The 113,566-nt window shown below is 65.3% G+C and carries 94 protein-coding genes, 1 tRNA gene and 1 riboswitch (2 of these 96 running past the window's edge); of the genes, 48 read left to right on the top strand and 47 right to left on the bottom strand.

The genetic code is table 11. From position 1 onward, the window contains the following. Positions 1-403, bottom strand: partial view of a serine--tRNA ligase gene (gene serS / locus CRO22_RS05755; protein ID WP_097069163.1) — the start only. Its footprint begins 887 nt before the window's first position; the window shows 403 of its 1,290 coding nt (coding positions 1-403); the start codon lies at positions 401-403; its stop codon lies beyond the left edge, outside the window. A 223-nt stretch (positions 404-626) separates the two neighbouring features. On the opposite strand from serS, the gene CRO22_RS05750 reads away from it, so the two are divergent. The 7 genes from CRO22_RS05750 to CRO22_RS18630 all read left to right on the top strand — a co-directional run bounded on the left by CRO22_RS05750 (position 627) and on the right by CRO22_RS18630 (position 10,063). Beyond that, on the top strand, positions 627-1,607 hold the full coding sequence (locus CRO22_RS05750; protein ID WP_097069162.1) for an efflux RND transporter periplasmic adaptor subunit: 981 nt from the start codon (positions 627-629) through the stop codon (positions 1,605-1,607). Continuing rightward, positions 1,597-4,842 (top strand): efflux RND transporter permease subunit, encoded by a 3,246-nt coding sequence (locus tag CRO22_RS05745; protein WP_097069161.1) that lies wholly within the window; start codon positions 1,597-1,599, stop codon positions 4,840-4,842. The genes CRO22_RS05750 and CRO22_RS05745 overlap by 11 nt, the downstream gene beginning before the upstream one ends. Positions 4,843-5,823: 981 nt before the next feature. Further along, complete coding sequence (locus CRO22_RS05740; protein ID WP_097069160.1) at positions 5,824-6,384, top strand: recombinase family protein; 561 nt, start codon at positions 5,824-5,826, stop codon at positions 6,382-6,384. Positions 6,385-6,590: 206 nt separating this feature from the next. After that, positions 6,591-7,736 carry a hypothetical protein gene (locus CRO22_RS18635; protein ID WP_141399415.1) on the top strand — a complete coding sequence of 382 codons (1,146 nt, stop codon included), beginning with the start codon at positions 6,591-6,593 and terminating at the stop codon, positions 7,734-7,736. A gap of 391 nt (positions 7,737-8,127) precedes the next feature. Further along, positions 8,128-8,643, top strand: a complete 516-nt coding sequence (locus tag CRO22_RS05735) for a BRO-N domain-containing protein (protein WP_097069159.1) — start codon at positions 8,128-8,130, stop codon at positions 8,641-8,643. Positions 8,644-8,724: 81 nt separating this feature from the next. After that, positions 8,725-9,084: a hypothetical protein gene (locus CRO22_RS05730; RefSeq protein ID WP_097069158.1), complete on the top strand. Its 360-nt coding sequence runs from the start codon at positions 8,725-8,727 to the stop codon at positions 9,082-9,084. A gap of 334 nt (positions 9,085-9,418) precedes the next feature. Then, a complete protein-coding gene (locus CRO22_RS18630) occupies positions 9,419-10,063 on the top strand; it encodes a hypothetical protein (protein ID WP_141399414.1) in 645 nt (214 codons plus the stop codon). A gap of 191 nt (positions 10,064-10,254) precedes the next feature. Here CRO22_RS18630 and CRO22_RS18625 read toward each other — a convergent pair whose 3' ends face one another. Together CRO22_RS18625 and CRO22_RS05715 are read right to left on the bottom strand one after the other, a co-directional pair. Further along, a complete protein-coding gene (locus tag CRO22_RS18625; protein WP_176518552.1) occupies positions 10,255-12,072 on the bottom strand; it encodes a helicase C-terminal domain-containing protein in 1,818 nt (605 codons plus the stop codon). Next, positions 12,017-12,805 (bottom strand): DEAD/DEAH box helicase family protein, encoded by a 789-nt coding sequence (locus CRO22_RS05715; protein WP_097069155.1) that lies wholly within the window; start codon positions 12,803-12,805, stop codon positions 12,017-12,019. Before CRO22_RS05715 ends, CRO22_RS18625 begins: the two co-directional genes overlap by 56 nt. 551 nt (positions 12,806-13,356) lie before the next feature. On the opposite strand from CRO22_RS05715, the gene CRO22_RS05710 reads away from it, so the two are divergent. Further along, positions 13,357-13,866 (top strand): BRO-N domain-containing protein, encoded by a 510-nt coding sequence (locus CRO22_RS05710; RefSeq protein WP_176518551.1) that lies wholly within the window; start codon positions 13,357-13,359, stop codon positions 13,864-13,866. Further along, positions 13,863-14,285: a BRO family protein gene (locus CRO22_RS19420; RefSeq protein ID WP_394341481.1), complete on the top strand. Its 423-nt coding sequence runs from the start codon at positions 13,863-13,865 to the stop codon at positions 14,283-14,285. The genes CRO22_RS05710 and CRO22_RS19420 overlap by 4 nt, the downstream gene beginning before the upstream one ends. Before the next feature lie 393 nt (positions 14,286-14,678). Here CRO22_RS19420 and CRO22_RS05700 read toward each other — a convergent pair whose 3' ends face one another. The 3 genes from CRO22_RS05700 to CRO22_RS05690 all read right to left on the bottom strand — a co-directional run bounded on the left by CRO22_RS05700 (position 14,679) and on the right by CRO22_RS05690 (position 17,828). Continuing rightward, on the bottom strand, positions 14,679-16,106 hold the full coding sequence (locus CRO22_RS05700; RefSeq protein WP_097069153.1) for a site-specific integrase: 1,428 nt from the start codon (positions 16,104-16,106) through the stop codon (positions 14,679-14,681). 86 nt (positions 16,107-16,192) lie between these two features. After that, positions 16,193-16,266 (bottom strand) — tRNA-Gly (locus CRO22_RS05695). Positions 16,267-16,328: 62 nt separating this feature from the next. Continuing rightward, positions 16,329-17,828 carry an FGGY family carbohydrate kinase gene (locus tag CRO22_RS05690; protein WP_097069152.1) on the bottom strand — a complete coding sequence of 500 codons (1,500 nt, stop codon included), beginning with the start codon at positions 17,826-17,828 and terminating at the stop codon, positions 16,329-16,331. A gap of 289 nt (positions 17,829-18,117) precedes the next feature. Between CRO22_RS05690 and CRO22_RS05685 the strand changes: the two genes are divergently transcribed. Together CRO22_RS05685 and CRO22_RS05680 are read left to right on the top strand one after the other, a co-directional pair. Next, positions 18,118-20,919 carry a [protein-PII] uridylyltransferase family protein gene (locus CRO22_RS05685; RefSeq protein ID WP_097069151.1) on the top strand — a complete coding sequence of 934 codons (2,802 nt, stop codon included), beginning with the start codon at positions 18,118-18,120 and terminating at the stop codon, positions 20,917-20,919. Beyond that, complete coding sequence (locus CRO22_RS05680; RefSeq protein WP_097069150.1) at positions 20,906-21,175, top strand: hypothetical protein; 270 nt, start codon at positions 20,906-20,908, stop codon at positions 21,173-21,175. Before CRO22_RS05685 ends, CRO22_RS05680 begins: the two co-directional genes overlap by 14 nt. A gap of 4 nt (positions 21,176-21,179) precedes the next feature. Here the strand turns inward: CRO22_RS05680 and eda are convergent, their stop codons facing one another. Continuing rightward, the gene (gene eda / locus CRO22_RS05675; RefSeq protein WP_097069149.1) at positions 21,180-21,830 is read right to left on the bottom strand and encodes a bifunctional 4-hydroxy-2-oxoglutarate aldolase/2-dehydro-3-deoxy-phosphogluconate aldolase; all 651 of its coding nucleotides are present in this window, start codon (positions 21,828-21,830) and stop codon (positions 21,180-21,182) included. Positions 21,831-21,970: 140 nt separating this feature from the next. Beyond that, on the bottom strand, positions 21,971-23,803 hold the full coding sequence (edd, locus tag CRO22_RS05670; RefSeq protein WP_097069148.1) for a phosphogluconate dehydratase: 1,833 nt from the start codon (positions 23,801-23,803) through the stop codon (positions 21,971-21,973). A gap of 314 nt (positions 23,804-24,117) precedes the next feature. Here edd and CRO22_RS05665 point away from each other — a divergent pair, with 314 nt between their 5' ends. The 6 genes from CRO22_RS05665 to CRO22_RS05640 all read left to right on the top strand — a co-directional run bounded on the left by CRO22_RS05665 (position 24,118) and on the right by CRO22_RS05640 (position 32,344). Then, positions 24,118-25,332: an RSP_2647 family RNA methyltransferase gene (locus CRO22_RS05665; protein WP_097069147.1), complete on the top strand. Its 1,215-nt coding sequence runs from the start codon at positions 24,118-24,120 to the stop codon at positions 25,330-25,332. Then, positions 25,332-25,892: an RSP_2648 family PIN domain-containing protein gene (locus CRO22_RS05660; protein ID WP_097069146.1), complete on the top strand. Its 561-nt coding sequence runs from the start codon at positions 25,332-25,334 to the stop codon at positions 25,890-25,892. Before CRO22_RS05665 ends, CRO22_RS05660 begins: the two co-directional genes overlap by 1 nt. Positions 25,893-26,057: 165 nt before the next feature. After that, on the top strand, positions 26,058-27,533 hold the full coding sequence (gene zwf / locus CRO22_RS05655; protein ID WP_097069145.1) for a glucose-6-phosphate dehydrogenase: 1,476 nt from the start codon (positions 26,058-26,060) through the stop codon (positions 27,531-27,533). Then, complete coding sequence (pgl, locus tag CRO22_RS05650; RefSeq protein ID WP_097069144.1) at positions 27,530-28,201, top strand: 6-phosphogluconolactonase; 672 nt, start codon at positions 27,530-27,532, stop codon at positions 28,199-28,201. Before zwf ends, pgl begins: the two co-directional genes overlap by 4 nt. Then, complete coding sequence (gene pgi, locus CRO22_RS05645) at positions 28,201-29,814, top strand: glucose-6-phosphate isomerase (RefSeq protein WP_097069223.1); 1,614 nt, start codon at positions 28,201-28,203, stop codon at positions 29,812-29,814. Before pgl ends, pgi begins: the two co-directional genes overlap by 1 nt. 115 nt (positions 29,815-29,929) lie before the next feature. Beyond that, positions 29,930-32,344: a plasma-membrane proton-efflux P-type ATPase gene (locus tag CRO22_RS05640; RefSeq protein ID WP_097069143.1), complete on the top strand. Its 2,415-nt coding sequence runs from the start codon at positions 29,930-29,932 to the stop codon at positions 32,342-32,344. On the opposite strand, the gene CRO22_RS05635 is transcribed toward CRO22_RS05640, so the two are convergent. Continuing rightward, positions 32,341-33,579: an MFS transporter gene (locus CRO22_RS05635; RefSeq protein WP_097069142.1), complete on the bottom strand. Its 1,239-nt coding sequence runs from the start codon at positions 33,577-33,579 to the stop codon at positions 32,341-32,343. The genes CRO22_RS05640 and CRO22_RS05635 overlap by 4 nt on opposite strands. Positions 33,580-33,643: 64 nt before the next feature. Here CRO22_RS05635 and CRO22_RS05630 point away from each other — a divergent pair, with 64 nt between their 5' ends. From CRO22_RS05630 to CRO22_RS05610, 5 genes are all read left to right on the top strand, one after another. Further along, complete coding sequence (locus CRO22_RS05630; RefSeq protein ID WP_097069141.1) at positions 33,644-34,276, top strand: DNA-3-methyladenine glycosylase family protein; 633 nt, start codon at positions 33,644-33,646, stop codon at positions 34,274-34,276. Then, a complete protein-coding gene (locus CRO22_RS05625; RefSeq protein ID WP_097069140.1) occupies positions 34,273-34,935 on the top strand; it encodes an alpha/beta hydrolase in 663 nt (220 codons plus the stop codon). Before CRO22_RS05630 ends, CRO22_RS05625 begins: the two co-directional genes overlap by 4 nt. Before the next feature lie 194 nt (positions 34,936-35,129). After that, positions 35,130-35,777: an HNH endonuclease gene (locus CRO22_RS05620; protein ID WP_097069139.1), complete on the top strand. Its 648-nt coding sequence runs from the start codon at positions 35,130-35,132 to the stop codon at positions 35,775-35,777. Positions 35,778-36,501: 724 nt separating this feature from the next. Beyond that, positions 36,502-43,719 carry an ExeM/NucH family extracellular endonuclease gene (locus CRO22_RS05615; protein ID WP_097069138.1) on the top strand — a complete coding sequence of 2,406 codons (7,218 nt, stop codon included), beginning with the start codon at positions 36,502-36,504 and terminating at the stop codon, positions 43,717-43,719. 30 nt (positions 43,720-43,749) lie between these two features. Beyond that, positions 43,750-44,319: a PEP-CTERM sorting domain-containing protein gene (locus CRO22_RS05610; RefSeq protein WP_097069137.1), complete on the top strand. Its 570-nt coding sequence runs from the start codon at positions 43,750-43,752 to the stop codon at positions 44,317-44,319. Between the two features lie 239 nt (positions 44,320-44,558). Here CRO22_RS05610 and CRO22_RS05605 read toward each other — a convergent pair whose 3' ends face one another. Beyond that, positions 44,559-45,884, bottom strand: a complete 1,326-nt coding sequence (locus CRO22_RS05605; RefSeq protein WP_097069136.1) for a 3-deoxy-D-manno-octulosonic acid transferase — start codon at positions 45,882-45,884, stop codon at positions 44,559-44,561. After that, the gene (locus tag CRO22_RS05600) at positions 45,881-47,146 is read right to left on the bottom strand and encodes a 3-deoxy-D-manno-octulosonic acid transferase (protein WP_176518550.1); all 1,266 of its coding nucleotides are present in this window, start codon (positions 47,144-47,146) and stop codon (positions 45,881-45,883) included. The genes CRO22_RS05605 and CRO22_RS05600 overlap by 4 nt, the downstream gene beginning before the upstream one ends. Positions 47,147-47,546: 400 nt before the next feature. Continuing rightward, positions 47,547-47,766: riboswitch (cobalamin riboswitch) on the top strand. Between the two features lie 128 nt (positions 47,767-47,894). On the opposite strand from CRO22_RS05600, the gene CRO22_RS05595 reads away from it, so the two are divergent. The 5 genes from CRO22_RS05595 to CRO22_RS05575 are packed head-to-tail and all read left to right on the top strand — an operon-like array spanning position 47,895 to position 51,365. Further along, positions 47,895-48,695, top strand: coding sequence for a DUF4198 domain-containing protein (locus CRO22_RS05595; RefSeq protein WP_097069134.1), 801 nt, complete (start codon positions 47,895-47,897; stop codon positions 48,693-48,695). 3 nt (positions 48,696-48,698) lie between these two features. Continuing rightward, positions 48,699-49,319 carry a cobalt transporter CbiM gene (cbiM, locus tag CRO22_RS05590; RefSeq protein WP_097069133.1) on the top strand — a complete coding sequence of 207 codons (621 nt, stop codon included), beginning with the start codon at positions 48,699-48,701 and terminating at the stop codon, positions 49,317-49,319. A gap of 11 nt (positions 49,320-49,330) precedes the next feature. After that, on the top strand, positions 49,331-49,939 hold the full coding sequence (locus tag CRO22_RS05585) for a cobalt ABC transporter permease (protein WP_097069222.1): 609 nt from the start codon (positions 49,331-49,333) through the stop codon (positions 49,937-49,939). 3 nt (positions 49,940-49,942) lie between these two features. Beyond that, positions 49,943-50,728, top strand: a complete 786-nt coding sequence (gene cbiQ / locus CRO22_RS05580; RefSeq protein ID WP_097069132.1) for a cobalt ECF transporter T component CbiQ — start codon at positions 49,943-49,945, stop codon at positions 50,726-50,728. Then, a complete protein-coding gene (locus tag CRO22_RS05575; RefSeq protein WP_097069131.1) occupies positions 50,712-51,365 on the top strand; it encodes an energy-coupling factor ABC transporter ATP-binding protein in 654 nt (217 codons plus the stop codon). The genes cbiQ and CRO22_RS05575 overlap by 17 nt, the downstream gene beginning before the upstream one ends. Before the next feature lie 33 nt (positions 51,366-51,398). Here the strand turns inward: CRO22_RS05575 and CRO22_RS05570 are convergent, their stop codons facing one another. Next, positions 51,399-51,836 (bottom strand): MerR family transcriptional regulator, encoded by a 438-nt coding sequence (locus tag CRO22_RS05570; RefSeq protein WP_097069130.1) that lies wholly within the window; start codon positions 51,834-51,836, stop codon positions 51,399-51,401. Positions 51,837-51,928: 92 nt separating this feature from the next. On the opposite strand from CRO22_RS05570, the gene CRO22_RS05565 reads away from it, so the two are divergent. Further along, a complete protein-coding gene (locus tag CRO22_RS05565) occupies positions 51,929-54,145 on the top strand; it encodes a heavy metal translocating P-type ATPase (protein ID WP_097069129.1) in 2,217 nt (738 codons plus the stop codon). 138 nt (positions 54,146-54,283) lie between these two features. On the opposite strand, the gene fghA is transcribed toward CRO22_RS05565, so the two are convergent. The 4 genes from fghA to CRO22_RS05545 all read right to left on the bottom strand — a co-directional run bounded on the left by fghA (position 54,284) and on the right by CRO22_RS05545 (position 58,569). Beyond that, positions 54,284-55,135, bottom strand: a complete 852-nt coding sequence (gene fghA, locus CRO22_RS05560; RefSeq protein WP_097069221.1) for an S-formylglutathione hydrolase — start codon at positions 55,133-55,135, stop codon at positions 54,284-54,286. Between the two features lie 7 nt (positions 55,136-55,142). Continuing rightward, positions 55,143-56,252, bottom strand: a complete 1,110-nt coding sequence (locus CRO22_RS05555) for an S-(hydroxymethyl)glutathione dehydrogenase/class III alcohol dehydrogenase (protein ID WP_097069128.1) — start codon at positions 56,250-56,252, stop codon at positions 55,143-55,145. Positions 56,253-56,281: 29 nt separating this feature from the next. Continuing rightward, a complete protein-coding gene (locus tag CRO22_RS05550) occupies positions 56,282-56,548 on the bottom strand; it encodes a metal/formaldehyde-sensitive transcriptional repressor (RefSeq protein WP_097069127.1) in 267 nt (88 codons plus the stop codon). 140 nt (positions 56,549-56,688) lie between these two features. Further along, positions 56,689-58,569 carry an elongation factor G gene (locus tag CRO22_RS05545; RefSeq protein ID WP_097069126.1) on the bottom strand — a complete coding sequence of 627 codons (1,881 nt, stop codon included), beginning with the start codon at positions 58,567-58,569 and terminating at the stop codon, positions 56,689-56,691. Positions 58,570-58,716: 147 nt separating this feature from the next. Between CRO22_RS05545 and CRO22_RS05540 the strand changes: the two genes are divergently transcribed. The 3 genes from CRO22_RS05540 to CRO22_RS05530 all read left to right on the top strand — a co-directional run bounded on the left by CRO22_RS05540 (position 58,717) and on the right by CRO22_RS05530 (position 63,540). Next, positions 58,717-59,892 carry an aminotransferase class I/II-fold pyridoxal phosphate-dependent enzyme gene (locus CRO22_RS05540; protein WP_097069125.1) on the top strand — a complete coding sequence of 392 codons (1,176 nt, stop codon included), beginning with the start codon at positions 58,717-58,719 and terminating at the stop codon, positions 59,890-59,892. Positions 59,893-59,997: 105 nt separating this feature from the next. After that, complete coding sequence (gene folE2 / locus CRO22_RS05535) at positions 59,998-61,089, top strand: GTP cyclohydrolase FolE2 (RefSeq protein ID WP_097069124.1); 1,092 nt, start codon at positions 59,998-60,000, stop codon at positions 61,087-61,089. Positions 61,090-61,185: 96 nt separating this feature from the next. Then, on the top strand, positions 61,186-63,540 hold the full coding sequence (locus CRO22_RS05530; protein ID WP_097069123.1) for an ATP-dependent helicase: 2,355 nt from the start codon (positions 61,186-61,188) through the stop codon (positions 63,538-63,540). 62 nt (positions 63,541-63,602) lie between these two features. Here CRO22_RS05530 and rlmJ read toward each other — a convergent pair whose 3' ends face one another. Further along, complete coding sequence (rlmJ, locus tag CRO22_RS05525; RefSeq protein WP_097069122.1) at positions 63,603-64,400, bottom strand: 23S rRNA (adenine(2030)-N(6))-methyltransferase RlmJ; 798 nt, start codon at positions 64,398-64,400, stop codon at positions 63,603-63,605. Between the two features lie 454 nt (positions 64,401-64,854). Continuing rightward, positions 64,855-65,058, bottom strand: coding sequence for a DUF1127 domain-containing protein (locus tag CRO22_RS05520; protein ID WP_176518562.1), 204 nt, complete (start codon positions 65,056-65,058; stop codon positions 64,855-64,857). A gap of 301 nt (positions 65,059-65,359) precedes the next feature. On the opposite strand from CRO22_RS05520, the gene CRO22_RS05515 reads away from it, so the two are divergent. From CRO22_RS05515 to CRO22_RS05495, 5 genes are all read left to right on the top strand, one after another. Continuing rightward, the gene (locus tag CRO22_RS05515; protein ID WP_097069121.1) at positions 65,360-66,412 is read left to right on the top strand and encodes an Mrp/NBP35 family ATP-binding protein; all 1,053 of its coding nucleotides are present in this window, start codon (positions 65,360-65,362) and stop codon (positions 66,410-66,412) included. 120 nt (positions 66,413-66,532) lie between these two features. Beyond that, positions 66,533-67,120 carry a L,D-transpeptidase gene (locus tag CRO22_RS05510; RefSeq protein WP_097069120.1) on the top strand — a complete coding sequence of 196 codons (588 nt, stop codon included), beginning with the start codon at positions 66,533-66,535 and terminating at the stop codon, positions 67,118-67,120. 466 nt (positions 67,121-67,586) lie between these two features. Continuing rightward, on the top strand, positions 67,587-68,075 hold the full coding sequence (locus CRO22_RS05505) for a DUF2852 domain-containing protein (RefSeq protein WP_097069119.1): 489 nt from the start codon (positions 67,587-67,589) through the stop codon (positions 68,073-68,075). A gap of 155 nt (positions 68,076-68,230) precedes the next feature. Next, positions 68,231-69,067: an arginyltransferase gene (locus CRO22_RS05500; protein WP_097069219.1), complete on the top strand. Its 837-nt coding sequence runs from the start codon at positions 68,231-68,233 to the stop codon at positions 69,065-69,067. 270 nt (positions 69,068-69,337) lie between these two features. Next, positions 69,338-70,435 carry a TRAP transporter substrate-binding protein gene (locus CRO22_RS05495; RefSeq protein WP_097069118.1) on the top strand — a complete coding sequence of 366 codons (1,098 nt, stop codon included), beginning with the start codon at positions 69,338-69,340 and terminating at the stop codon, positions 70,433-70,435. Positions 70,436-70,693: 258 nt separating this feature from the next. Here CRO22_RS05495 and infC read toward each other — a convergent pair whose 3' ends face one another. After that, entirely contained in the window at positions 70,694-71,182 is a 489-nt protein-coding gene (gene infC, locus CRO22_RS05490; protein WP_449314194.1) for a translation initiation factor IF-3, read from the bottom strand. Positions 71,183-71,453: 271 nt separating this feature from the next. On the opposite strand from infC, the gene CRO22_RS18810 reads away from it, so the two are divergent. Continuing rightward, positions 71,454-72,374: a hypothetical protein gene (locus tag CRO22_RS18810; protein WP_176518549.1), complete on the top strand. Its 921-nt coding sequence runs from the start codon at positions 71,454-71,456 to the stop codon at positions 72,372-72,374. 118 nt (positions 72,375-72,492) lie between these two features. Here the strand turns inward: CRO22_RS18810 and CRO22_RS05480 are convergent, their stop codons facing one another. The 6 genes from CRO22_RS05480 to cobA all read right to left on the bottom strand — a co-directional run bounded on the left by CRO22_RS05480 (position 72,493) and on the right by cobA (position 77,334). After that, positions 72,493-73,344 (bottom strand): ferredoxin--NADP reductase, encoded by an 852-nt coding sequence (locus tag CRO22_RS05480; RefSeq protein ID WP_377391188.1) that lies wholly within the window; start codon positions 73,342-73,344, stop codon positions 72,493-72,495. Between the two features lie 120 nt (positions 73,345-73,464). Then, positions 73,465-73,860, bottom strand: coding sequence for a DUF934 domain-containing protein (locus CRO22_RS05475; protein WP_097069116.1), 396 nt, complete (start codon positions 73,858-73,860; stop codon positions 73,465-73,467). Then, on the bottom strand, positions 73,857-74,618 hold the full coding sequence (locus CRO22_RS05470) for a phosphoadenylyl-sulfate reductase (protein WP_394341480.1): 762 nt from the start codon (positions 74,616-74,618) through the stop codon (positions 73,857-73,859). Before CRO22_RS05470 ends, CRO22_RS05475 begins: the two co-directional genes overlap by 4 nt. Beyond that, on the bottom strand, positions 74,593-76,263 hold the full coding sequence (locus CRO22_RS05465; protein WP_097069114.1) for a nitrite/sulfite reductase: 1,671 nt from the start codon (positions 76,261-76,263) through the stop codon (positions 74,593-74,595). Before CRO22_RS05465 ends, CRO22_RS05470 begins: the two co-directional genes overlap by 26 nt. Further along, on the bottom strand, positions 76,256-76,567 hold the full coding sequence (locus CRO22_RS05460; protein ID WP_097069113.1) for a DUF2849 domain-containing protein: 312 nt from the start codon (positions 76,565-76,567) through the stop codon (positions 76,256-76,258). Before CRO22_RS05460 ends, CRO22_RS05465 begins: the two co-directional genes overlap by 8 nt. Further along, complete coding sequence (cobA, locus tag CRO22_RS05455) at positions 76,564-77,334, bottom strand: uroporphyrinogen-III C-methyltransferase (RefSeq protein WP_097069112.1); 771 nt, start codon at positions 77,332-77,334, stop codon at positions 76,564-76,566. Before cobA ends, CRO22_RS05460 begins: the two co-directional genes overlap by 4 nt. A gap of 130 nt (positions 77,335-77,464) precedes the next feature. On the opposite strand from cobA, the gene CRO22_RS05450 reads away from it, so the two are divergent. Continuing rightward, positions 77,465-77,926, top strand: a complete 462-nt coding sequence (locus CRO22_RS05450) for an Lrp/AsnC family transcriptional regulator (protein WP_097069111.1) — start codon at positions 77,465-77,467, stop codon at positions 77,924-77,926. Between the two features lie 42 nt (positions 77,927-77,968). Here the strand turns inward: CRO22_RS05450 and tpiA are convergent, their stop codons facing one another. The 9 genes from tpiA to purB all read right to left on the bottom strand — a co-directional run bounded on the left by tpiA (position 77,969) and on the right by purB (position 85,812). Further along, on the bottom strand, positions 77,969-78,712 hold the full coding sequence (gene tpiA, locus CRO22_RS05445; protein WP_097069110.1) for a triose-phosphate isomerase: 744 nt from the start codon (positions 78,710-78,712) through the stop codon (positions 77,969-77,971). Between the two features lie 92 nt (positions 78,713-78,804). After that, positions 78,805-79,164 (bottom strand): HesB/IscA family protein, encoded by a 360-nt coding sequence (locus CRO22_RS05440; protein WP_097069109.1) that lies wholly within the window; start codon positions 79,162-79,164, stop codon positions 78,805-78,807. Positions 79,165-79,247: 83 nt separating this feature from the next. Continuing rightward, positions 79,248-80,321 (bottom strand): alkene reductase, encoded by a 1,074-nt coding sequence (locus CRO22_RS05435; protein WP_097069108.1) that lies wholly within the window; start codon positions 80,319-80,321, stop codon positions 79,248-79,250. 121 nt (positions 80,322-80,442) lie between these two features. Beyond that, on the bottom strand, positions 80,443-80,805 hold the full coding sequence (locus tag CRO22_RS05430) for an SUF system Fe-S cluster assembly protein (RefSeq protein ID WP_097069107.1): 363 nt from the start codon (positions 80,803-80,805) through the stop codon (positions 80,443-80,445). A 133-nt stretch (positions 80,806-80,938) separates the two neighbouring features. Next, the gene (locus CRO22_RS05425; RefSeq protein WP_097069106.1) at positions 80,939-81,565 is read right to left on the bottom strand and encodes a MarC family protein; all 627 of its coding nucleotides are present in this window, start codon (positions 81,563-81,565) and stop codon (positions 80,939-80,941) included. Positions 81,566-82,006: 441 nt separating this feature from the next. Further along, positions 82,007-83,008 carry a type I glyceraldehyde-3-phosphate dehydrogenase gene (gap, locus tag CRO22_RS05420; protein WP_097069105.1) on the bottom strand — a complete coding sequence of 334 codons (1,002 nt, stop codon included), beginning with the start codon at positions 83,006-83,008 and terminating at the stop codon, positions 82,007-82,009. A gap of 110 nt (positions 83,009-83,118) precedes the next feature. After that, the gene (locus CRO22_RS18805; protein WP_176518548.1) at positions 83,119-83,262 is read right to left on the bottom strand and encodes a hypothetical protein; all 144 of its coding nucleotides are present in this window, start codon (positions 83,260-83,262) and stop codon (positions 83,119-83,121) included. A gap of 88 nt (positions 83,263-83,350) precedes the next feature. Continuing rightward, on the bottom strand, positions 83,351-84,406 hold the full coding sequence (locus tag CRO22_RS05415) for a flagellar motor switch protein FliG (protein ID WP_097069104.1): 1,056 nt from the start codon (positions 84,404-84,406) through the stop codon (positions 83,351-83,353). Positions 84,407-84,507: 101 nt separating this feature from the next. After that, positions 84,508-85,812, bottom strand: coding sequence for an adenylosuccinate lyase (purB, locus tag CRO22_RS05410; protein WP_097069103.1), 1,305 nt, complete (start codon positions 85,810-85,812; stop codon positions 84,508-84,510). Between the two features lie 86 nt (positions 85,813-85,898). Here purB and CRO22_RS05405 point away from each other — a divergent pair, with 86 nt between their 5' ends. Both CRO22_RS05405 and mprF read left to right on the top strand, forming a co-directional pair. After that, complete coding sequence (locus CRO22_RS05405) at positions 85,899-86,327, top strand: DUF6314 family protein (RefSeq protein WP_097069102.1); 429 nt, start codon at positions 85,899-85,901, stop codon at positions 86,325-86,327. A gap of 242 nt (positions 86,328-86,569) precedes the next feature. After that, positions 86,570-89,176 (top strand): bifunctional lysylphosphatidylglycerol flippase/synthetase MprF, encoded by a 2,607-nt coding sequence (mprF, locus tag CRO22_RS05400; RefSeq protein WP_097069101.1) that lies wholly within the window; start codon positions 86,570-86,572, stop codon positions 89,174-89,176. Here mprF and CRO22_RS05395 read toward each other — a convergent pair. Both CRO22_RS05395 and acnA read right to left on the bottom strand, forming a co-directional pair. Then, positions 89,170-89,484 (bottom strand): TM2 domain-containing protein, encoded by a 315-nt coding sequence (locus tag CRO22_RS05395; RefSeq protein WP_097069100.1) that lies wholly within the window; start codon positions 89,482-89,484, stop codon positions 89,170-89,172. The two genes, mprF and CRO22_RS05395, sit on opposite strands and share 7 nt — an antisense overlap. Positions 89,485-89,685: 201 nt before the next feature. Further along, complete coding sequence (gene acnA / locus CRO22_RS05390) at positions 89,686-92,439, bottom strand: aconitate hydratase AcnA (RefSeq protein WP_097069099.1); 2,754 nt, start codon at positions 92,437-92,439, stop codon at positions 89,686-89,688. A gap of 242 nt (positions 92,440-92,681) precedes the next feature. Between acnA and CRO22_RS05385 the strand changes: the two genes are divergently transcribed. Next, entirely contained in the window at positions 92,682-93,596 is a 915-nt protein-coding gene (locus CRO22_RS05385; RefSeq protein WP_245860893.1) for a DUF1223 domain-containing protein, read from the top strand. Here CRO22_RS05385 and CRO22_RS05380 read toward each other — a convergent pair. Next, entirely contained in the window at positions 93,593-94,480 is an 888-nt protein-coding gene (locus CRO22_RS05380) for a DMT family transporter (RefSeq protein ID WP_245860892.1), read from the bottom strand. The genes CRO22_RS05385 and CRO22_RS05380 overlap by 4 nt on opposite strands. A gap of 92 nt (positions 94,481-94,572) precedes the next feature. Then, entirely contained in the window at positions 94,573-96,591 is a 2,019-nt protein-coding gene (tkt, locus tag CRO22_RS05375; RefSeq protein ID WP_097069097.1) for a transketolase, read from the bottom strand. Between the two features lie 296 nt (positions 96,592-96,887). On the opposite strand from tkt, the gene CRO22_RS05370 reads away from it, so the two are divergent. The 5 genes from CRO22_RS05370 (at position 96,888) to CRO22_RS05350 (ending at position 101,038) form a co-directional block, all read left to right on the top strand. After that, a complete protein-coding gene (locus tag CRO22_RS05370; protein ID WP_097069096.1) occupies positions 96,888-97,505 on the top strand; it encodes a hypothetical protein in 618 nt (205 codons plus the stop codon). Beyond that, positions 97,498-97,881: a cell division protein ZapA gene (locus tag CRO22_RS05365; protein ID WP_097069095.1), complete on the top strand. Its 384-nt coding sequence runs from the start codon at positions 97,498-97,500 to the stop codon at positions 97,879-97,881. Before CRO22_RS05370 ends, CRO22_RS05365 begins: the two co-directional genes overlap by 8 nt. 207 nt (positions 97,882-98,088) lie before the next feature. Then, positions 98,089-99,144, top strand: a complete 1,056-nt coding sequence (prfA, locus tag CRO22_RS05360) for a peptide chain release factor 1 (RefSeq protein WP_097069094.1) — start codon at positions 98,089-98,091, stop codon at positions 99,142-99,144. Next, a complete protein-coding gene (prmC, locus tag CRO22_RS05355) occupies positions 99,141-99,989 on the top strand; it encodes a peptide chain release factor N(5)-glutamine methyltransferase (protein ID WP_097069093.1) in 849 nt (282 codons plus the stop codon). Before prfA ends, prmC begins: the two co-directional genes overlap by 4 nt. A 272-nt stretch (positions 99,990-100,261) precedes the next feature. Beyond that, positions 100,262-101,038 carry a DUF4167 domain-containing protein gene (locus CRO22_RS05350; RefSeq protein WP_097069092.1) on the top strand — a complete coding sequence of 259 codons (777 nt, stop codon included), beginning with the start codon at positions 100,262-100,264 and terminating at the stop codon, positions 101,036-101,038. 70 nt (positions 101,039-101,108) lie between these two features. Here CRO22_RS05350 and rsmA read toward each other — a convergent pair whose 3' ends face one another. The 6 genes from rsmA to lptF form a co-directional block, all read right to left on the bottom strand. Continuing rightward, on the bottom strand, positions 101,109-101,951 hold the full coding sequence (gene rsmA, locus CRO22_RS05345; RefSeq protein ID WP_097069091.1) for a 16S rRNA (adenine(1518)-N(6)/adenine(1519)-N(6))-dimethyltransferase RsmA: 843 nt from the start codon (positions 101,949-101,951) through the stop codon (positions 101,109-101,111). A 68-nt stretch (positions 101,952-102,019) separates the two neighbouring features. Beyond that, complete coding sequence (gene pdxA, locus CRO22_RS05340; protein WP_097069090.1) at positions 102,020-103,063, bottom strand: 4-hydroxythreonine-4-phosphate dehydrogenase PdxA; 1,044 nt, start codon at positions 103,061-103,063, stop codon at positions 102,020-102,022. Next, positions 103,060-104,325 carry a peptidylprolyl isomerase gene (locus CRO22_RS05335; protein WP_097069089.1) on the bottom strand — a complete coding sequence of 422 codons (1,266 nt, stop codon included), beginning with the start codon at positions 104,323-104,325 and terminating at the stop codon, positions 103,060-103,062. The genes pdxA and CRO22_RS05335 overlap by 4 nt, the downstream gene beginning before the upstream one ends. Before the next feature lie 40 nt (positions 104,326-104,365). Continuing rightward, a complete protein-coding gene (locus CRO22_RS05330; RefSeq protein WP_245860891.1) occupies positions 104,366-106,600 on the bottom strand; it encodes an LPS-assembly protein LptD in 2,235 nt (744 codons plus the stop codon). Continuing rightward, positions 106,597-107,697, bottom strand: a complete 1,101-nt coding sequence (lptG, locus tag CRO22_RS05325) for an LPS export ABC transporter permease LptG (protein ID WP_097069088.1) — start codon at positions 107,695-107,697, stop codon at positions 106,597-106,599. The genes CRO22_RS05330 and lptG overlap by 4 nt, the downstream gene beginning before the upstream one ends. Continuing rightward, positions 107,694-108,833, bottom strand: coding sequence for an LPS export ABC transporter permease LptF (lptF, locus tag CRO22_RS05320; protein WP_097069087.1), 1,140 nt, complete (start codon positions 108,831-108,833; stop codon positions 107,694-107,696). The genes lptG and lptF overlap by 4 nt, the downstream gene beginning before the upstream one ends. Positions 108,834-108,998: 165 nt before the next feature. Between lptF and CRO22_RS05315 the strand changes: the two genes are divergently transcribed. After that, a complete protein-coding gene (locus CRO22_RS05315; RefSeq protein WP_097069086.1) occupies positions 108,999-110,465 on the top strand; it encodes a leucyl aminopeptidase in 1,467 nt (488 codons plus the stop codon). 5 nt (positions 110,466-110,470) lie between these two features. Next, the gene (locus CRO22_RS05310) at positions 110,471-110,923 is read left to right on the top strand and encodes a DNA polymerase III subunit chi (RefSeq protein WP_097069085.1); all 453 of its coding nucleotides are present in this window, start codon (positions 110,471-110,473) and stop codon (positions 110,921-110,923) included. Between the two features lie 325 nt (positions 110,924-111,248). Here CRO22_RS05310 and purF read toward each other — a convergent pair whose 3' ends face one another. The 3 genes from purF to radA all read right to left on the bottom strand — a co-directional run. Beyond that, positions 111,249-112,724, bottom strand: a complete 1,476-nt coding sequence (purF, locus tag CRO22_RS05305) for an amidophosphoribosyltransferase (RefSeq protein ID WP_097069084.1) — start codon at positions 112,722-112,724, stop codon at positions 111,249-111,251. Positions 112,725-112,836: 112 nt separating this feature from the next. After that, the gene (locus CRO22_RS05300; protein WP_097069083.1) at positions 112,837-113,439 is read right to left on the bottom strand and encodes a CvpA family protein; all 603 of its coding nucleotides are present in this window, start codon (positions 113,437-113,439) and stop codon (positions 112,837-112,839) included. Positions 113,440-113,467: 28 nt separating this feature from the next. After that, positions 113,468-113,566 carry the 3' portion of a DNA repair protein RadA gene (gene radA / locus CRO22_RS05295; protein ID WP_097069082.1) on the bottom strand. It continues 1,272 nt past the right edge of the window, so only the last 99 of its 1,371 coding nucleotides appear in the window; its start codon lies beyond the right edge, outside the window — the gene reads right to left on this strand; it ends in the stop codon at positions 113,468-113,470.

Below are 113,566 nucleotides of genomic sequence, written 5' to 3'. Positions count from 1 at the left end.
CAAACGCGCGCGGCGTGCCCCAGCGGCGGATTTCGACATTGCCTGCCTCGTCTGCGCCTTCGGGCACTTCCGCAAGCGGGCTGTTCGGGATCGTCAGCAGTTTGTCGCGCAGTTCGGCATCGAGCGTGGCGGCTTCGGCCTGAAGCGCTGCCACCTCGGATTTCTTTTCCGCCACGAGCGTGCGCAGCCGCTCGAATTCGGCCTCGTCACCCTTGGCCTTGGCGGCGCCCACCTCTTTTGCGGCAGCGTTTTGCGCGGCCTGCGCTGTCTCGGCGGCGAGAATCGCGCCGCGGCGGCGTTCGTCGAGTGCCAGCACCTCCGACGACAGCGGCGCGAGCCCCCGGCGCGCGAGATCGGCATCGAACTGGGCGGGATTTTCGCGAATGGCGCGGATGTCGTGCATGAAAGCCTCCGGAACTGCTGCGATGCGTTTAGCATAATTGCCGGGCCAGAAAAGCCCCGCGCTGGCCCGCCGGGCCACGACGCGCGCGAAACCGTGACCGAAGCGCTTGGGGGGCTTGCGGATGCGGCCTATAATGCGCTAAGAGCTCAAATATTCAAAAACCGGAATATCAAGCCTCCGATATAAAGCCTTGGGTGAGGCCGCACAGGGAAGGGATGACGCCATGAAACTCTTTGTCGTGACGTTGGTTGCGCTTGCGGGGCTTGTGCCGCAGCTCGCGCTGGCCGAAGCCGGCTATCGGGTGGTGCCGACGATGGTCACCGACTGGAAGACGGTCTACGGCCAGATCGAGGCGAAGGACCAGATCCCGGCGCGGGCACGGCTCGGGGGCACGCTCGTGGAATTGAGCGTTTCCGAGGGCGACATGGTGACGGCGGGGCAGGAACTTGGCCGCGTCGTCGATGCGAAGATCGCCTTTCAGCTCGATGCGCTCAATGCGCAGATTGCCGCGCTCGAGAGCCAGATGGCGAATGCCGAACGCGAGTTGACCCGGGGCGAGGAACTCAAGACCCGCGGCGTGATCACCTCGCAGGCGCTTGACAGCCTGCGCACCGAGGCCGAGGTGGTGGCGCGTCAGCTCGAGGCACAGAAGGCAAGCAAGCAGGTGACCGAGCAACAGGCGAGCGAGGGTGCGGTACTCGCGCCGATCGCCGGAAAGGTGCTTGATGTGCCGGTGACCAAAGGATCGGTGCTGCTTTCGGGCGAGACCGTGGCGACGGTGGGCGGCGGCGGCTTTTACCTCCGGCTCTCTGTCCCCGAACGCTTCGCCGATGCGCTGCAGGAAGGCGCGCGGATCTCCATCGATACGGCCGGGCAGTCGGCCGAGGGCACGCTTGCGAAGATCTATCCGCAGATCGAGAGCGGGCGCGTGGAAGCCGATGTCGAAGTCGCGGGTCTCAATTCCGAATTTGTCGGCGCCCGGGTCCTGGTGAAGCTGCCGCTCGCGATGCGCGAGGCGGTGCTGATCCCGGCTGCGATGGTGCGCACCCGCTCCGGGCTCGATTTCGTGACTGTCTCCGGGCCGGGCGGCACGGTGGAACGCGCCGTGGTTCCCGGGCCGGTCGAGGTGATCGAGGGCAAGCCGATGGTCGAGATCCTGTCCGGGTTGACCGGCGGCGAAGAGGTGGTGGCTTATGTCGACTGAACTTCCTCCCGAAGCGGCGGGCGCCGATCTGCCGCAAGCCAAGCTCGGCATCGCGGGGCGTCTGACCAAAAGCTTCATCGGCTCTGCGCTCACACCGCTGTTCATCCTTGCGGCGCTGGCCGTGGGGCTCGTGGCGCTCGTCAACCTCCCGCGCGAGGAAGAGCCGCAGATCTCGGTGCCGATGGTCGACATCCATATTCAGGCCCCCGGCCTGAAAGCCGAAGATGCGATGAAGCTCGTCACCGAGCCGATGGAAACCATCGTCACCTCGATCAACGAGGTGGAACACGTCTATTCCCGCACCATGGATGATTACGCGCTGGTGATGGCACGGTTCATTGTCGGCACCTCATCCGATGCGGCGATCCTGCGGGTGCATGAAAAGGTCAAGGCGAACCTCGACCGCATTCCCACCGGCATCGACGAGCCGATCATCGTCGGGCGCGGCATCGACGATGTGGCGATTGTCTCGCTCACGCTCTCGGGCAAGCCCGGCACCGAGATCGGCGCCAATGACCTGACCCGCATCACCCGCGAATTGCAGACCGAGGTGACGAAGATCGAGAACGTCGGGCTGACCTATATTGTCGGCGAGGCGACCGAGGCGATCCGGATCTCGCCCGACCCGGAGCGGCTCGCGCTTTATGGCGTCACCCTGCAACAGCTCTCGCAGAAGGTTGAGCAGGCGAACCGGAGCTTCAACACCGGGCGGCTGCGTGACGGCGGCGAGCAGATCGACCTTGTCGCGGGCAAGACGCTGGTGGCACCCGCCGAGATCGCCGGGCTTTTGCTCACCGCGCGCGACGGCCGCCCGGTCTATGTCGCTGACGTGGCCGATGTCGCCTATGTGGGCGACACCTCGGAGCATATCGTGGCCAATGTCACGCGGGAGGGGGAGGCCCTCCATCGCTCCCCCGCCGTGACGCTCGCGATTGCAAAGCGCGCGGGCGCCAATGCCGTGGTTGTGGGCGAGGCGATCCTTGAGCGGGTGCACGAACTTGAGGGCACGCTCATTCCGGGAAGTGTCGAAGTGCAGGTGACGCGCGATTATGGCGAGACGGCGAACGAGAAGGCGAACGAGCTCCTGTTCCATCTCGGACTCGCGACGATCTCGATCATCGCGCTTGTGTTCTTTGCCATCGGCTGGCGTGAAAGCATCGTCGTGGCCATCGTCATTCCGGTGACGATCCTGCTCACGCTCTTTGCCGCCAATGCGATGGGCTTCACGCTGAACCGGGTGAGCCTTTTTGCGCTCATTTTCTCGATCGGGATTCTGGTCGACGATGCGATCGTGGTGATCGAGAATATCGCGCGGCACTGGGCGATGAAAACGCCCGGAGACCGGGTGCAAAAGGCGATCGAGGCGGTGGCGGAGGTGGGCAACCCCACCATTGTTGCCACCCTCACCGTGGTCGCCGCGCTTTTGCCGATGCTCGCCGTCTCGGGTCTGATGGGCCCCTACATGTCGCCCATTCCTTCGGTGGCCTCCGCGGCGATGATCTTTTCCTTCTTCGTTGCGGTGATGATCACGCCATGGCTGATGGTGAAAATCGCCGGGCGGGCCGATATGTCGGCGCATGGTGCGGGCGATGGTCACGGGCATCATGCCCATGGCGGCAAGCTGGGTGCGCTTTACACCCGCGTGGCGCGGCCGATCCTTGCCAGCAAGGGGCGCTCGGGGCTCTTCCTGCTGGCCACGGTGGTGCTCTCCTTCGGCTCGCTTGGCCTCCTTTACACCAAGGACGTGACGGTCAAGCTCCTGCCGTTTGACAACAAATCCGAGCTCTCCGTGGTGATCGACCTGCCCGAGGGCTCTTCGGTCGAGGCAACGGATGCCGTCGCCCAGCAGATTGCCGCAGAGGTCACGCAGATGCCCGAGGTGATCTCGGTGCAGACCCATGCCGGCACCGCCGCGCCCTTCAACTTCAACGGGCTGGTGCGGCATTACTATCTGCGCGAATATCCGTGGCAGGGCGATGTGCAGATCAACCTCAAGGGCAAGGACGACCGCGACCGGACGAGCCATGCGATCGCGCTTGAGATCCGCAAGCGGGTGAATGCGCTTGCCCTCCCCGAGGGCACGCGGCTGATGACGGTGGAACCGCCGCCCGGGCCGCCGGTGATCTCGACGCTTCTGGCCGAGGTCTATGGCCCCGATGCCGAGACCCGGCGCGAGGCCGCGCGCAAGATCGAACAGGCGTTCCGTTCGGTGCCCTTCATTGTGGATGTCGACAATTCCTTCGGCGTTGAGGCGCGACGGCTGCGCGCCACGGTGAACCCCGACAACCTCGAATTCTATTCCGTCGAGGAAAGCGATGTGTTCGACACGCTCGCGCTTCTGAATGGCTCGACGACGGTTGGCTATTCGCATCGCGACAACGAACGCACGCCGCTGCCCATCGTGATGGAACGCGCCAAGGGCACGAAAGTGATGGACGAGGCGACGCTGGCAACGCCGATCCCGGCCAATGTGCTGCCCGGCGCGCGTGGGGTGGTGGAATTGGGCGACGTGGTCGCGGTGCGCGCGGAAAAAGCCTCCTTCCCGATCTTCCGCCACAACGGACGCGAGGCGGAGATGGTCACGGCCGAACTCGCCGGCAGCTTCGAGGCGCCGCTTTACGGTATGCTCGCGGTGGGCGACGCGCTGGATGCGATGGACTGGGCCGAGGGTACCAAGCCCGAGATCAGCCTGCACGGCCAGCCCGAGGACGAGAGCCATGTCACGCTTTTGTGGGATGGCGAATGGGAGGTGACCTGGGTCACTTTCCGCGACATGGGCGGGGCTTTCGGCATCGCGCTGGTCGGCATCTACATCCTTGTCGTGGCGCAATTCGGCTCGTTCCGGCTGCCGCTTGTCGTGCTGACCCCGGTGCCGCTCACCTTCCTCGGCATCATGCTGGGGCATATGATGTTCTCGGCACCGTTCTCCGCCACCTCGATGATCGGTTTCATCGCACTCGCGGGCATCATCGTGCGCAATTCGATCCTGCTCGTCGATTTCATCCGCCATGCCGACCGGGCGGGCAAATCCGAGATCGACATCCTGATCGAGGCGGGCGCGATCCGGTTCAAGCCGATCTTGCTCACGGCGATTGCGGCGATGATCGGCGCGGCGGTGATCCTTGCCGATCCGATCTTCCAGGGGCTGGCGATCTCGCTTCTCTTCGGGCTCCTGAGCTCCACGCTGCTCACAGTACTGGTGATCCCGGCGATCTACCGGATCTTCAAGACCTGACCGGGCTCGCGGTGAGGCCAAAACGCCCTTCGCTTGCGAAGGGCGTTTTGGTTTGTGATGGCTGATCTCGGGGGGCCTGCGATGCGTGCCGCACTTGCAAGCCACTCATTCACCATCACCGAGGAATTTGATGCCTGCGCGGTCCACCAACAGGTTGAGAAGGCGCTCCGCCGCGGTCTTCTTCGGGAAAGCGAAGCGGCCGGAGCTCTACAAATACCTTGAGTATTGCAGGTGAGTCACGAAGGGCAAAAACCGTCAGGCCACCGCAGCTGCCCTGCACCCCGGTTACATGGATATTGCCAGCTTCCCGACTTGGTTTGCCCGACGAGCTTCAAGGCAAGTCCCATGTGTGCCCCTGCGTGCCCGGATGTGCACCGGAAGGGACGCAAGTGCCAGAATATATTGAGGAAATTGACCACAAAGGGGGGCTGATGGAGCGGGTGACGGGAGCCGATTTGCAAAATGAAATCTCGTCAGAACCCGGCTTTTCTTTTTATTCTCAATGGCTTCCGGCTTTCGCGCCCTCCGGTCAGTGTTGCCGTGTGTGCTTGGCGTCGTTCGCTTGTGCACGGACGATAGGGCGCCTCCACCGCGAGCGCCAGCGCAAATGCTGCGCATGGCCTGATATTTTGTCGGAAAAATTCGAGCCTCCACCTCGACCGAAGGGACGGCGCGCGATCCCCCCCGGTGGCCTCCCGCTTCGGCCCGCCCGGCATCTACCGCTGCCCGCCTGACGTCCACATTCCCCGCCCGCCCCGACGCCGTCTCCCGCGGACTTGCCAGCGCCAACGAACCGAGGCGCAAGCCCCTGTCGGGCGCTTCTCCTGCATGAGCGATGACTCGCCCGGATCTCTCTGGAGCTTGCCCTTGAGAGACGTCTCACGGCACCCCGAAAGCCGTCCCGTAGACATACCTATTGCATTTCGAGACGGCCCACTGTATCACGTCTAAAACTTCATCGGGACAATCGGAGGCTAGACCATGATCGTCGGATATGCCCGCACATCGACCACGGAACAAAAGGCGGGGCTTGCGGCCCAACTTCGCGACCTTGCCGCCCACGGCTGCGATAAGGTGTTTCAGGAGGAGGTTTCCTCGGTGGACAAGGACAAGCGCTTGCAGCTTGAGGCCGCGCTCGACTTCCTCCGCGAAGGGGACGTGCTCGTTGTGACCAAACTGGACCGCCTCGCCCGCTCCGTGAAGCACCTCCTCGACATTACCGAGCGGCTCGCCGCCAAAGGAGCGGCCCTCCGCATCCTCGGAATGGGCATCGACACGGGCACCCCGAACGGGCGCCTTATGCTGACCTTGCTGGGCGGCATTGCGCAGTTCGAGCGGGAGATCATGCTTGAGCGGCAACGCGAGGGCATCGCCAAGGCCAAAGCCGAGGGCAAGTATCGGGGCCGCAAGCCCACGGATGCGGGCAAGGCGGAGGAGCTGCGGCGTCTGGTCAGCGACGACGGGCTGAGCCCGACCGAGGCGGCGAAGCGTGTCGGCATGGGCCGCGCCACGGCTTACAGGCTGATCAAGGAGGGGGCATGAGTGTGGCGGAAATGCAACTGCGCCTCTCGCTATCTGTTTTGTTTTCCCGGGCATAACTCTTGCGACGAAGCGTTTGCGCGGTGTTTGCATTAAGCGCTCCGCCCTCTGCATAGTCTATGGGGCGCACCGTAAGATTATCTCTTTATTTCGTGCGAGCTGCATTCTAACCTGCAGACAGTTGATTGCTTTTTGGAGGTAATTCGAACATGCGACGCCTGATGGTTGGGGTGGCGGCGTTGACCGTTGCCGCTGGTACTGTATTTGCGGATGACACATCAAGGATTGCACCGGATGAAGGCATTTGGTCCGCTGAGTATCGAGATGGGAGGAACGGATATCTGAATATCGATTTTATATCTGCTGATGGCGTTGGTGAACTGGATCTTTTTTCAAAAAACTGGCTGGAAGGCCGCGCGGAGGTTCTCTGCGATTATTTTTTTGAAATAGATGGCGGAACTATCGATCAGGCGTACATCCGCTCCGGACATAGTAACAACGTTTCGTTTTGTCCGACAGATATCTCTTTTGCAACCGCTCGTACCGGTGCAGATACATTGAAGCTCACACTGGATTCGGCAATGGCAACTCAGTTACGCCTCGAAGAAATTGATCTTCAAGCGGCTTATCGGCCATTGCGCGATGAGGAACGTCTTGTGCCCGTTGAAGGTCTAAATATTCTCGGATTGAGGACGGGGCAAAAACGGGCGGAGGCAGAAAAAATACTAAAAGGAGCTGGCTTCGCTCTTCAACCAAATCCTGCTATTAGGAGATATGATGGATTTGTTTACTCTTCGGAGCTTTGGGAGCGTAATGCAAATGACTCTGACGGGAGTAGTGATGATATCATAATTAGCTGGACGACAAAATTCGACCACATTGAGGATGAAGAAAGAATTCTTGCGCTTTCTCGGGATTGGAAAATTCCTCAAAGCTCTCGTATGGATCAGGCGACGTTGATCGGTGCGTTGAGCGAAAAGTACGATGTCGACTTGTCGACAAATAGCGTGTCGGTGACATATACTCGCTCAGGCGACGTTGCTGATCGAGGTTTTTGTGGCGAAGGAAGCCTTGAAACGCCGCTTTTTCCAAGTGCAAACGATTTACAGTCAAGGGCGCGTGGGAAAATTAGAGCCTTCTCTCCAAAGATTAGCCCCTATTGCGGTCAGTTTATTAGCATCAGCGCTCAGTCAGATGGATACAGTGGGATGGCTGATACTCTTCGGATTGACATTGCAGATTCAGATATGGTGTGGGAAAATTTCTGGATAGAAGCGGAGTATTTCCAAAAAAAGAGATGCTCTGAAATCCTAGACAAACTCCGGGGTGCGACGCGCGGCGCACCTGAACTCTGAACGCCATGGTTGTTTTTTTATTATAGGATCGATAGCGTGACACTTCTCAGGACACGGTAAACTGCGACCTGTCAACCATCTATGTTGTTGGCGATATTGAAAATGGGTCGCGGTGAACGCAACTTGGCAACGCTCGCCTTCTTGGGAAAAATGTCCGGCCGTTTCCTGCGCATTGCGTCTTTCCCCGCGCGGGCCCCGGATCGCTGCTTTCGACAACTGCCGTGGATGCATAGCAAAAACCTATCGGGCGGATCAGTCGGCGAACTTCACACAAACGGCGGGGTCTTAGAAGCCTAACCGTCCCTCCGGCATACGAAGTAAGAACACCCGAGGCTCCGCAAAACGCGGGGCCTTTTGCTTTCCTGAACGAGAACCTCAAGGAACCCCTACCATGAACGCCATCAACCCCATCGTGCTCCCCGGCAAGAGCTTCGACCTGAACACCTTCACCTTCAACGGGCACACGCTGCGCACGGTGACTTTCAACGGCATCCTCCGGTTCCCGTGCGTGGACGTCGCCCACCTTCTCGGGCTTAACCCGGACAGCTTCACGTCCAACATGCGCCGCATCACCAATCAGGGGCAGCTCCTTTGCGTCACGCGGGCGGAGGCGAAAGTAACCCCGCAACTTGAAGGGGTTCTCTTCCCCAGCTTCGGCGGACGCATCAACCTGATGGACGAACCTGCCCTGTATCTTGCCATCCTCCGCGCCCAGCGGTCCAACCCTGCGGCAAAGGACTTCCAAGACTGGGTGACGCAGGAAGTCATCCCGCGCATCCGCGGCGACGGCGCCTACATCATGGGCGAAGAGAAGATCGCCACTGGCGAGGTCAAGCTCGAAGACTTCTATGAGAGCATGGCCGAAGCGATCCGCGGGAAGGTCGCCGATCCGGGCGAGTGGGTTTGATTACCACGCACCATTGGACATCACAAAATCTGTCCATCCCATTCCGTCACCGTCAACACCCCCTCACGAGGAACTCCCCACATGCCGCAGAACACCATGACCGCCAGCCCCGAAGAAATCGCCGCCCACGAGGGCTCCGCCGCAAACGATCCCGACGCCGAGAGCCTGAGCAGCCTCCCGCCCTCCGTCACCCGTCTTCTGGACCTTGCCGCGGTCTTGGGCATCGACCCCGAGAGGCTCTTGGCGCAATTCGAGGCGCTCTGGGGCGACCCGGAAGCCGACGTTCTGGCCGAAGCCGCAGTCGTCGCCCGTGCCGTGCATGGACTCATTGGCGCCTGTGTCAGTGCAGATCGGATCGCCAAAGCCGCGGCGGTCGCCAAGGCCTTCGCAGATATGTGGGCCGAGGCTCAGGACCGAGCGCCCGGGTTCGTCCATGGTTGATTACAGCGACGTCAACGCCGCGCCGATCTGGGTCGCTGGCAAAGGTCTGGCCCATCCGCCCGGCTGGATCGGCCCCGAGACGCGGGCCTTGATGCGGAAGGCGCAGGAGGACTGCGACGCCTATGAGGCCAGCAAGCAGGGGCACAGCACAAGGAGCGGCCATCGCAGAGTTCCAATGCCGAGCGTGCGGATCCACGTGCCCGGCCCAAAACCGACATTCTGCTGCGACGCATACGCCTCGAGGGATCCCCCATAAGCGGACACTACGCACCATCTCGACAAGCGATTGTAATCGGAACAAAGTTCTCTGAAGTTCAACAATTTGGAGATCCCGATGCCCGAGCTTGGATTGTTTCAAAATATCTGGCAGAATTTAGCAATTGTAATCGCTATGTCCATCTTGATCGTCTGGGCAGGAAAATCGTTGGGCATCCTGAACTGGAAGCTATTGGATCTATGTGTCTTGGCCTTTGGCGCAGTGGGTTTTCTCACACCAGCTTTTGAAATTCAGAGAATGGGCTTCGAGATGGAGGCGAGCGCACAAAAAGGTTGGACAGTCGGTGAATTGTTGGGTTTGAAGATGGAGGCCGACGTACTGTTAATTAATTGCCAAGTATCGACTAGGTCAGAGTACTCCCCGCCAGACTTTGATCTCATAGTCGAAGAAAGAAACAAAGTTTGCAGATGGGCCAAGCAATTTAGTGATCTAGTAGGTGGCTTTGATCAGGATAACTACAAGGAGATTCCAAAAGAAATTTTCGCTTCATTACCGAGCATACGGGAGTTTTCTGGCGGATATCAAAAAGACCGCATTCTTGAGCGCTTGAGTGACTGGAATCAGCATGTACAAGATCGCCGCTCTGCTGAAGCTATGTCGCAAAGAATGTCGCCAATTGAACTCATCTTACTCTCGCCTTACCTTTTGGCTTTGGCTTTCGCTCTGGCAGTAGCAGCTGTTCTATGGAAGCCAAGACAATGACGGCCCAAAGCTGCCTCTCACGAGATGGCCCGTCGCTGCAGCGCGGCTCCAATGCGGCGGTAATCGATGGCATGATAAAGCAATATTTGACAGGTGCAGATCAGAAGCGCGGACCGAACTGCTGGGACCGAAGAATAAAGGACCTCTCGATTAAAGTCCTTCAAATTTTGTCAACTAAGTTAGCGAGATTTTCACATCAAAGACCTGAGCGGTCTTCGCGAGAAAGCAGTCGACAACCCGCCAATCTGATACTCTGGAAGCATGCCGAGTTCCTTCAGCATATGCCAACGCTCAAGCTGTGTCCTGCCAATCAGGTCGTCGATACGTGCAACAAAGCCGTTGCATACCTCGCAGAACTCATCTGGTGAGGTTAGAAACAGATGATCGCCCGGAGAAGCGCTGCTGCTTACGACACCCAGAGGGCCCAATACGATCACTCCACAGAAGCCGTATCCGTCATAATTCTCTTGCAACCATTCAATATGATTGAGCGATTGCCCGACCGCATCCTTCTTGTATGTCGTATCGCCTTCTTTTTTTTGGGTCTTCAGCTCGAACGCGATAAGCTCCCTTGTCTCCTCCGAGCTCCAGACGACGTCTGGCCCCTTCTTGAAAACATTGTCAGGTCTAGCCGTTTCAAAGCCGAGCAGTTCACCAATGACACGGCAAGCTTCTTCTCTTTCATTGGAAGACTTTGTTTTATTTCCAACGATTGCGATATTAAGCCTAAGCGAGGCCGCGAATTTCGAGAACGGGTTCCCGGCCTTCATATTCAAATCCGCCAACTTCCGTTGCACAGGGTTCTCGGTGTCTAGTTCTCCCTGCTCGGTATCGAACTTACTAATGAGAGGGACATTGAGCCTTGGCGTAAGCCTTGATCTGGCACGTGAGTAGTGCGTCGAGGCGGACCCTAAATCTCCATCCATTTCGTAGGTCATGCCTAGCCAGAGATCATACCAACCTGCGAGCTTAGAATCGACGGGTGCGATATTGTCGACAATTGACATGAGAGATTGTCGAGCCCTTTGACTATCCCCATGCCAAAGGTAGCTCATGAACTCACTTTCCGCCAACGCGCCAGTTGCCAGTTTGTCCTCTCGCTCTCGTACCAAGTTGATCGAGTCTTCACTTACCTCCAAGCCATCGATGGTTTCGCCATAAAAATCCAGCCAAGCTTTGTCACGAATCTTACTTTCACCCTTTCCAAGGATGTCATTCAACAGATTAACCAGTTGCTCGTTGCTTTTCTCACCTATCTGGTCTTGCAAACTTGCCCCCAAAAGGAATTGCTTGCGAATCAATGCTGGGAGCAGAGCGATATTTCTATCATTCTTGCACCAAGTATTCAGGTCGTGTCCGTATATAATGAACGCACCGTAGTCACTTCGGCCTCGGTTAATTCTACCCAGAAGTTGCGTCAGGCGAGTTGACGTTTTTGTAGCGTTTTGGCTCAACATTTGTAGAGCTTCGACTTGATAGCGTTCTTGGGAGTTGGAGCCACTTGGGCTCCCATCGATGATCATAATTCTACAAGTATTTTGTGGAAGGTCTATTCCGTCGACTCTAGACACCAAGCAGAATGCCCCTGAATCACTGTTGCGGAAATCATTCAGAGCTTCTGTGAAGTTGTCCACCAAAGGCGGCTTGCACACTTCCTTCCATACCCCCGCTTTTTTATAGCTGGGCACTGAAATGAGGACCTTCGACTCCACCTTCAGGCGCTTGGCCAAATCTATTTTTCCATCGGGGTCCTCCAGTAGAGAGCCAAGTATGATAACCCGCTCCCCGTTGCCAGCATCATTGTTGGGTTCAATTCTGTTAACTTTGGAGGTTCCAAATGCTCTTATGAAGTCCGTTGGATAGTCCAGCGTTGCAGACAGATAAATTCTCCTTGGGCAGTTCACGACATGCTCAAAATGAGCATTCGGAATGAATGGTGGGCAAATTTCAACTTCACGGGAGGACACATAGACTGCGCAACAGGCAATGTGCTCGAAAAGTTGAATCATGGGGAATAGAAGATCTTTGTACTTCCGATAATCGTAGGCTTTGAAGGATTCGATGATTGCAGCGGAATTTCTCGCTGCTGTCATAGGGGGGGCACAGCGTAGTCCCGCCGGATGCCTCGTCGACAACAAACTTTAGATGCTCCCCCTTCTTAATATTCTCGAACTCTGGTCGGACGATTTCGACTAGTCTTTTGTATAGGTCTTCATGATCGGCGGCCGAAACGGACACAGTGAGGCTATCTCGGATCAGTCTTTCCGATACGTGAGCATCGTCAAAAATTATCCCACCAAGCTTAAATTTCTTAAAGGGGGAGGTCGACACAAAGAGCGCTTGGTAGGTCGTTATGCAGAATGACTTGCCTGTTTCGAAACCGTCGTTGGAGAAATTTCCACCAGTCCGTGTAGTATAACTTAGGCCAAGTTTCTCGGCTTCGCGCGCGGTCTGTTCGACAAGGTCAATCGTACTGCAAACAAAGAGAACATTCTCTACGCCTTCGTTGACCAGACTCTGGGCTGCCATCAACCCGACAATGGATTTACCGGCGCCCGTGTTGAGGATTATCAGATTGTCATTTTTCGTTCGCGCCCCGTTCCACGCCGCGAGAGCGTCTGCCTGCCCCTTCCAAAGATCGTTGGGAGCGCCACCCGTATTTGGTGTCTTTTTGAAGATTTCAATTGGATCGGTTGGCGCTGACCTCGATTTAGGCCGAGACAGTTTTGAAAAGTCTACCATGGCTTGAATTTTCTTTCGGCTGAGTTGTCACACACTCGCACTACACTCCAAGGCTGGATCGAATTCAATGTTTTCCCGGTCTTCGCTGCTGGCCGTCCGCTGAAAGGATCGCCCCTTGGTCTGGCGTGAGTAAATCTCGTCAATCAGTGCAAACGACCATCAGTAGCAAGGCACGCCACCTGATCATAGCCGTCGTTAGCACAAAGCGCGGCAAATGTCCGCAATCCCCGCGCTCCGTGACGGCGCCATGATTCTCGCTGCGCCCTGCACGAGGGGCCGGAATGGGCTGCTCGGCTGCATCGCTGCGCCTTGCCTGAGCGACCGCCTTGAGAAGAGGCGCGTCAATGTGCTGCCCACGGCAATGGGCTGAGCGCGCGCCCCCGAGCGGTGGCAGCACCCTTCTCCCATCCTTTCCATTCTTTCGCATGGCGTCCCTGCGCGACCCGTTCGGCTGATCCTTTCCGGCCCCTCGGGGGCTCGTGGTGGGGCTGCCGGGGGCGTCATGCCGGGGAATGGACCCCGACAACCACCATCCCGAAAGGAAAAAACCTATGGAAAATCTCCCCGCCGTTGCCGTCGCCAATACCCGGTTCGGCAAGCTGCGCAGCGTCACGATTGACGGACAAGTCTGGTTCGTCGCGGCTGACGTGTGCAAGGCCCTCGGCCTGACCAACACCGGCAAGGCACTCTCCAACATATCCGCTAGTTATGTTGGGGAAATCCGCCTTTCAAACAGGGGCGGGCGTCCGCACAAGCTGGTCAATGAGTTCGGCCTGAACGATCTGGTCCTTGACTCCCGGAAGCCGACGGCCCGGGCCTTCCGCCGCCTCCTGACCTCCGAAGTCATCCCGTCGATCATGAAGCACGGGGTCTATGTCGTGGGGCAGGGCACCATGACCGACGATCAGCTCCGCGCCGCCGTGGGCGAACGCTCCGAGCGCTTGATCGAAGGCACCCGCGCCGAACGTCGCGCCCGCATCGCCGCCGACGTCGAGCGCTTCAAGCAACTGAACGGGCGCTATCCGAACGCCAAGGAACGGTTCTTCGTTGAGAAGCCGTGAGGGCTCGCGGGGGCGACGTTTCTGCGCGTCACCCCATCCGCCCCGTGCGCACCGTGACAATCGACGGCGAACCGTGGTTCGTTGCCCGTGACGTGTGCGACGTGCTGGGCTATGCCGACGCCGCCGATGCCATCGCCCGTCACTGCAAGGGGGGTCGCGAAACGCGATACCCTTACCGAGGGCGGCCCTCAGGAGATGTCTCGCCCGGATCAAGGCTCAGATGCGCGCCTAGGGGGCTCCTGATCACGGGGAAGGGGAGGAGGCGTGCGACGTGCTTGGCTCTGCCAGCACCGGCAAGGCGCTCGCCAACATATCCGCCAGTTATGTTGGGGGAATCCGCCCTTCAAGCAGGGGCGACCTTTCTGCGCGTCACCCATCCGCCCCAGAGAGCCCCCTGCCGCGCCCCTCTTCGTTCGTGAGCCCCACCCACACGGACCCCAAGAGGGCGCCCCAGCGGGCCTCCTGCGGCCTCCTAGAGGTGCTCCCACAGGAGCTCCTGATCGGGGACAGGGGGAGGAGGGACGGAGGAGATGTGCACCTTCTGACTATCTGATCGGGATAGAAGATTAGGGGTTGACAGAGAGGATATGCGCCCTCCGTGACCCCAACGAATCAATTACCACACAGCATAGGAGGGAGCCCCCCTTTACATGTTATATAAGATGTTAGGGGATGCCCAAAGTGAGTGGCTAGGCTGGGGCATGTCCAGCGTCCCGTGAGCGCCTCCCACTCCTCCCTCCTCTCCCCCAGATACCCAACGAGGCTCCTTCCGGGGCCTCTATTTTTTTACCCGTGCTGACCGTCCCAACACCTCACGACTGGGCCTCCGCGTCCACAGCGGGCAAGCCCAACGCCTTGCGCATCGCCTTTGTGGTCTGGCGCAGTTTCGCGACGTCGCCGCCATAGACCCGATCCCCCACGCCCCCGAGGGCATGACCGAGGATCAGGTTTTGGTCCAGCGACGACACTTCGGCCAGAATGAGGCGGTCCTTCATGTTGTGGCGAAGCGAATGGATCACATGCTTTTCGTCTGCCGATACCTGCCGCAAATGCTTCATCAGCGCCGCGGAGGCCGCGTCAGAGCCCCGCTTGCGGCCATAGGTGGGGAACAGCATGACGCCTTCCCGGGCCAGCCGCTGGGCCTCGATGGCCGCTTCCAGAGCGTCTCCCACAAGGGGAACCCGGCGGCGAGAGGAGGTGGTCTTGAGCGTTCGCAGGGCGTTCGGTTCAATGCGGAGATGCGGAAACTCCCCTTCCGTCGCCACATCCTCGACCAAGAGGCCTGTGACCTCGGCCAGACGGCACCCGGTCCCCTCGACCATGCGCCAGATCAGGGCCAATTCAGGGGCCGCATTGGCAAGCACACGCGCGCGGGTCTTTGTCAGCACGGCGGAGGGCAACGGGTCGCGCTTCTCCGAGGCCTTCTGCCCCTGTCCCTTCGCCACCCGCGCCACGGGCAAGCGGCTGAACGGGTTCGGCATCGTGTCGGGCATCCCGAACTCGACCTTGGCAAAGTTGACCACGGCGGAGAGGATCGCCAGTTCCCGCGACACGGTTGCCGCGCTCACCTTCTCACCGGTCCCGCGCCCCGTGGCCTTCACCCGGTCCAGCATGTGATCGCGGACGGCGCGGGCGTCTTCGCGGGTGATCGAGGTCAACAGAGGATCGCGCCCGATGGCGGCGATTGCGGCCTCCACGACGCGGCGCGCAAGCCCGACAACGCGGCTGTCCGTCTCCGGGCTGTCCGCTTTCAGATGCTCTTTCAGGTAGAGCCGCAGCGCATCCCCCAAGGTGGGCTCCGGGGGCCTGTAGCGTTCCGGCCCGAGGCGCAGAAGGTTGACCGTGTGGCGCGCAACCGGGGGCGCTCCGAGGGGCTCATAGCCGTCTTGCGGGAAGCTGTCCGCCAGCGCATCGGCGGTCAGCTCAAGGGCCTCTTCCGTCGCCCCCTTGGTGATCAGATCGGCCCGACGCCGCAGCGCCTCGGCATAGGCTTCGCGCTCCGATGCTCCCGGCCCCGATGCCGCCGCGGCCCCGGCAAGCCGCCGCTTCGCCGCCTCGATCTCGCGCTCCACTTGGGCGTGAACCTGCGGATAGGCGGCAAGGGCCTCCTTTCGGGAATCGCCCAGTTTGCGTTTGAACTCGCGCTTGGTGATGACCTCGGAAACGTCCTTGGGAACGCGGCGGCGGTATTGCCAGCTTCCCGATTTGGATTGCTCAACGTGCTTCAAGACAAGTCCCATGTGTGCCCCGTGTGTGCCCGAATGTGCACCGGAAGGAACGCAAGTGCCAGAAGATATTGAGAAAAATGACCACAAAGGGGGTCTGATGGAGCGGGTGACGGGAATCGAACCCGTATCTCTAGCTTGGAAGGCTAGGGTCTTACCATTACACAACACCCGCGCTGGAAGCCCTGATACATGGAGCGCGGGCTCCATGCAAGGGGCGGGCGGGCGTTCCCGGGCTCAGGCGAGGGATTGGGCCGGCAGGAGCGTGCGGGCGAGGGCATCCTTCCAGTCCGCGCGCAGGGCCGCGCGCGCGGTGTCCGGCAATGCGGGAACCAGCGGCGGGTCATGCGGCTCAAGCCCTGCGACTGTCTCGGCATCGCTCCAGAAACCGACCGCAAGCCCCGCCAGATAGGCGGCGCCGCGGGCCGAGGCATCGACGCTTTCCGAGGTGATCACCGGCTGGTCGAGGATATCGGCCACGCGCTGCATCAGGCGGCGGTTCCGGCTCGGCCCGCCATCGACGAAAAGTCGCCCGATCGGATGGCCGGAGCCTGCGCGGACGATCTCGACCACATCGGCGACCTGCAAGGCAAGGCTGTCGAGCGCGGCACGGGCGAGATGGGCGCGCCCCGAGCCGAAGCTGAGACCGGAAATCACCCCCCGGGCGGTCGCGTTCCAATGCGGGGCGCCGAGGCCCACATGGGCGGGCACGAGCGCCACGCCGAGCGATGTCTCGACGGTCTCGGCGAGGGCCACGAGGTCATCGACCGAGCCGAGCCCCAGCAGATCCGCGGTCCAGGGGAGGATCGAGGCGGAGACGAGGATATTGCCCTCGAACGCATAGGTGATCTGCCCGCCGATCTTCCAGGCGATGGTGGTGGTCAGCCCCTTCGGTGGCGCGCTGAACGCGGGAACCGTGGTCATGATCGACGAGCCGGTGCCGAAAGTCACCTTGCCGTCGCCCGGCCGCGTGGCGCCATGACCGAAAAGCGCGGCATGGCTGTCGCCGATTGCCGCGGCGACGGGAATGCCGTCCGGAAGCCCGGCCACGCCCGCGGTGCTGCCGAAGACATGAGCGCTTTCCGCCACGTCGGGCAGCACCTCGGGCGGGATGCCGAACAGCGCGCAGAGCGTTTCGTCCCAGCGCCCCTCGGCGAGGTTGAAAAGCTGCGTGCGCGCGGCGTTCGAGGCGTCGGTGGCATGGACGGCGCCGCCGGTGAGCTTCCAGATCAGCCAGGCATCGACCGTGCCCGCGCAGATCGTATCCGCGGCGCGGCCGCTCGCGTGGAACTCCAGAAGCCAGGCGAGCTTGGTCGCGGGGAACATCGGATCGAGCGGCAATCCGGTGCGGGCGATCACCTCGGGCTCATGGCCCGCGTCGCGCAGCGCCGCGCAGGCGGCAGCCGAGCGGCGGCATTGCCAGGTGACGACGGGGCCAAGCGGGGCGCCGGTGACGCGGTCCCAGATCAGGATCGATTCGCGCTGGTTCGAGAGCCCGATCGCGACGATCTCTGCCTGCGGTGCCGCGGCGACACAGGCAGAGATCGCCTGCTCGGTCGCGGACCAGATCGCCTCGGCGTCCTGCTCCACCCAGCCCGGCTCGGGGTGGCGGATCGGCACCGGGGCCGCGCCGCTCGCCCGCACCCGGCCCGTTGCGTCGAAGAGCACGGCTTTCGAATTCGTCGTGCCCTCGTCGATGGCAAGGATCATGCGCTCGGGATCTTTGGGCTCTGTCATGGGGGTCTTCCGCAGGGAGGGGGACCGGATCGGGCCGCATCGGTCCGGCCGGGCTTCCGGGCCGGAAGGCTCCGGTCGGGGAAGGCGGGCGGGCCGACACGGGGCCGGGCCGGGATCCACCGGGTGAATATCCAGTCGGCGCCACCTGAGCATTCGCGGGCGGCGCCGTCAAGCCGCAAGCCCCCGGGTTCGGGTGGGTTTCCGCTCTGCCGCGGGGGGCGCGACGGGCGGCTCGCCGCGCGGATCAACCGATGATTGACGCAAGACATTGGCCCGCTAATCTGGCGCCATGAGCTTTGCAACCGGCCTGACCCGGCAGCCCCTTGCCTTTGATCCTGCGCGTGGCACCGATGTCGCCGCGCGCTATGGTGATTTTTCAACCGAGATCCGCGCCCTGATCGCCGGGACGGCGGGGTCTTCGCCCTATCTCGCGGGACTTCTTGAGCGTGAGGCGGACTGGTTGCATACGGCGCTGGGGGAAGAGCCGCTGCTGCCTCTGGGGGCCGAGATCGCCCGGCTTGACGGCGTCGCGCTCGATCAGCTCGGGGCCGAACTGCGCCGCGCCAAACGCCGGGTCGCGCTGCTGGCGGCGCTGTGCGATCTGGGCGGGATCTGGGCGCTCGAACGGGTGACCTGGGCGCTCACTATGCTGGCCGATACCGCCGTGACGCTGGCGCTGCGTGGGCTCGTGGGCGAGGAGATCCGCCGCGGCAAGCTCCCCGGCAAAGGCCCCGAAGAGGCCGCGCGGGCGGGCGGCATGGTGGCGCTCGCGATGGGCAAGATGGGGGCGGGCGAGCTCAACTATTCTTCCGACATCGACCTGATCTGCCTTTTCGACGAGACCCAGTTCGCGCCCGAGGATCGGGCCGAGGCGCGCGCCGCCTTTATCCGCGTGACCCGCAAGATGGCGGCGCTGATCTCCGACAATACCGCCGAGGGCTATGTGTTCCGCACCGATCTGCGGCTGCGCCCCGATGCTTCGGTGACGCCGGTCTGCATCTCGATGGGGGCGGCGGAGCAGTATTATGAGGCCGAGGGTCGCACCTGGGAGCGTGCCGCCTATATCAAGGCGCGTCCCTGTGGGGGCGATCTGGCGGCCGGGGAGCGGTTTCTGACCGCGCTGACCCCCTTCGTCTGGCGCCGTCATCTCGATTTCGCCGCGATCGAGGACGCGCATGACATGCGTCTGCGGATCCGCGCCCACAAGGGGCTCGGCGGGCGCATCGACGTGCCCGGCCACAACCTCAAGCTCGGTGCCGGCGGCATCCGCGAGATCGAATTCTTCACCCAGACCCGGCAGTTGATCGCCGGCGGCCGGGACAGGGATCTGCGCGACCGGACCACGGTGGGCGGGCTTGCAAAACTTGCCGTCAAGGGCTGGGTGCCGGTCGATGTGGCGCGCGCGCTCACCGATCATTACCGCGACCATCGCGAGATCGAGCACCGGATCCAGATGGTCAACGATGCCCAGACCCAGGTGCTGCCCACGAGCGAGGAGGGGCTGCGGCGGGTCGCCTGCCTGATGGGCGAGGGCGATCTGGCGGACTGGAGTGCCCGGCTCAAGGCGCGGCTTGAAGAGGTCGAGGCGCTGACCAGCGCCTTTTTCACGCCCGGTCCGGAAGATGGCGCACGCCCCGATCTGAGCGAGGCGGCGCAGGCCCTTGTCGAGGGCTGGCGCGCCTATCCGGCGCTGCGCTCGGAACGGGCCTGCGCGATCTTCCGCCGCATCGAGCCGGAGATCCTGCACCGGATGCAGCGCGCCGCGAACCCCGAGGAGGCCCTGCGCCAGTTTGACGGATTTCTGGCGCGCCTGCCCGCGGGCGTGCAGCTGTTCTCGCTCTTCGAGGCGAATCCGCAACTGATCGAGCTGATCGTCGATATCTGCGCCACTGCCCCCGGGCTTGCCGCGCATCTGAGCCGCAATGCGGGCGTGCTCGATGCGGTGCTGGGAGGCTCGTTCTTCGCGCCTTGGCCGGGGGGCATGGAACTGGCGAAGGGCCTGGGTGCGGCGCTCGATGCGCAGCCCGATTACGAGAAAAAACTGGATACAGCAAGGCGATGGGCCAAAGAGATGCGGTTTCGCGTCGGTGTGCACCATCTGCGCGGGCTGGCGGATGCTGCGGAGGTGGCGCGCCAGTATGCCGATGTCGCCGGCGCGGCGGTGGCGGCGCTCTGGCCAGAGGTCGTAACCGAGTTTAGCCGCAAGCACGGGCCGCCCCCCGGCCGCGGCGCGGTGGTGCTGGGCATGGGCAGCCTGGGCGCAGAGCGGCTCAACGCCGCCTCCGATCTCGACCTGATCATGATTTATGACGCGCAGGGCGCGGAAAGCTCGCAAGGGCCGAAGCCGCTCGCCACGCGGCCCTATTTCGCGCGCCTCACCCAGGCCTTCATCACCGCGCTCAGCGCGCAAATGCCCGAGGGACGGCTTTACGAGGTCGATATGCGGCTGCGCCCGTCAGGGCGGCAGGGGCCGGTTGCGGTGTCGCTGGAAAGCTACCGGTCTTACCAGATGGAGGAGGCCTGGACTTGGGAGCATCTGGCGCTCACCCGCGCACGGGTGCTGGCGGGCGATCCGGGGCTCAGCGCCGATGTCGAAGAGGTGCGTTGCGCGGTGCTTGCGGCCAAGGGCGCCGATCCGCGCGTGATGCCGGATCTGGCCGAGATGCGGGCGCGGATCTTTGCCGCGAAGGCCCCCGATGGCGCCTGGGAGGCGAAGATCGGCCCGGGACGATTGCAAGATCTCGAGCTTCTGGCGCAAAGTTTCGCGCTGCGGGCGGGCGATCCGGCGCGGCGGGTCGAGGCGCAATTGCGCGTGGGCGCGCGGCGGGGCTTTGTCAGCAAGGAGGCGGGCGAGGTGCTGGCCTCCGCCTATCGCTTCCTGTGGCGCCTGCAGGCGGGCGGGCGGCTTCTGACAGAGGGCCCGCTCGATCTGGAAGCGATCGGCGAGGGCGGACGGGCGTTTTTGCTGCGCGAGGCCGATGAAGAGAGTTTCGAAGCGCTTGCCGAACGGCTTTTGCGCACCACATCCGGAGTGGCGCAGATCGTCGAGATGGCGCTCATGAAGAAGGACGAAAGCGATGGAGCTGCGTGAGGCCGATCCGAAAGGGCTGATCCGTGAAAGCTACCGGATCGAGGGGATTTCGGATGCGGAATGTCGCTCGATCTTTCTCGACTGGGCGCTGAGCCTGGAGGCGGGCACCGACCAGCGCGCCGCAATGCGCCTTGCGCTGGAGCACTACAGCACCGATCCGGCGCATCCGATGAGCCTCGTGCTCGCCGAGGGGGTGACGCAGGCGGCGAAAGCGCCGACCCGGCGCGGCGGGCGCACCGGGCGGGTTTCCGTCTGAGCGTTCAAGCTTTTGCGCGCGAGAGCGACGCGGCCTCGGCCGCAAGCGATTCGATCCCGGTCCAGTTGCCGGCATTCATCATGCCCGCGGGCGCGACCCAGGAACCACCCGCGCAAAGAACGTTCGGCAAGCTCAGGTAATCGCGCGCATTTTGCAGGCTGACCCCACCCGTCGGGCAGAAGCTCACCTGCGGCAGCGGCCCCCCCAGCGCCTTCAGCGCGGCCGGGCCGCCGGCATTGGCGGCGGGGAAGAATTTGAGCATCGTATAGCCCCATTCCAGCGCCTGCATGATCTCCGAGGCGGTGACGGCGCCGGGCAGAAGCGGCAGGCCTTCGTCTTCGCAGGCTTTCACGAGCTTTTCCGAAAAGCCCGGTGCCACGCCGAATTTCGCCCCCGCGGCCTTTGCCGCCTTCACATCGGCGGGCGTGATCAGCGTGCCCGCGCCGACGATGCCACCCTCGACATCGACCATCGCGCGGATCGCCTCGAGCGCGCAGGGCGTGCGCAGCGTCACCTCAAGCGCGGGAAGGCCGCCCGCCACCAAAGCGCGGGCAAGCGGCGCGGCATGGGCGGTGTCGTTGAGCACGATCACCGGCACGATCGGCGCCATGGCGCAGATTTCACGGGCGGTGGCGGATTGGTCGGCGGGGGTCATCTGAGCCTCCTGTCAGAAAAAGCCGGCCCCGCAGGGCGCGAGCGAGGGGGCCGGGCCGGTCGGCACGGCATTTGCGCGTCATAAAGACGTAAAATGGCGTCGGGCGAAAGGGGGCGCGTCGCGCCCCGGCCCGCTTGCGCTCACACCACCACCGAAGCGCCCTCGGGCGCGGCGCCTACATTGCGCCGGAACGCGGCGAAAAGCTCGCGCCCGAGCCCCTCGGTATTGCCGCTCAGATCCGCCTTGACGGGGGCGCGGCGCTCGAACCCCTCGGTGAGGCAGTCGAGCCGCCCGGTCACGGCATCGAGCCGCAGGATGTCGCCATCGACGAGCCTTGCAAGCGGCCCTTCGGCGCAGGCTTCCGGCGAGACATGGATCGCTGCGGGCACCTTGCCCGAGGCGCCCGACATCCGGCCATCGGTGACGAGCGCCACCTTGAGGCCGCGGTCTTGCAGCACGGAAAGGGTGGGGGTGAGGGAATGCAGTTCGGGCATGCCATTTGCACGCGGCCCCTGAAAGCGCACGACAACCACGGTGTCAGACGTGAATTCGCCCCGCTTGAACGCTTCCCGGACAGCGTCCTGATCGTGGAAGATCCGCGCGGGCGCCTCGATCACATGGCGCTCGGGGGCCACGGCCGAGACTTTGATCACGCCGCGGCCAAGGTTGCCCGCAAGCTGCTTGAGCCCGCCGGTGGGGGCAAAGGCCGTGGCGGCGGGGCGCAGGATCTTGTCGTTGAGGCTCGTCTCCGGCCCTTCGACCCAGGTGAGCTTGCCGTCGAGGAGCTTCGGTTCCCGCGTATAGGCCGCGAGCCCCGGCCCCCAGACCGTTTGCGCATCGCCATGAAGGAGCCCCGCGCCGAGCAGGTGGCGGATCAGGAATTGCAGCCCGCCCGCGGCATGGAAGGCGTTCACATCGGCAAGCCCGTTCGGATAGACCTTGGCAAGGAGTGGCACCGCGTCCGAGATCTCGTCGAAATCCTCAAGGTCGAGTTCGATCCCGGCGGCGCGCGCCATTGCCGGCAGATGCAGCACGAGGTTGGTCGAGCCGCCCGTTGCCATCAGCCCCACCAGCCCGTTGACGAAGGCGCGCTCGTCAAGAATTTCGCCCGCCGGGCGGAAGTCGTTGCCGAGCGCGGTGATCTCCGCGGCGCGCCGTGCCCCCGCCACGGTGAGCGCCGCGCGCAGATCGGTGCCGGGGCTCACGAAACTCGCACCTGGCAAGTGCAGCCCCATGAATTCCATCAGCATCTGGTTGGTGTTGGCGGTGCCATAGAAGGTGCAGGTGCCCGGCGCGTGATAAGAGGCCATCTCCGCCTGCATCAGCCGCTCGCGCCCCACTTCGCCGGTGGCATATTGCTGGCGCACCTTCGCCTTTTCGTCGTTCGGAATGCCTGAGGGCATCGGCCCGGAGGGCAGGAACACCGCGGGCACATGGCCGAAAGTGGCCGCCGCCATGATCAGCCCCGGCACGATCTTGTCGCAGATGCCGAGGTAAAGCGCGGCGTCAAAGGTGTTGTGGCTGAGCGCCACCCCCGCGGCGAGCGCGATCACATCGCGCGAAAAAAGGCTCAGCTCCATGCCGGGCTGGCCTTGGGTGACACCGTCGCACATCGCGGGCACGCCGCCGGCCACCTGCGCCGTGGCGCCCACCGCGCGCAGCGCCTCCTTGATCTGGTCGGGGTAGGCACCATAGGGCGCATGGGCGGAGAGCATGTCGTTATAGGCGGTGACGATGCCGATGTTCGGAACCCGGCCGGCGGCGAGATCGGCTTTGTCCGTGCCCATGGCCGCATAGGCATGGGCCTGATTGCCGCAGCTCAGATGCGCCCGCGCCGGGCCCGCCTGCGCCGCCGCACGAATCCGCGCCAGATAATCCTCCCGCCGGGGCCCGGAACGGGCGCGAATCCGCTCGGTCACCCGCGCGATCGTGGCATTGAGCGGCGGTAGGAGAGGCGGGGCGGGGTCTGTCATGGCGTCCTCCGGAAGGCTGAACGGCCGGGCAGGGCTCGGCCGTCATGGGCTTGGCGCGCCGGGAGCGGCGCGCGAGGCGGAGCAGGGCAGCGGAGCACAATCGCGCCGGTTCCCTACCGGCTCCAGGGCAATCTAGGTCGTTAGCGCTAACCATTCAAGCCCGCAGGCTCCGGGTGCCGATCCGTTCTCTCCGTGATGCGCCCAATACCGGGCGAGGTCCAGCGGGAACTGTCGGGCTCCTGCAGCGGCGGGCTTTCGCCGCGGCGCAACTCGGGCTAGAGCGGGGCAACAGCTCTCAGATGTGAAGGCCCGCCATGTCCGATCCGATCCTTGCCGATGCGAAGACCCGTCCCGTGGTGCGGCTGCGCCCGAAGGCCGAGGCGCGGGCGATCCGTCATGGTTTCCCCTGGGTCTATGCCGATGAGCTGGTGACCGACCGGCGCACGCAAGCGCTTGCCCCCGGCACGATCGCCACGCTCGAAGATGCCGAGCGCCGCCCGCTGGCCACGGTGACGGTGAACCCGCGCTCGAAGATTATCGCCCGCGTGCTCGATCGCGATGCGGAGGCCGAGATCGACCGAGGCTGGATCGCGGCACGGCTCGCCCGTGCGCTGGAGCTGCGCGAGCGGCTCTTTGAGGCGCCCTTCTACCGGCTGGTCCATGCCGAGGCCGATGGCCTGCCCGGCGTGATCATCGACCGGTTCGGCGCGGTTGCCGTGGTGCAGCCCAATGCCGCCTGGGCGGAGGCGATGATTGGCGAGATCGCCGCGGCGCTGATCGACGTCACCGGGGTTGAAACGGTGATCAAGAACGGCTCGGGCCGGGCCCGCGGCCTTGAGGGGCTGCCCGAGGAAACCCTTGTTCTGCAAGGTCAGATCGAGGCGCCGGTTCCGGTTTCGATGAATGGCGCGACCTATATGGCCGATGTGATGGGCGGCCAGAAGACCGGGCTGTTCTACGATCAGCGCCCCAACCACGCTTTTGCCGCGCGGCTGGCCAAAGGCGCGCGCGTGCTCGATGTCTTCTCCCATGTCGGCGGTTTTGCGCTGGCGTGCCTTGCAGGCGGCGCAGAGCACGCGCTCGCCGTCGATGCCTCGACCGCGGCGCTCGATCTTGCCACCAAGGGCGCGGACGCGATGGGGCAGGGCGCGCGGTTCGCCACCCGTCAGGGCGATGCGTTCGCCACGCTCGAGGCTCTGGGCGCAGAGGGCGCGCAATTCGATCTGGTGATTTGCGACCCGCCTGCCTTTGCGCCCGCCAAGCCTGCGCTCGAAGCGGGTCTGCGCGCTTATGAGCGTGTGGCCCGGCTCGCTGCGCCGCTCGTCGCGCCGGGGGGCTATATCGTGCTCTGCTCCTGCTCGCATGCGGCCGACCTCACCCAGTTCCGCAATGCCTCCGCGCGGGGCTTGGGCCGCGGCGGGCGGCGCGCGCAGCTTTTGCACACGGGCTTTGCCGGGGCGGATCACCCGATGCTGCCGCAACTCGCCGAATCGGGCTATCTGAAATCGCTCTTCTTCCGGCTCGACTGATGCGGGCCGCGCCGCAAAAGGCGCTCCTTGACGCTTGCGTGCTCTACCCCACGGTGATGCGCGAGATCCTGATCGGCTGCGCGGAGGCGGGGCTCTATGCGCCGCTCTGGTCCGAGCGGATCCTGGAGGAATGGGCACGGGCTGCCGCGCGGCTCTCGGCGGGGGATGAGGCGGTCGCCCGCGGTGAAATCGCGAGCCTAAAGGCGCGCTTTCCGCGGGCTGTCGTGCCGGTGCGTGCCGGGCTCGAGGCACGCCTCCACCTGCCCGACGAGAACGACATCCATGTGCTGGCCGCCGCCATCGCGGGCGGCGCCGATGCGATCGTGACGCAAAACCGCGCCGATTTTCCGCGCGCCACGCTCGCTGCCGAGGGGCTCGCCCGGCTCGATGTCGATGCCTTTCTGCTCGCCCTTCTGGCGGACGCCCCCGAGGCGGTGGTGCGGGCGGTGGAAACGGTGCGGGCGCAGGCCGAGGCGCTCTCTGGCCAGCCGCAGCCGCTCCGCGCGCTTCTCAAACGTGCGCGGCTCTACCGGCTTGCCAAGGCGATCGAGGCGCTTTGAGCGCGGATCACTGCCGCTTGACCAAGCGTCAAAGCGCTTTGAGTTCGCCGCCACCCGGGCTAGACTTGAGCCCTGCGCCACGGTAGGAATTTGGTTCTTGTTACCGCTAACACTGGCGCCAGCCGCGAGGGAGGGCCAGTCGTGCCTAGAATCGGAGCCAGCCCCATGGTGTCGCGTGTCATTCCGGTGGACCTGTTCGATCTCGTGATCTTTGGCGCCACGGGCGATCTGGCCCAGCGCAAGATCCTGCCCGGGCTCTACCGGCGCTTTTTCTCCGGTCAGATGCCGCAGGGCGCGCGCATCATCGGCGCCGCCCGTTCCGAGATGGATGCCGAAGGCTTCCGCGCCCAGGTCCGCACCGCGATCGAGGAATTCGTCGACCCCGCCAAGCGCGATCCCGCCGATATTGCCGCTTTCCTCGAAAGCCTCGATTATGTGCCGGTCGATGCCACCGGCGAGGCGGGCTGGGAGGCCCTGCGCGACAAGATTACCCCCGGCCGGGTCCATGCCTTTTACTTCTCGGTCGCGCCGATGCTCTTTGGCCCGCTCGCCGAGCGGCTCAAGGCGCATGACATCGCCTGCGAGGATGCGCGGATCGTGGTGGAAAAGCCGTTCGGGCGTGATCTCGCCTCGGCGAAGGCGCTCAACGCCACGCTGGCCGCGCATTTCGAGGAAAGCCAGATCTACCGGATCGACCATTACCTCGGCAAGGAGACGGTGCAGAACCTGATGGCGGTGCGCTTTGCCAATATCCTGTTCGAGCCGCTCTGGAACGCGCAATATATCGACCATGTGCAGATCACCGTGGCGGAAACGGTCGGCGTGGGCGGGCGCGGCGCCTATTATGACAAGTCGGGCGCCATGCGCGACATGGTGCAAAACCATCTGATGCAGCTTTTGTGCCTGATCGCGATGGAGCCGCCCTATCACTTCGACCCGGATGCGGTGCGCGACGAAAAACTGAAAGTTATCCGGGCGCTGCAGCCCGTTCCTGCGGCCGATATCGTGCGCGGCCAATATGCGGGGGTGAAAGCGTCTGCGACCCGCGCGGCGCAACCCGGTTATCTCGCCGACAGCGAGAACCCGGAGAGCCGCACCGAGAGCTATATCGCGCTCAAGGTGCAGGTGGCGAACTGGCGCTGGCAGGGCACGCCGTTTTACCTGCGCACCGGCAAGCGACTCCGGGGCCGGGCCTCGGAGATTGCGATCACCTTCAAGGCGCCGCCGCATTCGATCTTTGACGAGGAGGAGGCGCGCTGGCCCGAGAACGTGCTGGTGATCCGGCTGCAACCCGACGAGGGGATGAACCTCAAGGTGATGATCAAGGAGCCGGGCCCGGGCGGCATGCGACTTGTGCAGGTGCCGCTCGACATGTCTTTTGCCGAGGCGCTGGGCGAGGAGGGGGCCGATATTCCCGATGCCTATGAGCGGCTCGTGATGGATGTGATCCGCGGCAACCAGACGCTGTTCATGCGCGGCGACGAGGTGGAGGCGGCCTGGGCCTGGACCGATCCGATCATCGCCGGATGGGAGGCGCGCGGCGACAAGCCCCGGCCCTATGATGCCGGCTCCTCCGGCCCCGAGGATGCGCTGATGCTGATGCACCGCGACGGGCGGCGCTGGCGGGAGATCCGCGAATGAACTTTGTTGAATATCCTGATCGCGACCTGCTGATGCTGGCGCTCGCGGACCGGATCGCGAGCCAGCTGCGCCGCGCGCTTGACGTGCAAGAGCGCGTCACGCTCTGCGTTCCGGGCGGCACTACGCCCGGGCCGGTGTTCGAGGTGCTCTCCGATCTCGAGCTCGACTGGGGGCGCGTCAATCTGCTCCTGAACGACGAACGCTGGGTCGATGAGACCTCGCCGCGCTCGAACACGGCCCTTTTGCGCCGTCATCTGCTCAAAGGCCGCGCAGCGGCGGCCTCGCTCGTGCCGCTCTATCTGCCCGCCCCCGCGCCAGAGGACCGGATGGAGGAAATTACTCAAGGCGTTCAAGCGGTTCTGCCGCTTACTGTGCTTTTGCTCGGGATGGGCGAAGACATGCACACCGCCTCGCTCTTCCCCGGCGCCGACCGGCTCGAAGAGGCGCTTTCCGAGGCCGCGCCGCCCGTGATGGCGCTGCGTGCGATGGCCGCAGGCGAGCCGCGTATCACGCTGACGGCCCCGGTCCTGCGCGCCGCGATGCATTGCCATTTGCTGATCACCGGGGCACAAAAGCGCTCAGCACTTGAACGCGCCGGGACGCTTCCCGAGATCGAGGCCCCGGTGCGGACCGTTCTTTCACATGCAACGATCCATTGGGCCCCATGATGAACCGTTTTGCTCCGCTGCTTGCCCATGCCGAGACCGTCAAGGACCGGCATATTCTCGATCTTTTCGCCGCCGCCCCCGAGCGCGCGCGCGATTTTGCCGCCGAGGCGGGGCCGTTCCTCTTCGATTATTCGAAGACGAATATCGATGCCGCGGGGCTCGCGCTGCTCATCGATCTGGCCGAAACGACCGGCGTGGCGGAGCGGCGCGCGGCGATGTTTGCGGGCGCGAAGATCAACGAGACCGAGAACCGCGCCGTGCTGCATACCGCCTGGCGCAGCCCGGCCGAATCGATCCTTGTCGATGGCCATGACGTGATGCCGCCGCTGCGCGCCACCCTGGCGCGGATGGGTGCCTTTGCCACGGCCTTGCGCGAGGGGCGCTACACCGGGCAGGGCGGGGCGATCACCGATGTCGTCAATATCGGCATCGGCGGATCCGATCTTGGCCCGGCGATGGCGGCGCTTGCCTGCACCGCCTTTGCCACCGGGCCGCGGCTCCATTTCGTCTCCAATGTCGATGGCGCGCATATCCATGACACGCTTGCCGGGCTGAACCCGGAAACGACGCTGGTGATCGTGGCCTCGAAAACCTTCACCACCATCGAGACGATGACCAATGCCGAAACGGCGCGGGTCTGGATGGCGGAAGTGGTGAAAACCCCGGCCACGCAATTTGCCGCGATCTCCTCGGCTGTCGACAAAACCGCCGCTTTCGGCATTCCGCCCGAGCGGGTGTTCGGCTTCGAGGATTGGGTCGGCGGGCGCTATTCCGTCTGGTCGCCGATCGGGCTGAGCCTGATGATCGGGATTGGCCCGGAGGCGTTTGCGCGCTTTCAGGCCGGGGCTGCGGCGATGGATGCGCATTTCCTCAACGCGCCTTTCAGTGCGAACCTGCCGGTGCTGCTGGCTTTGGTGGGGCTGTGGCACAATCAGGTTCTCGGCCATGCCACGCGCGCGGTTTTGCCCTATGAACAAAGGCTTGCGCGGCTTCCGGCCTATCTGCAGCAGCTTGAGATGGAGAGCAACGGCAAGCGCGTGAGCATGGATGGCGCCGATCTGCCCTACCATTCCGGCCCGGTGGTCTGGGGCGAGCCCGGCACCAATGGCCAGCATGCCTTTTACCAGCTCATCCATCAGGGCACCCGCGTCGTGCCTTGCGAATTCATCGTCACTGCGCGCGGTCTTGAGCCTGATCTTGAGCACCAGCACCTTCTTCTCGTCGCCAATTGCCTTGCGCAATCGGAGGCGCTTTTGCGCGGTCGCTCGCTGGAGGACGCCACCGCGATCATGCGCAAAAAGGGGCTTGAGGGGGCAGAGCTGGAGCGGCAGGCGCGCCACCGCGTCTTTCCCGGCAACCGCCCCTCGACCACGCTCCTCTTCGATCAGCTCACGCCGGAAACGCTGGGCGGGCTGATTGCGCTTTATGAGCATCGTGTGTTTGTCGAGGGCGTGATCCTTGGCATCAACAGCTTCGACCAATGGGGCGTGGAGCTCGGCAAGGAGCTGGCGCTGGCGCTCGCTCCGGTGCTGGAAGGCAAGGCGGATGGGGCGGCCAAGGATGGCTCGACCCGCGCGCTGGCGGAACGGATTCGCGAGCTGCGCGGGCTCTGACGCCGGGCGGCGCACAATGGCGTGACGGAGGGCAACCGCGGCTTGCGCCCGGGCGTTGAGGGGCGTGTAATCGCCGCATCGCGGCGAAAGCCGCGCTGCCCGAAGGGAGCCCGCGATGACCGCCGCACCAAGCCGCCCCGCCCATACCCGCCCTGACCCGAAAACCGCAGACCTGCCCCCGACGGACCCGGCGACGGGTCTTTCGGCGGCCGAGGCTGCGGCACGCCTCGCCCATTTTGGCCCGAACACGATCGAGAGCGCCGAGAAATCCCTGCTCGCGCGGATCGCAGGCTATTTCTGGGGGCCGATCCCCTGGCTGATCGAGCTGGCCGCGGTGCTCTCGCTGATCTTGCGCGACTGGTCCGATGTGGCGGTGATCACCACGATGCTTCTGGTCAATGCCGCGGTGGGCTTTTTTGAGGAGAACAAGGCAAGCTCCGCCATTGCCGCGCTGAAAGGGCGGCTGGCTCCCACCGCGCGGGTGAAGCGCGCGGGTCAATGGCAGCAGATCGCGGCTTCCGCACTCGTGCCCGGCGATATCGTGCGGCTCTCGATCGGGCAGATCGTGCCCGCCGATATGGAGCTTGTCGCGGGGGATTACCTTTCGCTTGATGAATCCGCGCTCACCGGCGAGTCGCTCCCGGTCGAGAAAGCGCTCGGAGATCTCGCGCAATCGGGCGCGGTGGTGAAGATGGGCGAGATGACCGGCTGCGTCACCGCCACCGGCATGCACAGCTATTTTGGCAAGACCGCGGCCCTGGTCGAAAAGGGGGCGGCGCCCTCGCACTTCCAGCAAGCGGTGCTCAGGATCGGCAATTTTCTGATCGTCTCGGCGCTGGGTCTGGTGGTCGTGATCCTTGCCGTTTCGATCTGGCGCCAGGATCCTTTCCTTGAAACGGTGCAGTTCGCGCTCATCCTCACCGTTGCCGCGATCCCGGTGGCGCTGCCCACGGTGCTCTCGGTCACCATGGCGGTGGGGGCAGAGCGGCTCGCCAAACGCGGCGCCATCGTCTCGCGCCTTGTCGCGATCGAGGAGCTCGCGGGCGTCGATGTGCTCTGCTCCGACAAAACCGGCACGCTGACGCTCAACAGCCTCACGGTCGAAAAACCGCAGCCCGCGCCCGGCGTGACGGCGGGCGAGTTGTTGCAGGCGGCGGCGCTCGCGTGCAATGCCGAGGCGCCCGATGCGCTCGACACGGCGGTTTTGCGTGCGGCGGATGGCTTGCCAAAACAGGGCGCACAGGTCACCCGCTTCACCCCCTTCGATCCGGTCCGCAAGCGCACCGAGGCCGAGGTCAGCGGGGCAGCAGGGCCATTCCTTGTTTCAAAAGGCGCGCCGCAGGTGATCCTTGATCTCGTCACCCCGGAGCCCGCGCTGCGGGCACGCGTTGAGCAACAGGTGGAAGACCTTGCCGCCGCGGGGTTCCGCGCCCTTGGCGCGGCGCGCGCCGAGGCGGGCGGGCGCTGGCGCTTTTTGGGGCTCTTGCCAGTCATCGACCCGCCGCGCCCCGATGCCGCCGCCACCATTGCCGAGACCGAGCGGATGGGGGTGGATGTGAAGATCGTCACCGGCGATCACGAGGCGATTGCCCGCCAGATCGCCGGCAAGCTCGGCCTTGGCAGCCGGATCCTTCCGGCGGGTGATCTGCTTGCGGGCGATGATGCGACGGTCGCGCGCGCCGTGCGCAAGGCCGACGGCTTTGCCCGCGTGCTCCCCGAGCACAAATTCCGCATCGTCGAGGCGTTGCAAAAGGGCGGCGCCATCGTCGCGATGACCGGCGACGGGGTGAACGATGCCCCCGCCCTCAAACGCGCCGATGCGGGCATTGCGGTGAGTGGCGCAACCGATGCCGCCCGCGCCGCCGCGGATCTTGTGTTGACGGACAAGGGCCTGTCGATCATCACCACCGCGCTGGAGGAATCGCGCCGTATCTTTGCGCGGATGACAAGTTACGCCACCTTCCGCGTGGCGGAAACGATCCGGGTGCTTTTGTTCATGACACTCGCGATCCTCGCCTATGACTTTTACCCCGTCACCGCGATCATGATCGTGCTGCTCGCGATCCTGAACGACCTGCCGATCATGATGATCGCCTATGACAATGTGGCCGTCTCTCCGCGCCCGGTGCGCTGGGACATGCGCCGCGTGTTGCGCATTGCGGGGGGGCTGGGCGTGATGGGGGTGATCGAGACGTTCCTGTTGTTCTGGTTCGTCGACAGCCATCTGCATCTGCCGCGCGCGGAGATCCAGACGCTCATTTTCCTCAAGCTGCTCGTCTCGGGACATATGACGCTTTATGTGACCCGCGCGCAGGGCTGGTTCTGGTCGCGCCCCTGGCCCTCGCTCAAGCTCTTCGCCACCACGGAGGCGACGCAGGTTCTGGGCACGCTGATCGCCGTCTACGGCCTCTTCGTGACGCCGATTGGCTGGGAGGCGGCGCTCTGGGTCTGGGCCTATTGCCTCGCGTGGTTGCCGGTGGAGGGGGCGCTCGCCATGGGCCTGCGCCGCCTGACCCCGGCGCGTGGCTAGCGCGTTTCGCGCGGGCGCAGCGCGAGCCAGATCAGCGCCGCGCCTGCCAGCGTCAGGAACGGCAGCATCGCCATGTTGACCGCCTGCCAACCCGCCACAGGGTCACCGGCTGCCGAACAGTTCATCAAACCGCCCGAGGAGAGCGAGGCAAGGAACACCCCGCCAAAGACCACAAAATCGTTCATCCCCTGCACATGGCCGCGCTCTTCGGGGCTATGCGCCGCCGAGAGCATCGCGGTTGACCCGATGAAGCCGAAGTTCCAGCCCAGCCCGAGCAGGATCAGCGCAAGGAAGAACTGCTCAAGGTTGACGCCGGTGAGCGCCACGGCCCCCGAAATGGCAAGAATGAAGAGCCCGATGCCCACGATCACCTCCCGCCCGAACCGGGCAATCAGATGGCCGGTGACGAAGGAAGGCAGATACATCGCGAGCACATGGGCGGAGACGATATTGGCGGCATCGGTCGTCTCATGCCCGCAGCCGACAACCGCGAGCGGCGTTGAGGTCATCACGAGGTTCATCAGCGCATAGGAGACCATGGCGCAAATCATCGCCACGGCAATTTGCGGGTCTTTAAGGAGTTCAAGCCGCGTGCGCCCGCCCTGCGGCGCCCCCTTCGCCCGCCGCCCCGGCGCGGGGCTTTTGAGAAAGGCGAAGAGGACCGGCCCGAGTGCGTTGATGCCGATGATGGCGAGATATGTCGCGAGGAAGGGCACGACCATCGCCTGCGCGGTGAGCTTGACGAGTTGCGGCCCGATGATCGCGGCGGCAAGCCCGCCCGCCAACACCCAGGAAATCGCCTTCGATTGCAGCGCCACCGGCAGCCCGTCGGTCGCGGCAAACCGGTAGAACCCCTGCGCCGACATGTAGACCCCCGCGAAGACCGCGCCGAGGCAGAAGAGCGCAAACGAGCCCTCGGACAGCGCATAGGCCGAGATCGCCGCGCCGATCGCGCCCGCGGCAGTGGCGAGGAGGAAGCCCGCGCGCCGCCCGAAGGCCGCCATAAACTCCGACATCGGCTGCGCGCTGAGCACCGAGCCCAGCACGATGAGAGACAAGGGCAAGGTGGCCCAGCAGGGGTTGGGGGTCAGTGATTTGCCCGCAAGCCCCCCCACGGTGAAGATCATCGACATCTGCGCGCCCAAAAGCGCCTGTGCCGCGACCAGCACGAGGATGTTGCGCCGCGCCACGGGGGAAGCGGGGTCGGGGGGCAGAAGGCCGGATGTATCTTTCATGCTCAAGCCCTAGCGCGCGTGTTGAGGGCTTTCAAGCGGCGCGCAAAGCGGGCAGGGTGGCGCCATGGTTGGACGCATCATTCACACCGAAGACGATATCGCCGAGGGCGCCGCGTGGCTTTGCACGCGCGAGCCCGCCTTTGCGCGTGTTCTCGATCTCACCGGCCCATGGCCTTTGCGCCGCCGCGAAGACGGGTTCGAGGCGATGCGCGATGCGATCCTCGGCCAGCAGGTCTCGGTTGCGGCGGCGCGCTCGATCCGGGGCAAGCTTCTCGACGCGGGCTACGGCGCCCCCGAGGCTTTGGCGGGCGCGGGCGAGGACGACCTTCGAGCCTGCGGCCTCTCGCGCCAGAAGGTGCGGTATTTGCAGGCTCTCGCCCGCTCCGGCGTGGATTTCGACGCGCTGCGCGCGCTGCCCGATGCCGCGGTGATCGACACGCTCTTGCCGCTTCCCGGCATTGGCCGCTGGACGGTGGAGATGTATCTCATTTTCGCGCTTGGCCGGGCCGATGTCTTTGCCGTGGATGACCTCGCGCTGGCCGAGGGCGCACGGCTGCTCTTTGACCTGCCAGAGCGGCCAAAACGCAAGGAATTTGGCACGCTTAGTGCGCAATGGTCGCCTTGGCGGGCGGTTGCCGCGCGGGCGATCTGGGCCTATTATGCGGCGATCAAGGCACGGGAAGGGGTGGCACCATGATACGCGAGATGAAGCTTGGACGGGTGACCCCGCGCTCGGGCCATGCGAAATCGGCGGTGCTGTTCCTGCACGGCTATGGTGCGGATGGCGACGACCTGCTGGGCCTTGCCGAGCCGCTCGCGCCGCATCTGCCTGACACGCTCTTTCTGGCGCCCGATGCGCCCGAGGAATGCATCACCAATCCGTTCGGGCGGCAATGGTTTCCGATCCCGTGGCTTGACGAGTCTTCGCCCGAGGAGGCCGCGGCGGGGCTCGCGCAAAGCACGCGCGATCTCGATGCGTTGATCGACAAGATTCTTGCCGAGGAGGGGCTCGCGCCGGCGCAGCTTGCCGTGGTGGGCTTTTCGCAAGGCACGATGATGGCGCTGCATGTGCTGCCGCGCCGGGCGGACCCGATTGCCGCCATCGTCGGCTTTTCCGGGCGGCTCCTGAATGCCGGGGCTTTGGCCGAAGAGGCCGTCGCGCGCCCGCCAGTGCTGCTTTTGCATGGCAATGTCGATCAGATCGTGCCGTTTTCCGATCTCAAGAAAGCCGCCGATGCGCTGGTGGCGGCGGGATTCCCCACCTATGCCCAGGTGATGGAGGGCACAGGCCATGGCATCTCTCCGCAAGGGCTCGGCATGGCGCTCTCCTTCCTCAAAGATCACTTGCCGGAATGACCTGAAAGCCTGCCCGAAAAGCGGGCAGCGCGTCATGCGGCTGTTGCAAAGTCATGCAAAGCCTGTGCCCGGGCGGGGTGGCCGCAGATCGCGGGCCTTGCCCTGTGGCAAACGCCATATATAGTTGGGGTATCGGCAGGAGCGGGGGCTTCTCCGCTTTCCGGCCGGACATGCGACAGGCGGGAGGGCAGGGTATGCTCGATCATGGCGGCAGGCCGGGCGCCAGACAGGGTGAGAAAACCGGCGACAGACATGGCGAAAAGGCCGAGTTCCGCACCCAGTTCGTGCGCGAGCCCTCCGCTTTGCGCCACCATCCGGCCCTGGTGCTCAACGCCGATTTCCGCCCGCTGAGCTATTATCCGCTTTCGCTCTGGCCGTGGCAGGAGGCGGTGAAAGCGGTCTGCCTCGACCGGGTCACGATCCTCGCCGAATATGACGAGGTAGTGCGGAGCCAGAGGCAGAGCATACGCATTCCCTCTGTCGTGGTGCTGAAAGAATTCGTCCGACCCCAGAAGCGCGTGGCCTTCACGCGCTTCAATCTTTTTCTGCGCGACGGATTTTGCTGCCAGTATTGCGGCGCAAAGGGGGATCTCACTTTCGACCATGTGGTGCCGCGCTCGAAAGGCGGCGTGACGAGCTGGGAGAATGTCGTGGCGGCCTGTGCGCCCTGCAACCTGAAAAAGGCGAACAAGTCGCTCAAGGCCTCGGGGTTGAGGCTGCGCAAGCCTGCGCGCGAGCCTTCGGCCGAGGACATGCATCAGATTGGTCGGCGCTTCCCGCCCGGGCATCTGCACGAGAGCTGGATCGATTTTCTCTACTGGGATGCTGAACTGGAAGCCTGAGCGGTCTCACCCCATTGAAATTGGGAGGAAAGCATAGGTTTCCCCCAACCCCCTGTCCGCTTCCGCCCCGGACGCATCGTTTCCGCCTCGGTGATCAACAACGGCAGATGCGTCAGGTGCTCGATCCTGCGCTGCGCCGCCTGAGATCGACGACGAACACCTAGACCTCTGCGATCTCCGGCCCGGTTTTGGAACGCGAGATTCAATACGCTCGCAAGGCGGCTTCGAACTGCTCAAGCCCGATGCGGCGGTCTCCGATCACGCAGGTACGGTCCGGAACCGGCCCCCGCCAGATCAGGGCCCTCGGTCGGCCGCGATCGCGACAGCGACCACAACGTATTGGCGGGATGATCCGCGATCTCTTCAACGCCCCGGGGGGGGCGCCGGGGAAGTGCAGGCCTTATCGACGGGCAAGCTAAGCAGAGCGGAAGTGAACACGCCCCGAATCCCGGCGCGTCGCCGGGCAGGATATTTGCGGCCTGTCGCCTCCGGGGAACCCGGGGCAGGTTCGGCCATGCGCGGCACCGGCCGACCGCGACTGCACGAGAGCCGTTGCGGTGCGAAACGAGATCGTTCGATTCGCACGATCAAGCCATAAACCCGTTACAGATTCGCATTTAACTTTTGTTTACGACTGGGGTGCTCGGGGGAGTCCTTCGCTCTGGAACCAAATCAGACGCAACCGGATGCGGTTTGCGTAACGCTAACATTTGTGGGGAATGACATGGTCGGCATAGCCACGCGGGTCTTCATCAACGAGATTCATTACGACAACAGCGGCACCGATATCGACGAGATGATCGAGATCGCTGGTCCGGCGGGGACCGATCTGAGCGGCTGGTCGATGGTTCTCTACAACGGCAATGGCGGCGCCGTTTACAACACCACCGCGCTTTCGGGCGTCATCGACGACGAGGGCGCGGGCTTTGGCGCGCTCTCTTTCGCATTCCCCGGCCTGCAGAACGGTGCGCCCGATGGTATTGCGCTGGTCGATGGCTCGGGTACGGTCGTGCAGTTCCTCAGCTATGAAGGCGTGATGACGGCGGCCGATGGCCCGGCTGCCGGACTGACCTCGACCGATATCGGCGTGGCGGAAACCGGCAGCACGCCGACCGGCGAAACGCTGCAGCTGTCCGGTACCGGGACGGTTTATGAGGATTTTGGCTGGACCGGGCCTGTGGCGGGTTCGGCGGGCGCGCTTAATGCCGGGCAGAGTTTCGGCGCCTCCAGCCTCTCGATGATTGCGATTGCCGATGCGCAGGTCGCCGAGGGCGACAGCGGCACGGTCGAGATGGTTTTCACGGTCTCGCGCAGCGACGGCACCGGCAGCGCCGCGGTGGATTGGACGACGACGGACGGCACCGCGCTTGCGGGCGAGGATTACGTGGCCGCCTCCGGCACGCTGAGCTTTGCCGCGGGCGAGACCGAGAAACAGGTCCGGGTGACCGTTCAGGGCGATACGCTGCGCGAGGGGAACGAAACTTTCAGCGTCACGCTTTCGAACCCGGCGGCGGGCTCTGGGATTTCCGTGGCCACTGCCACGGGCACGATCCTGAATGACGAGGTCACGCTGATCTCCGCGATTCAGGGCACGCCCACGACGCAGGGGTCGAACCCGGTCGGCGGCAATGACAATTTCGACGCCAGCCCGCTGGTCGGCCAGACCGTCACGATCGAGGCGATCGTGGTGGGCGACTTCCAGAACGGGGATGCGGATAGCACCCGCAATCTGGGCGGATTTTACCTGCAGGAAGAAGACAGCGATGCCGATGGCGATGCGCTCAGCTCGGAAGGCATCTTTGTCTATGAAGGCGCGCTCGGCACCGATGTGCAGATCGGCGACAAGGTGCGCGTCACCGGGTTGGTGAGCGAATATTTCGGCCAGACCCAGCTCTCTTCGATCAGCGGACTGGAGGTCATTTCATCGGGCAATGCCCTGCCCACCGCGGCGGTGATCGCTCTGGGCGGCGATGTCAGCCTTGCGCAGGACGGCGGGTATCAGGCCGATCTGGAAGCTTATGAGGGGATGCGCGTCACCATCCCCGCGACGCTGACGATCACCGAGCAATATAATCTCGACCGGTTCAACGAGATCACCCTGTTCGACACCAACGGGTTCGAGCAGGCGGGCCCGGCGGGCACCACGCTGGTGGACGAACGTCCCTTCCAGTATACGCAGTTCAACGACCCCGATGCGGCGGGCTACGATGCCTATCTGGCCGAAGTGGGCGGGCGGCAGATCGTTTATGATGACGGGCTGAACACGCAAAACCAGCCGATTGATCACCTCGACGGGTTCGCGGGCTACTCCGATGCGACGGCGCCCTCTATGGGCGACACGATCACCGATCTGACTGGCGTGCTCGACTATCAATGGGCGGGCAATTCCGCTTCGGGGGCAACCTGGCGCATTCGCGCCACCGAAGACGGCCAGAACAGCTTCGATGACACCGCCTCCCGCCCCGATGCGGTGGCAAGCGTTGCGGGCGATATCAAGGTGGCCAGCTTCAACGTGCTGAACTTCTTCACCTCGATCGACGGCAGCGGCAACGAAGGTGTTGGCGAGACGCTCGATCAGGAGGCGCGAGGCGCCGACAGCACCGCCGAATACGAGCGCCAGCTTGACAAGCTCGTCAGCGCGATCAGCGGGCTCGGTGTTGATATTGTCGGTCTGCTCGAGCTTGAGAACGACTTCCTCGACGGCGGCCTCGCACCGGCGGACGGTACGGCACAGGGCGATCGCGGCATCGCGATTGCCGCGCTTGTGGCCGCGCTCAATGCCGCGGAAGGCAGCGCGGTCTGGGCCTGGGTCGACCCGGGGCAGGAATTCACCGGTGATGACGCCATTGCGCCCGGTATCATCTACCGCACCGACAAGGTGATGCTCGCGGCGGGCACCTCGGCGGCGATCCTGACCGATGCTGAAGTCGATGCAGCGTTGCTGGCGCAAAGCACCGTGGGCGGCATCTTCAACGGCGACGACACCTCGCGCGCGCCGATCGCCGCGACCTTCGCGACACTCGATGGCGCCGCGGAAATGACCGTCGTCGTCAATCACCTGAAATCAAAAGGCGGCACCGGCACCGGCGCGGACGCCGATGCAGGCGATGGCGCGGGCGCGTTCAACAACCAGCGCCTGCTGGCGGTCGAGGCGCTTGATGCCTGGCTTGAGACAAACCCGACCGGCTCGGCGACCGACAACCTTCTGCTGCTGGGGGATTTCAACGCCTATGCTTCGGAAGATCCGATCTCCTACCTGACCAGCGAGGCGGGCTTCGTCAATGTGGTCGCGCAATTCGTGGAGGCGGGCTATTCCTACCTCTTCGATGCGATGCTCGGCACGCTCGATTACGCGCTGGCCTCGGTGTCGCTGTTCAACGCGATCGTCGATGCGATGGAGTGGAACATCAATGCCGACGAGGCCGACGCGCTCGATTACAACCTCGATTACGGGCGCGACGAGAGCTATTTCGACGGATCCGATCCCTATCGCGCCTCGGACCATGATCCGCTGATCCTCGGCATCTCGCTGCCCGAAGCGGAGAGTCCGCTTGCGGTCACCACTTACACCGGCCCGACCTACAGCGGGGATCTTGCCGCCTCGGGGGCGCTCGCGGCCACGCATCTCGCCTCGCTCAGCCTGCAGGGCGCCGAGATCGCCGCCTATGCGGACGGCCTGCTTCTGGTCACCTCCAGCGCGGGGCTGCACCTCGTCGATATCTCCGATCCGTCGAGCCCGGTGCTCGTGAGCACGATCGACCTGATCGCCGACTACGGGCTCTCGTCCAATGATATCTCGTCGGTCGCCGCGTCCGGCACGCTCGTTGCCGTCGCGGTGATCGCCGCCGACCCCACGGCGGCGGGGCAGGTTCTGGTCTTCGACACCCAGAGCGGGTTCAAGGGGATTTACGCGGCGGGCTCGCATCCCGATGCGGTGACCTTCTCGCCCGATGGCACGAAGATCCTCGTGGCGAACGAGGGCGAGCCGGTTGATATCGACACGTTCAACCCCAAGGGGGGCGTAACGGTGATTGACCTCTCGGCGGGGGCCGATGCCGGGGTGGTGACCCAGGTCGATTTCAGTGCTTTCGACGGGCAGGAAAACGCCCTGCGCGAGGCCGGGGTGCGGATCTTCGAGGGGCAGAGCGTTTCCGACGATCTGGAACCCGAGTATATCGCCGTCTCGAAGGACGGGCTGACGGCGATGGTCACGCTGCAGGAGGCCAATGCGATTGCGGTGCTCGACCTGACGACCAACACCTTCACCCGGATCATCCCGCTTGGTGGCAAGGATTTCTCCACGCTGCTGGCCGATTTCTCCGACCGTGACAGCGGTATCGAACTGACCACCGGAAATCCGGTGATCGGGCAGTTCATGCCCGACGCGATCGCCTCCTACACCGGGCCCGATGGCAAGACCTACTACGTGATCGCCAACGAGGGCGACGACCGTGACGATTTTATCGCCTCGGGTGACAGCGCGCGGCTCAAGGATCTCGATCTCGACGATGCCACCTATCCCGACGAGGCGGCCCTTCTGGCCAATGATGTGCTCGGCCGGCTCAACGTCTCCGGCTCCGCGCTTCTCGACGGCGACACCGATGGCGATGGCGACATCGACCAGATCCTGACCTATGGCGCGCGCTCCTTCTCGATCCTCGATGAAACCGGCACGATGATTTTCGACTCGGGCGATGCAATCGAGCGGATCATCGCGGAGCAGTTCCCGGACCTGTGGGATGACAGCCGCTCCGACAACAAGGGCCCCGAGCCCGAGGGGGTCACGATCGGCGTGATCGGCACCCAGACCTATGCCTTCGTCGGGCTCGAACGCTCGAACCTGACGCTGATCTTTGACGTCACCGACCCGTCGGAAGTCACCTTCGTCACGGCGGCGGGCGATCCGGGCGATACCAGCCCCGAAGGCACGCTCTTCATCCCGGCCGCGGCCAGCCCGACCGGCACCGCGCTTTATATCGCGAGCAACGAGGGCTCCGGCTCGATCGGCATCTATCAGCTTGAGGAAACCACCATGGAAACCGCGACCTTGCGTGTCACCGAAGCCTGGGTTGGCCAGGATGGCGAAGATCTGACCGCCGACTGGTTCGAGATCACCAATACCGGCACTATCGCCTATGATGCCGCAACGATGGGCGCGCTCTACTATGACGACGACAGCGCGGATCCGGAAGTCGCGGATGTGGTCAACGGCATTGGCACCCTGGCCCCCGGCGAGAAGGCGATCGTGGTGATCGGCACGGCGGAGGATGCGGCGCGCTTCCTGTCGGTCTGGGCCGATGACATCGACCTGAGCGATGTGCAGGTGGGCTGGAGCAATGGCGCCGGCCTTGGACAGGGGGGAGATACCGTCACGCTCTGGATGGGCAACCCGACCGGAACCGGCGTGCTGATCGACTCCGCCGTGATCCCGGCGCCCGGCACGAGCGGCGCCTCCTATGATGTTCTGTTCGGGGCGGAAAGCACGGTGGGCAACGCTTCCGGCGCGGTTGCGACCGACGATATGGCGGGCACTTCCGGCACCGAGCCCGCGATCGGCTCGCCGGGCCATGTTGCGGGCGAGGAGACGCCCTCCACGGTCTTCACGCTGGAACTGCTGCATTTCTCCGATCAGGAGGCCTCGACGTCGGCGCTGGCCGATGCGCCGCGCCTCTCGGCGGTTCTGAATGCGCTCGAAGCGCAGGACATCAACGGGGATGGCCTTGCCGACAACACGCTCGTGCTCTCCTCGGGCGACAGTTTCCTTGGCTCGCCTTTCTACACCGCCTCTGCCGCGGTCTTCGGTTCTGCCGGGATCGCCGACATCCTGATCCAGAACGAGCTGGGCGTGCAGGCGATGGCGCTGGGCAACCACGAATTCGACTTTGGCACCGCCAATCTTGCGGGGCTGATCTCGGGCTCGGCCAATGGCACCGACCTGAACGGCGACGACTTCACCGGCGCTGCCTATCCCTATCTGTCGACCAACCTCGACTTCTCGACCGATCCGAACCTCGCCTCGCTTGAAGTCGAAGGCGGGCAGGCGCCGCAGGCGGGCACTGTCACCTCCTCGGTGGTGCTCACGGTCGACAGCGAGCAAACCGGCACCACCGAGCTGATTGGCGTGGTCGGCGCGACCACCCCGACGCTGGGCCGGATTTCCTCGCCCGGCAGTGTCGGCATCTCGCCCGGCAGCTTCGACAGCATTCCGACTGAAGCGCAGCTCGATGCACTGGCCGCCGAAATTCAGGCCGAGGTCGATGCGCTGCTGGCGGATAACCCGACGATGAACAAAGTCGTGCTTCTGGCGCATATGCAGGTGCTCGGCATCGAGGAAGCGCTGGCGACCCGGCTTTCGGGCGTCGATGTGATCGTTGCGGGCGGTTCGAACACCCGGCTCCTCGACGACAATGACCGTCTGCGCGATGGCGACAGCGATCAGGGGCAATACCCGTTCTTCACCACCGATGCCGATGGCAACCCGATCGCCGTTGTCAATACCGATGGCAGTTACAAATATGTCGGACGCCTCGTGCTCGACTTCGACGAAAACGGCCACATCATCCCCGAAAGCTATGACGAGACCGTCTCGGGGGCCTATGCCACCGATGCGCAGGGCGTGGCCGATCTGGACGCCGCGGCGCTCGTCGATCCTGAAATCCAGGCGATCGTCGATGCGATCGGCGAGCAGATCAGCACGACTGAAAGCAACGTCTTCGGCGTCTCGGATGTGTTCCTCAACGGCAACCGGTCGGGCACCGCGACCGCGGAGGATCCCGACGGCTCGCGCACCCAGGAAACCAATCTTGGCGATCTGACGGCGGATGCGAACCTCGCCTATGCGCAGAGCTACGACGACACGGTGACGGTCTCGATCAAGAACGGCGGCGGGATCCGCGCCTCGATCGGTCAGGTCTGGGTGCCGCCGGGGGCGACCGACTATGTGCGCGATGCCAATGCCGAAATCACCGATGCCGAAGGCAATGTGATCAAGCCGGAAGGGGGCATCAGCCAGACCGATATTCAGGCGGCGCTGGCGTTCAACAATTCGCTGAGCCTCGTCACGGTGACGCGCGCCGACCTGATCGCGGTGCTCGAGCACGGGATCTCTTCCTTGCCCTCGGCGGCCGGGCAGTTCCCGCAGGTCTCGGGGGTGCAGTTCTCCTACGACGAGACGCTGCCGGCCGGGTCGCGCATCGTCAATGCCGCAATCGTCGATGCCGATGGCAACGACATCGACGTGCTGATGCGCGACGGCGTGCTTGTGGGCGATGCCGAGGGCACAGTCCGGGTGGTGACGCTCAACTTCATGGCCGATGGCGGGGATGGCTATCCTTTCCCGACCGGTGCCGATGTCGATCGGGTCGATCTTCCGTCGCTTGACACCGATGGGGTGGCCGACGGTCTGGCGACTTTTGCCGCCGACGGCACGGAACAGGATGCTCTGGCCGAGTATCTCGCGGCGAACTTCTCCACGCCCGAGACTGCCTTCTCGATCGAGGATACCGGCCGGGAAGGGGATGAGCGCATCCAGAACCTCGCCTATCGCGAAGATACGGTGATCGACGCGCCGGAGTTCCAGTTCGTCTTCGGCAGCGAAGGGCGTGACCGTCTGGTCGGCACCGATGCGGCCGATGTTCTGGTCTCGGGTGCGGGCAATTTCGACATGCTCACCGGCGGCGACGGGGCCGATGTCTTCTACTTCGGCTTCGAGGCGCTGGATGGGGTGCGGGAACGCGATACGATCCTCGACTATCAGGTGGGGGTCGATGCGATCGGCCTCGCCAGCGGTGTGAGCGTGGCCGCCATCAAGCAATCGGGCGCGAGCGTGATTGTCTATCTCGACGATCCGAACGGTCAGGACGACGCGATCTATGTCCAGGGCGTCAATGTCACCGCGGCGTCGATCACCATCATCGAGAATTTCGATCTGGTGGGCTTCTGAGCTCACCTTTCTCACTTCAGGAGATACAGAATGAAAAAGCTTCTTGCGGCCCTCGGTTGCGTTGTCGCCCTGGCTGGTCCGGCCTCGGCCGCGACCACGGTTGATCTCGCCTGGGGGACGGCCGATTTCGCCGCCTTCAACGGTGCGGGCGATCTGATGATCTGGGGGGCGGATGCCTATGTGTTCGGTGACACGATCGATACGCCCGCGCTCCTCGATCTGATGCTGAGCTTTGATCTGGCCAATCCGGTGACAACGGCGACGGGCTATCTCGATCTCTCCTTCGGCGGCGCGCTCCTGCTCGATGGAATGCTGGGGACGATCACGCAGCAAGAAGACCAGCTGACGATGGTCTTCGACGGGCTGACGGGCACGGCGGCCTCGGCATTCGGTCCTTCCCTGACGTTCGAGCTTGCCTTCGTCGATCCGCTGGGCGCCGCGCCGGTGAGCGCGCTCGTGGATGGCACCAGCTACGATGTCGTGGGCTATGGTGCTGGCAGCGAAGCGCCCGCAGTGCCGTTGCCGGCAACCCTGCCGCTGCTGCTTGCGGGACTGGGGGCGCTCGGGGTCCGTGTGCGCGCCGGCCTGCGCCGCGCCTGACGCCTTCGGCCGATCCCGCACCGGGATCGGCCTTCCCCCGGATCAGCCTCGGGGCAAGCGCGCGCGCGGAGCCTCTCATCATCTGCTCTGTGGGCCAGGGCCGGAAGGCCCACTCATCCTGCGCGGCGCAATTCGACACGGATCTTCCCGTGCGGGATGGTCCCGGTTGCCCCGCCCCGCGCGGGAAAACGCCAGAAGACGGTCCGGACCCGGGCTCCGCATAAGCGACCTTGCACCGTTCAGATTTTTGCCGCGTCCCTTGCGCGGGAAGTCAGGATCCTGTCGATTTCCGCCAAGGTTCGCCCGCTGGCGCCTGCATGGTCCATAAGAAACGCCTCTATCTGCTCCTGTGGCACCTGCTGCGGCGCGCTCAGGGCTGCGAAGAGCGCCGCCGGATCCGGAACGCTGCAAGCTATTCCGGCAAGCTCCGCCTCGACAAAGGGGTATTCGATCGTCCAGACGATCGGGCCGACGAGCACCGGCTTGCCCAGCATGAGCGGCTCGATGACATTATGCGCGCCTTTTGGCGTGAAGCCGCCGCCCACGACGACACGATCGGCGAGGGCCAGGTAGAAGAACATCTCTCCGAGGCTGTCGCCCAGCAAAACCTCGGTCTCGCCGAAATCTCCCTGAGCCTGCAGGGTCTTGTCCAGCACCTCGCTCCGGCGCACGACCTTTATTCCCGCGGTTTCAAGCGCTTCGGCCACGGCATCGAAACGTTCGGGGGCCCGAGGGACATAGATGAAGAGGGGCGGGGGGCGCTTGCTGGTCCGCGCCGCATCGCGCTGGCGCAGGATCAGTTCGAGGAACAGCCGTTCTTCCCCCTCCACCCCGCTGGCGATGGTTACAACGCCCCGCGCAGGAGCAATTTGTGCCCGGAAGGTTCTCGCAGCTTGCAGCAGGTTGGCGGGAACTGGTTGGTCAAAACGCAACTCGCCCGTTACCGCGACATCGCGAAGCCCGATCGCGGTGAACCGCTGTGCGTGGATCGCCGATTTCACGAGGGCTCCGGCGAGCCCCTGCGCAACCCGCAGCCGCAGCCGCAGCCCGCGGCAGTCTCGCTCAAAGGAGCGCGTCGCATATTGTGCGTTGCACAGATAGAGCCCAATGCCCGCACTCCGCGCCGCAAACACCATCGCGGGCCAGATTTCCGCTTCAAGCGCCAAGCCAATGCGCGGCCTGAACGCTTTGAAAAAGCGTCGATAACACCAGGCCATGTCGAGGGGAACCCAGACCACCTGAAGCTGTCCGGTGGCGATTTCCGGCGCAAAGAGGCGGGCGGATTCCCGCCGCCCCGCCGGTGTGAAATGGGTCAGCAGCACCTGATCGCCCCGTGCCAGCATGGCCCGGATCAGCCCCGTGGCCGAGCGGGTCTCGCCAAGGCTGACGGCATGGAGCCAGATCGCGCCCTGGCTTCCGCGGTGCCGGTAAAATCCGAACCGTTCCGCCAAATGTTGCCTGTACTCCCGATCCCGCTGTCCGCGGCGCCACAGATAGATCAGCACCAACGGCAGCAGGCCGATCCAGGCGAGGCGATAAAACACAAGAAAGATGCGGATGATCACCCGGCCGTCTCCATCAGGGAAATCAGATCTCGGGCCAGACGGTCCGTTTCGGCCCGCGCGGCATTGACAAGAAGCAGGGCCTTTTCGTGATCTGCCCCGGAGTGCGTGCGGGCAACCGCCTTGGCAATCGCCAGATCGGCTCCGGCGCCCGCCGCGACCTCCTGCACCAGACCCAGAGCCCGCAGCTTTTCATAATCGTTCTGAAAATTGCGAGTATGGGGCCCGCTCAGCACCGGCACCCCGAGGCAGATCGCCTCCCAAGGGTTGTGACCGCCGACATCTCCGAGCGAGGCGCCGATAAAGGCGCTCTCGGCCAGCCGATACCAGAGGCCGAGTTCTCCAAACGTGTCGGCAAGCCAAACCGCCTTGTCCGGGCCGGGATCTTCCGCAAGGCTGCGGATCGCAAAGGGAAGACCTGCGGCCTGAAGGGCCTTTGCGATCTCCGGGCTGCGCCCCGGAAGGCGCGGCGTCAGGATCAGGAGCCAGTCCTGCGACCGGGCAAAGAGGCGTGCCTGAGCGGGGATCAGCGCCGCCTCGTCATCCGGATGAGTGGAGGCAGCCACCCAGATCCGCCGCTCCGCCAGAAGATGCCGCAACCGGGACAGTTCCGCGCTTTCCGCGGTGAGCGGCCGCGCCGCGGGTTTGAGCGATCCGGTTTCGCGCACTGCGCCCGCGCCGAGTTCCCGCAAATTCGCCGCGGTTTCTGTGTCCTGCGCGGCAATGAGCGCAAAGCAGCGGAGCGTGTCGCGGTAGAGGCCGGAGAGACGGGCGCGTTTGCGCAAAGACTTGGCATTCATGCGCGCGTTGACATAAGCGAGCGGAATGCCGCGCGCGGCGATGTCCTGGATCGCGCCTGGCCAGAGATCCTGTTCGGACCAGATCGACAGGTCGGGGCGCCAATGATCGAGAAACCGGCGCATGAACGCCGGCCCATCGAGCGGCAGCATCTGGTGATGCGTGTCGGGGCCAAGGTTTTTGGCGATCACCTGTGCGGAGGAACTCGCACTCGATGTCAGCAGCACATGCAGCCCCGGGCGCGTTCTTTGCAGGCTGTCCACGAGGGGCCGAAGCGCCAGAACCTCGCCCAGGCCAACAGCGTGAATCCAGACGAGCTTGCCGTTCGGGCGAGGCTGTGTCGGCACGCCGAGCTTTTCCTGAAATCGTGCCGGATCCTCCTTGCCGCGTTGCAGCCGTCGACGCAGCAGGGCGCGCATCAGGGGTTGCAGGGCAGGGCGCAGCCAAAGATAGGCGCGCAGTTCCATTCCAGGCTCCGCCATATGCCGAAATACCCCTTGTACTCAGTTTTCTCGCGCAGCAGCGAGATGGTGCGGCGGGTTGCGCGCCTCAGGGCGCGGGCCCCCCGCACATCCGAAACCGGCCGTCCCGGCGCTTCCCGCCCCCACATCCACCCGCAAAAGGGCCCGTAAGCCTGCCTGCCGCCCGATGGAGAAGGCAGAGATCGCGAGATCTGGAAGGCCTGATGTTGCGACCGTCAGAACTGAAGTCTCGCGCAAGGCCCGTCAACTTTCATCCGAGGAAGGCAAGAGGATGCGCCGAGTGTAAAGGGGAACGCAGCGGGGGGCAACGCCCCGGTTGGTCCGGCCTCAGAGGTGCGGCGCCGTGGCGTTACGAGAGCGCATTGACAAGGCGTATCCCACGGCGCGATATGGGCGCGTCATCGGTTCGGCACGGAGCAAAGCCCCCTGCCGAAGCAATAGGGAATGCGGTGAGGTGTAGCCATCAGGCGCCGAATCCGCAGCTGCCCCCGCAACTGTCAGCGGCGAGCGACACCGGATATGCCACTGGAGCCCGCGCGGCCCCGGGAAGGCCGGTGAAGCGAAGACCCGCGAGCCAGGAGACCTGCCGGTGATCCGTGGGGCGCGAAAGCGCCCGCGGTGCAACCGGACGCCGGGGTGCGCGTCTGGCCAGGTGGCTGGATGCCGCCTGCGCCTCTCCCCGTTGTCCTTTCCAGCTGTGTCCGGCGTTGCCGGGCCCGAGAGAGAGGAACACATGAGTCTTCAAAGACATGGCCTTCTGGCCGCCGCCCTCATGGGCACAATCCTGTTGCCCGGCGCCGCCGCCGCGCATTTCCAGTCGATCTATGCCGAAACACCCGTTCTCACCGCGCCGGGCGATGTGCCGCTGCGGCTGATCTTCTGGCACCCGTTCGAAAACGGCCATGTGATGGACATGGGCGTGCCGACAACCTTCTACATGGTGCATCGCGGCGAGAAGACCGACCTTTCGGACCGGCTGTCGCAGATCAGCTTTCAGGGCGCCGAGAATTCTGCCGTCGCCTATGCGGCCTCGGTGCCGGTGAAGAAGGCAGGTGATTACGTGCTCGTACTCGATCCCGCGCCCTATTACGAGCAGACCGAAGACATCTATATCGAGCAGATCACCAAGGCTTACCTGAACCGCGCCGAAATGCCGACCGACTGGAGCGATGCGCAGGGCCTGCCCACCGAGATCGTGCCGCTCAACAAGCCCTATGCCGTGGTCACCGGCTCCACCTTCTCGGGGCAGGTGCTCTCGGCGGGCCAGCCCGTCGCCGGAGCCGAGATCGAGGTCGAATATATCGCGGCCCTGCCGGATATGGCGACGAACACGGTCGAGGCGCCCCGCGCGCATCCGCTCCCCGGCGGCACTCTCACCGCGATCACCGATGCCAATGGCACCTTCACCTTCGGCATCCCGAAAGCGGGCTGGTGGGGCTTTGCCGCGCTCGGGGTCGGGCCGGAGAAAAGCTTCGAGGGCAAGGAGTTGAGCCAGGACGCAGTGATCTGGGTCTATGCGCAGGACATGGAGTAGAAGATGCATATCGTCGATGGTGCCCTCAGCGCTCCGGTGCTGGTAAGCGGGGCGGTGCTGACGGCCGGGGGGATCACCCTCGGCCTGAGGCAGATGACGCTTGAACGCATTCCCGCGGCGGGGGTGCTCTCGGCGAGCTTCTTCGTCGCCTCGCTGATCCATGTCGCGGTCGGGCCAAGCTCGGTGCACCTGATCCTGAACGGGCTTTGCGGGCTGATCCTCGGCTGGACCGCCTTTCCCGCGCTTTTCGTGGCGCTGGTGCTGCAGGCGGTGTTCTTCGGCTTTGGCGGCATCACGGTGCTCGGCGTCAACACGCTCAACATCGCGCTGCCCGCAGTGCTGATGGGGCTCGCGCTGCGCCCGCTCATCGCCCGCGCGGGGCCGCGTCTCGCGGCACTCTGGGGCGCGATCGGCGGGGCGGGGGCGATCGCGCTCACCACGGTCTTTGTTGCCGGTGCGCTCGTCTTCAGCGGCGAGGCTTTCGTGCCCGCGGCAAAGCTCGTTTTCTTCGCGCATATCCCGGTGATGGCGATCGAGGCGGTGATCAGCGCCGCCGCCGTCGTGCTGATCAAGCGCGTCAAACCCGACCTCTTCGCGGCCCCCTCCGCCGCGCTGCCCGCCTGAAGGAGATCATGATGAAACCTTTCATTCTGTCCGGACTGATCGCCTGCGCCGCCCTTGCGCCGCTGCCCGCGCTTGCGCACAAGGTGATTGCCTCGGTCTATCCCTCGGGCGAGGCGATCGAGGGCGAGCTCGGCTTTTCCGATGGCACGATGGTGGCGGGGCAGGCGGTCAATGTGATCGCGCCCGACGGCCGGGTGCTGGCCACGGTCACCACCGATGCGGAGGGCAATTTCAGCTATGCGCCCTCCGAGCCGGTGGCGCTCACCTTCCATGCCGACATGGGCGGCGGCCATGTGGCCGATGTGACGATGGATCAGGCGGATGTGGCCAAGATCCTCGGCAAGGCCGAGACGCTCGCCGCCGCTCAGGCCGAACTTGCGACCCCCGCTGCGGCGGCGACGGCTGCCGGACCGGCGCCGATGAGCGCGGCCGAGCGGCTCGTCGAGCGCGAGGCGACGGCGGAGATGCTGCGCGATGAGCTGCGCCCGCTGCGGCAGGAGATCGCCGCGATGAAGGAGAAGAACGACCTGCAGACGGTGCTCGGCGGCATCGGCTATATCCTTGGCCTCTTCGGCCTTGGCTTCTATCTCGCGGCGCGCCGCTCTCTGGCGCGGGGCTGAGCGATGGTCTTTGTGCTTGCCGAGCCTGCCGTTGCCCCCCCCGGCTTCCTTGCCGCCGGGATCGCCCGGATCGACCCACGGTTCCGGGTCGCGGCGGTGCTCGCCTTCGCCCTCGTGGTGAGCCAGCTCGACAGCTTTGCCGCGCTGGGCCTTGCGCTTGCCGCGGGGCTTGCGCTGCTGCTCGCCTCCGGCCAGCCGGCGCGGCCAGTGCTCAAGCGCATGGCGGCAATGGACGGCTTCATCCTCTTCATGCTGGTGCTCTTGCCTTTCACCACGCCGGGCACGCCGCTCTTCACGCTCTGGGGCTTTGGCGCGAGCCGGGAAGGGATGCGCGATGCGCTCGACATCCTGCTCACCGCCAATGCCGTCGTGCTGATGGTGCTCTTGCTTCCCGGCACGCTTGAGCCCGTCACCCTCGGCCATGCGCTCGGACGGCTCGGGGTGCCGGCCGCGCTGGTCAATCTCCTTCTCTTCACCGTGCGCTATATCACTGTTCTTGAAAGCGAATATCAGCGCATGCGGCAGGCGATGCGGGCGCGGGCGTTCTCGGCGCGGACCAATCTGCATACGCTTGTCAGTCTTGGCTATCTCGTTGGCATGATGCTTGTGCGCGCGCAGGAGCGCTCCGAACGGGTGCTGCAGGCGATGAAATGTCGGGGCTTCACCGGCGCGCTGCCGCTGATCGACACGATGCGCTGGCGGCGCGCTGATACCGCCTGGGCGCTCGGCTTTGCCGCACTGCTGGCCGCACTCGTCGCGCTGGAGGTGGCCCATGGCGTCGGCCCTTGAGCTTGAGGGGATCCATTTTGCCTATCCGGGCCGCCCCTCGATCCTCGCGGGTGCCTCGCTCACGGTGGCGGAGGGCGATCGCATCGCGCTTGTCGGGCCGAACGGCTCGGGCAAATCGACCCTGCTGCGGATCGCGGTCGGGCTTTTGCGCCCCAATGCGGGGCGGGTGACGGGCTTTGGCCGGCCGCGCGCGAGCGAGGCCGAGTTTCAGGATCTGCGCCGCGATGTCGGGCTCGTGTTCCAGGATCCTGACGACCAGCTCTTTTGCCCCACGGTGATCGAGGACATGGCTTTTGGCCCGCTCAACCTCGGGCAATCGCGGGCCGAGGCGCTGGCAACAAGCGAGGCAGTGCTTGAGGAGCTTGACCTCATGCATCTGCGCAACCGCGTCACCCATCATCTTTCGGGGGGCGAAAAACGGCTCGTCACCCTTGCCACGGTGCTCGCGATGCGCCCCAAGGTGCTGCTTCTCGACGAGCCGACCAACGCGCTCGACCCGGAGAATGCGGCGCGGCTCCTGTCGATCCTGCGCGGTCTTGATATTGCCCTCGTGCTGGTGAGCCACGATGCCGCTTTCCGCGCGCAGCTTGAGTTGCGCGAGATGCGGCTGCTTGAGGGGCGGCTCGCCGCGCGCTGAGCGGGTGGCCCCCCGCTTTGCGCGCGCCGTGCCTCATTCCGGCGCGCTGCACGTGCCGTGATCGTCGTGCGCACAAAGCCGGTGATCGCCGAGCACCTCGATCACGCGGCAGTCTGCCACCGTGCCATGGACACAGGCGCCGATCATTCGGATCAGTTCGTCTTCGAGCGCTTTGAGCCGGGCGATTCGGGCGCGCACGGCGAGAAGCTGCGTGCGGGCGATTGCATCGACGGCGTCGCAGGGGTGTTCTGGGTGGTCGGCCAGGCCGAGCAGATCGCGGATCGCCTCGAGCGGGAAACCCAGTTCACGCGCATGGCGGATGAAGCTCAGCCGGTGCTCTGCCGCTATGCCATAAAGGCGCTGGTTGCCGCCGCTGCGTTCGGCCGCAGGCATCAGCCCGACCGTCTCGTAATAGCGGATCGTTGGCACCTTGACGCCGGTCCGAGCCGAGAGTTTTCCGATTGTCAGCATTCCGCCCTCTTGCAGCTCTAGTGACTAGAGAGATTATGGTTGCAACTGAGCCGGCGCAAGCAAGACCGGGACAGAAATGGCAAGAGGTTGATATGACAGCGCATTCGCAGGTCGAATCATTTGAATGGCAGGTCGGCGGCATGGATTGCGCGGCCTGCGCAGGCAAGATCCGCGCGGCTGTGTCCGGCTTGCCGGGAGTGGCGGAGGTGGAGATCGCGCTCATGGACGAGCGGTTGCGACTGCGCCTTGCGCCCGGGGGCGTCGGGCGCGAGGAGGTCGAGCGCATCGTGACGCGGCTCGGCTACCAGATGACCCGGCGAAGCGGCCCGTCGGATCCCCCGCCCGTGCTGCGCGCCGGCACTTCGGCCTGTGCCTGCGGAGACGGGGGGTGCGGCGGGACGAGCAAGGCCGCGCTCGCGCCCGCCGCGCGGCAGGGCTGGGCGCGCGGACCGAAGGCGCGCGCGCTGGTGCTTGCCGGGGGGGCGCTTGCCGCAGGCTGGGCAGTCGGCGCAGTCGCCCCGGGTTTCGAGCGGCTCGCCTTCTCGCTGGCGGCTGCGGTTGCGCTTGTTCCCGTAGGGCGCCGCGCCCTCGCGCTTTTGCGCAGCGGCCAGCCTTTCACCATCGAGATGCTGATGGTCATCGCGGCGCTCGGCGCGCTGGTGATCGGTGCGGCGGCAGAGGCGGCGACGGTGCTCTTTCTCTTCGCCGTGGGCGAAGTGCTCGAAGGTCTCGCGGCACGGCGCGCACGCGACGGTATCCGCGCGCTTGTGCGGCAGATGCCGACGGTGGCGCTGCTGGAACATGGCACGCATGCGCATGAAGTGGCGGCAGAGACCTTGCGCCCCGGGCAGATCATTCATCTGCGTCCCGGCGACCGGGCGGCGGTCGATGCCGTGATTGTCGAGGGCGTCTCAGGGCTCGATGAAAGCGCGGTGACGGGCGAGAGCCTGCCGGTGACGCGCGGCCCCGGCGCGGCCGTTCCTGCCGGGGCGATCAATACCGAGGCGCTCTTGCGGCTGCGCGTCACCCGCCCGGCGGCGGAAAGCACGCTCGCCCGGATCGCGCAGATGGTCGCCGAGGCCGAGGCCTCGCGCGCGCCGGTGGAGCGTTTCATCGACCGGTTCAGCCGATGGTACATGCCGCTTGTCGTTGTTCTGGCAGGGGGTGTTGCCGCGGTGCCGCCGCTCGCCTGGGGGGCGGACGGGGCGACATGGGTCTATCGCGGCCTTGCGCTCTTGCTGGTCGGTTGTCCCTGTGCGCTGGTGATTTCGGTCCCTGCGGCCATGGCGGCGGCGCTGGCCACCGGCGCGCGGCAGGGGCTTTTGATCCGCGGTGGCGCAGTGCTCGAAGCGCTTGCCAAGCTGCGTCATGTCGCGCTCGACAAGACCGGCACCCTGACTCTGGGCCGCCCCGAGGTGACCGATCTGTTGCCGCGGGCGGGCGTTGAGGAAACCGAGCTTCTGCGCCTTGCCGCGGCGGTGGAGGCGGGGTCGTCGCATCCGCTGGCGAAGGCGATCGTTGCGCGGGCCGCGAAGGCGGGGCTTGTGCCGCCCGCGGTGCGGGCGGCGCGGACGCTCCCCGGGGTGGGGGCGGAGGCGGAGCTGGGCGGGCAGGTGCTGCGCCTCGCGGCGCCCCGGCTCCCCGATGCCGCTTGCGCTGCGCTGCAGGCCGAGGGCAAGACGGTGGTCGAGCTGACCTGTGACGGAGAGGCGCTGGGCCGCCTCGCCCTGCGTGACGCGCCCCGGCCCGAGGCGGCAGAAGCTTTGGCGGATCTTGCCCGGCTCGGGCTCTCGGCGCAGATGCTCACGGGTGATGCTGCCGCCCCCGCCCAAGCGGTGGCGCGCCCGCTGCGCCTTGAGCATGCCGCAGGGCTTTTGCCCGAGGACAAGCTGGCCCGCATTCGCGCCCTTTCGGCGCAGGGCGGGGTGATGATGGTGGGCGACGGCATCAACGATGCCCCCGCTCTCGGTGCCGCCGATGTCGGCGTGGCGATCGGTGCGGGCGCCGATGTCGCGATCGAGACGGCCGATGCGGTGCTGGCCCGCGACCGGCTGACCGACCTGCCAGCGCTGATCCGGCTGGGCCGCGCGACGATGAAGAATGTGCGCCAGAACCTCGCCATCGCGCTCGGGCTCAAGGCGCTGTTTCTTGTCACCTCGGTTGCCGGGATCTCCGGGCTCTGGATGGCGGTTCTGGCCGATACCGGGGCGACGGTGCTGGTTACCGCCAATGCGCTCAGGCTGCTGCGTTTTGATCCGCGCCGGGCGCGTGCGGCGCCCGGAGGGGGTGGCAGTGAGCCTTTTCGGTGAACGGCGACAGCGCGGGCAGTCCGGGAAATGCCCGCGTTTGGCGGGTTTGACGCCGCGCTTGGCAGAGCGTTCGGGGTCCGCGTCGCAGGCCGGATGTCAACGGAAACGGATTGGGTTCGTTCCGCTGCTGGCATGACGTCATTGCCGCCGATGCGGCGAGGAACCGTTCAGCGCCTGGGCATGATGGGCGATGTGATCGCCAATGAAGCTGGCGATGAAATAATAGCTGTGGTCATAGCCCGGCTGGAGCCGCAGAGTGAGCGGATGGCCGAGCCTTTCGGCGGCCTTGGCGAAGATCTCGGGTTTGAGCTGGGTCTCGAGAAAGCTGTCGGCGGTGCCCTGGTCGATCAGGATGGGGAGCTGTTCCGCGGCAGTTTCCAGAAGTGCAGTCGCGTCCCACTCCGCCCAGAGAGCCCGATCCTCGCCCAGATAGGCCGAAAACGCCTTCTCGCCCCAGGGCACCTGCATGGGCGCGACGATGGGTGAAAAGGCCGAGACCGCCATGTAGCGGCCCGGGTTCTTCAGCGCGATAATGAGCGCTCCATGCCCGCCCATCGAATGGCCCATGATCGAACATCGCTCCGTCACCGGGAAGTGTTCGGCCACGAGCCCGGGCAGCTCGTCGGTGATGTAATCATACATCCGATACTGCGTCGCCCAGGGCGTGCAGATCGCATTGAGATAGAACCCCGCGCCCTGGCCGAGATCATAGGCGGGGTCGTCCGCCACGCCCTCGCCGCGCGGCGAGGTGTCCGGGACGACGAGGATCACCCGATGCTCGGCCGCATAGCGCTGAGCGCCCGCCTTGGCGATGAAATTCTGCTCGGTGCAGGTCAGCCCCGAGAGCCACCAGATCACCGGCAGCCGTTCCCCCGCGGCCATCGCGGGGGTGAAGACGGCAAAGTTCATCTCGCAATCGAGCGTGGCGGAGCGGTGGCGCCAGACGCTTTGCGTTCCGCCACAACAGGCGTGGGATTCGATCTGTTCCATCATCGCCTCAGAACTTGATCACCGAGCGGATCGACTTGCCTTCGTGCATGAGGTCAAAGGCGGTGTTGATCTGATCCAGCGGCATCGTGTGGGTGACGAAGGGGGCCAGTTCGATCTCGCCCTTCATCGCATCCTCGACCATGCCGGGAAGTTGGCTGCGCCCCTTCACGCCGCCAAAGGCCGTGCCCATCCATTTGCGCCCGGTGACGAGCTGGAAGGGACGGGTGGAGATTTCCTGCCCCGCACCGGCCACGCCGATGATCACCGATTGCCCCCAGCCGCGGTGCGCACATTCAAGCGCGGCGCGCATCACATTGACATTGCCGATGCATTCGAAGCTGTGATCCACCCCCCAGCCGGTCATTTCGACGATGACCTGCTGAATGGGCTTGTCATGGTCTTTCGGGTTCACGCAATCGGTGGCGCCGAACTGGCGAGCCAGCTCGAATTTTTCGGGGTTGGTGTCGATGGCGATGATGCGGCCTGCCTTGGCTTGCCGCGCGCCCTGAATCACCGCAAGCCCGATCCCGCCCAGGCCGAACACGGCGACGGAATCGCCCGGCTGCACCTTGGCGGTGTTGTGCACCGCGCCGATGCCGGTGGTCACGCCACAGCCCAGAAGGCAGACATGCTCGTGGTTCGCCTGTTCGTTGATCTTGGCGAGCGAAACCTCGGCCACCACTGTATATTCCGAGAAGGTCGAGCAGCCCATGTAGTGATAGATCGGTTCACCGTTATAGGAAAAACGCGTCGTGCCATCGGGCATCAGGCCCTTGCCCTGGGTGGCGCGCACGGCCACGCAAAGGTTGGTCTTGCCCGATTTGCAGAACTCGCATTCGCCGCATTCGGCGGTGTAGAGCGGAATGACGTGATCGCCCGGTTTCACCGAGGTGACGCCTTCGCCGACCTCGATCACCACGCCCGCGCCCTCATGGCCGAGCACAGCCGGAAACACGCCCTCCGGGTCATCGCCCGAAAGGGTGAAGGCGTCGGTGTGGCACACGCCGGTGTCGGTGATGCGAATGAGCACCTCGCCCTTTTTCGGCGGTGCGACGTCGATCTCGACGATTTCGAGCGGCTGGCCCGGGGCAAAGGCAACGGCGGCACGCGATTTCATGGGGATCTCCCTGTTTCTGGATCTGGAGGTTACTTTAGATAGCTGCGCACCAGCGCCAGCAACTCGGCGGTTTTCGCGCCCCCCTCTCCCTCGGGGGCGCCGAATTCGTCACGGATATGAGCCTCGAGCACTTCGGCCATCAACCCGTTCATTGCGCCCCGGGTGGCGGCGATCTGTTGCAGGAGCGGCCCGCAGGCGGTGCCCGTCTCGAGCGCGCGCTCCAGCGCCTCACATTGGCCGCGGATCCGGCGCACCCGCGCGAGAATGCGCTTCTTGTCTTCCGGATCATTTGGCATGGTACACGCGTCCTTATACTGGGGTATAGTATATTGCGCGGGACGGGATGCAAGCGAAAACCGAAAGGAAAGGGGCGACCCGAAGGCCGCCCCAGCCACACGATCCGGCGCATGCGGGAGTCACGCGCCCGGAGTCGGTCTCAATATTGCTCCTCGTAGTGGTCGAGCGTGGCGAAAAAGCCGGATGTGCCGCGGGTGGCACCGCCGAGCGACTGGAAGAGATCGGCGAGCGAGGCGGCCGGCATCAGCGCCTCGAACAGATCCCAGCCCTTCGCGCCCGGATCGGCCTCAAAGCCCAGCACCTGCCCCTTGAGCCCCGAGACGAGCGGCGAGAGCCCGCCCGAATAGACCGAGGGCACCGAGATTGTCACCTTGCAGACCGGCTGCAACACCACGGTGCCGATCTCGGTGAGCGCCTCGCGCACCGCAGCCTTGCCGGCGGTGCGGAAGGCATGGTCGGAGCTGTCAACGGCATGGCTCTTGCCGTCCGAGAGATTCACCGCAAGGTCGACCACCGGATAGCCCTTCGGCCCGGCACCGAGCGCATCGCGCGCGCCGGCCTCGACCGAGGGGATGTAGTTGCGCGGCACCGCGCCCCCTTTGACCGTTTCGGTGAAGGCAAAGCCTTCGCCACGGCCGAGCGGCTTCACCTCGATCACCACATCGGCAAACTGTCCCGCGCCGCCCGATTGCTTGCGGTGGCGATATTGCTTTTGCGCAGAGCCGGTGACGGTTTCGCACAAAGCGGTGCCTTGCGGCGCGGTCACGGCCTTGATGCCGAAATCCGCCTCGAGTTTTTCCAGCACGCGGCGCAGATGCAGCGGACCCTGCGTGCCAAGGAGCGTTTTGCCCGATTGCGGATCGGTGCCGACCGTCAGCCCCGGATCGAGTTCAAGGAGTTTCGGCAGCGCCGCGGCAAGGCGGGTTTCGTCGCGCTCGTTTTCGGGCTCGATCAGCAGCGCATGGTTCGCGGGCGGCGCCACCATCCATGCGGGAAGCTCAAGGCAGCCCTCGGCGCTGTAAAGCGGCTGGGCAAGCCCGAGGTGATCGGTCTTCACCGTCAGGCCGATCTCGCCCGGTGCCAGGGCGCCAAGCTGGGTTTTGGCGTCGATATCGGTGATCGAGCCGATGGTTGCGCCCCCAAGTTTTGCGCCCGGCGCCACGCCCGCGGCAAGCGCGCGCACGAGCACCGTCTTGCCAAGGTGCTTGACATTATCGGCGAGCGCCCCCACCGCGAGCGCGCCGGTGCGCGCGGCGGTCTGGGCCACGTCGGGCACTTCGTGGCGCAGGCTCTTCATCAACCGCATCATGCCATTGCCATGGCTCGCCGAGCCCAGAAGCGCGGGCAGAAGATCATGGTGTTGCAGGGCCTTGGTCGAGATATCGTAGACTTCTTCGGTCATCGGCGCCTGATCCTCGATCAGCTCGGTGAGGAGCTGTTCATCGAAATCGGCAAGATGTTCCAGAAGCTCTCCCCGCGCCTCTTCCTCGCGTTCGCGCAGGGCGGCGGGCAGCTCCATCAGCGAGGAGCGGGCATGGTCATGATATTCCCAGGCGCGTTCGGAAATCAGGTCGACCGCGCCGATCACATGGCCGTCCTTGCGGATCGGGATCTGGCGCAGCACGATTGCATGCGGGCAATAGCCCTGCAGCGCGGCGACAATCGCGCTGGCGCGGTCCTGAGTCGCGTCGATCTTGTTGACGAAGATGAAGGTGGGCAGGTCCGCGGCCTCGATCAGCCGCAGATAGGGCGCGGCGAGCACCGCCGCTTCGGCATCGGCGGGCACGCAGAGCACGACCGCATCCGAGGCGGCCAGCATCGGTGCGAGCTGCGGCAGATGATCGGCGCCGCCCGGCGCATCAAGGAGCGCCCAGTCCTCGCCCATGAAGGAGAATTTCGTCACCGTGGTGTCGCCAAACAGGCTGTGCTTGCGCGGCTTGGCGCCTTCCAGTGTTGCCAGAGCTTCGGCCAGCGTTGATTTGCCGGCCTGCGATGGGCCTACGATGGAGACGACTTTCATTGGGAATCCTCCTCGGCTTGTCTCTGCGACATGTCATTTTCATGTCGCCCGTGCCTCTTCTTAGCGCGTTGATTCTCCCTCCACCTTGACCCATGCCAAACAGAGGCTTATCGCGCGGAAGATGACCGAGAGCCGCAGGAGCCGAACATGACCGAGTGGAACACGCGCACGAAACTGGTGCATGAAGGCATTCGCCGCAGCCAGTATGGCGAGATGGCAGAGGCGTTGTTCCTCACCCAGGGGTTCATCTACCCCTCGGCCGAGGCGGCAGAGGCGCGGTTCATCTCCTCGGGGAAGGACGAATTCATCTATGCCCGTTACGGCAACCCGACGACGCGGATGTTCGAAGACCGGATGGCGGCGATCGAGGGCACGGAAGATGCCTTTGCCTGCGCCTCCGGCATGGCGGCGATCAACGGGGCGCTGACGGCCACGCTGAAGGCAGGCGATCATGTCGTCGCCGCGCGGCAGATGTTCGGCTCCTGCCTGCATGTGCTCAAGGTGCTTGCGGGCTTCGGAGTGGAAGTGACGCTGATCGACGGGGCGGATCTCGAAAACTGGCGCGCCGCGGTGCGCGAAGGTACGAAGATCTGTTTCTTCGAGAGCGTCTCGAACCCGGGCCTTGAAGTGATCGACATCAAGGGCGTGGCGGAGATCGCCCATGCCGTCGGCGCGATCGTGGTGGTGGACAATGCCTTCGCCTCGCCGATCTTCTCGCGCGCGGTCGCTCTTGGCGCCGATGTCGTTGTCTATTCCGCGACCAAGCATATCGACGGTGGCGGGCGGGTGCTCGGCGGCGTGATCTGCGGCACGAAAGAGTTCATCCGCGGCCCGGTCGAGACCTATGTCAAGCACACGGGGGGCGCGATGAGCCCGTTCCACGCCTGGGTGCTGCTGTCGGGGCTGCAAACGCTCGATCTGCGCGTGCGGGCGCAGGCGGCCTCGGCGGCGGCAGTAGCCGCGGCGGCAGAGGGGAGCGAGAAGCTCGGGCGCTGCATCTATCCGGGCCTTGCCGCGCATCCGCAATACGCGCTTGCCATGGCGCAGATGGGCGCGGGCGGCACGATGCTCGGCCTCGATTTCGCGGGCGGCAAAGAGGCCGCCTTCCGGTTCCTGAACGCGCTCAAAATCGTGAGCATTTCCAACAACCTCGGGGATGCGAAATCGATTGCCACGCATCCGGCCACGACCACGCACAAGAACCTCTCGGATGAGGAGCGCGCGGTGATCGGCATCACTCCGGGCCTCGTGCGGATCTCCTTCGGGATCGAGGACACTGCGGACCTCGTGGCGGATGTGATGGGGGCGATTGCGGCGGCCTGAGCCGCTTTCGGGCAGAAAATCGTCGGCTGGCTGCAACTTCCCTTGGACTTTCTCCGTCTCACTCCCATATCGGAACGAGGCGCCAAAAGGCGAGAGGGAGAGGCCATGAACATCCAGGGACGCATCGGAACCCCCGACATGGACGAGGCGAAAGCGGCACTCGAAACGCTGCGGCTCTGGGCGGCGGAAGCACATCCGGGCGAGGTGGCGGCGCTCGATCCCGCCATCGCCCGGCTCCTTCCCGGCGCGCCGGCAAGCTACCCCGACCTCGCGCGGGTCTATGACGCCACCTTCCGCCCCGATGCGGCTTACAAGGCGGCGATGCCGGACCTGCAAAACGGTCCCGCCTCGCTCATTGTCGGCGCGAAGACGCGAATCGAACATGTGGGCATTTCCAACTTCCGGCTGCCGATCAAATACCGGTTGCGCGATGGCGGTGAGGTGGTGCTGGAAACCTCTGTCACCGGCTCGGTGAGCCTTGAGGCGGAGAAGAAGGGGATCAACATGTCCCGCATCCTGCGCAGCTTCTATGCGCATGCGGAGCGGGAGTTCTCCTTTGAGGTGATGGCGGCGGCGCTCGACGATTACGTTGAAAACCTCGAAAGCTTCGATGCGCGGCTGATGATGCGCTTTTCGCTGCCGCTGCAGGTAGAGAGCCTGCGCTCTGGCCTCTCGGGCTGGCAGTATTACGATATCGCGCTGGAAATGGTGGATCAGGGCGGGGTGCGCACCAAGATCGTGCATCTTGATTTCGTCTATTCCTCGACTTGCCCCTGCTCGCTGGAGCTTTCCGAAGATGCCCGCATCCGCCGGGGTCGCCTCGCCACGCCGCATTCGCAACGCTCGGTGGCGCGGATCTCTGTGGTGGTGGAGCCGGGGCAGGTGCTCTGGTTCGAGGATCTGATCGAGATTGCCCGGGCCAACGTGCCGACCGAAACGCAGGTGATGGTGAAACGCGAGGATGAGCAGGCCTTTGCCGAGCTCAATGCCGCGAACCCGATCTTTGTCGAGGATGCGGTGCGCGCCTTTGCCGCCGGGCTGATGGCCGAGCCGCGGGTGGGCGATTTCCGGGTGATTGCGAGCCATCAGGAGAGCCTGCACAGCCACGACGCGGTGGCGCTTCTGACCGAGGGCCCGACCTTTGCGGCCGCGAGCCTTGATCCGCAGCTTTTTGCGAGCCTTATCCATCGCGGCTGAGCGGGGAGTAGGGCACTGCCTCGCTATCCTCAAGAACCGGAACAGAGGCAGAACATGGGCCTTCCCCTCGGCCTGACCGCAAGATAAAGTGCGGGCATGGACATTCTGGACGATGACGACGATTTCGGCGGGCTGACGCTGTCGCAGCGCGCTATGATGGGAGCGCGGGCGGGGGCGGCGCAGCCGGACTATCTCGACGGGCTCAACCCCGAGCAGCGCCGCGCCGTCGAGGCGCTTGACGGGCCGGTCTTGATGCTCGCGGGCGCGGGCACCGGCAAGACCAAGGCGCTGACCACGCGAATCGCGCATCTGATCCGCACCGGCCATGCGCGCCCGAACGAGATCTTGGCCGTCACCTTCACCAACAAGGCCGCGCGCGAGATGAAGGAGCGCGTGGGCCGCCTGTTGGGGGAAACGCTCGAGGGCATGCCTTGGCTTGGCACGTTCCATGCCGTTTGCGTCAAGCTATTGCGCCGCCATGCTGAACTTGTCGGCCTCAGGTCGAACTTCACCATCCTCGATACCGATGACCAGATCCGGCTTTTGAAGCAGGTGATCGCGGCCGCCAACATGGATGAGAAGCGCTGGCCCGCGCGCCAGTTGGCCGGGCTGATCGACAGCTGGAAGAACCGCGCGCTGACGCCCGAGAAGGTGCGCGGCGCCGAGACGGCGCATTTCAACAACCGCGGCAGCGAGCTTTATGCCGCCTATCAGGCGCGGCTCATCACGCTCAACGCGGTCGATTTTGGCGATCTGCTGCTGCATATGGTGACGATTTTCCAGCGCCACGAGGATCTGCTCGCGCAGTATCAGCGCTGGTTCCGCTACATTCTCGTCGACGAGTATCAAGATACCAACACCGCGCAATATCTGTGGCTGCGGCTTTTGGCGCAGGGCCATCACAACATCTGCTGCGTGGGCGATGACGATCAGTCGATCTATGGCTGGCGTGGCGCGGAAGTGGGCAATATTCTGCGGTTCGAAAAGGATTTTCCGGGGGCCGTGGTGGTGCGGCTTGAGCAGAATTACCGCTCGACCGAGCATATCCTTGCCGCGGCCTCGGGGCTCATCGCGGCGAACCGCGACCGGCTCGGCAAGGAGTTGTGGACCGAGGAAAAGGGCGGCGAGAAGGTCCGGCTGATCGGCCATTGGGATGGCGAGGAGGAGGCGCGCTGGATCGGCGAGGAGGTCGAGGCTTTGCGCGACGGACGCCGCGCGCTGGCCCCGGTGCCGCTCGACGGACAGGCGATTTTGGTGCGCGCGAGCCATCAGATGCGCGCCTTCGAGGATCGGTTTTTGACCATTGGCCTGCCGTATCGGGTGATTGGCGGGCCGCGCTTTTACGAGCGGCTCGAGATCCGCGACGCGATGGCCTATTTCCGCCTTGCCGTCTCGCCCGATGATGACCTCGCTTTTGAGCGGGTGGTGAACCAGCCCAAGCGCGGGCTGGGCGACAAGGCGCAGGCGACGATCCAGACCGCGGCGCGCGAGGCGCAGGCCGGGCTCGTGATGGGGGCGAAAGCGGCGTTGCAGCAGGGCGCTCTTTCGGGCAAGGCGGCGGGGGCGCTCAGGGGCTTCATCGAGAGCATCGGACGCTGGCACGCGGCGGTGCTCGAAGGCGCCGATCACGTGCGCTTGGCCGAGACCATTCTGGAGGACTCGGGCTACACCGCGATGTGGCTCAACGACAAGACGCCCGAGGCGCCGGGGCGGCTCGAAAACCTCAAGGAACTGGTGAAGGCGCTCGAACAGTTCGAGAACCTGCAGGGCTTCCTCGAACACGTTGCGCTGATCATGGAGAACGACAAGGCCGAGACCGAGGACAAGGTCTCGATCATGACGCTCCATGCCGCGAAGGGGCTCGAATTCCCCGCCGTGTTCCTGCCCGGCTGGGAGGAAGGGCTGTTTCCGAGCCAGCGCGCGCTGGACGAGGGCGGCGCCCGCGCGCTCGAGGAGGAGCGGCGGCTCGCCTATGTGGGGATTACCCGCGCCGAGGCGCTCTGCACGATTTCCTTTGCCGGCAACCGCCGGGTCTATGGGCAATGGCAAAGCCAGCTCCCCTCGCGCTTCATCGATGAGCTGCCGGGGCGCCATGTGGATGTGCTGACCCCGCCCGGGCTTTATGGCGGCGGCGCCGGGGCGGCGGCGGTGACGGGCTTTGGCGCGCTCGAAGATCGGGCGAGCCGGGCCGATGTTTACAACTCGCCCGGCTGGCGGCGGATGGAGAGCCGCGCGAGCACGTCACCCGTGCCCAAGGCGCGCACGGTCACAACGGTCGACAGCCTCGCCTTTGGCGAGGGAGACCGGGTGTTCCATCAAAAGTTCGGCTATGGCGAGGTGATCGCACTCGACGGCGACACGGCACTGGTCGAATTCGAGAAAGCCGGCTCCAAACATGTCAAGGCGGGCTTTCTGAAACCTGCCGCGGGACTTGATGACGTGCCGTTCTGAAAGGTTTCGCGTCGGCGGGGCCGAGGCGACCCACCGGGGGGCTGCGCCCCCCGGACCCCGTTTCAGAGCGACTTGAAAAGCCTCTCAAGCCGCTCGGCCTCTTCGGCAAGTCCCCAGGGCGGGTTCAGCACCACCATCCCCGAACCGATCATCCCGTGACCTGCGCGCGCGGGTGGAAAGCGGACCTCGGAGAAGAGCGCCTCGGGCCATGATGCCCTGAGCAGGCGTACCATTGCGGCTTGTGCGCGCGCGACGGCGACCTCGGGGGCGAGCACCGGATACCAGAGCGCGATCACGCCGACGTTCCATTTGCGCGTCAGATGGCCGAGGAGTTCGGGCACCATCTCGTAGTCCGATTTCACTTCCCAGGAGGGGTCGATCAGCATCAGCCCGCGCCGCGGTGTGGGCGGGCAGAGCGCAAGCGCCATCTGTCGCCCGTCTTTGTGATGAAAGATCCCGCCATGAGGGGACATCGCGGTTTTGAGCGCGGCAAATTCCTGCGGATGCAGCTCGCAAAGTTGGATCGAATCCATCGGTCGCAGCAGGGTTGCCGCCAGAACTGGAGAGCCGGGATAGGCGGTGGGCCCATGTGCGGCGCGCACCGCGGCGAGTGCGCGCAGATAGGGGTGATCGGGGGCGAACCAGCCGTCCGTGAGGGCGCGGGAGATGCCCGCCGCCGCCTCACCTGTTTTCACCGCTTCGGGCGCGTCGAGCGCATAGAGGCCGCGCCCGGCGTGGGTCTCGAGATAGCTCAGCGGCTTTTCCTTGCGGGTCATGTAGTCGATCATGCGGGCGAGCAACGCATGTTTGTGCACATCGGCCAGATTCCCGGCGTGATAGCCATGTTGGTAAGACAGCATCCCGATCCCCTTTTTCTCTTCCTGACGTGCCGGGCCCCGCACTGCAAGCGGGGGCTTTCATTTGGCCCGAAATAGCTTGGGGAAGGGGCCGTGCACCCTGGTTTGCCGAGGTCGCAAAAGAAAACGGCGGCGCCCGGGAGGAGGAGGGGCGCCGCCGTTCGAACCGCGGCCCCAGGGAGGAGGAGGGGGCCTTGGTATGTCTGTGCCGCCGGAAGGAGAAGCAGCACCTTTCCCGCGCTCAGGGAGGAGGCGAACGCGGTATCTGGTCGAAGGAGCGGCGGCCTCAGGGAGGAGGAAGAGGCCGCCGCCTTCTTTACAAGCCCCAGGGAGGAGGAGGGGGCCTGATCGGGGTCCGGCACCGGGGCCGGTATGGGGTGGCGGCACTCTCAGGGAGGAGGAGAGAGAGTGCCGCCGATCTCCGAGGCCCAGGGAGGAGGAGGGGCCTCAGGAAGTCTTATTTGCCGTAGGCCGCCTCCAGCGCGATGCGGGTGAGCATCGAGCGGTGCATGCCGAGATCGCTCAATTCGCGATCGGAAAGCGAGCGCAACTCCGCCAGAGTCTGGCGGTAGACCTTGCGGCGCGCGAGCCCTTCGCGCAGCGTTGCCACGATCTGGGCAAAGCCCGTGTCGGTGCTGCGGATGTCGGTTGCCAAAGCCATCATTCAGTCTTTCGTCGCTTCGCTGGTTTCTTCTGCGCCGGAATACCGTGGCTGTCGCTGCGGTTCACCGTCGCTGTTGGGGCTAACATGGGGGAAATGCTGCATCTGCACAATGGCGGACGGGAGCAACGCTGCCTTGCGGAAAATGCATAACGGATTCTGACCTGATTTCGCCTCGAAAGTGGATTAATTCCACATTGGCGCGTGCAATTTTCGCGCAAATCTTGCGCCAGCCCCGGATCGCCCCTTGCAGCCCGCGGCAAAAGCGCCACAGTCCGGGGCAAATCGACAGGAGACAAGCATGGCGCTCAGCAAGGAATCGGTGCTCGCAACCTTGAAAAACACGCCCCTTCCGGGGGGGGGCGATGCCATGAGTCGGGGCCTCGTGCACGCGCTTGCGGTCGAATCGGGGGTGGTGCGCTTCGTGCTGGAAGGCGCGCCGGAGCCCGAACTCGTGGCGATCCGGTCCGTGCTTGAGGCGGCTTTGCATGCGCTTGACGGTGTGAAGAGCCTTTCGGTGGTGATTCCGGCCGCGGCGCCGAAAGGGGTGAAGATCGGCTCCCATCCGAAGCCGCAGGAGGGGCCGATGCCGGTTGCCGGCGTGCGGCACATCATCGCTGTCGGCTCGGGCAAGGGCGGCGTGGGCAAATCCACCGTGGCGGCGAACCTCGCCGTGGCGCTGGCGCGGGCGGGCAAGCGCGTGGGGCTTCTCGATGCCGATCTCTACGGGCCGAGCCAGCCGCGGATGATGGGAGCGAGCGCGAAGCCCAGTTCGGCCGATGGCGAGACGATCGAGCCTGTCGTCGCGCATGGGGTGGTGCTGATGTCGCTCGGGCTTATGCTGCGCGAGGACGAGGCCGTGATCTGGCGCGGGCCGATGCTGATGGGGGCGATGCAGCAACTGCTCGGCCAGGTGCGCTGGAACGCCCATGGCGATCTCGACGTGCTGGTGATCGACTTGCCGCCGGGCACCGGCGATGTGCAGCTCTCGCTTTGTCAGAAGACGGTGCTGGATGGTGCGGTGATCGTTTCAACGCCGCAGGATGTGGCGCTGCTCGATGCGAAGAAGGCGATCGACATGTTCGGCAAGCTGAAAGTCCCGGTGCTCGGGTTGATCGAGAACATGTCGACTTATATCTGCCCCAATTGCGGCCATGAGGCGCATCTTTTCGGCCATGGCGGGGTGGAAAAGGAGGCGCGGCGGCTTGGCCTGCCCTTCCTCGGCGCGCTGCCACTTGCGCTTGAAGTGCGGCTTGCGGGCGATGCGGGAACGCCGGTTGCGGCCGGCGATGGCGCGGCGGCCGAGGCCTATGCCGCGCTCGCGGCGCAGATGATCGCAGCGGGTGCGGCCTGAGGCTTTCGCTTCGGCCCGACGAAGTGAAGGATCTCACCCGCTCGTGAGGTCAGGTGATTTGCGCGCCTCCCCCCGCCATGCAATGATTTATTTCAGAAACGGAATTTGACGCGAGGCCCCATGCCGCTCCTCACCCGCCGCACCGCTCTCCTTTCCGGCGCCGCCACCCTCTTCACCCCCGCGCTTGCCCGCGCGGGAACGCAAGACATCCCGATGGCCGAACAGCCCGCGATCATCGCCGAAGCGGAGCGCCACAACATCTCCGCGTTCCGCGAGATCGACTGGCGCGATCATTTCGATACGCTCGACCGGGTCACGCTGATCGCCGATACCCGCTCCAAGGCGCTGCATTATTGGGCCGCGGGCGGCACCGATTACCGGCTCTATCCGACTTCGGTGCCAAAATCCCCCGAACTGACGAAAACCGGCTATACCGAGATCGTGCGCAAGCGTGAGAACCCGGGCTGGACGCCAACCCCCTCGATGATCCAGGCCGATCCGAGCCTGCATGCGATGCCCCCCGGACCCGACAACCCTCTGGGCACCCGCGCGCTGTATCTGAGCTGGCCAGCCTATATCATCCACGGCACCCATGACACCCGCAAGATCGGCCGCAAGAGTTCCTCGGGCTGCATCGGCCTTTTCAACGCTCAGGTCGAGGAACTCTATCCGTTCTGCCCCGTCGGCACGCAGGTTCTGATCCTTTGACAGCCCGAAATTCTGGCCCGCCCAAAATTTCGGCCCGTAAATTTCGGCCCGCAGGGGGGGGCGGGGTGCGGCAACCCCCCGGCAAGTCGTTTCGGCCTGCCGACGCGAAACACCGCGCGCCGCGAAAGCACTGAGGCCGGGCAAAAATAAAGCGCTGCGGGAGGGAGGCCCGCAGCGCGTTATTGGAACCCGACGAGGGAGAACGTCCGGGTTCTGCCTCGGGCTCCTCTGGCTTGCGCCATTTCAGGGAGATCAGGAACCCGATGTCCCCTTTTATGCCGCCAAAGCGCAAAATCACTTTGACTTAGGTCAAGATTCGCGCCCTTCCCGGTGCGACATTTTGGCGAAACCGCCCGCGACGGCGCATAGAAATGTAAAATAGCTTCACATCCACCCCTTGAAGGCGACGCAACGCCTCCCCATCTCCGTTCATGTGAAAGTAATTCACATTACCCCGGAGCACAAAATGACCGCCACCAGCACCAACCCCGACGACCGCCCGAACGGGCTCACCCGTGCGCTCAACTGGCTCGATGAGCGCGGCCCGATGAGCTGGATCATCGTGATGATCGGCGCCTTCATCTTCGCCGGCCCGCTCGGACTTCTGGTCCTCGGCTTCATCCTGATCACCGGCCGGTTTTCGGGCCGCAACTGCCGTGCCCGCGCCGAAGGCTCGGCCCATCGCTGCGGCCACCGGGTGCATTTCCACGCTTCGCGCGCCACCGGTAATGCCGCCTTCGACGCCTACAAGGCCGACACCCTCGCCCGGCTCGAGCGCGAACAGGATGCATTCGAAAGCTTCCTGCGCCGGCTGCGCGACGCCCGCGACAAGGCCGAATTCGACCAATACATGGAAGAGCGCGCCCGTGCCGCCACCGCGCCGGAAGCCGCTGCGCCCGAGGCCGAAACCGGCACCCGTCGCGACCGGTCCGAAGATCGGGGCGGGAATTACTGAGCCTGATCGCCCCGCTTGGCGCCTTCTGCCCCGGCACTCCCGCTTGAAAGGCGGGGGTGTCATACAAAAGACGCATGAAATCCTTGGCGTATGGCCTTGGCTTTGATAGCGTGAAGCCGTGCCGTCATCCCCGCGGCCCGCAACCCCCGACCCAGATGCGCCATTCGCTTCCTCTCGCCCCGCAGTTCTATGTGACCGCCCCGCAGCCCTGCCCTTATCTTGAGGGCCGGTCGGAGCGGAAACTGTTCACGGCGCTTCAGGGCGAAGGGGCCGAAAAGCTCAACAATGCGCTTTCGCGCCAGGGCTTCCGGCGCTCGCAAAACGTGCTCTACCGGCCCTCCTGCGCCGATTGCACCGCCTGCCTCTCGGCGCGGATCCGGGTCGCCGATTTTACCCCCGCCCGCACCCAGCGCCGGGTTCTCGCACGCAACGCGCATTTGCGCCGCACCGCCACCAGCCCCTGGGCGACCGAGGAACAGTTCATGCTGTTCCGCCGCTATCTCGACGCGCGCCACGCCGATGGCGGCATGGCCGACATGGACATCTTCGAATTCGCCGCGATGATCGAGGAAACTCCGGTCAAGACCCGTGTCGTGGAATATCGCGCCACCGCTTCGGGGCCGGGCATGGATCAGGCCGAGGGGAACGCGCTCACCGCTGTCTGCCTGACCGATGTGCTCGATGACGGGGTCAGCATGGTCTACAGCTTCTATGACCCCGATCAGGCCGATGCGAGCCTTGGCACCTATCTGATCCTCGATCACATCGCGCTCGCCCAGAAAGCCGGACTGCCTTACGTCTATCTCGGCTACTGGGTGCCCGGCTCGCGCAAGATGGGCTACAAGGCCCGGTTCTCGGCCCTCGAGATCTTCAAGGGCGGCCGCTGGCAACCGCTTGGCAACCCCGAGGACCATTGCGGCGAAACGCATCCGCTCTCCGTCGATCCGATCGCCGAGCAGGTTGCGCGCATCCAGCTTCCCGATATGCGCTGACCACAACCCCACCGCTACGGTTTGAACGGGCGCCCGGTCTCGACGGGTTTTGCCACGTCCCTCCACCCGCACCGGCCGCGCCCGTTTCGATCCTTGCGCGCGCGTGCCGCCGCGCTTTCAGTCGCAGGGGTTTTCTTGCCGCAGCGCGCAATTTTGCTGCGTCCCGTCTGGACAGTCTCGCGCCGCAGTGACAGGTTGACGCCCGATCGGGCTGCCCAGGGGGCCGGCACGAACCGCACACGACAGACCGTATTGACGGGAGGAGACCCAATGGATCGTCGCTCATTTCTGACCAAGGCCGCGCTCGGCGGCGCGGCGGCCAGCACGCTCGCCACTCCGGCGCTCGCGCAGGCGCAACCGAAGATCAGCTGGCGGCTGACCTCCTCCTTCCCGAAATCGCTCGACACGCTCTATGACAGCGCGGTTCTGCTCTCCCAACGGGTGGCCGAAGCCACCGATGGCGCGTTCCAGATCCAGCCCTTCGCCACCGGCGAGATTGTGCCCGCGCTTCAGGCCGCCGATGCCACCGCCGCCGGAACGGTGGAGATGAGCCATACCGTCGGCTATTATTACTGGGGCAAGGATCCGACCTGGGCGCTGGGATCGACCGTGCCTTTCGGGCTCTCCGCCCGCGGCATGAACGCCTGGCAATACCATGGCGGCGGCATCGAGATGTATAACGAATTCCTCGCGACCCAGGGCCTGATCGGCTTCCCGGGCGGCAATACCGGTGTCCAGATGGGCGGCTGGTTCCGCAAGGAAATCAACACCGTGGCCGATCTTCAGGGGCTGAAGATGCGGATCGGCGGCTTCGCCGGCAAGGTGATGGAAAAGCTCGGCCTCGTGCCGCAGCAAGTTTCCGGCGGCGATGTCTATCCGGCGCTCGAAAAGGGCACGATCGACGCTGCCGAATGGGTCGGCCCCTATGACGACGAAAAGCTCGGCTTCTACCGCGTCGCGCCCTATTACTACTATCCCGGCTGGTGGGAAGGCGGCCCGACGGTTCACTTCATGTTCAACAAGGCGGCCTTCGAAGGCCTGCCGCCGAGCTATCAGTCGCTGCTGCGCACCACCTGCCAGGCGATCGACGCCAACATGCTGCAGAAATACGATTACAACAACCCAGCCGCGCTGAAATCGCTCGTTGCCAAGGGCGCGCAACTGCGCCCGTTCAGCCAGGAGATCCTCGAGGCCTGCTTCAACGCCGCCAACGAGATCTATGCCGAACTGGAAGCCACGAACCCGGCCTTTGCGAAGATCTGGACCTCGATGAAGGCGTTCCGCGCCGAGAACTACCTCTGGACCCAGGTGGCCGAGTATAACTACGACACCTTCATGATGATCCAGCAGCGCAACGGCAAGCTCTGAGCCCGCGCAAAACAAAAAGCCCCGGGTTCGCCCCGGGGCTTTTTGTTGGTTTGCCGGCCGGGGGCGCGGTCCCCGCGGTGCTCGGCGCGCCGCCCGGAAAACGCCGGGGGCGCCATTGGTTCCAGTCCCGATTGGCGACGGTGCCGCAGCCCCCGCCGGGTCGCGTCGGCAGGCCGAAGCGAAATCTTTTGACCGAGCGTATGTGACCAAGCAAAAGGCCCTCCGAAGAGGGCCCCGTTCGCGCGATGGATCAGCGCCTCATTTCGGCGCGATCATCATCACCATCTGCCGGCCCCCGAGCTTGGGCATGCTCTCGATCTTGCCGACCTCGCCGACATCGGCGGCGACGCGGTTCAAAAGCTCGAGCCCGAGCTGCTGGTGCGCCATCTCGCGGCCGCGGAACCGCAAGGTCACTTTCACCTTGTCGCCCTCGCCGAGGAATTTCATCACCGAGCGCATCTTGACCTCATAGTCATGCGTATCGGTGCCTGGGCGGAACTTGATCTCCTTGATCTCGATGACCTTCTGCTTCTTGCGGGCTTCGGCCTCTTTCTTCTGCTGTTCGTATTTGAACTTGCCGAAGTCCATGATCTTGCACACCGGCGGCACCGCTGTGGGCGAGATCTCCACGAGGTCGAGGCCTGCTTCTTCCGCCATCATCATCGCCCGCTGCGGGGTGACCACCCCCACATTCTCTCCATCCGCGCCAATCAGCCGGATTTCGGGCGCGCGGATGCGATCATTGATCCGGGGGCCGGTGTCGCGTTGCGGCGGGGCATTGTGCGGTCTGCGGGCTATGGCGTTGATCCTTCTGCGGTTCGAGAATGGCGGGCAAAATAGGCCCGGACCCCTGCTGATTCAACCGGTTTTCGCACGAATCAGTGCCGGGGCTGCGAGAATCGATCTGCCCTGTGACGAAAGGCGGCAATGCGACACGTTTCCTTTGTGTCCCGCCCGGTCCATAGATAGCATCATTGACGGTTCCCATCAGATTCCCAACAGCACAGAGGGGGGAAATATGAGCGATAAGAAAAGCTGGAAAGACTTGCCACAGAACCAGAAGGTGATGGTCGGCATTCTGGCCTGTGGCGTTGTTCTCGCGGCGATCCTCGGCGCGTCGAAACCCGGCGGCAACACTGTCGTCGTGATGCCCGCTGATCAGATCCCTCCGGGGGCGATTGCCGTTGCACCCGCGGCGCCGGCCGCCGAACCGGCCGTGGTTGAAGCTCCGGCCGTGACCGAAGAAGCTGCTGCCCCGGCTGAAGAAGCCGCTGCTCCGGCGGAAGAAGCCGCTGCTCCGGCGGAAGAAGCTGCTGCTCCGGCGGAAGAAGCTGCTGCTCCGGCGGAAGAAGCTGCTGCTCCGGCGGAAGAAGCTGCTGCTCCGGCGGAAGAAGCCGCTGCTCCGGCGGAAGAAGCTGCTGCTCCGGCTGAAGAAGCTGCTGCTCCGGCTGAAGAAGCCGCTGCCCCGGCTGAAGAAGCCGCTGCCCCGGCTGAAGAAGCTGCTGCTCCGGCTGAAGAAGCTGCTGCTCCGGCTGAAGAAGCCGCTGCTCCGGCTGAAGAAGCCGCTGCTCCGGCGGAAGAAGCTGCTGCCCCGGCTGAAGAAGCTGCTGCCCCGGCGGAAGAAGCTGCTGCCCCGGCGGAAGAAGCTGCTGCCCCCGCGGAAGCTGCTGCTGCCCCGGCTGAAGAAGCTGCTGCTCCGGCGGAAGAAGCCGCTGCCCCGGCTGAAGAAGCTGCTGCTCCGGCTGAAGAAGCTGCTGCCCCGGCTGAAGAAGCCGCTGCTCCGGCTGAAGAAGCCGCTCCGGTGGAAGAAGTCGTTGTCGTCGACCCGGTCGCCGAAGCGATGGCTGCTGCTGCCGCTGCGCAAGAAGCCGCTGCCGCCGCCAATGCCGCGGCCGTTGCCGCGCTCGCTGCTGCTCAAGCCGCGATGGCCACGAAGTAATCCTCGCGCTTGCGAGATCTGGCGCCGCCCCTTTCGGGGCGGCGTTTTCTTTTGTCCGAACGCCAAATGGAAAGGGCCGCTCGTGAGAGCGGCCCCAAATCTGCCAAAGCCGGGAGGCTCAGATGCCTTCGCCGACGAAGGCCTTTTCCACCACGAATTCGCGCGGCTCGGAGTTTGCCCCCTCGCGCAGCCCGTAGCTTTCGAGCACCTTCATCACATCGACGTTGAAGGCGAGCGAGCCGCAGACCATGGCGCGGTCGGTTTCCGGGTTCATCGGCGTGAGCCCCAGATCCTCGAACACCTTGCCCGAGGCGAGGTTGTCGGTGATCCGGCCCATGTGCGGAAAGTCTTCGCGGGTGGTGGTCGGGTAGTATTTCAGCTTGCCCTCGACCATCTCGCCGATCAGCGGGTCATCCTTCAGCGCCTCCACCAGCTCGCGGCCATATTCCAGCTCGGCCACGGTGCGGCAGGTGTGCATCATGATGACTTCATCGAATTTCTCGTAGCTCTCCGGCTCGCGCATCAGCGAGGCGAAGGGCGCGATGCCGGTGCCGGTGGCCAAAAACCACAGCCGTTTGCCCGGCAGCAACGCATCGAGCACCAGCGTGCCCACGGGTTTGGGGCGCAGAATGATCTGCTCGCCCGGCTGGATGTGCTGGAGCCGCGAGGTCAGCGGGCCGTCCTGCACCTTGATCGAGTAGAATTCGAGCTCTTCGTCCCAAGCGGGCGAGGCGATCGAATAGGCGCGCATGATCGGCTTGCCGTTGTCATCCAGAAGGCCGATCATCACAAACTCGCCCGAGCGGAAGCGCAGGCTTTGCGGGCGCGTCACCCGGAACGAAAAGAGCGTGTCCGTCCAGTGTTTGACCGCGGTCACGGTCTGGGCATCGGGCAGGATCTTGGCGGGCGCAATGGGGGCAGTCTCGTTCACGGTCGTCTCGTCATTCGGGGCCCGAAGGCCAGTGAACATTCACCGGGCGCGTCGCTTGGGCAGAGCCCTGGCAGCACGCAGCAGCACAAAGATGAGTTGCGGATACCACGTTTTGGCCCGCCATGACATGTGGCGGCATGGCGCGGGCTGGGCGCAAAGTCAAGCGACCTGCGCGTCGCAACCCTTGAAACCAAGGCGCGCGCGGTAATCGGGGGCGCCCCGCGCCGCCTCGGCGCGCCACTCTGCTTCGCTTTGCCGCGCCGCGATGGCGGTGGGGATTTCCACCTCGTCAAAGCCCGAACGCCGCGCCAGCGGATATTGATCGGCGATGAGCGGACCCTTGGCGCGCAGCCGCCCGGTATAGCCCGCGGCACGCACGAGCCGGCCCAGCGTGAAGCCGCGCCCATCGGCAAAGCTCGGGAACAGCACCGTGACCAGTGCCGCCCCCGCGATCCGCTCGGCAATCACGCCCGCCGGGGTGTCGGGGCCAAGCTCCGCCGCCACGCCCGCGAAATCCTCGGCGTGAAAGCCGTTGTCGCGCACCAGAACGCTCATGCCACCTTCTCCGTATTTCCGGCCTGGCCGGGCCGCACCACGCGCCCATTGACGAAATGGATGCCGCATTCGGTTTTGTCTTGCCCGCGCCAGCGCCCGGCGCGCGAATCTTCACCCGCCGCCACCGGCGAGGTGCAGGGTGCACAGCCGATCGAGGGATAGCCGCGCGCGACCAGCGGATGCCGTGGCAGGTCATGGCGCGCGATGTAATCGGCAATTTCGGCGCGGCCCCAATGGGCGAGCGGGTTGATCTTCATCCGCGCCTCGGTCTCCACCTCGAACGGGTCAAGATGGGCCCGGGTCTCGGCCTGATAGCGCTTGCGCCCGGTGATCCAGGCATCAAACCCTGCGAGCGCCTTTTCCAGCGGCACGGTCTTGCGCAGCGCGCAGCAGGCGTCGGTGCTGGTCTGGTGGAGCGTGCCGAGCGGGTCGCTCGCCGCCAGATCGGCGGGCGTGGCGCGGATCACCCGTACATCGGTAAGCCCGAGCTTTTGCGCGACGTCGCGTTGATAGGCGAGGGTTTCCTCGAACAGCATCAGCGTATCGACAAACAGCACCGGCGTCGCGGGCGCGACCTCGGCCACCATATGCAGAAGCACCACCGATTCCGCCCCGAAAGAGGACACAAGCGCCACCCGCCCGGTGTCCGGGTCGGCGAGCGCACGCGCCACGAGGGTTGCCGGATCGTCGGCGCGGTAGCGGTGGTTCAGCCCCGCCACCCGTTGCGAAAGATCAAGCCGCATCGCGTTCTTCTCCATAAAGCGCCGCGCGGAAGGGCGCGAGGCCAAGGCGGCGCGTGGCCGCCAGGAAGCTTTCGTCTTGCCCGGCGCGCAGGTCCAGATAGGCGCGCAAGAGCCGCTCAAGCGCCGGAACCACCGCCTCATAGGCGAAGCCCGGGCCCATCTTTTCGCCGATCGCGGCGGGGAATGTGGCATCGCCTTCATGCCCGCCGATAGTGATCTGGTAGTTTTCCACCCCCGCCCGGTCAAGCCCGAGGATGCCGATATGGCCAAGGTGGTGATGCCCGCAGGCGTTGATGCAGCCCGAGATCTTCAGGTTCAGCGTGCCGATCTCGTCCTCGAGCCCAAGATCCTGAAAGTGCTTCGTGATCTCCTGCGCCAGCGGGATCGAACGGGCCGTGGCGAGTGCGCAGTAATCCATGCCGGGGCAGGCGATGACATCGCCGAGACGGCCGATGTTGGCCGCGGCGAGCCCCGCCTTGCGCAACGCCTCATGCACCGCCGGAAGATCCGCCTTGGCGACATGGGGCAGCACCACGTTTTGCATATGCGTCACGCGCAGCTCGCCCCGGCCCCAGCGCTCGGCAATATCGGCCAGCGCGCGCATCTGCGCGGCGGAGACGTCGCCCGGCTCCTCGCCCGGCGTTTTCACCGCCACGGTGACAATCGCGTAATCGGCCCGCTTGTGCGGGCTCAGCGCACGGCCCGCCCAAGCCGCATAAAGCGGATCGACCGCGCGGGTCTTCTCATGGAAGGCCGGGTCTTTCGCGGGCAGCTCGGGCAGCGCGAAATGCGCCTTGATCTCTTCGAGCAGCACCTGATCTGCGCCCGAATAGGCGGGGCGGATACGGGCAAACTGCTCTTCGACGGCGGCGCGGAAACTCTCGATCCCGTTTTCGAACACGGTGATCTTGATGCGCGCCTTGTATTTGTTGTCGCGCCGTCCGGCGAGGTTATAGGCGGCGAGCACCGCCTCAAGATAGGGCAGGAGCTCCGCTGAGGGGAGGAAGGGACGGAGCTCCTGCGCGAGCATCGGCGTGCGGCCCAAACCGCCGCCCACCAACACCCGAAATCCGATGTCGCCATCGCGTTCAATCAGCTGCAGCCCGACATCATGGGCGGCAATGGCGGCGCGGTCCTCGGTCGAGCCGGTCACCGCAATCTTGAACTTGCGCGGCAGGAACTGGAATTCGGCGTGATCGGTCGACCATTGCCGGATCAGTTCCGCATAGGGGCGCGGGTCGGCAATCTCGTCCGCCGCCGCGCCTGCAAAGGCATCGGCGGTGGTGTTGCGCACGCAGTTGCCCGAGCTTTGGATCGCATGCAGGCCCACCTCGGCCATGCGTTCGAGAATATCGGGAATATCGGTCAACGCGACCCAGTTGAACTGGATGTTCTGGCGCGTGGTGAAATGGCCGTAGCCGCGGTCCCAGCGCTCGGCCACCTCGGCCAGCACCCGCATCTGATCCGCCGAAAGCGTGCCATAGGGGATCGCCACGCGCAGCATATAGGCATGCAGTTGCAGATAGACACCGTTCATCAGCCGCAGCGGCTTGAACTCGTCTTCGGTCAGGCTGCCGGAAAGCCGACGCTCCACCTGATTGCGGAACTGCGCGGCACGGTGGCGCAGGAAGGCGGTGTCGAATTCGGAGGCGTCATACATAGGCTTGGGCCTTCTCTTGCAGGCGGCTCGCCTTGCTGGGGCGGATCGAGGGGCCGCGGGCGCGGAAGCGCTCGCGCAGGGCAACGGGCTCCGGGCCTGCGGGTGTCGGACGCACCTCGACGAGATAGGCGCCGACGATGACAGTCGCATGACCGATCGCGTCAAGGAGCGCGAGCTGCGCCTCGGCCGGGTCGTCGATCAGGGCAGCTTCGGCAATGTCGCGCACCCAGGCGCCGTCGGCGGCACGATAGACGGTATGACCCGCGCGCAGGTCGTTGGCAGAAATCACTTGGGCGTTGCTCATTGCGCCACCTCGATTGGTTGGGCCGCCGCGGCGGCACGGGGGGCGAGCCCCCAGAGGATCACGGCCGGGCCATCGAGCCGGGCCGCGAGGGCGGGAAGATCGGCGAGCGTGCCCGAGAGCACGCGCTCCTCGGTGCGGGAGGCATTTTCCACCAGCGTCACCGGGGTTGAGAGGCTCGCGCCATGCATCATCAGCCGCCCCTGGATGAAGCGCGCGGCGCGCTTGCCCATGTAGATCGCGGCCACCGCGCCGGGACGGGCAAGCCCGGCCCAGTCGGCCTCGGCAAAGCCTTCCGCGCCGTGGCCGGTGACAAGGCGCAGCTCGCGGTTGCGGCCGCGCTCGGTCAGGCTCTGGCCAAGGCTGGCCGCGGCGGCGGAGGCGGCGGTGAGGCCCGGCAGAACGGTGAAAGCGATCCCGGCGGCATCGAGCGCGTCAAGCTCTTCGCCCAGCCGGCCGAACACGCCCGGATCGCCCGATTTGAGCCTGAGCACGTTGCGCCCCTCGCGCGCGAAGGCAACGATCAGCGCCGAGATTTCCTCTTGCGCCATCGCCGGGCCAAAGCCTGCCTTGCCGGTCTCGATCAACGTGGCCTGCGGCCCGGCCAATGCGAGCACCTCTTCCGAGACGAGCTTGTCATGCAGCACGATATCGGCGCTCTCCAGGGCCCGCGCGACGGCGAGCGTCAGATGCGCGACCGCCCCCGGCCCGGCGCCCGCGAGGGTGACATGTCCGAAAGCGGTGTGGCGGGGCGTGTGCGACTGGGTCATGGCGGTCTCCTTTGCGCAGAATATAGGAAAATATTCCCATGATCCGCCATACCCCCTTGCGAATAAGGAACTTTGTTTCGTATTCTGTGCCCGCAAGAAGCAGTTTCCCGGTTTTGCGAGGTTTTCACGAATGGCGGTCCGGCTTGACGAGATGGATCGGAAGATCCTGTCGCAATTGCAGGAAGATGCGAGCCAGTCGCTCGACGAGATCGCGCGCAAGGTGGGCTCGTCGAAGACCCCGGTGTGGAACCGGATTCGCAAGATGAAGGATCTGGGGGTGATCGGGCGGCAGACGGCGCTGCTCGATGCCGAGGCGCTGGGGCTCGAGGCCTGTTTCTTCGTACTGATCCGCACCTCGGAGCACGAGGCGGACTGGCAACGCAAGTTTCTCGCCACGTTGCGCGCCCGCCCCGAGGTGCTGGAGGCACACCGGCTCGCGGGGGACATCGATTATATTCTGAAGGTGCGGGTGAAGAATGCGCGCGCCTATGACCAATTCTATCAGGCGCTGATCTCCGAGGTGAAGATCTACAATGTCACGGCGCTTCTGAGCATGGAAGAGATCAAGTCGACGACGATCCTGCCGCTCTGAAAGGTCGGGCCGGGCAGGGGGGCGGCGCCCCCCTGCGCGCTTTCAGGCCGCGTCGAGCGCGGTCAGAATGGCACCGAAATCGGCAGCCTTGAGGCTCGCCCCCCCCACAAGTGCGCCATCGACGTTCGAGGTCGCGAAGATCTCGGCGGCATTCGAGGGTTTCACCGAGCCGCCATAGAGAAGCCGCATCGCTGCGCCCTCTTCGCCGAAGCGGGCGACAAGCTCGGCACGCATGAAGTCGTGCACTTCCGCGATCTGTTCGAGCGTCGGTGTGCGCCCGGTGCCGATCGCCCAGACCGGCTCATAGGCGATCACCGTATTGGCGCCCGTCGCCCCTTCGGGCAGCGAAACGCGCAACTGCGTGCCAACGATGTCGAGCGTCTCGCCCGCATCGCGCTGTCCTTCGGTCTCGCCCACACAGACCACCGCCACAAGCCCGGCCTTGAGCGCGGCTTCGGCTTTGGCACAGACGAGCGCGCTCGTTTCACCATGATCGGCACGACGCTCGGAATGGCCAAGGATCACATGCGTGGCGCCACAATCGACGAGCATTTCGGCGGAAATGTCGCCGGTATGCGCCCCGGAGGCTTTCATGTGGCAATCCTGCCCGCCCACAGCGATCTTGCCGCCCGCGGCCTCGGCCATCGCCGCCACGAGCGTTGCGGGCGGGCAGAGCAGCACTTCGGATTTCGGCGCCGGATGAGCGTCGATCAGCGCCGCCACCTCACTGAGGCTCGCCTTCGTGCCGTTCATCTTCCAATTGCCCGCGGCCAGCTTTCTGCGCATGCGATCCTCCTTAGGTCAAACCGCGGGCAGATTAGGCCGTGCACGGCGCGGCGCAAGGGAAATCGGGCCATGACGGCGCGAAGGCGCGCCGCTCAACCCTCGGCAGTATCGCGGAATTTCACCGATTCACCGCAGCCGCAGCTTTCCACAACGTTCGGATTGCGGAACTTGAAGCCGGCTTCCAAAAGCCCTTCTTCATAGTCAATCTCGGTGCCGAGCAGAAACATTTGCGCGAGGGGCGCGATCAGCACCCGCGCCGGGCCTTCCTCTACCACGATATCCATCGGGTCGGCCTCTGCGGCCACTTCCATCGTGTATTCCATCCCCGCGCAGCCCCCCTTTTTCACGCCAATGCGGAAGCCCGCCGCATTTTCACGCGCCATCATCGCGGCAATCTGGGCGACGGCAGCGGGGGTGAGGGTGACGGGCACCTGGCCGGGAATCGCAAACATGGGGATGTCCTGCACAAGAGGGGTTCTGTTCAAGATAGGAAGGGCAGGGCGGCGCGACAAGCCGCCCCGCCCCGGATTTCGGCTCAGCCGAGGGCCGGGTAATCCGTGTAGCCTTCGGCGCCGCCGCCATAAAGCAACTCGGGCCGCAGCGGGTTCAACTCGGCCCCGGCCTCAAGCCGCGCGGGCAGATCCGGGTTGGCGATGAAGGGGCGGCCAAAGGCCACCGCAGCCGCCTTGCCCTCGGCCACGACAGCCAGCGCCGAGGCGCGGTCATAGCCGTTGTTGGCCACATAGGGCGCGGCGATGCGGTCACGCAACGCCTCAAGTGCGCCCGCGGGCCAGTCGCGCGGGCCGCCGGTTTGCCCTTCGACCATATGGACGAAGGCGAGCGGGCGGGCGTTCAGCACCTCGACCACATGAGCGAAGAGGCCGGGCGTGTCGCTGTCGAGCCCGATATTGTTGGCGTTCGAGAAGGGCGAGATCCGCACGCCGACGCGCCCCGGCCCCCAGACGCCGATCAGCGCATCGAGAGCACCTTCGAGGACGCGGGCACGGTTGGCGAAAGAGCCGCCCCAGTCATCGGTGCGGGTGTTCGAGGTGTCGCGCAGGAACTGGTCGATCAGATAGCCGTTCGCGGCATGCAACTCGACCCCGTCAAAACCCGCCTGCTTGGCGAGTTGCGCGGCATGGCCGTAATCGAGGAAGGTGCGTTCGATGTCTTCCACGGTCATGGCGCGCGGCAGGGCCGTTTCGACAAAGCCTTTGCCGTCAAAGGTTTTCGCGCCTGCAGACAGGGCAGAGGGCGCAACCGGGGGGACGCCGCCAATGATCGAGGGGTGGGACACACGGCCCACATGCCAGAGCTGGGCGACGATCTTGCCGCCTTCGGCATGCACGGCGGCGGTCACCTTGGCCCAAGCCTCGGCCTGTGCCTCGGTATGGATCCCCGGTGTCCAGGCATAGCCCTGCGCCACCTGCGAAATCTGTGTGCCCTCGGAGACGATCAACCCGGCCGAGGCGCGCTGGCGGTAATACGCCACCATCAGATCAGTTGCGAGGCCCTCGGGCGCGCGGTTGCGGGTGAGCGGGGCCATCAGCACGCGGTTGGCGATCTCGATCGCGCCAAGCGCACCGGGGGTGAAGAGGGGTTCGGTCATGCATAGCTCCTTCGGCTGCGCGGGCAGGGCCCGTCGCGGATGCCGAGAGGCTAGGGCGCGCGAGCCAACAGGCAAGGGCTGCTCCGCACAGTGCGCGCGCGCCATTGCACCGAAGCGGAGCTTACATGAAGCCGAGTTCCAGCCGCGCCTCTTCGGACATCATGTCCATGCCCCAGGCCGGGTCGAAGGTCATCTCGATCTCGCAGCGCTGCACGCCCTCGACCGCTTCCACCGCATCTTGCAGCCATTGCGGCATCTCGCCCGCCACCGGGCAGCCCGGCGCCGTGAGTGTCATGATGATCTTCACCACCCCGTCGGCGCCGATCTTGATCGTGTAGATCAGCCCGAGATCGTAGATATTGACCGGAATTTCCGGATCATAGACGGTACGGCAGGCGTCCACCACCGCATCGTAAAGCGGGTGGTCGAGGTCGGAAGGCGCAATCAGCGGGTCCCCTTCGGAGAGCGGCTGGGCATCGGTCATCTGGGTCTCCCCTGCAAAATCCAAGGATTTATATAAGGTATCTGTGCGCGAGGTAAAGCCCGGGAAATGAAACGATGCGCCGGCATCGCAACGCGTGCCAACCCGAGGGTGCCAAAGCCCCTGTCCGCGCAGATCAGAACGGCGCGAGTGCCCCCAGCGTGACGAGCCCGCGCAGCACCGCATCGACCGCGACGGCGGCAAGGATCATCCCCATCACCCGGCTGATCACGGCCTCACCCGTGGCGCCGAGCACCCGGTGCAACGGTGCGGCGGCGAGCAGAATCACCAGCGTGCACAGAAGCACCACCCCCATCAACGCCCCCGTCATCGCCTGATGGGCGAGCGAAAAGCGGTCATTGTCGGTAAGCACCACAACTGCCAGCATTGCTCCGGGCGAGGCGATCGAGGGAATTGCGACCGGAAAGACGGAGGTGCGGCTCACCCGTTCGGCCGCGGCGATTTCTTCCTCGGGTTTTGAATGGCCGAAAATCATCGTCAGCGCGAAGAGAAACAGGATGATGCCGCCCGCGATCTGGAACGAGGGCAGCGCAAGACCGAGCGCCTCAAGCACCATCTGCCCGGCGAGCAGGAAGAGCACGAGCACGCCAAAGGCGACCGCCACCGCGCGTGTCGCCACCGCGCGGCGTTGCGCCGCGCTCAGCCCGGTGGTGACGGCGAGAAACACCGGCAAAGTGCCGATCGGATCGATCACCACCCAGAGCGTGACAAATTCCTGCAAGATCTGGGCGGGGGCTAGCACGTCGGTCTTTCCTCACGATTTCAGGGTTTTGCTCATGCTAGCATTGCTCGGCTCGCGGCGCCACGCCCGGCCCGCTCACATCCGCGCCAGAACGCTCACCAAATGTGCCGAATCGACAAGAAAAAGGGGCCCGAAGGCCCCTGTCCGCTCTGGACGCAGTCGTGGGAGAGAGTTTGGCCAAAGGCCGAGCTAAGCACGCCCCGGAGGAGGAGGGGCGGGTCCGGCTGGGGAGGAGGAGTGCCGGACCCGCTTGAGGCGCGCGAGGGATAGTCTTCGTTTCGCCTTATGTGGTCATTTTTTCTAACCGGATCATGCGATTTTATGCCTTTTTCAGCAAGTCCGGATCCGGCAAGGCGGCGTTGCGCCGGTTGCAAGGCTGCAACGGAAAGGGGCGCGCCCGCTGGCGCGCCCCGATCTTTGGTCGCATCGGTCAAGACCGGCTCAGATGAGCTTGCCCATCGCCACGGCGGTGTCGCCCATGCGGTTGGAGAAGCCCCATTCGTTGTCATACCAGGTCAGGATCCGCACCATCGTGCCGTCCATCACCTTGGTCTGATCCATGTGGAAGACCGAGGAATGCGGGTCGTGGTTGAAGTCCGACGAGACATTCTTGAGCTTGGTATAGCCCAGCACGCCTTTGAGCGGGCCATCGGCGGCGGCTTCGATCGCGGCGTTCACCTCGTCCACCGTGGTGGCGCGCTTGGCTTCAAACACGAGGTCAACGACCGAAACGTTCGGCGTCGGCACGCGGATCGCGACGCCGTCGAGCTTGCCCTTGAGTTCCGGCAGCACGAGGCCCACGGCTTTCGCCGCCCCGGTCGAGGTCGGGATCATGCTCAGCGCCGCGGCGCGGGCGCGGTAGAGATCCTTGTGCATCGTGTCGAGCGTCGGCTGGTCGCCCGTGTAGCTGTGGATCGTCGTCATGAAGCCCTTCTCGATGCCGATCGCATCGTTGAGGACTTTCGCGACGGGCGAGAGGCAGTTGGTGGTGCAGGACGCGTTCGAGACGACGAGATCGTCCTTCGTCAGCACGGCGTCGTTCACACCGAAGACGATGGTCTTGTCCGCGCCGTCGCAGGGCGCCGAGACGAGCACGCGCTTCGAGCCGTTTTGCAGATGCGCGGAGGCTTTCTCCTTGGTGGTGAAGATGCCGGTGCATTCAAGCGCAACGTCGACATCCCCCCAGGGCAGCTCCGCCGGGTTGCGGATCGCGGTCACTTTCATCGGGCCACGGCCCACGTCGATCCAGTCTTCGCCGGTGGTCACAGTGGCGGGGAAACGGCCATGAACGCTGTCGAAGCGCAGCAGGTGGGCGTTGGTTTCCACCGGGCCCAGATCGTTGATCGCCACCACTTCGATGTCGGTCCGCCCCGATTCGATGATCGCACGCAACACGTTGCGGCCGATCCGTCCGAAACCGTTGATCGCTACCTTGACTGCCATTCTCGCCTCCTTTGGCCTTGTCCGAGGGTCGCCGCACCCTTCGCCAAGACGCGCCAAAGGTCAACACCAGACTGTGCAGGGACATGCCTTTGCAGAGGCAGACAGGCCCTTCAACGCCAGAACGCCACCCATTCGATGAGCAGGAGCATTTTCCGGGCAAGAAACACGGCCGAGAAACCGTCGAAGAAGAGGGCGTCGATGCCGAAGAACAGCACGACGATCGTGGCGATCCAGATTGCGATGGTATCGGTCATCCGCCCCTCCTGGGCGCGCCGCGCCACTCTGCCTTGCCGCGCACCCTAGACGAGCGCGCGGGAGTGGAAAAGTGCGCGCCCGGGGCGGTTATTCGGTCTCTTCCGCGACGAGGAACAACTCGCCCCGCGATTCGAGTTCTCGGATCGCGGCGACGATCTCGTTCATCGCCTCCTCCACGTCCTTTTCCTTCGGCTTTTTCAGGTTCGCCATCTCGTCGCGCAGGTTCTGCGCCATGCGCTGCGACATGTTCGCGAGGATGAATTCCGCCGCCTTCGCATTGTCGCCCTTGGCTCCGGCCAGTGCCAGAATGAGTCGGCTCTGTTCGACCTCGCGCATGATCTTTGGCAGATCACGCGGCTCGATCCGGGCGGGAATGTTGGTGAAGGTGAAGATCGCCTTGCGTACCTGATCGGCAAAGACCTTGTCTTCCTCATCGAGGCCCTTGAGCACGTCGTCGCGCGTGGCAGCCGTCGAGAAGTTGAGGATTGCGCCGACCCGCTCGACAGGCCCGGTGTCGAAGGCCTTGGCAGGTTGCGCATCGAGCTGGTCGGCAAGGGCGGTGCCGATCCGCTGCACGGTTTCGGGTGCCACATTGCCGGTGAGCGAGACCGCATAGGCGAGCTTGCGCGCCTTTTCCTGCGGCACTTTGGAGAGCAGCTCGGCCGAGCGTGCAACCGAAAGCTTGGAAAGCATCACCGCGCCGACCTCGACGCTTTCCTCAAGCAGCACCGGCAGCAGAAGCTCGCCCGAGAGCCCGGTGATCCGTTCCCAGGGATCGGCGCGCGAGGTGCCCGAGGCCATGCGCCGGATCCGGGTGGCGGCGGAGGCGGAGAGCTGGCCGTCGAGCAGTTTGAGCGCGCCGTCGAGCCCGCCCGGGAAAGCGATGCCCACCGCTTCAAGCTCGGTGCAGAATTCATTGACCACGCCTACCATGGTCTCGCGGTCGATCAACCGCAGATGCGCGATAGTCTCGGCCAGCGCGGTTTGCTGATCGTCGGAAAGCTCGCCGAGCGGCAGTTTCACCCCGGCGGAGGAAAGCAGTTGCACCACCACGGCGGCCTTCTGACGGCGCGTCAGGAAAGGGCGGGCATGGCCCGGCCGGGCCATCGCGCCGAGGGCGGATCTGGGGGTAATGGCGTTCACGCGCGACTCCGAAACCTGTTCGCCCCAAGCTTCGCAGGGCGCGGTTAAGCGCGGGTTAGCAGCGCCGGGGCGTGCGCGAATTTCGCCCCGGCGCGGGGGCTTCAGGCGCCGAAGACGCGCTTGAAGATCGTGTCGACATGCTTGGTGTGATAGCCGAGGTCGAATTTCTCCTCGATCTCGGTGGGCGAGAGCGCTGCGGTCACTTCCGGGTCGGCCAGAAGCTCGGTCTTGAAATCGGCGCCCTTCTCCCAGACTTTCATCGCGTTGCGCTGCACGAGGCGATACGCGTCCTCGCGGCTGACACCCGCTTGCGTCAGCGCCAGAAGCACCCGCTGGCTCATCACCAGTCCTTTGAACTTGTTCATGTTTTTGAGCATGTTCTCGGGGTAGATCACGAGGTTCTCGACCACGCCCGCAAGCCGGTTGAGGGCGAAATCGAGGGTGATCGTCGCATCGGGGGCGATGCCACGTTCGACCGAGCTGTGCGAGATGTCGCGTTCATGCCAGAGCGCCACATTCTCCATCGCCGGCACGACGCACATGCGCACCAGCCGCGCGAGCCCGGTGAGGTTTTCGGTGAGCACGGGGTTGCGCTTGTGCGGCATCGCCGAGGAGCCCTTCTGCCCCTTGGAGAAGAACTCTTCCGCCTCCAGCACCTCGGTGCGTTGCATGTGGCGGATCTCGAGGGCGCAGTTCTCGATCGAGGAGGCGATCACGCCGAGCGTAGCAAAGAACATCGCATGGCGGTCGCGCGGGATCACCTGCGTCGAGATCGGCTCGGGTTTGAGGCCGAGCGCGGCGCAGACATGCTCTTCCACCGCCGGGTCGATATTGGCGAAGGTGCCCACCGCGCCGGAAATGGCGCCGGTGGCGATTTCGGCGCGCGCATTCACGAGCCTTGCGCGGTTGCGGTCCATCTCGGCATAGAACCGCGCGAAGGTGAGGCCCATCGTCGTCGGTTCGGCATGGATGCCGTGGCTGCGCCCGATCCGCACCGTGTCCTTATGCTCATGGGCGCGCTTTTTCAGCGCGGCAAGCACCCGGTCCATGTCTTTCAAAAGAATATCGGCGGCGCGCACGAGCTGGATATTGAGCGTGGTGTCGAGCACATCCGAGGAGGTCATGCCCTGGTGGACAAAGCGCGCATCTTCCGAGCCGATATGCTCGGCCAGATGGGTGAGAAAAGCGATCACGTCATGTTTGGTGACGGCCTCGATCTCGTCGATCCGCGCCACGTCGAAGTTCACATCCTTCGCCTTCCAGACGGCCTCGGCATTGGCCTTCGGGATCACGCCGAGCGCGGCCTGCGCATCGCAGGCATGGGCTTCGATCTCATACCAGATCTTGAACTTGGTCGCGGGTTCCCAGATGTCGACCATCTCTTTGCGGGCATAGCGCGGGATCATGGGCAGGCCTCTTGCTTGTGGCGGGGTTGGCGGTTGATAGACTGGCAGGGCTTGCGGGGCAAGCGATCTGGCAGGGAGAGGCGGCAATGACGCGGGCAATCACCGATTTCGAGGGGCTCTGGCAGATGGAGCGGTGGATCGAGGACCGCTTCGGCGGCCAGCCGGGCCATTTCACCGGCACGGCAGAATTGCGCCGTGATGCGAAAAGCGCCCCGCCGGGGACTTGGAATTGGGTCGAGAATGGCTATCTGAGACTGGGAGAAGAGACCCCGGTTCTGGCGACGCGCACGTATCTCTGGCGTCCCGTGCCGCCCCGGATCGAGGTTTTCTTCGAAGATGGTCGGCCGTTTCATGCTTTCGCGCCCGCGGGGCAGGCAACGGCAGCCCATTGGTGCGACCCCGACGACTACCGGGTGGACTACGACTTTTCTTGCTGGCCGGATTGGAGCGCCACTTGGCGTGTATCCGGACCGCACAAGGATTATGAAATGATCTCGCGCTATAAGCGCCCCTGAGACACCGCTCTTTGCCGCCCGGCAGAGGCACCCCCGGAGCCCTCCGGTCGAGCCGCGGGATGGCGACTGAGCCCGCGCCCCTCGATAGCTCCGGGGGTGCAGTGTTTCCCGCCCCTGCCTGCGGCCCCATGCTGCAGCGCCAAATGTGGCCCGCGCCGCCGTTCAGCCGGGCGCGAAGCTTGTAACCGCCCGCAAAATCGGTATCTCAGAGGCGGAGCCGACGGAATGCAGGGAGAGTGTGGATGAGCAAGCGCGAGGCCGGTGCCGCGAGCCCGGGCAAGCTGCGCCATCTGGGCCCGGTGGTTCTGGGCTTTTCGCTCTTTGGTCTCGGCATCTGGGCGCTGCATCATCTTTTGCGCGATGTCGATGCCGCCGAGATCGTGGCGCAGATCCAGGCCACGCCGCACCATATCTTTGCCATCGCGCTCGGCGCCACCGCGCTCGGCTACACCGCGCTGATCGGCTATGACTTCTGGGCGCTGCAATATCTTGAGAAAAAGCTGCCGCTGCGCGTTGTCGCGCTGGGCGGCTTCTTGGGCTATGCCTTCGGCAATACCATCGGCATCTCTGTGCTTTCGGGCGGGGCGGTGCGCTACCGGATCTATTCCGCCTTCGGGCTCAACGCTTTCGAGGTGGCGGCGCTCGCCTCCTATATCGCGCTCGCGATGGGCACGGGGCTCTCGCTTGTGGGCGTGTTTGCGCTGGCCGCGCACCCGGCAGCACTTGCAAGCCTTCTGCCGCTCTCCGAGCAAACGGTGCGGATCCTCGCGCTTTCGGGCGGTGGACTGACGATCGCGCTTCTCTATGCGCTCGGCATCTCCGGCAAGGTGCTCAAGCTCGGTAAGTTCGAGATCGCCATGCCGCGCCCGCGCATCCTCTCGGGCCAGATGGTGGTTGCGCTCTTTGACAGCACGATGGCGGCGACCACGCTCTATGTGCTCCTGCCCCCCGGCGCGCCCGATTTCGTCACCTTCCTCGCGATCTATGCCACTGCAACGATGGTCGGCGTGATGAGCCATGTGCCGGGCGGCGTGGGCGTGTTCGAGACTGTGGTGATGGCGGCGATGCCGCCCGGAACGGCGGCGGGCGAGGTGGCGGCAGCGCTTTTGATGTTCCGGGTGATTTATTACCTCATCCCCTTCGCGCTCGCTTTCGTGATCGTTTCGCTCAACGAGGCGCGGCTCGCGGGCGGCTGGGCGGTGCGGCTCTTTGGCGAGATCTCGGACCCGATGCGCCCCGCCTTCAACGCTGTCGCCGGCATGGTGCCCTGGCTCTCGGGGGCCTGGGCCTTCGGGCTCGGCGCCTATCTCCTCGCGCTCTCGCTCCTGCCCTCGGTGCCGACGCTCCATGACAAGGATGACCTCGTCGGCGCGATCCTGCTGGAGGGCGGCACGCTCGTCTCCTCGGTCGCGGGCGCGGTGCTGCTCATTCTCTCGCACGGGCTCATTCGCCGGGTCGCGGGTGCCTTCTGGCTCACGCTTGCCGCAATTGGCGGCGGCATCGTTGCCGTGTTGCTCAACAATTTCGATTACGAGAGCGCGCTTGTGCTGGCAGGCGGCGCGGTGCTCCTTTGGCCGTTCCGGCGCGAGTTCTACCGTGAGGCAAAGATCACCGATGGCGTGTTCGGCCCGGCCTGGATCGCGCTTGTCACCGCTGTCATCATCGCCGTCGTGCTCTTTTTCGTGTTCGTCCATGCGGCCACGCCCTATTCGCACAGCCTCTGGATCGATTTCGCGCAAAACGCCACCACGCCGCGCTCGCTGCGGGCGGGGCTTGTGGGCTCGGCGATCCTTCTGATCTTCACCACATATCTCGCGCTGCAGCCGCTTGGCCGGCGCAGCCCGCGCACCCCTGCCGAGACGCTGCGCACTGCGCGCGAAGTGATCGACGCGCAAGACAATCCCACCGCTTGCCTCGCGCTTTCGGGCGATAAGGAGCTGCGCTTTGCGGGCGAGGGCGCGGCCTTCCTGATGTTTGCACGCCGTCGCAAAAGCTGGATCGCGCTTGGCGATCCGGTGGGCGACATGCGCTATTTTGATGACCTCGGCTGGGATTTCGTCGAGGCCGCGCAGCAGGCAAACTGCCGCCCGGTGTTTTACGAAATCTCCGAATGGCAATTGCCGCGGATGATCGAGATGGGCCTTGCCGCGCACAAGGTGGGCGAGGAGGCAGTGATCAATCTCTCGACTTTCACCCTCTCGGGGGCGCGCTTCAAGTCGATGCGCGCGGCGCATAACAAGGCCGCGCGGGAGGGGCTCGCGCTTGAGGTCCACCAGCCGCCCCACAGCGCCGCGCTGATCGAGGAGCTGCGCCCGATCTCGGAGGCGTGGCTCGCCAGCAAGGCGGGGCAGGAAAAGCGCTTCTCCGTGGGCCGGTTCGATGCCGATTACCTGCGCCACTTCCCGATTGCGGTCGCACGGCGCGGTGGGGCTGCGCTCGCCTTCGCCTCGGTGCTGGCGCCGGGCGCGGGCAAGAAAGTGGCCGTCGATCTGATGCGCTACCGCCCGGGCGATGCCTCGGGGATGATCGAATTCATCTTCCTTGCACTGATCGAGCACTACCAGCGCGAGGGGGCCGCGGAATTCAGCCTCGGCATGGCGCCGCTCGCCGGGCTTTCCACCCGCCGCACGGAACGGCTCTGGCACCATTTCGGCGCGCTGATGTTCCGCCACGGCGGCGCGTTTTATAATTTCGAGGGGCTGCGCGCTTTCAAGGCGAAGTTCAACCCGCAATGGCGGCCGCGCTACATCGCGCTGCCGGTGGGCGTTTCACCGATGGTGGCGATGGCCGATGTGGCGATGCTGATCTCGGGCGGGCCGCGCGGGCTTTTGGGCCGGAAGTCTCAGTAACCGCCGCTCTCACGCATCAGCCGCATCCGCAAAAAGGCGCGGTCGGTGGCGATCATGCCGGGAATGAGGAGCGCATCAAGCGCCCACCAGAGCCCCACGAGCGCCAGCGGGATATAACCCACAAGCAGGAAGGTCAGCGCCGAGCCGATGCCGAACAGGATCAGCATCAACAGCCCCGAGATCCAGCGGCCCAGGTAAAAGCGGTGCACCCCGAAGAAGCCGAGGAAGAACCACAGCAAATAGGCGACAAGCGCCGAGGGGCCGTCATTGGCGACCCGTTGTTCGATCCAGAGCGCACGATCCGTCATGTGATCCTCCTTAACATGGAGGAAATATGGGGGGGCGCAGTTCCGCGTCAAGATCTGCGTTTCAGGGGGCTCATTTCGCAGGCACTGGCGGTGGGAGCGGCGTCGGGCTCAAATATCACTGAAACCGGGTCGAGATTGAAGCGCGTTGCACGCAAAAGGCGGCCCTCCCGGGGCCGCCTTTGAGATCATTCAGGGCTTTGCTTACGCCTTCGCGAGGTTGCGCAGCACGTAATGCAGCACGCCGCCGTTTTTGAGATATTCGATCTCGACCTCGGTATCGATCCGGCTTTTCAGCATGATCTTCACCTGCGCGCCATCGGCGCGGGTGATCGTGCAGGGCACGAGCGAAAGCGGCTTGATATCGCCTTCGAGCCCCTCGATCGTCACCACCTCGTCGCCGGTCAGGCCAAGCGATTTGCGGTTTTGCCCCTCGGTGAACTCGAACGGAATGACGCCCATGCCGATCAGGTTCGAGCGGTGGATACGCTCGAAGCTCTCCGCGATCACCGCCTTGACGCCGAGAAGGTTCGTGCCCTTCGCCGCCCAGTCGCGGCTCGAGCCCGCGCCATATTCGATGCCGCCAAAGATCACGAGCGGTACGCCCGCCGCCTGATATTCCATCGAGGCGTCGTAGATCGTCGTCTGCGCCCCATCCGGGCCCTTGGTGTAGCCGCCCTCGACGCCCTCGAGCATCTCGTTCTTGATGCGGATATTGGCGAAGGTGCCGCGCATCATCACTTCATGGTTGCCGCGGCGCGAGCCGTAGCTGTTGAAGTCTTTCGGCGCGACCTGCCGCTCGGTGAGGTATTTGCCCGCCGGCGTGGTGGGCTTGAACGACCCCGCCGGAGAGATGTGGTCGGTGGTGATCATGTCGCCCAGAACGGCGAGCACGCGCGCGCGCGTGACATTCGAGATCGTGCCCGGCTCGGGAGACATGCCGCGGAAATAGGGCGGGTTCTGGATATAGGTCGAGGCGGCGGGCCAGTCATAGGTCTCGCCCTCGGTCGTTTTTACGCCCTGCCAGTTCGCATCGCCTTTGAACACATCGGCGTATTTCGCGATGAAGGCCTCGCGGGTGACGCATTTTTCGACCAGGTCCGCGATTTCCTTGTCCGACGGCCAGATGTCTTTGAGGAACACCGGCTTGCCCTCGGGCGTCTCGGCAATCGGCTCGCTCGAGAGGTCGATGTTCATATCCCCCGCGATCGCATAGGCGACCACGAGCGGCGGCGAGGCGAGGAAGTTCGCGCGCACATCGGGGCTGATCCGGCCCTCGAAGTTGCGGTTGCCCGAAAGGACGGCCGCGGCGACGAGGTCATTGTCGTTGATCGCTTTGGAGATCTCCGGCGTGCCGAGGGGGCCGGAGTTGCCGATGCAGGTGGTGCAGCCAAAGCCCACGATGTTGAAGCCCATCGCGTCGAGGTCTTCCTGCAACCCGGCGGCGGCGAGGTATTCCTGCACGACCTGAGACCCCGGTGCGAGCGAGGTTTTCACCCAGGGTTTGGGGGTGAGCCCAAGCGCGCGCGCCTTGCGCGCGACAAGCCCCGCGCCGATCAGCACATAGGGGTTCGAGGTGTTGGTGCAGGACGTGATCGAGGCGATCACCACCGAGCCATCGCCCACATTGTAGCCCTTGCCCTCGACCGGCACCGATTTGAGCCCGGTTTTCGGCGCCACGGCAAGCCCGCCCTCGGCGGCCATGTCCTTGCCCTCAGAAGTCATGTCGACGCCACGGTAATCGGCGACAACCTTGGCGAAGGTCGCTTTCGCATCGGTCAGCGGCAGGTAATCCTGCGGGCGTTTGGGGCCCGAGATCGCGGGCACGATAGTGCCCATGTCGAGTTCCAGCGTCGAGGAATAGACCGGCGCATAATCCGCGCCGCGCCAGAAGCCGTTTTCCTTCGCATAGGCCTCGACGAGCGCGATGCGCTCTTCCGAGCGGCCGGTCTGGCGCAGATAGCGCAGGGTCTCGTCGTCGATCGGGAAGAAGCCGCAGGTCGCGCCATATTCGGGCGCCATGTTGGCGATGGTGGCGCGCTGCGCGAGCGGCAGCTTGTCGAGCCCTTCGCCCCAGAATTCGACGAATTTGCCGACCACACCGTGTTTGCGCAGCATCTGCACGACCTTCAGCACCAGATCGGTGCCGGTGCAGCCTTCCACCAGCGCGCCGGTGAGTTTGAAGCCGACAACTTCCGGGATCAGCATCGACACGGGTTGGCCCAGCATCGCCGCCTCGGCCTCGATGCCGCCCACGCCCCAGCCCAAAACCGCCATGCCGTTCACCATCGTGGTGTGGCTGTCGGTGCCGACAAGCGTATCGGGGTAGGCGACGGTCTCGCCGTTCTGATCCTTGTCGGTCCAGACGGTCTGGGCAAGATATTCCACGTTCACCTGATGGCAGATGCCAGTGCCGGGGGGCACGACGCGGAAGTTTTCAAACGCGCCTTGCCCCCATTTGAGGAACTGGTAGCGCTCCATGTTGCGCTCGTATTCCAGCTCCACATTGCGCTGGAAGGCGCGGGGGCTGCCGAATTCGTCGATCATCACCGAGTGGTCGATCACGAGGTCAACCGGCACGAGCGGATTGATCTTTTTCGCGTCACCGCCAAGGGCCTTGATGCCGTCGCGCATTGCGGCAAGGTCCACCACGGCGGGAACGCCGGTGAAATCCTGCATCAGCACGCGCGCCGGGCGGTAGGCGATTTCACGCGGGTTCTTGCCGCCCATCTTCGCCCAGTCGCCAAAGGCCTTGATATCCTCGACCGAGACCGAGAAGCCGCCGTCCTCGAACCGCAGCAGGTTCTCGAGGACCACCTTCAGCGCGGCGGGCAGTTTCGAGAAATCCCCCAGACCCGCGGCTTCGGCCGCCGGGATCGAGTAATAGGCATAGCTCGCATCGCCGACCGAAAGCTGGCGGCGGGTCTTGGCAGTATCCTTGCCGGTGACAACGGTCATTGGGTGCCTCCCGTGGCTTTGAAGGTGTCGCTGAACGCTATGTGCCCCATGCCGCGGAGTCGATCAAGGGGGCGGAGGCACTTTTTGTATACCGTTGCACACCGTTTTGTCGCAGGCGCTGCGGGGCAGGGGGTTTTCATCCCTCGCGACGTTGCGACAAACGAGTGACACATCGCAAAACCTTGATTGGCTTTCGCGCCCCTTGCACCGTAGGTAAGAGAACGCAATCGGAGCGAGGTGACATGCCAGGCGCAAAGCTCAGCGCAGCAATCGGACAGTGCATCGTCCTCGGCCTTCTCGCCGGGGCGCCGGTGGCTGGGCTTGCGCAAGGGCTGCCGGGCGGATTGGGCGCGGGCGCGACAAATGCCGCGCCAGGCTCGATGCCCGGCGCCTCTCTGATCGAAAGCCTCAACCGCGCGGTTGACCGGGCGCTCGCGGGAACAGCGGCGCTGCCCGGGGTCAATACGCTGATTGCCCCTTCGGCTCCGCCGCGGCCCGCGCCTGTCGTTGTGGAGCTTTTCACCTCGCAGGGCTGCTCCGCATGCCCCCCCGCCGATGCGCTTCTGGCGCAGGTCGCCACGCGCTCCGATGTGGTGGCGCTCTCGCTTCATGTCGATTACTGGGATTATCTCGGCTGGGAAGATCCTTTTGCCCAGCCCGCCTTCACCGCGCGGCAAAAGGCCTATACCCGCGCGGCGGGGGAACGCACGCTTTATACGCCGCAGGTGATCGTTGGCGGCGAGGCCTCACTCACCGCGCCTGCAGCCCCCGCGCTTGATGCGGTGATCGCGCAGGAGGCCGCCACGCCACCCCGCGTGTCGATCGCTGTTTCCGAAGGGGAGTCCCCGGGGCAATATGTGATCGACCTCGCGCCGCTCTCGCGGCCGCTCGAGCGCCCGAGCGTTGTGCAGATCGTGCGCTATGTGCCCCAGGCGCAAGTGGAAATTTTGCGTGGCGAGAATGCAGGCAAAGTGCTTGATTACGCCAATGTGGTCACCGCCTGGCATGCGGTGGCTGAGTGGGACGGAAAGACGGCGTTGCGCCTCAACGCCAAGATCGATGGTACGGAACCCGCCGTGGTGATCGTGCAGACCGCGCTGCCGGGCAAGACCGCGCCCTTGCCCGGGCCGATCCTTTCGGCCGCCTGGCTGCGTTAACGCCCCCGCGCCGCGCGGCGCTCCGCGTTCCAGACCCAGAGCCCCGCCGCCACGATCACGCCCGCGCCCAAGACCGTGTAAAGGTCTGGCAGGGCAGCGAAAAAGATCCATCCCCAGAGCGAGGAAAGAACAAGGCCGAGGTAGCCGTAGGGCGCCAGCACGCCCGCGGGAGCGGCGCGGAAGGCCTTGATCAGAAACGCCTGACCCGCCGCGCCAAGCGCGCCGACAGCAAGGAAAAGCGGCAGGTCGGCGGGCGCGACTTCCTGCCAGAAGAAGGGCAAGGCGAGCGAAGAAAACGCCGTTCCGACACCCGCGGACCAGATCACCGAGGTGGCGGTGCTGTCGAACCGCACCACCCGCGTCATCAGTGCGCCGCCCGCATAGGTGAAGGCGGCGGCGAGCGCGTAGAGCGCGGCGGGATCCATCACCCCCGCGCCGGGCCGCAGGATGATCAGCGCGCCGAGGAAGGAAACGAAAATTCCGGCCACCCGGCGGGGGCCGATCTTTTCGCCCAGAAAAAGGGCCGCGCCGAGCGTGATCAGAACCGGGTTCAGATCGGTGAGCGCGGCGGCTTCTGCAAGACCGATCGAGCGGATCGCAAGAAAGAACAGCGCCACCGTGCCCATCTGGAAGATGCCGCGCAGCAGTTGTAGCCCGGGCTGGCGCGAGCGCGCATGAGCAAGGAAGGAGCCGCGGAAAATAAGCGAGACGAGCGCGAGGTTCACGGCAAAGCGCGCCCAGATCACCATCGCGGGCGCGTAGCTCTGGCCCAGCTTCTTCGCCACGACATCCATCAGCGTGAAAAAGATCAGCGCCAGAAGAAGAAGCCCGATCCCCTTGCCGATGAACGCGGTTTCGGGCGCCGGGATCGCCGGCTCGGGCATGTCTGGCCCCGGCACTCCGGGGGAGGCAACGGCGAGGGGGGCCGGCTCCGGCCCCCCCCTTGATTTTGTGGTGTGTGGGTCTTGCCCGGTGGTCACAGCAGGGCTTTCACCTTGGCGGCGACGGCTTCCGGCGTGATGCCGAATTCGGCATAGAGCCGCTCGGCCGGGGCGGAGGCGCCAAAGCCCTCCATGCCGACGAAATCGGCTTTCTTCTCGGAGCCGCGCTCGCCCAGAAGCCAGCGGTCCCACGGCTGGCGGATCGCGGCCTCAACGGCCACGCGCACCGCGCCGGGCGGCAGGATCTTGCGCCGGTAGGTCTCGGGCTGGGCGGCAAAAAGCTCCATGCAGGGCATCGAGACCACGCGGGTGCCAATCGCCTCCGCTTGCAGGATGTCGCGCGCCTTGAGCGCGATCTCCACTTCCGAGCCCGTCGCCATCAGGATCGCCTGACGTTTGCCCGCCGCTTCTGCGATCACATAAGCGCCTTGGGCGGTCAGGTTTTTCTGGTTATGGGCGGTGCGCAGCGTGGGCAGGTTCTGGCGGCTCAGCGCCAGCACCGAGGGCGTGCGCTCCGACGAGAGCGCCAGCTCCCACGCCTCGGCGGTCTCGATCACATCGGCGGGGCGGAAGGTCCAGGTGTTGGGCGTGGCGCGGCAGATCGCCAGATGCTCGACCGGCTGGTGAGTCGGCCCGTCTTCGCCAAGGCCGATGCTGTCATGCGTCATCACATAGACCGTGGGCACGCCCATCAGCGCCGAGAGCCGCATCGCGCCGCGCGCGTAATCGGTGAAGCAAAAGAAGGTGCCGCCATAGGGACGCACGCCGCCATGCAGCCACATCCCGTTCATCGCCGCCGCCATTGCGTGTTCGCGAATGCCGTAGCGCATGTAGCGGCCCTTGCGATTGTCGGGCATGAAGTCGGAAATATCGCTCGTTTTCGTCAGGTTCGAGCCGGTGAGGTCCGCCGAGCCGCCAATGGTTTCGGGCACGACCGGGTTGACTGCGGCCAGCACCATTTCCGAGGCCTTGCGGGTCGCCACTTTCGGCGCGGCTTCCGAGTTCGCCTTTTTGAAGGCGCGGATCGCGGTGGCGAGTTTCTTCGGCACGCCCCGGCTCATCTGCCGCTCGAACTCGGCCTTTTTCGTGGGCGACAGCGCATCGAGGCGCGCGGCCCAGGCGGCATGCTCCGCCGCGCCCTTGGCGCCAATCGCCTCCCAGTCCGCCTTGATATCCGCGGGGATCTCGAACGGGCCATGCGCCCAGCCGTAAACCTCGCGCGTCGCCTTGATCTCGCCGCCGCCGAGGGGCGCGCCGTGCACGGCATAGCTGTCGGCCTTGTTGGGCGAGCCAAAGCCGATGATCGTCTTGCAATCGACAAGCACCGGAGCCTTGGCCTTTTTCGCCTCGGTCAACGCGCGGTCGATATCGGCCGGGTCATGGCCGTCGCAGCTCAAGACCACCCAGCCCGAGGCGGCAAAGCGCGCGCGCTGATCGGTCTTGTCGGAGACCGTCACCCGGCCATCGATGGTGATGTTGTTGTTGTCCCAAAGCACGATCAGGTTGTCGAGTTCCTGCTTGCCCGCGAGCCCGATCGCTTCCTGGCTGATGCCCTCCATCAGGCAGCCGTCGCCCGCGATCACCCAGATCTTGTGATCAACGACAGATTTGCCAAAGCGCGCCGCCATGGATTTTTCGGCAATTGCCATGCCGACGGCGGTGGAAATGCCCTGACCGAGCGGGCCGGTGGTCGTTTCTACGCCTTCGAGATGGCCGAATTCCGGGTGCCCGGCCATCCGCGCGCCCCATTGCCGGAAGGCCTTCACCTCGTCGAGCGTCGCCTGTTCGTAGCCGGAGAGATGGAGCAGCGCGTAAAGCAGCATCGAGCCGTGGCCCGCGGAAAGAACGAACCGGTCCCGATCCGCCCAGTTCGGCGCTTTTGCATCGAATTTCAGGTGGTTGCGATAAAGAACCGTGGCCACATCGGCCATGCCCATCGGCATGCCAGGGTGCCCGGAATTGGCCGCCTGCACGGCGTCGATGGCGAGCACGCGGATCGCGGTGGCAAGCTTCCAGTGGTCGGGGTGAGCGGCACGCAGCGCGGCGATGTCCATGGGGGCGTCCTTTTCGTGGAGCGGGTTCTTGGAACGGATGTCGGCCCCCGTGATAACAGGGATCGGGGCAAGATCAAGCGCGCCCCCCAAGTGCTTGAGGCAAAAGGGTGGGAGAAGATTGTCGCAACGGATAAACTAAAAGGCGAGCCGCAAAGCGTTGCGATTCGCGGGCCGGGTGCGCGGGGCGCAACCGAAGCGGGCACGAATGAACCGGCAACGAAACGGCAATGAAACAAACGGGGCGGAACGGGCCGGACCGAAACGGACCCCGGGACAGGACCAGACGAGGAGACGGAATGACGGATCTGGCAGAGTATGAGCGCCGCATAGCCTATGCGCTCGAACGGATCGGGCGGGGCGTGGAAACCCTTGTGCAGCGCCCGGCCGAGCCTGTGCCCGAGGCGGAGCCCCCCGAACCCGTCGCGCCACCCGAACCTGTGGTGGTGGTCGATACGGCGCAGATCGAGGCGCTGGAGGCGGAACTCTCCGTCGAACGTGCGGCGCTCGCAGCGGAACGCGCGGCGCTGGAGGCGGAACGTGCGGCCAATATGCAGCTCACCGAGCGGGTCCGGGCGATCCGTGAGAAACAGGAAACCACACTCGTCACACTGGAGCGGCGGTTGGCGCAGGCGACGCGGGCGCTGGAAGCGGTGCAGGCGGAGGCGAACCGGCTCAAACGCGCCAACAACGATCTGGTGGAGATCAACCGCAGCCTCGTCGATGCAGGAAGCGTGATGGCGGCGGCGCAGGTGAACCGGGCGATGCAGGTCGAGCTGGAGGCCTTGCGGGCGGCGCGCTCCTGGGAGATGGCAGAACTGGCCGAGATTCTGGCCGGGCTCGAACCGATTGTCGCGGCCCATGCGAAGGCGCCGGTGAATGGCGCTCCGGCGCGGGAGGGGGTGGAGCATGGCTGATCTGCGCATCGTGATTGGCGGGCGGGATTTCGATGTCTCCTGCCAGGAGGGGGAAGAGCATTTCCTGCAGGCGGCGGCGGCGCTTCTGGATGCCGAGGCCTCGGTGTTGACCGGGCAGATGGGGCGGATCCCGGAGAACCGGATGCTCCTGATGGCGGGGCTGATGCTTGCCGACAAGGCGGCGGGCACCGAAGACAATCTGCGCCAGTTGCGCGCCCGGGTGGCGGAGCTGGAGACGGAGCTTTCGGAGGTGAGGGCCAATCCGCAACGCGTTGAAGTGCCGGTGATCCCGGCCGAGGTGGGCGATACGCTCGCCGAGATCGCCGCCCGCGCCGAGGCGATGGCCGACAAGGTGGAAGAAGCCGCGGCCGGCTGAGGGGGCGGTGGCGCGCCGGTCCGGAACGCCGTCCGTTCCGGACCGGCGCGCCGGGGCGGCGGGCAGCCGCCGTCCAGACCTGTGGTTCAAGACCCGACGGACGCGAGCCCCGCGCTCTGCGCCGTTCAGGCGGTTCAGGCGGCGCCAAACAGTCCGGTTGCGCCCGTCACACCTTGACCCGCGCGCCGGTCTCGGTCAGATGAAGCCATGGTTCCGCTCGACAAACTCGACCAGATCACGGCGCGTTTCGACTTTCTCGAGGCGAAGCTCAATTCCGCGCTCGCGCCAGCCGAAATCGCCGCGCTTTCGCGCGAATACAGTGACCTGCGCCCGGTCGTGTCCGAAATCGCCGCCTATCGCGCTGCCGTTTCCGATCTGGCCGAGGCCGAGGGCTGGCTCGCCGATCCCGAGATGCGCGACCTTGCGGAAGAAGAGCTTCCCCGTCTCAAGGCCCGTATCCCCGAGATGGAACAGGCGCTGCGCATCGCGCTGTTGCCCAAGGATGCCGCCGATGCGCGCCCCGCCATCCTTGAAATCCGCCCCGGCACCGGCGGCGAGGAGGCGGCGCTGTTCGCCTATGACCTCTGGCGCATGTATGAGCGCCATGCCGAGCGCATGGGCTGGCGCTTCGAGCGGCTCGACTTCACGCCCACCGAACTGGGCGGGCTGAAGGAAGGCATGGCGCGGATCGAGGGGGAAGGGGTGTTTGCGCGGCTCAAATACGAGAGCGGCGTGCACCGCGTGCAGCGCGTGCCGGAAACCGAGGCGGGCGGGCGCATCCACACCTCGGCGGCCACCGTCGCCGTGCTTCCCGAGGCCGAAGAGGTCGATATCGACATTCCCGCCGCCGACATCCGCATCGACACGATGCGCGCCTCGGGCGCGGGCGGGCAGCATGTCAACACCACCGACTCCGCGGTGCGCATCACGCACCTGCCCAGCGGCATCGTGGTGACCTCCTCGGAAAAGAGCCAGCACCAGAACCGCGCCATCGCCATGGCGGTGCTGCGTGCGCGGCTTTACGAGCGCGAACGCGAGCGGCTCGCCACCGAGCGCGCCGACAGCCGTCGCGCGCAAGTAGGTTCGGGCGACCGCTCCGAACGCATCCGCACCTACAATTTTCCGCAAGGACGGATGACGGACCACCGCATCAACCTTACCCTTTATGCGCTGCCGCAGATCCTCGGCGGCGATCTGGGCGAGGTGATCGACGCGCTTGTTGCGCATGACCAGGCCGAAAAACTCGCGGAGATGGATGGATGAAGGTTCAGATCGCTTTGATGCTGGGGATGCGCCAGCTCGAGGGCGCGGGGATCGCTGGCGCCTCGACCGATGCGCGCCGGCTTCTGGCCCATGCGCTCGATCTGCCGGCCGAACGGCTCTTTCGGGCGGTGAATGACGAATTGCCCGAAGAGCGCCACAAGCGCTACCTCAAATATCTCGCCGCGCGCGAAGCACGCCAACCTGTTGCCCAGATCATCGGCCATCGCGCGTTCTGGAAGCACGAATTTCGCGTCACCCGCGACACGCTCGACCCGCGCCCCGAGACCGAGCTTCTGGTTGAAGTGGCGCTTGAGGCGCCGTTTGCCCGCCTGCTCGATCTCGGCACCGGCACCGGCTGCGTGCTCCTGTCGCTCCTGGCCGAACGCCCCGAAGCGCGCGGCGTGGCGACCGATATTTCCGAAGCCGCGCTGCAGGTGGCGCAGGAAAACGCGGCCCGGCTGAGCCTTGCCGATCGCGCCCGGTTCATTCACAGCGACTGGTTTCATGGTGTCGAGGGGCGGTTTGACCTGATCGTCTCGAACCCGCCCTATATCACCGAGGCCGAGATGGGCAATCTCGCCCCTGAAGTGCGCGACTGGGAACCGCATCAGGCCCTGACCCCCGGCGGCGATGGGCTCGGCGCGTATCGCGCCATCGCTTTTGGCGCTTTCGCGCGGCTCAAGCCCGGCGGGCGGCTCGCCGTCGAGATTGGCCCGACCCAGGGGGCTGCCGTGAGCGCGATGCTCGCGGCACAGGGATTCGACGCTCCCAGGCTGCGTCAGGATCTCGGCGGGCGTGACCGCGTCGTTCTGGCGCATCGCCCCGAGGTGGCCGCCAAGGGCTGAAGCACTGCCGCGACAAAGATCGTCGCGGGGATCCGCCCAAAAGCATAAAATTGCGGGTTTCGCCCCGATGCGCGCAATTTCCGGCTTGCGCATCCGGGGGGGACATGTTTAGTCAGCGCTGTGGCCGGGGAGCGTTCGCTCCCCCCATCATTTCAGCTTACACTTCGGGTTTGGTCACGGCAGCGCCTGCTGCGAGTGTCCCCCGATGGCGGGCGCCGTTTTCCGGTCCGGCCCAGACCCAACGCCCCTGGGGGCACAACAGACGCAGGCTCATGAGATCCTCAAAGTCCCGTTCGCGCAACAAGTCGAACCGTCAGCGCAGCATCGGCAATGTCATCAACCGTGTCTTCGACAGCTCCGGTCCCGAGGGCAAGGTGCGTGGCACGCCGCAGCAGATCATCGAGAAATATCTCGCGCTGGCGCGCGATGCGCAGCTCGGCAACGACCGGGTGGCGGAGCAGAATTTCCTGCAACATGCCGAGCATTACACGCGGATGCTGGGCGAGGCGCAGCGCGAGCTGGCTCGCGAGCAGGAAGAGCGCAACCGGAGCTATCAGTCGAACGGCCAGAACAATGGCCAGACCGGCGGGCAGAATACTGGTCAGACCGGCGCTCCGGGAGGATCTGGCGGTCAGGCCGCGGCGGGGCAAGTCTCCGGCGGGCAGGGCGCAGAGGGCAGCGCTGCCCCGCTGCGCGAGCGCACGCCCGAGGCGCCGCGCTACGACGGCGCGCCGGTGATGATGCCCGATTTCTTCGCTGCGGAAGACGATGGCCCGGGCCTTGTCGAAACGCCCGAGGCGCGTCAGGCCGAGAGCCGTGGCGCTGAGTCGCGTCCTGCGCGCAAGGCGCCCGAAACGCCCGTTGCAACGGCCGAGGACTCGCAAGCTGACGCCGCCCCCGCCCCCGCGGATGAAATGGCGGAAAAAACGGCCAAGCCCGCGTCGCGCCCGCGCGCGCCGCGCAAACCCAGGGCCGAAGGCGCCGCCAAGGCGCCGAAAGCTCCGAAGCCGGAAAAAACACCGAAGCCGGAAGCGCCCGCCGCCGAATAAGGCGGCCGCCTGTCCCGACGCCTCGCAAGATCGAGACCGCGTCCTTCGGGGCGCGGTTTCGCGTTTGTGCTCAGGCCGCGTCCAGAAGGCGCGCCAGAGTGCAGAATTGCTCAAGGCTCACCCGTTCGGCGCGCTCGGTGGGCGCGATTCCCGCCGCATCAAGCAGCGCCTCGATGTCGGGGTGCAGCCCCTTGAGCGAGGAGCGCAGCATTTTGCGGCGCTGGTTGAACCCGGCCGCAACCACCCGTTCCAGCACCTTCGCATCGGCGTCATGACGCGGCGCGGCAAGCGCCTTCAGGTGCACCACCGCCGAATGGACCTTGGGCGCGGGCTGAAACGCCTCCGGCGGGAGCGACATCACGATCCGTGCATCGGTTCTCCACTGCGCCAGAATCGCGAGCCGCCCGTAATGATTGTCGCCCACTTTCGCGGTGATGCGCTGCGCGACCTCCTTCTGGAACATCAGCGTCAGGCTCTCCCAGGCGGGGGGCCAGACCGGCGGCGTGAGCCAGCGCACCAGAAGCTCGGTGCCGACGTTATAGGGCAGGTTCGCGGCGATCTTGTAGGGCGCGGTGAGATGCGCCCCCAGATCGACGGCAAGCGCATCGCCCTGGATCACCTCAAGCCGGCCCGGATAATGTGCGGCAATCTCGGCCAATGCGTCCAGGCAGCGGCTGTCCTTCTCGACCGCGAGCACCTTGCGCGCGCCCTCGGCCAGAAGCCCGCGGGTGAGCCCGCCCGGGCCCGGCCCCACTTCGAGCACGTCATAGCCCGTCAGATCGCCTGCGGAGCGCGCGATCTTCGCGGTCAGATTGAGATCGAGCAAAAAGTTCTGGCCGAGCGATTTTTTCGCCACCAGCTCATGTGTGGCGATCACCTCGCGCAGGGGCGGCAAACCGTCAATCGCTGCCATGCCGTGCCCTTTCATCTTGCTCAAAATATCCCGGGGGTGCGGGGGCAGCGCCCCCGCGGGCCTGGCCCTCAGCCACGCCGCGCCGCACCCATCTTTGCGGCCATCCTGAGCGCGGCCATCAGGCTTTGCGGGCTCGCCTTGCCGGTGCCCGCAATGTCATAGGCGGTGCCATGGTCAGGCGAGGTGCGCACGAAGGGCAACCCCAGCGTCACATTCACGCCGCCATCGAAATCGAGCGTCTTGATCGGGATCAGCGCCTGATCATGATAGGCGCAGATCGCCGCATCATAGCGCGCCCGCGCGGCGGGGTGGAACATCGTGTCGGGCGGCATCGGCCCGGCAAGCGCATAGCCCTCGGCACGCAGGCTCTCGACGACGGGGCCCATCCAGTCCATCTCTTCGGTCCCCATCGCGCCTCCCTCGCCCGCATGCGGGTTCAGCCCCGCCACGGCAAGGCGCGGATTGGCAATGCCAAAATCGCGGGCAAGCCCCTCGGCGGTGATCTGCACGGTGTCGCGCAACAGCGCAGGCGTGAAGGCGTCGAGCACCTCGCGCAGCGCGATATGGATCGTTGCGGGCACGACCCGGCAGGGGGGGGAGACGCGTTCGGAGGCAAGCATCATCACCACTTTTGCGCCGCCCGCAAGATGGGCAAGGTATTCGGTATGGCCCGGGAAGGCGAAACCCGCGCCGTCTTTCAGCACTTTCTTGTTGATCGGCGATGTGGTGAGGGCCAGCCCCTCGCCGCGCAGCACCAGATCGACACCGCGCGCGATCACCTCGATCACCGCGCCCGCATTGGCGGGTTCCGGCTGGCCGGGCACGGCCGCCGCGGGGAAGGGATGGGGCAGCACGCAGAGCGCCGCCCCCGCATGGGTCATGGCCTCGGCCGGGCTCTCGATCTCGCGCAGCTTGGTGCCACGCGGCAGATGCGCGGGATCGCCGAGCCAGACGAAGGGAAGCGATGCGCCAAGCGTTTGCCAGGCGCGCACGGCAAGCTCGGGACCGACGCCGGAGGGGTCGCCGCAGGTCAGGATCACCGGCCGGTCGAGCACGCTGCGCTCCGGACCGGCGGCTTCGGCCGGCGCATCGGGGAGATCGGCCGGGTTCATTTGCGCACGATCACCGCAGAGGCCTTGAGCGCTGCCAGCAACTGATCCGAGAGCGTCGTGATCCGGGTGTTGATGATCTCGCTGCGCGCCGCATCGCGCGAGGGGCCGGTTTCGCCCAGATCGGCGTTGATCGCGCGGCCGCGGTTGCAGAGCATAACCAGAACATCGGTGCCGCCGCGACGCACCACGGCGGTCTCTCCCGGGTCGAGCCGCGGCAGCACCGCACCGAGATCGGCAGGTACCGCCCCCGCCGGTGTGCCCTCCATGCGCGTCAGACGGTCGGCGGGGAGCCCGCGCGCAACACTGTAAAGATCATCGCAGCGCTGCGCCCGCGCCGCGACTTTGGCTGCAAGCGCCGCGCTTTCTGCGCTGCCGGTGGCACCGAGCGTGAGCGTGGCATAGTCGAGCGCACGTTCCGAGGGGGCCACCGCGCCGCCCTCATCAAGCCCGCGCATGAAGAACACCGCCACCGCGCCGGAAGTCGGGAGCGGCCCGGTGCTGTGGCCCGGGCGCAAGTTCGCCACCGCGCCGCGCACCTCGGCCGGAAGCGACTCGATCGACATCCAGTCAAGATGGCCGCCCTTGGTCGCACTTGGCGAGGAAGAGATTTCGCGCGCCACCTCGGCAAATTCCGCCTCGGTGCGGGCCGCCGCCGCCCGGCGCGCTTTCGCCATCGCTTCCGCCTCGCCGCCGCCGCCAATCCGCACCACAACTTCCGAAAGCAGCACCTTGGCGCGTTCCGCACGCGGCGTGACCAGCCGCAGGGCGCGGTCGATATCGGAATCCGACACCATCACCCGGCCGACGAAATTCGCCTTCACCACTTCGCGCCAGATCACGCCCGCCGAGACGAAATCGCGGTAGGTCTGCGCGTCGACGCCGTTTTCGCCCAGAGCCTTCACGAATTCCTCGGCGCTCAGATTGGCGCGGCTGGCAAATTCGGCCATGCCCTGGTTCACGGCCTGATCACTGACGGCGACGCCGTCCTGACGTGCCTTCCATTGCCGCAGGCGGTCCTCGATCAGCGCATCCTCGGCCATCTTGCGCACATCGCCGGTGGCGCCCAGAAGCTGCATGAATTTCTGGCGCTGCGCGATCTCGTAGCCGGTGATTGCCATGTCGTTGACAGTGATCGCCGGAGCGAAGGGCGAGCCCGATTGCGCGCGTGCGGGAAGGCCGATCAGGCCGAGCGCGAGCACAAGCGAAATCGCGATCAGCGCGGCCAGCCGCGGCGCGAGAAGCGAGGAGAAATGCCGTGTCATTCGTTCCGTCTTCCGTTCTCAATCAAGGGGTTGCGGGCTCTCAGCGCCGGCAGACCCGTTCCGGCCCATGGGCCGAGCCCTGCGCGCCGAAGCCCGCAAGCTGCACCGAAAGGCCCAGATCCGTTTCAGGTTCCACACTAGAGGAGGATGTGAACCGACGCGAGAGAGAAAGCTCGACGCTGATGCATTCGTTGGCATATTGCAGCCCGAAGGCGGCCTTGGCGGCGCGGTCTGCGGTGAGGTCATAGCGGGTCGAGAGCGTCGAGCGCCAGCCCGGCCGCCAGTCCCAGCCGGATTCGAGCAAAAGCTCCGAGGTTTCGGGGTTATAGGCGGTCTGTTCCATCCACAGGTATCCGGCGGCGAAATCGACCCCCCCGCCCAGATAGGCGACGCGGAGCTCGTCGCGGTCGAGATCGAACCCTTCGGTGAGCAGCGCCCGGTTCGAGAGGATGAGCCCGCCCGCGGTGCTCAGATGGGTGGCGATGAGCCAGTCCGAGCGCTTGCCCGAAAGCCCCGAGCCCGGCGTGAACTGGCCCAGATCGTCGAGCCGGTAGATCCGCCCCGCCGTGACGCCAAGCGACCAGCCCGAGGCATCGTGGCGGGTCCAGCTCAGCCCGAGGTTCGCCCGCGTGCCCTGTTCGCGCGCATCCTCGCCCGGATAGCGGGTGAGCGAAAACAGGTTGCCCTCGTCGAATTCGGTCAGCCAGCTGTCCTCATAGGGCAGATCCTTCACGTGCTTGCCCGACCAGACAAGCTGCGCGACGGGTTCGATCACCTGCGCCGCGCGCCCGGAGCTTGCCACCCAGGGCCAGCGCAGCTCGACCCCGATCGTGGGCAGCGCACGGAGATATTCGCCTGCATAAACAGCGTCTTGCCGCACCGTGATCGCGTCGACCGTCAGCGCGCCCTCGGCGGCGGCAAGCACCCCCCCGGGCAAGAGCCAGTTGCGCCGCCAGTCCGCCTCTGCCGAGAGCCGCACCATGTCGCGCCCGTCGGATTCGGTATCGAAGAGATCGGTGTCTTCATCGCCGAGCGCGGCATCGGTGGTCAGATCAGAGGCGCGGCGATGCGCATGCAGACTCCCCGAAAAGCTCAGCTCACCGCCGATCAGGCGGGGCTGGAACACCCGCGTCCAGCTCGCATCGCCCGAAAGCATGGGCTGGGTGCTGTTGCTCTCACCGTCGCGCAGGGAGTGGGTATTGCCGACTTTTGCCCAGATCAGCTCGTCCGCGCGCACCCGTTCGAGCGTGAGACCCGACCAGAGCCGGTCATCGTCGGTGATGTCGTAGTTGAGCAGATAGGACGGGTCGGAAACGGTGCGCAATTGGGCGCCAAGCGTGAACCCGCCGGGCAGGGCGAAGCGGCCGTCGGCGAAAAGATAGCCCCGCCGCTCGCCCGGGCGGATCGAGTCGCGGCTCAGGGCACCTTCGATTTGGTAGCTGCCCCAGGTCTGCGCGACCCGATACCGAAAGCCGAGCGTGGTGGAATGCGAGGCCGCGAGGTAGGGCGTCAGCGTCAGATCGCGTTCGGGCGAGAGTGCAAAGAAATAAGGCAGCTTCACGCCCGGTCCCAGCAGCGAGGTGGTGCGGAATTCGGGGCGCAAGAGGCCCGTCATCCGCTTCACTGTCGGATCGGGCATGCGCAGCTTCGGCAGCCAGACAAGCGGCACCCCCATGGCGCGGAACTGCGCCTGATCGAAAACGAGCTGATGGGTCGTCGCGTCATGGGTGATGGTGCGGGCGCGGATTTCCCACAAGGGTGTCGGGTCGGCGGCACAGATCCGGCAGGAGGAGGCCACCACCTCGCGCAGGATCGTGCGGGTGCCGTCCTGCCGCTCGAGCCGGTTCGCGGCCAGTTGCAATTCACGCGAGAGCACCATCCGGGCCCCCAGCATCACGCCGTTTTGCAGGTCGCGGCTGAGATCGGCCTGATCTGCCACGATCACCGAGCCGGTGACGCCGGGTTCGACCATGCGGATCGGTCCCTCGATCGTGAGCCGGTCCTCGCTTTCGTCGTAAACGAGCCGGCTCGCGTTGAGCCGGTGCTCTTGCCAGTACACCTCGACATTGCCCGAGGCGGTGATCCGGTTCTGTCCGGTGATTTCGATCCGGTCGGCCAGTAAGGTCGCCGCATCCGACACCGGCGCAGAGACCGGAGGCGTGGTGGGGGCCTCCTGTGCGGGGAGGGCGGCTGGCGCAAGCGCAAGCGCCGCAGCGGCGATGAGTGCCGCGCGGGCCGATGGGGCGAAAGCCGGGAGCGGGCGGGGGGGCATCATCCCTCCTCCTGTTGCAGCACGAGCGCAAGGGCGAGCATCGCCGCGATCGCCGGGGGCGCCCAGCCCGCCAGCGCCGACGGGATCTGACCGTTGTCGCCCAGAACCTGCGCCATGTTGCGCAAGAAGAAGACTGAGAGCCCGGCGAGAAGGGCCAGCAGCACCCGCCCGCCGGTGCCGCCAAAGCGCGCCGGACGCATCGTGAACCCGGCGGCGACAAGCACCATCGCGGCGAGCATCAGCGGCTGGGAAAGCTCCATCTGGAACCAGACCATGTGCCGCCGCGCCGAGAAGCCCGCCGAGGTGAGCGCGCGGATGAAGGCGGGGAGTTCCCAGATCGGCACGGCCGAGGGCGAATCGAAACTGTCGGCGATGCTCTGCGCGGTGAGGGTGGAGGGCAGGAGCAGGCTGGTTGCATGTATCGCATCGCGTTCGGGGTTGGTGGAACTGCCAAGCGGCCAGTCCTTCGCATCGTGCAGATACCAGGCGCCGCGGCCGAGCTGGGCGGTGGCCGCGTCGATCCGGCGGATCGGGCCGCGGGTGTCGTCAAAGATCAGAAAGCTCACATCATAAAGCGCCGTCGCTTCGGCATTGCCGCGCAGAGCGTGGATCACGGCTTGCCCGCCATCAGCCGTGCCCTGCCGCATCCAGATCCCCTCGCGGCTCACCGAGATGGTCTGCATCCCCTCTGCCTTCATCGCGCCCTCGATCTCGTCGGCGCGTTTGGTGGTGGCCGAGACGATCGGATTGCCGAGCATCACGAGTGCCACCCCGATCAGCAGCGCCACCATCACCGGCGCCACCAGCATGCGCAGCGCCGAACGCCCCGCGGCGCGGATCACCACAAGCTCGGAGGACCGCGCGAGGCCGAGAAACAGCACCACTGCGGCAAGCACGGTGATCAGCGGAAAGATCCGGTAGACGGTTTTCGGCAGGCTCAGCGCGGCGAGAAGCGCGGCATCGGAAAGTCCGCCCTGTTGCGCATCGAGGCCGCGCAGCTGCTCGACAATCTCGATCAGGAACAACACGCCGATGAAGGCGCCCGCGACGATGCCGAGCGCGCGCAGGTAGCGCCGCGCGATATAGAGTGAAAGCGTCATGGCGCGGCCTCCCCGGGCGCGGGATGGACCGATGGGCTGCGCCGATGCGGCCGCGCCGCCCAGCCCAGCAGGATCGTCGATGCGACAAGGCCGATCAGCGGCGGCAGGTAATAAAGCCCCCAGAGCCCGGGCGCAGTGCGGGTGGCGGAAGTGGCGAGGTTCACGAGCGTTTGCAATGCGATCAGCCCGACCACCGCGCCCGCCATCTGCCGCCACAGGCCAAAGCGCGAGAACCCGCCCAGAAACATCGCGGCCGCGGCCAGAAGGGCGGCAACCGGTGCCATCAGCGGCTGCGCGAGCCGGTCGTGAAGTTCGCGGGCGACGTCTTCGGGGCGCGCGCCGGTGGCGGCGAGAAGCGCCGGATCGGGCGCAACAAGCTGCCAGCTCGGCAGCGCCTCAAGCGCGGGTTGCGCCGCCTTGTCCGGCCCGATCACCATGCCCAGATCATAGGTGAAATCGGAAAACCGGGTCTGCGCCAGGGATTCGTCGGATTGCCGCAGCGTCTGCGCCACGCCATCGAACATCACGAGTTTCGGCCCCGCCGCAGAGGGCACGATCAGCGCTTTTTCAGCCGTATAGATCGTCTGCAGTCCCGGCGTGCGCGCATCGTAGAGGAAGAGGTCAAGCAATTCTCCGAGATCGGAGATTTTCCGGATATAAAGGGTGAGCCCCTCGGCCGGGCTTTCGAATGTGCCCTCTGTGAGAAACTTGGCGGAAATGTCCTGCGAGACCTGTGCCTGCCGCTCGGCGAGCCGCGCCTTCGCGGCGGGGACGAGCACATGGACAAGCACGAGCATGAGGGCGGCGACGATCAGGCCGAACACCGCGACGGGGCGTGCGAGCCGCCAGGGGCTCGCCCCCGCCGATTGCATGACCACAAGCTCGGATTCGCCCGCCAGCCGGTTGAGCGCATAAAGCGTCGCGGCAAAAGCCGCGACCGGCAGCACGAGTCGGATCGCATTGGGCAGGGTGAGCGCGGTGAATTCGAGCACCACCCAGGCCGTCTGTCCGTCTGAAATGAGCTTGTCGAACAGCAAAACGGCGCGGTTGATCCAGTAGACCGACACCAGCACCAGCGCAAAAAAGCCGAACAAGGCCATCAGCTGGGACAGAAGATATCGGTCCAGTCGTTTCAAACCTGCCTCGCTCCGGGGTGTTTCCCCTTCTCTAGCGCGGCTTTCGGGCCGGGGAAAGCCCCGGTGGCCGGACGATCGTCGGCGCGGTGCTATACAAGCCTGCCCGAAGCCACTAGGCTCGCTCCCCGGAAGTTAGCCCCTCTCACCGATCCTGCAGGAATTCCCATGATCCACCCCGTCGCGCTCCGTTTTTCCGCCCCCGATGCCGATGTGCTGGCCGGCCGGGAGGGCCGTCTTGCGCTGATCGTCCCCGCCGATGGCAAGCTGGGCGCGATGGGCCGAAGGCTCGACCGTCTCACCCGCGGCGCGGTGAAGCGGGCGCTCGCCTCGGAGAGCTGGGAAAAGCTGAAAACCGCCGAATCGCTCGACCTCGGCTTTCCGGGCGGGCTCGCCTGCTCGGCGCTCGCCCTGATCAAGCTTGACCGGAAGGCGACCGAGGCGGAGGCCCGCAAGGCGGGGGCCGGGGTGGCCAAGGGGTTGGGCGAGGCGGGCGCGCTGGTGATCGCGGAAACCCACCCGCGTGCCGCGGCCATTGCCTTCGGCCTCGCCCTGCGCGCCTATCGTTGCGATTATCGCAGCGAAGAGGCGAAGCCCTTCGGCCCGGTCGATATGATGGTGGCGAACCCCGAGGCGGTGGCGGCGGCCGCCGCGCCCCACGCGGCTCTTGCCGAGGGGGTGTTCTTCACCCGCGATCTGGTCAACGCGCCGGCCAATATTCTCACCACCGACGATTTCGCGGCGCGCCTTGCGGCGATGCAGGAGCTTGGGCTTGAAGTCGAGATCCTCGAGGAAGAGGAACTGGCAAAGCTCGGCTTCCGCGCGCTGCTCGCGGTGGGGCAGGGCTCCGAAAGCCCCTCGAAAGTGGTGGTGATGCGCTGGCAGGGCGGCGCCGAGGGGGCGGCCCCGCTCGCGCTGGTGGGCAAGGGCGTGTGCTTTGACAGCGGCGGCATCTCGATCAAGCCCGCCGCGGGCATGGAAGAGATGACGATGGACATGGGGGGCGCGGCCGTGGTGGCGGGGGTGATGCGCACACTCGCGATGCGCAAGGCGCGCGCCAATGTGGTCGGCCTTGTGGGCCTTGTGGAGAACATGCCCGACGGGCGCGCCCAAAGGCCGGGCGATATCGTCAAAAGCCTCAAGGGCGATACGATCGAGGTGATCAACACCGATGCCGAGGGGCGTCTCGTGCTCGCCGATGTGCTCTGGTATGCGCAGGAGCGCTTCCAGCCTGCCGCGGTGATCGACCTTGCCACGCTCACGGGCGCGATCATCGTTGCGCTTGGCCATGAGCATGCGGGCGTTTTCACGAATGATGACAAGTTTTTGGCGGGCGTTCTTGAGGCGGCGCGTGCCGAAGGTGAGGGCGCCTGGCCGATGCCGCTCACGCCCGGCTATGAGCCCCTGATCAAGTCGCGGCTGGCCGACATCAAGAATACCGGCGGGCGCTGGGGCGGGGCGGTCACCGCCGCGGCGTTCCTCAAGCGCTTCGTCAAGGACGAGGTGCCGTGGTGCCATATCGACATTGCCGGCGTGGCCCTGCCGCCCTCGGAGACCGCACTCGCGCCCAAGGGGGCGACCGGCTGGGGGGTGATGACGCTCGACCGGCTGGTGCGTGAGCGCTTCGAGGGCTGATCGCGATGCCCGCGCTCTTCTACCACGTCACGCACTCGCCGGTGGAGGCGGTGGTGGAGACCCTGCTCACCCGCGCGCTGGCGCAGGGCTGGCGGGTGGAGCTGCGCGGCACTGATCCCGCACGCATGGACTGGCTCGACCAGAAGCTCTGGCTCGGCCCCGAGGAAGGGTTCTTGCCGCACGGGCTTGCGGGCGGGCCCCATGACGATCTGCAACCTGTATTGCTGACCGTCGCGCCGCAGCCTGCAGAACGTCAGGCGGTGATGGCGGTGGATGGGGCCGAGGTGGCGGCCGAGGAGGTGGCGCGCGCCGAGCGGGTCTGGATCCTGTTTGACGGCCGCAACGAGACGGCTGTCGCGGGCGCGCGCGCGCAATGGAAAACGCTCACCGCGGCCGGAGCCAAGGCGCAATACTGGAGCGAAGAGGGCGGCCGCTGGGAGAAAAAGGCGGAGCGCTGAGGGTTTCGCTCCGTTGACGCGGAGCGACCCGCCGGAGGGCTTCGCCCTCCGGCCCCCTCCATTTTGCTGGGCGCCACTGCGGTGTGAGTGGTGGCCGGAGTTGTTTCGCCTCGCTTTGCGAGGCGACCCGGGCCGGGGCTCCGCCCCCGCCCAATGGGTCTCAATCCGATGGGAATCCGAGCTTTGCCCACGCATGCATGGCAAAGAGCGGCTGTGCCTTTCTCCTTGCCATAAATATCCTGGGGGGTCCGGGGGGCGAAGCCCCCCGGCGGGTCGCCTCGACCTTGCCGAGGCGAAAGATGCGTTTTGAAACCGCCGCGCGAGCTTATTCGGCGGCCTTCTTCATCGCGAATCCCTTGCCGATCTGATCTGACGGGGCCACCGGGTAATCCCCGGAGAAACAGGCATCGCAATACTGCGGGCAGGCGTCATTGCGTCCGGCGGCTTCCCCCGCGGCGCGGTAAAGCCCGTCAAGCGAGATGAACTTGAGCGAGGTGACGCCGATCCACTCGCGCATCTCCTCCTCGCTCATCCGCGCGGCCAGAAGCTTGCCGCGGTCGGGCGTGTCGACGCCATAAAAGCAGGGCCAGGCGGTGGGCGGCGAGGCGATACGGAAATGCACTTCCGCCGCGCCCGCATCAAGGATCATCTCCTTGATCTTGCGCGAGGTGGTGCCGCGCACGACCGAGTCGTCCACCAGCACAACGCGTTTGCCGCGCACCAGCGACTTGTTGACGTTGAGCTTGAGGCGCACGCCCATGTTGCGGATGTGCTCGGTCGGTTCGATGAAGGTGCGGCCCATATACTGGTTGCGGGTGATGCCGAGCGCGAAGGGAATGCCCGATTCCTGGCTGTAACCGATCGCCGCCGGGGTGCCGCTGTCGGGCACCGGGCAAACGAGATCGGCCTCGACCGGCGCCTCGCGCGCGAGTTCCACGCCGATCTGGTGGCGCGTTTCATAGACCGAGCGACCGCCGATCTGGCTGTCAGGGCGCGAAAAATAGACATGTTCGAAGATGCAGAACCGCGGTGTGGCCGGGTGGAACGGGCGGCTCGATTCGATCTTGCCGTCCTGGATGATCACCATTTCGCCTGGGGCAATCTCGCGGATGAATTCAGCACCGATGATGTCGAGTGCGCAGGTCTCGGAGGCGAGCACATAGCCCTGCTCGCCGAGTCGCCCCATCACCAGCGGGCGCACGCCGAGCGGGTCGCGCACGCCGATGAGCTTGGTGCGGGTCAGCGCGATCACCGAGAAGGCGCCCTCGACGCGGCGCAGCGCATCGGCGATGCGGTCGGCATGGGTTTTCTGGAATGAGCGCGCCATCAGGTGGATGATGCATTCGCTGTCCGAGCCGGACTGGAAGATCGCCCCGTGGTCGATCAGCTCGCGGCGCAGCGACTCGGCATTGGTGAGGTTGCCGTTATGCGCCACCGCGCAGCCGCCCATCGAAAATTCGCCGAAAAAGGGCTGGATGTCGCGGATTACCGCTGCTTTCGAACCGGCGGTCGAATAGCGCACATGGCCGATGGCGAGCGGGCCGGGCAGGCTCTCCATCAGGCTTGCCTTGGTGAAATTGTCGCGCACATAGCCGAAGCGATGCGCCGAGTTGAACCCCTTGATCGGGTCATGCGCGACGATGCCGCCCGCTTCCTGGCCGCGGTGCTGGAGCGCATGGAGCCCGAGCGCCACGAAGTTGGCCGCATCGGCGAGCCCGATCGCGCCGAAGATGCCGCATTCCTCCTTCAGCTTGTCGTCGTCGAACGGATGCGACAGGAAGGTTTTTTCGGCTGCTGTCATGGGAGGGCTCCAGATCCGGCGGGCTTGGCCGCGCTTTAACGCGAAACAGAAGGGCTGTTAAGCCCTCCCGCCCGGAAATCGTTATCGAAGTGTCACGTTTTTGCGTGCTGCCTTAATTGCTGGCAGGCGCCGGGGCCGGGGCGGCAGCGGAGCTGGGCGTTGCGTCGCCACATTTCGCCACCAGCGCATTATACCGCCCGACGATCCAGGCTGGTGCATCTTCGGGCATGCTCTGGTCGAGTTTGTCCGACATTGACATGAAGACCTTCGCGGAGCGCGAATTGTCGACCACCGGAATCGCCTCGGCGCTCACCAGCCGGTCATAGACGATAAAGGCGGCCGCGATCAGGATCACGCCGCGCGCCACGCCGAAGAGAAAGCCGAGCCCCTGATCGAGCCCGCCGAGCGCCGAGCGTTGTACGGCAGAGGCGAAAAGCGGCGTGAGGATCGAGAAGACGACGAGGGCGAGGGCGAAGACCGCGGCAAAGCCGCCGATCGTGGCCAGTTCGCAGCTGTCGGCCAGAAACTTGTTGAGCACCGGCAGTTGCGCGATCAGCGGGCGCGCCGCATCGGCGAACGTATAGGCCACGACAGCCGCAGCGATCCAGCCGATGATGGCCAGCCCCTCGCGCACGAAGCCGCGGCTGTAAGCGAGCACTGCCGACAGGATAATGGTGATCGCCACGATGGCGTCAACGATGGTGAAACCTTCCATTCCGGCTGCCTCTGCTGTTCTCGCCGCGCTATCCTGCGCCGAACATGTCCCCAACGAATGTCACGAGATCGGGCAGCTTGCGCAGCGCCATCCCCGCGCTGCCCTCGACTTTGGTGCCGACGGGCAG

The organism is Rhodobacter maris (assembly GCF_900217815.1).
In the GTDB taxonomy this organism is placed as follows: domain Bacteria; phylum Pseudomonadota; class Alphaproteobacteria; order Rhodobacterales; family Rhodobacteraceae; genus Rhodobacter; species Rhodobacter maris.
Note: the sequence above shows the minus strand (reverse complement) of the source record. Positions and strands in the feature narration are given on the sequence as shown.

What these genes read in the sequence shown, in the direction of transcription:
- CRO22_RS05665 (WP_097069147.1), top strand. Translation starts at nt 24,118, where the DNA reads ATGTCCGATCCGATCCTTGCCGATGCGAAGACCCGTCCCGTGGTGCGG.
- CRO22_RS05440 (WP_097069109.1), bottom strand. Translation starts at nt 79,164, where the DNA reads ATGTTTGCGATTCCCGGCCAGGTGCCCGTCACCCTCACCCCCGCTGCC.
- CRO22_RS18810 (WP_176518549.1), top strand. Translation starts at nt 71,454, where the DNA reads ATGAGCGATAAGAAAAGCTGGAAAGACTTGCCACAGAACCAGAAGGTG.
- lptG (WP_097069088.1), bottom strand. Translation starts at nt 107,697, where the DNA reads ATGACGCTTTCACTCTATATCGCGCGGCGCTACCTGCGCGCGCTCGGC.
- CRO22_RS05475 (WP_097069116.1), bottom strand. Translation starts at nt 73,860, where the DNA reads ATGAGCGTTCTGGTGCGCGACAACGGCTTTCACGCCGAGGATTTCGCG.
- CRO22_RS05335 (WP_097069089.1), bottom strand. Translation starts at nt 104,325, where the DNA reads ATGACACGGCATTTCTCCTCGCTTCTCGCGCCGCGGCTGGCCGCGCTG.
- cbiQ (WP_097069132.1), top strand. Translation starts at nt 49,943, where the DNA reads ATGGTCTTTGTGCTTGCCGAGCCTGCCGTTGCCCCCCCCGGCTTCCTT.
- CRO22_RS05450 (WP_097069111.1), top strand. Translation starts at nt 77,465, where the DNA reads ATGGCGGTCCGGCTTGACGAGATGGATCGGAAGATCCTGTCGCAATTG.
- CRO22_RS05505 (WP_097069119.1), top strand. Translation starts at nt 67,587, where the DNA reads ATGACCGCCACCAGCACCAACCCCGACGACCGCCCGAACGGGCTCACC.
- CRO22_RS05575 (WP_097069131.1), top strand. Translation starts at nt 50,712, where the DNA reads ATGGCGTCGGCCCTTGAGCTTGAGGGGATCCATTTTGCCTATCCGGGC.
- CRO22_RS05750 (WP_097069162.1), top strand. Translation starts at nt 627, where the DNA reads ATGAAACTCTTTGTCGTGACGTTGGTTGCGCTTGCGGGGCTTGTGCCG.
- CRO22_RS05365 (WP_097069095.1), top strand. Translation starts at nt 97,498, where the DNA reads ATGGCTGATCTGCGCATCGTGATTGGCGGGCGGGATTTCGATGTCTCC.
- CRO22_RS05385 (WP_245860893.1), top strand. Translation starts at nt 92,682, where the DNA reads ATGCCAGGCGCAAAGCTCAGCGCAGCAATCGGACAGTGCATCGTCCTC.
- fghA (WP_097069221.1), bottom strand. Translation starts at nt 55,135, where the DNA reads ATGGAACAGATCGAATCCCACGCCTGTTGTGGCGGAACGCAAAGCGTC.
- zwf (WP_097069145.1), top strand. Translation starts at nt 26,058, where the DNA reads ATGGTGTCGCGTGTCATTCCGGTGGACCTGTTCGATCTCGTGATCTTT.
- rsmA (WP_097069091.1), bottom strand. Translation starts at nt 101,951, where the DNA reads ATGGCAGCGATTGACGGTTTGCCGCCCCTGCGCGAGGTGATCGCCACA.
- prfA (WP_097069094.1), top strand. Translation starts at nt 98,089, where the DNA reads ATGGTTCCGCTCGACAAACTCGACCAGATCACGGCGCGTTTCGACTTT.
- CRO22_RS05330 (WP_245860891.1), bottom strand. Translation starts at nt 106,600, where the DNA reads ATGATGCCCCCCCGCCCGCTCCCGGCTTTCGCCCCATCGGCCCGCGCG.
- CRO22_RS05690 (WP_097069152.1), bottom strand. Translation starts at nt 17,828, where the DNA reads ATGACAGAGCCCAAAGATCCCGAGCGCATGATCCTTGCCATCGACGAG.
- CRO22_RS05530 (WP_097069123.1), top strand. Translation starts at nt 61,186, where the DNA reads ATGGACATTCTGGACGATGACGACGATTTCGGCGGGCTGACGCTGTCG.
- CRO22_RS05740 (WP_097069160.1), top strand. Translation starts at nt 5,824, where the DNA reads ATGATCGTCGGATATGCCCGCACATCGACCACGGAACAAAAGGCGGGG.
- CRO22_RS05460 (WP_097069113.1), bottom strand. Translation starts at nt 76,567, where the DNA reads ATGAGCAACGCCCAAGTGATTTCTGCCAACGACCTGCGCGCGGGTCAT.
- CRO22_RS05610 (WP_097069137.1), top strand. Translation starts at nt 43,750, where the DNA reads ATGAAAAAGCTTCTTGCGGCCCTCGGTTGCGTTGTCGCCCTGGCTGGT.
- pgl (WP_097069144.1), top strand. Translation starts at nt 27,530, where the DNA reads ATGAACTTTGTTGAATATCCTGATCGCGACCTGCTGATGCTGGCGCTC.
- CRO22_RS05585 (WP_097069222.1), top strand. Translation starts at nt 49,331, where the DNA reads ATGAAACCTTTCATTCTGTCCGGACTGATCGCCTGCGCCGCCCTTGCG.
- CRO22_RS05735 (WP_097069159.1), top strand. Translation starts at nt 8,128, where the DNA reads ATGAACGCCATCAACCCCATCGTGCTCCCCGGCAAGAGCTTCGACCTG.
- CRO22_RS05640 (WP_097069143.1), top strand. Translation starts at nt 29,930, where the DNA reads ATGACCGCCGCACCAAGCCGCCCCGCCCATACCCGCCCTGACCCGAAA.
- folE2 (WP_097069124.1), top strand. Translation starts at nt 59,998, where the DNA reads ATGAACATCCAGGGACGCATCGGAACCCCCGACATGGACGAGGCGAAA.
- CRO22_RS05465 (WP_097069114.1), bottom strand. Translation starts at nt 76,263, where the DNA reads ATGTATGACGCCTCCGAATTCGACACCGCCTTCCTGCGCCACCGTGCC.
- prmC (WP_097069093.1), top strand. Translation starts at nt 99,141, where the DNA reads ATGAAGGTTCAGATCGCTTTGATGCTGGGGATGCGCCAGCTCGAGGGC.
- CRO22_RS05555 (WP_097069128.1), bottom strand. Translation starts at nt 56,252, where the DNA reads ATGAAATCGCGTGCCGCCGTTGCCTTTGCCCCGGGCCAGCCGCTCGAA.
- CRO22_RS05660 (WP_097069146.1), top strand. Translation starts at nt 25,332, where the DNA reads ATGCGGGCCGCGCCGCAAAAGGCGCTCCTTGACGCTTGCGTGCTCTAC.
- CRO22_RS05700 (WP_097069153.1), bottom strand. Translation starts at nt 16,106, where the DNA reads ATGGGACTTGTCTTGAAGCACGTTGAGCAATCCAAATCGGGAAGCTGG.
- CRO22_RS05685 (WP_097069151.1), top strand. Translation starts at nt 18,118, where the DNA reads ATGAGCTTTGCAACCGGCCTGACCCGGCAGCCCCTTGCCTTTGATCCT.
- CRO22_RS05710 (WP_176518551.1), top strand. Translation starts at nt 13,357, where the DNA reads ATGGAAAATCTCCCCGCCGTTGCCGTCGCCAATACCCGGTTCGGCAAG.
- CRO22_RS05715 (WP_097069155.1), bottom strand. Translation starts at nt 12,805, where the DNA reads ATGGTAGACTTTTCAAAACTGTCTCGGCCTAAATCGAGGTCAGCGCCA.
- CRO22_RS05520 (WP_176518562.1), bottom strand. Translation starts at nt 65,058, where the DNA reads ATGGCTTTGGCAACCGACATCCGCAGCACCGACACGGGCTTTGCCCAG.
- CRO22_RS05435 (WP_097069108.1), bottom strand. Translation starts at nt 80,321, where the DNA reads ATGACCGAACCCCTCTTCACCCCCGGTGCGCTTGGCGCGATCGAGATC.
- pgi (WP_097069223.1), top strand. Translation starts at nt 28,201, where the DNA reads ATGAACCGTTTTGCTCCGCTGCTTGCCCATGCCGAGACCGTCAAGGAC.
- CRO22_RS05540 (WP_097069125.1), top strand. Translation starts at nt 58,717, where the DNA reads ATGACCGAGTGGAACACGCGCACGAAACTGGTGCATGAAGGCATTCGC.
- pdxA (WP_097069090.1), bottom strand. Translation starts at nt 103,063, where the DNA reads ATGAACCCGGCCGATCTCCCCGATGCGCCGGCCGAAGCCGCCGGTCCG.
- CRO22_RS05635 (WP_097069142.1), bottom strand. Translation starts at nt 33,579, where the DNA reads ATGAAAGATACATCCGGCCTTCTGCCCCCCGACCCCGCTTCCCCCGTG.
- CRO22_RS05430 (WP_097069107.1), bottom strand. Translation starts at nt 80,805, where the DNA reads ATGACCGATGCCCAGCCGCTCTCCGAAGGGGACCCGCTGATTGCGCCT.
- CRO22_RS05620 (WP_097069139.1), top strand. Translation starts at nt 35,130, where the DNA reads ATGCTCGATCATGGCGGCAGGCCGGGCGCCAGACAGGGTGAGAAAACC.
- CRO22_RS05730 (WP_097069158.1), top strand. Translation starts at nt 8,725, where the DNA reads ATGCCGCAGAACACCATGACCGCCAGCCCCGAAGAAATCGCCGCCCAC.
- acnA (WP_097069099.1), bottom strand. Translation starts at nt 92,439, where the DNA reads ATGACCGTTGTCACCGGCAAGGATACTGCCAAGACCCGCCGCCAGCTT.
- CRO22_RS05480 (WP_377391188.1), bottom strand. Translation starts at nt 73,344, where the DNA reads ATGTTCACTGGCCTTCGGGCCCCGAATGACGAGACGACCGTGAACGAG.
- mprF (WP_097069101.1), top strand. Translation starts at nt 86,570, where the DNA reads ATGAGCAAGCGCGAGGCCGGTGCCGCGAGCCCGGGCAAGCTGCGCCAT.
- CRO22_RS05395 (WP_097069100.1), bottom strand. Translation starts at nt 89,484, where the DNA reads ATGACGGATCGTGCGCTCTGGATCGAACAACGGGTCGCCAATGACGGC.
- edd (WP_097069148.1), bottom strand. Translation starts at nt 23,803, where the DNA reads ATGACAGACCCCGCCCCGCCTCTCCTACCGCCGCTCAATGCCACGATC.
- CRO22_RS05595 (WP_097069134.1), top strand. Translation starts at nt 47,895, where the DNA reads ATGAGTCTTCAAAGACATGGCCTTCTGGCCGCCGCCCTCATGGGCACA.
- CRO22_RS05625 (WP_097069140.1), top strand. Translation starts at nt 34,273, where the DNA reads ATGATACGCGAGATGAAGCTTGGACGGGTGACCCCGCGCTCGGGCCAT.
- CRO22_RS05630 (WP_097069141.1), top strand. Translation starts at nt 33,644, where the DNA reads ATGGTTGGACGCATCATTCACACCGAAGACGATATCGCCGAGGGCGCC.
- CRO22_RS18625 (WP_176518552.1), bottom strand. Translation starts at nt 12,072, where the DNA reads ATGATTCAACTTTTCGAGCACATTGCCTGTTGCGCAGTCTATGTGTCC.
- CRO22_RS05470 (WP_394341480.1), bottom strand. Translation starts at nt 74,618, where the DNA reads ATGGAGAAGAACGCGATGCGGCTTGATCTTTCGCAACGGGTGGCGGGG.
- tkt (WP_097069097.1), bottom strand. Translation starts at nt 96,591, where the DNA reads ATGGACATCGCCGCGCTGCGTGCCGCTCACCCCGACCACTGGAAGCTT.
- CRO22_RS05370 (WP_097069096.1), top strand. Translation starts at nt 96,888, where the DNA reads ATGACGGATCTGGCAGAGTATGAGCGCCGCATAGCCTATGCGCTCGAA.
- CRO22_RS05500 (WP_097069219.1), top strand. Translation starts at nt 68,231, where the DNA reads ATGCGCCATTCGCTTCCTCTCGCCCCGCAGTTCTATGTGACCGCCCCG.
- purF (WP_097069084.1), bottom strand. Translation starts at nt 112,724, where the DNA reads ATGACAGCAGCCGAAAAAACCTTCCTGTCGCATCCGTTCGACGACGAC.
- CRO22_RS18805 (WP_176518548.1), bottom strand. Translation starts at nt 83,262, where the DNA reads ATGACCGATACCATCGCAATCTGGATCGCCACGATCGTCGTGCTGTTC.
- CRO22_RS05495 (WP_097069118.1), top strand. Translation starts at nt 69,338, where the DNA reads ATGGATCGTCGCTCATTTCTGACCAAGGCCGCGCTCGGCGGCGCGGCG.
- CRO22_RS05615 (WP_097069138.1), top strand. Translation starts at nt 36,502, where the DNA reads ATGGTCGGCATAGCCACGCGGGTCTTCATCAACGAGATTCATTACGAC.
- CRO22_RS05350 (WP_097069092.1), top strand. Translation starts at nt 100,262, where the DNA reads ATGAGATCCTCAAAGTCCCGTTCGCGCAACAAGTCGAACCGTCAGCGC.
- CRO22_RS05300 (WP_097069083.1), bottom strand. Translation starts at nt 113,439, where the DNA reads ATGGAAGGTTTCACCATCGTTGACGCCATCGTGGCGATCACCATTATC.
- purB (WP_097069103.1), bottom strand. Translation starts at nt 85,812, where the DNA reads ATGATCCCGCGCTATGCCCGCAAAGAGATGGTCGACATCTGGGAACCC.
- CRO22_RS05315 (WP_097069086.1), top strand. Translation starts at nt 108,999, where the DNA reads ATGATCCACCCCGTCGCGCTCCGTTTTTCCGCCCCCGATGCCGATGTG.
- cobA (WP_097069112.1), bottom strand. Translation starts at nt 77,334, where the DNA reads ATGACCCAGTCGCACACGCCCCGCCACACCGCTTTCGGACATGTCACC.
- CRO22_RS05545 (WP_097069126.1), bottom strand. Translation starts at nt 58,569, where the DNA reads ATGAAAGTCGTCTCCATCGTAGGCCCATCGCAGGCCGGCAAATCAACG.
- CRO22_RS05745 (WP_097069161.1), top strand. Translation starts at nt 1,597, where the DNA reads ATGTCGACTGAACTTCCTCCCGAAGCGGCGGGCGCCGATCTGCCGCAA.
- CRO22_RS05510 (WP_097069120.1), top strand. Translation starts at nt 66,533, where the DNA reads ATGCCGCTCCTCACCCGCCGCACCGCTCTCCTTTCCGGCGCCGCCACC.
- cbiM (WP_097069133.1), top strand. Translation starts at nt 48,699, where the DNA reads ATGCATATCGTCGATGGTGCCCTCAGCGCTCCGGTGCTGGTAAGCGGG.
- CRO22_RS18630 (WP_141399414.1), top strand. Translation starts at nt 9,419, where the DNA reads ATGCCCGAGCTTGGATTGTTTCAAAATATCTGGCAGAATTTAGCAATT.
- CRO22_RS05565 (WP_097069129.1), top strand. Translation starts at nt 51,929, where the DNA reads ATGACAGCGCATTCGCAGGTCGAATCATTTGAATGGCAGGTCGGCGGC.
- CRO22_RS05550 (WP_097069127.1), bottom strand. Translation starts at nt 56,548, where the DNA reads ATGCCAAATGATCCGGAAGACAAGAAGCGCATTCTCGCGCGGGTGCGC.
- rlmJ (WP_097069122.1), bottom strand. Translation starts at nt 64,400, where the DNA reads ATGCTGTCTTACCAACATGGCTATCACGCCGGGAATCTGGCCGATGTG.
- CRO22_RS18635 (WP_141399415.1), top strand. Translation starts at nt 6,591, where the DNA reads ATGCGACGCCTGATGGTTGGGGTGGCGGCGTTGACCGTTGCCGCTGGT.
- tpiA (WP_097069110.1), bottom strand. Translation starts at nt 78,712, where the DNA reads ATGCGCAGAAAGCTGGCCGCGGGCAATTGGAAGATGAACGGCACGAAG.
- CRO22_RS05405 (WP_097069102.1), top strand. Translation starts at nt 85,899, where the DNA reads ATGACGCGGGCAATCACCGATTTCGAGGGGCTCTGGCAGATGGAGCGG.
- CRO22_RS05380 (WP_245860892.1), bottom strand. Translation starts at nt 94,480, where the DNA reads ATGCCCGAGCCGGCGATCCCGGCGCCCGAAACCGCGTTCATCGGCAAG.
- CRO22_RS05600 (WP_176518550.1), bottom strand. Translation starts at nt 47,146, where the DNA reads ATGGAACTGCGCGCCTATCTTTGGCTGCGCCCTGCCCTGCAACCCCTG.
- CRO22_RS05680 (WP_097069150.1), top strand. Translation starts at nt 20,906, where the DNA reads ATGGAGCTGCGTGAGGCCGATCCGAAAGGGCTGATCCGTGAAAGCTAC.
- CRO22_RS05570 (WP_097069130.1), bottom strand. Translation starts at nt 51,836, where the DNA reads ATGCTGACAATCGGAAAACTCTCGGCTCGGACCGGCGTCAAGGTGCCA.
- CRO22_RS05515 (WP_097069121.1), top strand. Translation starts at nt 65,360, where the DNA reads ATGGCGCTCAGCAAGGAATCGGTGCTCGCAACCTTGAAAAACACGCCC.
- CRO22_RS05310 (WP_097069085.1), top strand. Translation starts at nt 110,471, where the DNA reads ATGCCCGCGCTCTTCTACCACGTCACGCACTCGCCGGTGGAGGCGGTG.
- eda (WP_097069149.1), bottom strand. Translation starts at nt 21,830, where the DNA reads ATGACCCCCGCCGACCAATCCGCCACCGCCCGTGAAATCTGCGCCATG.
- gap (WP_097069105.1), bottom strand. Translation starts at nt 83,008, where the DNA reads ATGGCAGTCAAGGTAGCGATCAACGGTTTCGGACGGATCGGCCGCAAC.